The organism is Mesomycoplasma ovipneumoniae (assembly GCF_024758565.1).
Lineage (GTDB): Bacteria > Bacillota_I > Bacilli_A > Mycoplasmatales > Metamycoplasmataceae > Mesomycoplasma > Mesomycoplasma ovipneumoniae_B.
Genome location: NZ_CP079199.1, coordinates 288,358 through 403,700, shown reverse-complemented (window position 1 = coordinate 403,700; position 115,343 = coordinate 288,358). Strand labels below are relative to the sequence as shown.

Sequence of the window (115,343 nt, the reverse complement as noted above, 5' to 3'; positions counted from 1 at the left end):
ATTGTTTCACAATTAATTCGTTCTCCAGGTGTTTGTTTTCGTGAAAATGTTCGAAATCGACAAGCTGATGACCTTTTTAACAAGGTCGAAATTATTCCGCAACTTGGTTCATGAATGGAAATTTTCCACAAAGTTACTGGAAACCAAGTTGACACAGTTAAGTTTCGTGTTGATAAACATAAAAACATCCCTTTAATGGCGTTTTTAAAAAGTCTTGGTTTTACAAACGAAACAATTCGTAAGTATTTTGGAAATTCACCAGAATTACAAGAATCAATTCGCCGTCACAAAATCGACTCAATTGATGAAAATCTTGAGTCAATTTATCGTATTATTCGCAAAGATGACCGTGTTACTGAAGATGGTCTAAAAAACCTAATTCCGTCAATTATTTTCAATGAAAGACGTTATAATCTTTCAGCGACAGGTCGTTACATGTTAAATTCAAAGTTGAATTTAATTGATCGAATCTCTCAGACTTATCTTGCAGAAGATTTAGTAAATAAAGAAGGCGAAATTTTATACCAAAAAGGACTTTACATTAGTCGCTCAATTGCTATTGAAATTCAGGAAAAATTTAATAATTCTGAGTTTGAACTTTCCACAATTGAAGGTGTAGATTCAAGTATTTATGCTCGTCAATTACAAATTAGCCGTAATGAACGTCTTGGCGAAAGAATTTATGTTGCAATTGTAAAAGTTTGACCAAACAAAAAAGCGATGATTCAAGAAACTGAACCTGTAAGCGTAATTGCAACAGATCCAAGTTTGACCGAAACCACCTTAGTTTTATCAGATATAATCGCGATTGTTTCATATTACTTTAATTTACTACACAATTTAGGGAAAAATGACGATCCTGATTCATTAATTAATAAAAGAATCGTTAGTGTCGGTGAACTTTTACAAAATCAGTTTTTAATTGCCCTTACTAAAATTGAAAAAAACAGTAAGGAGAGAATTTCTTCAAAATCTGATTTGTCACAGCTAACCGTAAAATCAATTATCAACAACAAACCGATTTATAATCAGTTTAAAAATTTCTTTAATTCCTCAAAATTATCACAATTTATGGATCAAATTAATCCTTTAGGAGAAACTGCCAATAAAAGACGGGTAACTTCACTTGGTCCAGGTGGTTTAAATCGTGATACTGCCCAATTTGAGGTTCGGGATGTTCATGCAACTCATTATGGTCGTATTTGTCCTGTTGAGACTCCTGAAGGACAAAATATCGGTCTAATTCTTAACTTTTCAGTTTTTTCACGCACAAATAAATATGGTTTTATAATGACTCCTTATTATAAAGTCACAAACCGTGTTGTTGATTTTAGCAAAGTTCACTGACTAACTGCGGCCGAAGAATTTGGTCTTAGTTTCGCTCAGTCTTCAATCGAAATTGACGAAAATAACAACATTATTGCTGATAAATTAACAGTTCGTAAAAATCAAACATATCTTGTTCTTGATGCAAATCAAGTCGATTATATCGACGTTTCTTCAATGCAAATGACATCAATTTCGGCTTCAGCAATTCCTTTCTTGGAAAATAACGATGCTAACCGTGCACTTATGGGTTCAAACATGCAACGTCAAGCCGTTCCATTAATTAAACCAGAGGCACCACTAGTTGCAACAGGGATTGAAGCAGATATTGCCCGTTTTTCAGCCACAAATATTCGTGCCCTTGAAGATGGAAAAGTTATTTTTGTTGATGCAAAAAAAATCGTTGTTAACTCCGAAAATTCGACAAAAACCTATTTTTTACGGGCTTTTGAAAAATCAAACCAAGAAACATTAATTTTACAAAAACCAACTGTAAAAGTCGGCGACTTTGTTAAAAAAGGCCAACTCATCTGTGATGGTCCATCAACCGAAAATGGTGAATTGGCACTTGGTAAAAATGTGCTTGTTGCTTTTAGTACTTGATATGGTTACAACTACGAAGATGCGATCATTATTAGTGAAAAGCTCGTAAAAGACGACGTTTTTACTTCAATTCACATTCAAGAACAGACAATAAAATTCCGTTCATCTAAGGCAGGAAATGACATTCTAACCGCTGAAGTGCCAAATGCTTCGGCCAGATCACGTGCTCATCTTGATGCAAACGGGATTGTAATTGTTGGTTCAGAGGTTGATACTGGTGATATTTTAGTCGGAAGAACTTCGCCAAAAGGAGAAGACAACCCAACCGCCGAAGAAAAATTAATGGCTGCAATTTGAGGTAAAAAAGCACTGGCACAAAAAGATACTTCACTCCGGGTAAAAAACGGTGAAGGTGGAACTGTAATTGATGTCCAAATTCTTTCACGAGATCAAGGTGATAATCTTGAAGAAGGTGTAGGAATGCTTGTCAAAATTTTGATCGCCCAAAAAAGAAAAATAAAAGTGGGCGACAAAATGGCTGGACGCCACGGAAATAAAGGTGTTGTTTCTGTTGTTCTTCCGGTTGAAGACATGCCATTTTTAGAAGACGGAACACCTATTGACATTGTTTTAAATCCCCAAGGTGTGCCATCACGTATGAATATCGGTCAAGTTTTAGAACTTCATCTTGGTATGGCGGCAAAAAAACTTGATACAAAATTTGTTACCCCAGTTTTTGATGGTATCAAAATTGACACCATTCAAGATTTATTTAAAGAAGCCAACATTCCTCAGTCAGGAAAATTTAAATTAATTGACGGAATTACAGGTCAACCTTTTGAAAATCCAGTTTCAGTTGGCTACATGTACATGCTTAAATTGCAACACATGGTTGACGATAAAATGCACGCAAGATCAATTGGGCCTTATTCTTTAACAACCCAACAGCCCTTAGGTGGAAAATCACAAAATGGTGGACAAAGATTCGGTGAAATGGAAACTTGAGCGCTTGAGTCATTTGGAGCTGCCTCTGTTTTATCAGAACTTTTAACCTATAAATCTGATAATATTCAAGGTCGAAATTTACTTTATAATAATATAATTTCCGGTGGTCAAATTCCGCGGCCAGGAACACCTGAGTCATTCAATGTTTTGGCTTACGAACTTCGTGGACTTTTAATTAAATTGGAAGTTCACAAAAAACATCTATTTGATGAGCCAGAAGTTGAGACAACAAATAATCTTGAATTTGCCGAAATTCCATCTGAAATTATTGACGAATATAATGATGAATTTCCCGGTGAAGGACGTCGTCAAATTGACTATAGCGACGATCAGTATGACTTTGATGAAGAAAACATCGATTTTGACTAATTGAGGGAATAATTCACTTTTTTAACTAAAAGCAAATTATGCCTATTTTTAAAGGAGAATTTAAAAAATGAACACAAAGGTTTCTCGCCAGTATGCAAAAATTTACGAAAATTCAATCGAAAAAATTTCCCTTGCACTTGCAACCCCTCAAGATGTCCTTGACTGATCTCGCGGTGAAGTAACCCGTCCTGAGACAATTAATTACAAAACTTTCAAACCTGAAAGAGGCGGACTTTTTGATGAGTTAATTTTTGGTCCACTTGTTGATTTTAAATGTTCCATTTGTGGACGAAAATATCGTAAAGCAAACGAAAATCAACTGTGTATTGCCACAAAAGAGTGCCAAATTTCAAAATCACAAATAATGTCAAAATTATCCCGTCGTTATGCAATGGGTCATATTGCGCTTAATACGCCGATTTTGCACTTTTGATTTTTCAAAATCGATCACTCAATTGTTGCCAAACTTTTAGGACTAAAAGTTTATGAAGGTGATAAATTAACTTCCAATATTTCAAAAACAGCCTTAGAACAACTTATTTATTATAAATCACACATCGTTCTTGAAACTGGTGGTCTAAAATCACTGCAAAAAAATAAAATAATTGACATTTCCGAAGCTGGTTTAATTTACAAAAATGCACTTGTAGAAATTCTTGAAACCTATAGACCTGGCACTGAAGAATATGAAGCAGTTGCTGAGGCTCTTTCTGAATTAACTGATCTTGCCTCAAGCAAAATAGGCCGTGAATACGGGATAGATTATTATGAGCTTAATGAAGTAATTCAAGAATTTTCAGATGCTCGAATTGCAACTGGAACTGAAGCAATTGAGTATTTGCTTGACAAATTAGACTTACAAGCTGAAAAAAAACAAGTTGAAGCTGAACTTGCAGTTTTACAAAAACAATCTCACCAAAACAAAAAAGTTGTTATAAAAAACCAAAAGCGCGACAAACTCTATAAAAGATTGCAAGTAATTAACGCTTTTATTAATTCAGGTCAAGATCCTAAATCAATGATTATTAAAAATCTTCCGGTAATTCCGGCCGATTTAAGACCACTGGTTCAACTTGATGGTTCTCGTCATTCAACAAGTGATTGCAATGAACTTTATCGTCGAATCATAATTCGAAATAACCGTTTAAAAAGATGAAAAGAAGCCGAAGCACCCGTAATTATCATTCAAAATGAGATGAGAATGCTTCAAGAAGCAATTGATGCCTTAATTGACAATCAGAAAAAAACAACTAACCAAGTAACAACAAAAGAAAACCGTCCGCTCAAGTCAATTTCTGATTCACTTACCGGAAAAAAAGGAAGATTTCGTCAAAACTTACTTGGAAAACGTGTTGACTATTCAGGTCGTTCTGTTATTGTTGTTGGTCCAAAACTAAAAATGCACCAAGCTGGTCTACCACGGAAAATGGCCGCTGTTCTTTTTGAACCTTGAATTATCCGTAATTTAATTCAAGAAAAAAAAGTTGGCTCAATTAAGTCAGCCCGTAAAATGATTGAAGAAGAAAATCCAATTATCTGACCTCATGTTGCAAAGGTTATTAAAACTAGACCGATAATTCTTAACCGTGCCCCAACCTTGCACCGACTTTCAATTCAAGCTTTTGAACCAGTTTTAGTTCGAGCAAAAGCAATCCAACTTCATCCACTAGTTACTGCCGGATTTAATGCTGACTTTGACGGTGACCAAATGGCTGTACACATTCCAATTTCACCTGAAGCTGTTCGTGAAACTAGAGAATTAATGTTTGCTGATAAAAACATTTTAGGGCCAAAAGATGGTGAGCCAATCGTTAATCCTTCTCAAGACATGGTGCTTGGACTTTATTATTTATCCCAAGAAAAAGCTGGCGCAAAAGGTGAGGGATCATTCTTTTCATCTTATGATGAAATGCTAAAAGCCTATGAATTTCGATCTGTAGAACTTCATGCAAGAGTTGTTTTACCTTTTGAGTCAGTCAAACCTTTGGTTGGAAAAAATTCACGTGGACACATAATTTCAACTGTTGGTAAATTTATTTTAAATAATATTTTCCCCGAAAATTTCCCATTTATTTTTGACCACAATGTTGATGAATTAGAACTAAATTATCCTAGGCAAATTAAAAAATATGTCTTGCCTTATGGTACAAATTTCCGTCAGTACATTCAAAATTTAGAAATTAATGAACCTTTAAACAAAAAAGCAATTGCAAAAATTGTAAGACAAATTTTTGACACATATGACGGTGTTCTTGCAAAAGAAGATATTGCCAATGTTATTGACCAGTTAGACTTTGAAAATTACCATGACTGTATTTTAATTTACGAAAAACTTCGTGATTATAAAGGGGAAAAATTACCAATTTCTCACCTTGCAAAACTTTCAGAATTCACAATTTTTGAGTTTAGTCAGTTATTTAAACGTCAACAGCAAGCCGGAAGAGCCGAGATTTACCGTGTTTTTGAAGATCACGAAAAAGTTGACCTTCTAGAAAAAATTTGATTTAAGTACAACAACATGGTTTCTTCAATTCTTGATAAAATTAAAGACCTTGGATTTCACTACTCAACAATTTCAGGAACCTCAATTGCAATTAGTGACATTAAAGTCGCACCTAAAAAGCATGAATTTATCGCTGAAGGTGAAAAATATATTAGTCAACTTAATAATTTTTTCAATCAAGGTCTAATCACTGATGATGAAAGATATGTTCTAGCGATTGCAAAATGAACCCAAATTAAGAACGAAATTCAAGACGACCTTAATGAATCAATCGTAAATGAAGCGCACAACTCGCTGGTAATGATGATGAAATCTGGAGCTAGAGGAAATATTTCTAACTTCGTTCAACTCGCGGGAATGCGTGGTTTGATGGCTAACAACGTTAAAGCCTTAAAGGTCGATGCTGAAAATGAACGTGTTGTTCGTTCAATTGTTGAAGTTCCAGTTAAGTCATCGTTTGTCGAAGGTCTAACTTCATTTGAATTTTACTCTTCAACTCACGGAGCTAGAAAAGGTCTAACCGATACAGCGCTTAACACTGCAAAATCAGGTTATCTAACGCGAAGACTGGTCGATGTTGCCCAAAACATTGTTGTTGCAGCTGATGACTGTTTTTCAGATTTTGGTTTTGTTGTCAAAGATATAATTGACACTAAAACTAATACAATAATAGTTCCTTTAATTGAAAGAATCGAAGGTCGCTTTTTAAATAAAGATGTCTATGATTCAAAAGGAAATAAAATTGCTAGCGGCGGACAACTTGTTAATCTCCAAATTGCAAAACAAATCGCAAATGCTGGTGTTAAAAAAGTTGAAATTCGTTCAATTTTGTCCTGTCATATCAAAAACAGTGTCTGCAAAAAATGTTACGGAAAAGATTTGGCAACAAACCGTTTAGTTTCAATTGGTGAGGCTGTCGGAATTATCGCTGCCCAGTCAATCGGTGAACCGGGAACTCAATTAACGATGAGAACTTTCCACACCGGTGGGGTTGCTAACGTTGAAGATATTACAGGTGGATTTACCCGTCTAATTGAGCTAATTGACTCCCACGAACACCCTTGAGGACGGCCAGCAAAAATTTCACCTTATTATGGAACAATCACCAAAATTTCTGATCTGTCTGAAAAAAATGCCACAAGCAAAGGGCTTTTAATTACAATTGACTATAAAAATGCTCAGGGTGAAAAAGCCGAACATATGGTCCGTGTTGAGCAAAATCAGAAACTTCGAGTTCAAGTTGGCGACAAAGTTATTCCAGGTCAAAAACTAGTTGAAGGACCAATTATTCTAAAAGAATTATTGGCAATTTCTGATGCTAGAACACTGCAGAACTACCTACTAAAAGAAATTCAAAGAATTTACCGTATGCAAGGAATAACTATTTCTGATAAATATATTGAAATTATTATTCGCCAAATGTTGTCAAAAATTCAAATCACTGACAGCGGAGACTCAAATTTCTTTATTGGATCAATTGTTGATATTTGCGACTATCAAGATGTTAATGGTCAATTAATTTCTGAAGGAAAAAATCCCGCTTTTGGAAACATAATTGTCAAAGGTGCTAAACAAATTCCGTTACTTTCAAACTCATTTTTAGCCGCAGCCAGTTATCAAGAAACATCCAAAATTCTTGTTCATTCAGTTATCTCATCACAAGCTGACAAATTAGAAGGACTTAAAGAAAACATAATTGTCGGCCACAAAATTCCTGCTGGTACTAATTCAAATTATGAACCTAAGTCCAAATTTGACATTCGTGATCCATTCAGTTTTTTCATGAAAACTTCACGCTAAAAGTTTATGAACTTGGAACATATAGCTAAAAATTACCGTTTTTGTCAACAAATAATCTCCAAAACTTGCTCTGATTTGGAGATTATTTTTAATTTAATTATTAGTAAAAAAATTCAATTTATTTATTTAGTTGGCCCGTATGGCTCAGGAAAAACTGATTTTACAAAAAAATTTGCACGAAAAATCGGAATAAAAGACAAAATTATTTCCCCGTCATTTAATTTTATGTTCGCCTACGAGAATTTAGTTCATATTGATCTTGATAATTTTTCATCAAAACTGGACGAATTTCAGGACTATTTTGAGCAAAATTTTGTTGTAATTGAATGAGCAAACAAACTTGAGGAATTCTCTCAAAATTCAATTTTAATTAATTTTGAGATAATTAGCCCAGATTCAAGAAAAATTAAATTTTGCTGAAACTAAAACAAAAAAACCTATAAATTCATAGGTTTTTTTAGTTTTTTGGCAATAATTTAACCCTCCCTTTTGATGAGTTCCCCGGATTGATGGCAAAAATTCACTTTTTAGGAATATAAATGTGAAAAAATGCCCGTGAATTCGGGTTTTTTTGACGTTAAAACATTAATTTTTGTTTTTTAAAATTAACCCTTTGCAAAAAAAAAAAAAAAAAATGTTTGGTCTAAAAAAAATTTATGTTATAATAAAGCACACTAAGAATAATTAATAAATTTGGATTTAGAATTAAGGGGGAATTAGTTATGTTTTTGCCACAATAAACTCAGATAGTGCGAATTTTCCATTATATTTTTAAATATGATGGTATGCCTTAAATTTAACTGTTTAGAAATCTTCAAATTTAGGGCTTTTAGTTATTGTTCTTTCAAAACTTCATATGTTTTTTTAGGCTCGACGCAAATAAAAACGAGTTTTCTATTTGCATTGAGTTTAAATAGTAGTTGTTTTTTTATTATTTTATTGTTTTATCCATAAATTGATTTTTGCCAGTGTTTTAACTAAAAAAGCAGTTTAAACATTTCATATTTTGCTTTTTAAGTTAAGATTTTACTTTTTGTTAATATTTTAATTCACTTTTGGCTAAGGTTATTTTGACTTAAAACCTGTTTTCAACTTTTTGGTTCGCGCTTAGTTTCAATTTTTGGATTAGCAATTAAAAGATAAAAATTTAATTTTTCAAGGAACATTTTTGTCAAAAACACAATAAAAAATGCAAAAAGGAAAATAATTGTTAAAACTGGGAAATTTCACGGCCATTTTCCTAGTTCGCCAATGGTTGGTTGCCCATCTTTTCCCATATAAAATCAATTTCCGTTCCAGGCTATTTTGAGTCGATTGTCACCTTGGTTTTCAATTATTTTTTCAATTCCTCAACTTAGAAAAAAAGTAAAAGATGCCATTAAAAAAGTAAATAATATTGATTTTCAGAAACTTTTTATATCCAATTTTGAGTTTTTACCATTAATAAATGTTAAAAAAAATGGTAAAACCAAACTTAAAAGGTGGCTAAAAATAAACTCTCAAAAAAAATAATTATCAGGCGCTCAATTTATACCCAAATTTTTAGTTTTTGCCAAGTTGATTAACTCAGATTCACTAATATTTTGTTCAAATTTTATGCCTTGAAATTCAATGTCGTCCATAACAATTCCTACATCAAAGCCAATCTGTGGAAAAGATAAAGCTAAAATTGAGCCTAAAAAACCGGGAATTACTATGTATTTTGCCCAATTTGTCCTATTAAAAATCATTAAAGAGGCACAAATTAAAACAATAAGTCGACACAAATGTAGCGGCAGATATTCTCATTTATAGATATAATCATTAATTTCTAGCAAAATTGTTCGACTAATATATGAAAAAAATCAAATCAAAATACCAATAAAAATAAATCAATTTTTTATTCTATAAAATAAACTAACCTTAAATTGGATTTGGTTCTTGTGAATGTACCATGTTTCCAAATTTTTACGGAAAAAGTACAACACAACAATGCTTAGAAGACCTAAAATTAGTCCAATATAAACTATAAAAAAATATGAATTTGCATCTAAATCACTTTTTCTTCAATCAAAATAAAACATTTTATTTTTTAATTTCCATTAAAATAGATTTTAAGTGTTTTTAATTAAAATTTTAGGTTTTTTGGTATAATTATATAATTATAATTAAATTTCTATAAATTTTAATTAACTAAATTTAAAAAGAAAAAACAAAAATGAAATGATAATAAAATTGCGAATTGCTATTTTTTCAATAATCTGACTATTTAAAATACGTAAAATACGGTCTGTTTGAAAAAAATATTATAAAAAAAAAGTCGAACTTTCTCCTCAATATAGAAGCGATTTGGTTTTAAGTTACTCAAAGTTTATTTTAAAATTATTTGGCACAAAAATTAAAGTTTTTGGTTATGAAAATTTACCAAAAAATGCATCGATCTTAATTTCTAATCAAAATCACTTTTCTGACCACTTTGCATTATTTTCAGCACTTGAAAACCCATCAAAAGCTGAAGAAGATTTTAATCCAATTGTAAGTTTTTTTCTTGAAAAAAAGCGTTATTCCCGTAAAAATAAATGAATTTTTGGCTCACTTGACTCACAGTTTTTAGCTGAAAATGAACAAGAAAACTTAAAAAAGTTTCAAAATTTTTTAAAATCAATCCGTGAAAAACGTGCTTATGGAGTTATTTTTGCAAAAGAGAACTTCCATGACACAGAGCTAAATTTTCCAATTGAAATTTTTGAAACTATAAAAGAATCAGGACTTGCAATTGTCCCTGTTTCAATTAAAGTAGTTAAAAAAAATACAGATAAAAATCAGTCTAAAAAATTTAAAAATATCGAAATTTTCTTTCATAAACCTATAAAACCAGGCGCTGTTATTTCGCAGACAAGTAAATCTTTGAGTTTAGCCACAAAAAAAACTATTATTGATTTTTACAAAGGTGAAAAATAATGGATTACGATATAAAATTAGCTAATTTTTCAGGACCTTTAGAATTACTTTTAGATTTAGTAAGATCAAAAAACATTAATATTTTAGATATTGATCTTGTTGATTTAGCAACACAATATGTAAAAATAATTCAAATTTTAAAAGAAAAAAATATCCAAATTGCCAGCGAGTATTTAGTTATTGCTTCTACTTTAGTTCATTTAAAATCAAAAATTTTGCTTTTGCCAAGTAAAGAAGAAAAATTAAAACCTGAAGATGAAAAAGATCGTCTTGAATTTTTAGCTCTATTATATGACTATCAGCAAATTAAAAATATTGCAAATATGTTAAAAGAACAGCAAGAGCACCGAAATGATTATTTTGAAAAAAATACCTCAGATTACAATGATTTTCGCAGACCCCCCGACCCAAGTCAACTTGATGGACATTCATCAGTACATAATTTATATAAAGTGTTAAAATTAATGTTTGATAGAACAAAAGCAAAAAATCTCATTAAAATTAAAACCCAACAAGTCCAAGTGACAGCTGACGAGCAAAGTTTATGATTAAAAAATCTGTTAAAAAATGAAAATGAAATTGATTTTGAATACTTATTTTCACTTCCGACAATGAAACATTTTGTTATCACGATGATTTCAATGCTCGAAATGGCAAAAAAACAACTTCTACATTTAAAACAGGAGCAACAATTCTCAAAAATATCAATTTTCCGTGGGGGTTATGATGAAAACTAGAATTATTGAGGCAATTTTGTATCTTCAAGGTGAAAAAGGAGTTTCTTCTCAACAACTTCAGAGTGCACTTAAATTATCAAAAATTAATGAAGCTCGCAAACTTTTAAAAGATTTTTCAGTCGAATTTAACCGCCAAAAAAGAGGTATAATTGTTGTTGAATTTGCCGATATTTTCAAATTTGTTACCGCAAAAGATTTAAAACCTTTTATTATTGACTTTGTTGGAAATGAAAAAAAATATCGTCTTAGTAATTCAGCAATCGAAGTTGCCGCTATAATTGCCTATAAACAACCTGTAACAAGAAGTGTTATTGCCCAAATTCGTGGCGGAATTAATTCTGATTATATTGTAGGTTCGCTGTTAGCAAAAGGAATAATTGAGGAGTTAGGAACTGCTCCGAGCCCTGGAAATCCTACACTTTATGGTGTAACTTCGAGGTTTTTTGACTATTTCAAATTAAGATCGGCCAAAGATTTACCTAAATTTAAAGAATTTGATTTATTAGACATTATTGAAGATCCAGGCCAAAGCGAAAATTTTGATCTTTTTTCTTCTCAACGAGAAACTGAATAAAATTTTATGAAATATTTAGCAATTAATCGCGATGTTAACGTAGAAGACCAAAAGTTGATTTTTTTTAATTACGATTCCCCTCTTGAATTAAGTAATTCTAAAATTATCGGCTTTGTTGGTAATAAACCTAATTCAATAAATGAAAACTATATTTTTAGTTTAGCATCAACTATTTCTGATCTTGTTAAAGAAAAAAACTATCAGAAAATTTTAATTAATAGTAGTTCCAACAATTTTGGAATAGCTTTTGCATCAATTTTTTACAATGCTTTAGCCTCTGATCCTAACAAAGAAATCTTAATTTTTGAAGAAAAATTTGGATATTCCCAAAGTTTAGCCCGTCATTATTTTATAAATAATGATTTTGATTTTTTTATAAACATTGAAGTTAATCTGTCAAATAAAAATTTAAATTTAACAGTTTTAACCTTTTATAAAAAAAACTTAACACTTTTGACGGCTGAAGAAGAAAAAAAAATAAACAAAACCGAGCAAAAGCCATTTTTTTATAGAAGTTCACAAATTTATTTAACGCCAAAATTTCATATTAATTCAGACCATATTTCGAAATTTTACAGTTATTTTGACCTAAATTTCTACAAATTAGCCAATTTTTACCAGTTCTATGATTCAGAGTCAACTTATTTAACTAATTTTTTAAAAGATCATTTTGATAGTGAAAAAAGTAAATTTTTACCAATAAAAAGGAGTTTTCCGATTGAAAAAATTACAAGACAAGTTAGTGATAATTCAATAATTTGAAAAAAGATCACAACAAGCGCTAAATTTAAGACAAATGTAATTTTCTGGGTCAAAAAAAACAAAATTATAACTGCTATTCGTAAAAATTTTAACTTTAATATTATAAAAGATAATGATTTTCAGTTATTAGTGCTTGATTTTCTTGAAAGAAATTGAAAAAATGGGAAATACTTTTTGATAAGTCATCAGGCTAATAACTACATTTCTGAGTTTATTGAGCAGAAATTTGATGCTAAAATCACAAAATTTTGTGAATATAACGAGAATTCAGAAACTGAATTACTTAAAATTCGAGAAAAAACTAGTGATGAAGTTGTTGTTATAACATCAAAAAGTGTTCATTTTGTTCCTAAAGTTTCTGAAAATTCAATTAAATACGGAATTAGCACTAAATTTTCCATTCTTTGGTATGTCAAAATTTTTGAATTTTACACCCAAAATAATTTAAATATATTTGAAATTATCCAAAAGATGAAAACGGAGCTGAATTTTGTTTTCCAATATAAGTACCGAATGAAAGCAACTCCATCAACTTTTGATAAAATTGTAAATTTGCTTGTAAATGAAAATGATGCTCAATTTCGTCCACAAGGATACAGCATTTCAAATTCAGATTCAGGAAAGCATTCAATAAAACTAAAAATTAATTTACAAAATAACGATTTTTACAGATTAATTTACTTTAAACCAAAAGAAGAATTAACACTCTACACAAATTTTTTATCAAAAAATCATACTGAAAAACAAGCCGTTTTTTTGGAAAACCTTCTTATTGACAAAATTAAACTTGCAAATAAAAATCTAACATCATTAAAAAGCAACAGAACGAAGAATTTCCTTAAATTTGGGATTTTTATAACAGCTATTGTCGTAATTTTAATTATTTTATTTTATAATTTCTACAACTCTAGTTTTTCAGATGGCTCGCCTACAAAAATTTTTGTTAAATTTTATGAGTTTTTTTTCAAATCACGGGTAAACAGATTAGTTCTTATTGGCGCAATTGCCCATTTTATATTTTGAAATTTAACCTCAACCTTACAATTACGGCGAATTTTTAAACATCAAAAGGTAGAAACGAGATTTAGACACCTTTTTGTCGCCAGTTTTATTGCCACTTTTATGCAATTTTCTACACCTTTTTCATTTGGTGGCGAAATAAGTTATTATTGATATTTGCAAAAAAAGAAATATCCGTTGAAAAATATCAGCGCAACCTTGACATATAATGCCCTAATTCATCAGGTTTTTAATTTATTTGTCAGTTTGATTTTAATTCCAGTTGGCTTTATTTACTATCGCGACCTTTTTATTCTAGATTCTTGGGAAAAAATCATTTTCTTTGCTTGACTTATTGCTAATATTTTTTTAAATGTTTTAGTTTTATTAATAATTATAATTATTTCTGTTTGAAAAAAATTGCAATATTTGTTGATTAAAATATTTGTTTCACTTTTAAATCTCAATTTTTTAAAAAAAATTGAGGACAGACAAAGATTAGAATATCGTTTTCAATTTCTAATTGATAATTTCAAAAACCATTTTATGAAAGTTTTGTCTAATAAAAAACTGTTGACAAAAATACTTTTATTTTACAAATTCCCTGTTTTTTTCATAAATTTCTCTTTTGTAATTTTAATTGTCACTTTAAAAGAACAAGGTTTAGAACTAAGTACTATTAATTTTCACGATTATCTCAAATTTATATCAGGATTTACGCTTTTACAAATTTCAAACAACCTCTCGCCTTCTCCAGGTGGAGTTGGTTCAGCTGATTTAATAACAAAATTAATTTTCAAAAGTTTCTTTGACGAAGCAAACTCTTTAAATTTAGATATTTTTAACTTTACTAATAGAATTTATACTTGATTTTTACCTTATTTATTATCAGCAATTGGAATTTTGACTGTTTGAGTAGGTGAAAAAAGAGTTGATCGCTACAAAGAAATCCAAAATACGATGCAAGAAAACTTAGTTTTGAATTACAAACTAAAAAAACAGGATAGTCATTTCTTTTTTTATGCTTTATTTTTTTGAGCATTTGTTGCTATCGGGGTTATAGTTTCTGTTTTTGCGATTTAAGTTTTAGCTCAATTTGTGCAGCTTTTGCTATCATAGCGCCATTATCAGTACAAAATTCCCTTTTTGGAATAACAATTTTGTAATTTTTTTCATATTCTTTAAATAATGCTCTAATTCCAGAATTTGCTGCAACGCCACCAACTAAAGTTAGGGTTTTTATATTTTCATTGTTATTTAAAACAAAATCAAGCTGTCTTTTTAAATATTTTATTATTGTTTCTTGAAAGGAAACAGCAATTTTTTGGACATTTTTTAAATCAAGTTTATTTTTTTTCTTCATCTCGTTAGTAAAATTTATAACTTGAGTTTTTAGTCCGCTAAAAGAAAAATCCAAAGGATTTGCAAGCCTTTTTGGCAAACTGAAATTAATTAATTCGCCAATATTTTCCTGATTTTGTTGTCAAATTTGGTCAATTTTAGGCCCACCTGGCAACACTAAGCCTAAATTTCTGCCAATTTTATCATAAATTTCGCCCAGAGCATCATCAACTGTTGAGCCAATAATTTCAAGTTCACCCTCATTTTTAGCCAAAATTCATTGACTATGACCTCCAGAAATTAAAAGCGAAAGTGCTGGAAAAACAATTTCATCATCAATATTTGCCGACCAAAAATGTCCTAAAAGGTGGTTAACTGGAATTAAAGGCTTATTAAAATAAAGACTTAATGCGCTTGCAAATAAAAATCCTATTTTCAAAGGTCCCAATAATCCGGGATTATTTGTGTAGGCAATAGCATCAATCGAGGAAAAGTCAACGCGTTTTTGCAATAATTTTTCTAAAATTATTGCTAAATTTCGCGAATGTTCGCGAGCAGCAAGCTCTGGAATTGTGCCACCAAATTTTTGGTGAAATTCAATTTGGCTAATTGTTAAAATTATTTCGACTTTTTCATCACATAAAAGAGCAACAGACGCATCATCATGAGAGGTTTCAATACCTAAAATTTTCATTTTTCTGCCTTTTATTTTTTTTTTTTTTTTTTATTTTATTATATAATATTTTGTGCTATAATTATAAAAATATGGGCCAGTACTCAAGAGGCTGAAGAGGACGCACTGCTAACGCGTTAGGGGAGTGAAATCCCGCGCAGGTTCAAATCCTGTCTGGCCCGCCAAAATCCTTTCGTTTGTTTTGTTTTTAAACCATGATACATTAAAAAATACTTTATTTTTATTGCCTCCTTAGTTATTTTTTTTATATTTTGTCACTCCATTTATATATTAAATTATTTTTTTATGTTTTCATTCGTGTTTAGATACTCCCTTCTTAATTTTTATTTATAATTTGTTTTTGATTTTTTGTAAAATCATGTTTACAACCTCCTTTCTAAATTTTTATTTTGTAAGATAAATTTTATTTTTTGTAAAAGCATTTTTACAACCTCCTTTTCTTTATTTTTAGTATAATTTATTTTTTGGTTTTTTGTAAAAGAATTTTTAGTAATGCCTTTCTAAATTTTATTTTTAATTTACTTTTTCTTTTTTGTAAGTTCATGATTAGAACCTCCTTTCTAAATTTTTATTTATAAGTTAAATTTTCTTTTTGTGTAAAACCAAAATTTATTATGTGTGTTTACATGCATTTTTAAGGTTTCCTTTTATTTTTATTTATAAGTTATATTTTATTTTTGTAAATAACAAAAATCATTATTTTAGTCTCTCGTCGTTCTCAATAAAAAAGTCTATAAAAATCTCTAATCTCTATAAAAAAACTCAATAAAAAAAGGCAAATGAAAATTTGCCTTTTTTTATTGATTGGAATAAAATAATTATCTATTTCCCTGAGTTTCCCTGTTTGATGGCAAAAATTCACTTTTAGTGAATGTAAATACGCGAAAATACCGCTAAATCCGGGTTTTTTGACCTAGAATTTTAATTTTTATTATTTTAAAATCAACCTTTTGCAAAAAAAAAAAAAAAAAATACTTGGCCCAAGAAAAAATTATGTTATAATAAGTCTCACTAAGAATAATTAATAAATTTTGAGATTAGAATTAAGGGGGAATTAGTTATGTTTTTGCCATAAAAAAATCTGACAGCGTGAATTATCCATTATATTTTTAAATATGATGGAATGCCTTAAATTTAACCGTTTAGAAATCTACAAATTTATGGCTTTTAGTTATTGCTCTTTCAAAACTTCACATATTTTTTTAGGCTCAATTTAAATAAAAACGAGTTTTCTTTTTGCATTGAGTTTAAATAGTAGTTGTATTTTTTTATGATTTTTGTCAGTGTTTTAACTAAAAAAGTAGTTTAAATATTTCATAATTTTGCTTTTTAAGCTAAAATTTTAGCTTTTTTAGTTAATAAGTAAATTTTTCTTTCATTAGTGTTAGATTTAAAATTCAGTGTTTTTGCTTTAATAGTTATTTTTCTTGTGTTTGGTAAAAAAATTAGAAAAGTGCCCAAAAACCGGACACTTTTCTAATTGATTGAAGTAAAATAATTATCTATTTTTGAATAAAGTATCTAATAACTCTAACGAATTGTGCAACAAATGAAGATTCATTATCGTATCAAGTGTATAGTTTATATAATCTTTTGCCATCAACTTCAACAAATTTTGTTAAGGTTGCATCAAAAACCGAACCATGTGTGTCACCGATAATGTCGCTAGAAACAATAGGTTCGTCGCAATAAGCAAAAGACTCGCTTTCGTATTTTTTCATTGCTTTATTAACTTCTTCAATAGAAGGAGATGATTTTAATTCAACACTTAAGTCAACAAAAGAACCTGTAATTACCGGCACTCTTATAGCAATTCCGTCTAATTTTCCAGTTAAGGAAGGTACAACAAGGCCAATTGCTTTTGCAGCACCAGTTGAAGAAGGTACCAAGTTAACAGCAGCAGCACGTGCTCTTCTTAGATCCTTGTGTGGTGCATCTTGAATTCTTTGGTCGGCAGTATAAGCATGAACTGTTGTCATAAATCCATGGCTTATTCCAAATTCTTTATCAAGCGCATTTACAAGCGGAGCAAGCGCATTTGTTGTACATGATGCTGAAGATAAAATTTTATCATTTTCATCAATAGTGTGGCAATTTACATTGTGAACGATAGTTTTTACATCGCTTCCAGCAGGTGCAGAAACTAGAACTTTTTTTGCACCAGCATCAAGGTGTAAAGTAGCCCCAGCTTTTGATGCAAAACGCCCTGTACATTCAAGAACCAAATCAATTTCTAGTTGTCCTCAAGGCAACATTTCAGGTTCTCTTTCTGAAAAAACGCGAATTTTTTTGTCATTGATTACAAGATAATTCTTGTCTTCTTCTTTTAAAACGCTAACAGTTCCAGAAAATCTTCCTTGGGCAGAGTCGTATTTAAAAAGGTGAGCTAAAACAGATGCATCAGTCAGATCATTAATTGCAACAACCTCTAAATTTTCATCTTTAAGATCTAGAAGTTGGCGAAGAGCTAATCTACCGATTCTTCCAAAGCCATTAATTGCAATTTTTTTCATTATATTCCTCATTTCATTGATTTTTTTAGTCTAATTTTTTTAAAAAAAGTGACTAAATTTTTTTTTATAGTAAATTTTACCACTTTCTTACTAGTTTACTTTAAAATTTCAAATATTATTTTATTTTTGTATAAAATTTTTAGTATAAAACCCAGAAAGGCTTATATGACTTATTCAGTTGAGAAACTTAAACTTTTAAAAGGACTTGAAGCTGTAAAAAAACGACCTGGAATGTATATAGGTTCTACAGACATTAACGGACTTCACCAATTAATCTGAGAAATTTTTGACAATGCGGTTGATGAAGTAATTGCTGGTTTTGCAAATGAAATTAAAGTAGTAATAAATCATGATAATTCGGTTGAAATTAGCGACAATGGTCGTGGAATTCCAACTGAAATTCACAAAAAAACCGGTAAAACTGGTGTTGAATTAGTTTTTACAGAACTTCATTCAGGAGCTAAATTTTCTGATGAAATTTATAAAACCGCCGGCGGACTCCACGGAGTTGGTTCATCAGTCGTGAATGCATTATCTAAAAAAATGGAAGTTTTTGTTTCTCGTAACCAAAAATTGTTTTATACATCTTTTATTAACGGCGGAAAAATTGAAAATAGAACCCAAGAATTAGGACCTAGCAAAATTAGTGGCACAAAAATAGTATTTTTGCCTGATTTTTCATTTTTTTCTCACAAAGAGTATGATCCTGATATGATAATTTCAAGGTTGCAGGAAACTTGCTTTTTAGTTAAAAATTTAAGAATCGAGTTTGTTGATCTAAAAAACGGTATTGAAAAAACTTTTCAATTTAGTAAGGGGATTGAAAATTTTGTTGAATTTTTAAACAAAGATACCCAAAAAATTCATGACAAAATTATCGCTTTTAAAGAAAAAAGTCAAGATATCATAGTAGAATTTGCATTTCAGTATGTTGATTCTCAACAAGAAAATATTATCTCATTTGTTAATAACGTAAAAACAAATTTGGGAGGAAGTCATGAAAATGGCCTAAAAGCTGGTATCGTAAAAGCAATTAATACTTATGGTCAACAAAATAATTTGCTGAAAAATAAGCAAATTTTTGACTTTAATGATGTAAAAGTTGGACTTTCCTTAATTTTATCGCTGCGAATTCCTGAGCCAATTTTGGAATTTGTCGGCCAAACTAAAAATAAATTAGCAACAGTCTTGGCAAAAACGGTCACAGAAGAGGTAGTTTTTAGAAATGTAATGTCCTTTTTTATTCAAAATAAAGAAACTGCTCAAAAAATTATTACTTTTTTACTAAATGTTTACCAACAAAAAGAAAAGTTAAAATTAAGTCTAACAGAAACAAAAATTTCTAAGTCAGTGGCAAAAGAAAAACGGATTTTATCAGGAAAATTAACACCTGCTAATTCAAAAAAAGCTATGAATCGCGAGCTTTTTTTGGTTGAAGGTGAATCAGCTGGTGGTTCAGCAAAACTTGCGCGAAATCGTGAATTTCAAGCAATTTTACCGCTCAAAGGTAAAATTGTAAATTCACAAAAAACTCGTTTGATCGAAGTTTTGAAAAATGAAGAAATTATTGCCATTATTAGCGCTTTAGGAACTGGAATTGGTCAGAATTTTAACCTTAAAAACTTAAATTATGGCAAAATCATTATTATGACCGATGCTGATAATGATGGCGCTCACATTCAAATTTTAATTTTGACCTTTTTGTTTTATCATATGCGTCCCTTGATTGAAAATGGTTTTGTTTATATTGCCCAACCGCCTTTGTACCGAATTAGTGAAAAAAATAAAAAAGACATTTATATTTGAGATGAAAAAGAATTCCATGAATATGTAAAAAAACACCCTAATGCTCAAATTCAGCGTTATAAAGGTCTTGGTGAAATGAATGCTTCTCAACTTTGACAGACAACAATGGATCCTGAAAAACGAATTTTAGAAAAAGTTTTAATCGAAAACCTTGAAAAAGTTGAGGAAAATTTCCGCATTTTAATGGGAGAAAGAGCTGACTTGCGTAAAAATTGAATTCAAGAAAATGTTGACTTTTCACTTGAAGACAGTTTTATTGACAATTTAAAGGAGCCAGTCTATGAGTAAAAATTTAGATTTAATCATTAACTCAAAATTAGATCAAATTTTGGCCGAAAAATTTACTCGCTACTCGAAATATATAATTCAAAACAGAGCAATCCCCGATGTTCGCGATGGACTAAAACCTGTTCAGAGAAGAATTCTCTATTCAATGTGACAGCTTGGTCTAAAAAATACTAAAAATTACAAAAAATCAGCCAGAGTTGTTGGAGATGTAATTGGTAAATTTCATCCACATGGAGATTTATCAATTTATGATGCGCTAGTTCGGCTGTCTCAAGAGTGAAAAATTAACATTCCACTTGTAGAAATGCACGGAAATAAAGGCTCAATTGATGACGATCCTCCTGCTGCAATGAGGTATACCGAAGTTAGATTAGCCCAAATTAGTGAACATTTGCTTGAATTATTATCAAAAAATGTCGTAAATTTCTGCCCTAATTTTGATGACAGTGAAAAAGAGCCCACAATTTTGCCAGCAATTTTTCCTAACTTGCTAATTAACGGTGCAATCGGAATTGCAAGTGGTTTTGCAACAGAAATACCTCCTCATAATTTAGTTGAAGTAATCCAAGCTGTAATTTTAATGATCAAAAATCCTTTAATTACAAACAGTCAAATTTCTAAAGTTATTTTAGGTCCTGATTTTCCCACAGGTGGAATAGTTTATGGAAAAGCCGGAATTTTAGATGCTTTTGAAACAGGAAAAGGGAAAATTCAAATTTCGTCATCATACAAAATTTCTGAAAAAAACAAGCAAAAAGTGATCGAAATTTCTTCTATTCCTTTTGGAATTTCAAAAGCTAGCTTGATTCAACAAATCGACACAATCCGATTTGAAGAAAAAATTAGCGGAATTAAAGAGGTAATTGATCAATCTGATCAAAATGGTGTGCTTATTTTTGTTGAACTTGAAAAAGATGCAAACGCCGAATTAATTCTTAATTATTTGCTGCAAAAAACAGATATGCAAATCTATTATTCCTATAATTCGGTAGCAATTTGTAATAATTCACCAAAATTACTATCAATTAAAGAAATGATTGGTTATTTTCTTGAGCATTTAAGAAAAGTTAAACTAGGTGAATTTAATTATGAACTTTTTAAAAGCAAAAAAAGACTTGAAATTATAGAAGGTTTTTTAAAAGTTGCTGATATAACTAATGAAGTAATTGAAATTATCCGTAAATCTGATAATTCAAAAGCGGGTGTAATAGCTGATTTAGTTAAATATTTAAATTTTACCGAAGTTCAAGCTGAAGCAATTGCTTCGATGCGTTTGTATAGATTATCTAAAATTGAACAGCAGTCATTTTTAAATGAGTCTAAAACTTTAGCCCAAAACATTGAAGAATTTAAAAAACTTATTGAAAATAAAGAAGAATTTGATCTTCATTTAATTTCTATGCTAGAAAATTTTGCTAAGATTTATGGTTCTCCACGAAAAACTAAAATAGTTGACAAAGAATTGCAAGTAAAAATCAACCATCAAGATTTAATTAAAGATGAACAGTTTTACTTTTGAGTTTCTAAGAACGGCCTTTTTAAAAAAATGAACATAAAAAATCATGCAGTCGAGGAAATTGAAAAAATTCAATTACCTTCAGAAGATTTTTTTATTTTTCAGGGTAAAATAAATCAACGTCAAAAAGCACTTTTTTTAACAAATAAAGGTGATGTTGGCATGTTGTTAGTTCATCAACTCGAAGAATTAACGCTAAAAAATAACCCAAATAACTTAAAAATTTCTCTTGGTCTTAAAAATGATCATGAATTAATTAGTTCTTTTTTTCTTGATGACCTAGATTCTAATCATTTTTTGCTTTTTATAACTAAATTTGGTTATGCAAAAAGAATGCAACTAAAAGAAATAGCAAAAATTAGACCAAATAATATGATAAATTGTTTTAAACCCAAGGAAGGCGATGAATTAATTAGCATTTTTTTAGAAGATAAATTAAAAAACATCGTTTTAATCACATCGCAAAATCGCGCACTAAAAATAAGCGCTTCAGATGTTCCGATTTATGGGCGTATTTCCTCAGGTGTAAAAATTTTAAAACTTCAAAAAAATGAAAAAATCGTTGCATCTGTTTTAATTAATTCTTCTGAGGAAATCGCGGTTATTGATAATTATTCGCGTTTTGAAAAAATTTCGACAGAAAGTCTTCATTTTGGTAATAGATCAATTGCTCCCAAAAGCTTTGATTCAAAACTTGATTTTTCTTTAACTCCAAAAAGTGTCGAAATTTATAGTGAAAATTTGCAAGTTTTTGATTTTGACACCACTTTGAAAATTGTTCCAATCCAAAAATTTATCAATTTTGACCCTAATCCTAAAAAAAATTATAAATTATTTTTAACAACTGATAAGAAAAATGAAAATTCACCAAATTTTATTGATCAAAATCAAGCAAATTCTAGTAAGATTTTAAAGACTAAACTTCAAGAAATAAGTGAAATTGACATAAATTCCATTCTTGAAAAGATTGAAAAGGAATAAACAATGGATAAAAATTTCTATAAAAATTCGCTCAATATATTTACCACAGATTTTTCAATGAAAGCTAATTTGCCTCAGAAGGACAAATTTTTTACTGAATTTTGAAAAAAGGAAGACGTTTACCAAAATCTTTTAAAAAAAAATATTAATAATCCAAGATTTATTCTTCATGACGGACCCCCTTATGCAAATGGTGACATTCATATCGGCCATGCTCTTAATAAAGTTTTAAAAGATATAATAGTTCGCTATAAATCAATGTCTGGTTTTTATTCACCTTTTGTCCCAGGTTGAGATACTCATGGTCTTCCAATTGAAAATAAAATTATTAACCAAATTGAAACAAAATCGACATTAGAAATTCGCCAAAAAGCCAATGATTTTGCTAATTCGCAAATTTTAGTTCAAAAAAAACAGTTTGAAAAACTAAATTTATTAACAGATTTTAGTCAAATTTATCAAACAAATGACCCAACCTATGAAGCAAAGCAACTCAAATTATTTAAAAAAATCGCTGAAAAAGGTCTAATTTATCGCGCTTTAAAGCCAATTTATTGATCTCCTTCAAGTCAAAGCGCACTAGCTGAAGCCGAAATTGAGTATCTAAATCACCGGTCTCCTTCCATTTTTGTTGCTTTTGATGTTAAAAATGACAACAATTTTGTAAAAAGTGGCGATAAAATTATTATTTGAACAACAACCCCTTGGACACTAATTGCAAATTCAGGGGTTGCTGTTGGTCTAAATTTTGACTATGTTAGAGTAAAAGTTGGCTCAAATTTTTACATTTTAGCAGAAAAATTATTACAAACATTAGCTTCAAGTTTTGACTGAAATTCTTATGAAATTATTGACACATTTTTAGGGAAAAACCTTGTAAATCTCGAGTATTTTCATCCTATTTTTGACAAGATTTGTCCTATAGTTTCAGGTCACCATGTTACCCTGGATGCTGGTTCGGGCCTTGTTCATCTTGCGCCACTTTTTGGTGAGGATGACTACTGAATTGGTCGAGAAAATGATCTTGAAATGGTTATGCACGTTGAAGATGATGGAAAATTTAATGAAAAAGCAGGACAATTTTCTGGCCAATTTTATGATTCGGCAAATAAATCAATAAGCGAATATCTCAAAGAAAAACAATCGCTTTTAAAATTAAATTTTATCACCCACTCATTCCCTCATGATTGACGAACATTAAAACCCGTAATTTATCGTGGCACACCTCAGTGATTTGTTTCTGTTGAAAAAATTAAAAAAGAGCTTGAAACAGCGATAAATGAAATTGAATTTCCTGAAAAATGACTCAAAAACCGCTTAACAAAAATGATAATAGACAGAAAAGACTGGCTAATTTCGCGCCAGAGAAGTTGGGGAATTCCGTTAATTATTTTTTATGATCAAAATAAAAATCCCGTCTTAGATAAGCCTGAAATTTTTGACCATATAATTTCACAAGTTCAAGAATTTGGTTCTTCAATATGATACCAAAAAACTGCTGACGAACTTTTGCCTCCTAAATATCAAAATTTAGGTTGAACAAAAGAAAATGATATTTTGGATGTCTGATTTGATTCAGGTGTTAGTTTTCTTGCCGCAAATATTAACAACGAAAATCCTCCTTTTGATATTTATTTAGAAGGATCTGACCAATATCGCGGCTGATTTAATTCATCTTTAATAAATTCGGTGATATATTTTGGTTTTTCACCTTATAAAAAATTATTGTCTCATGGTTTTGTTGTCGATTCAAAAGGGAATAAAATGTCAAAATCAAAAGGAAATGGGGTTGATCCGCTTGTAATTTTGAACAAGTACGGTTGTGATATTTTTCGACTTTGAGTTGCAAATAGCGAATATTACAACGACATTGTTTATTCAGAGTCAATTTTTGAACAAAATGTTGAAATTTATCGCAAAATTCGCAACACAGTTCGATTTTTAATTACAAATTTAGCAGATTTTGAACCAAAACAATATAAATTAGAGGAAGTTGACCTATTTATATATAATAAAATTCAAAAGCTAAAAAACGAAATAATTCAGTATTATGATGAATATCGCTTTGTCCGTGTTGTAAAAATAATTAATAATTTTATAATTGAATTTTCTAATTTTTATCTGTCTATTGTTAAAGATATTTTGTATGCAGATTCAAAAAATTCAGTAAAAAGACGCTCAATTCAATACGTTTTTTACGAACTTTTATTGGTTTTAAATATTGCAATTGCACCAATTATGTCAACAACAGCCGAGGAAATTTATCAATTTGTTCAAAAAAGTGACAAAAAAACATCAATCCACTTGGAAAATTTCTTTAAAAAGTCTAATTTTGATCCAAAATTAGATGAAAAATGAATTGAATTTTTTGATGTTAAAGATTCTGTTTATCAACTAATTGAGCAAAAAATTCAATCAAAAGAAATAAATCGCTCAAATGAAATTGCAGTTGTTTTAGATTCTAATTCCTCAAATTTTCTAAAATCACTTGATCTTGTGAAATTATTAATGGTTGCAAAAGTTGAATTTAAAGATGAAATAAGCATTTATAATCTTAATTGACCTAAATGTCCAAGATGTTGAAACCATTTTGAAAAAATTCAGGATGTTTGTGACCGTTGTTTTGAGGTTTTAAATGAAAGCAAAAAATAATGCCGTTATTAAATATATTAATTCAAAATATATTAAAATCGGCAAAAAACGCTTACTAATTAATATTTTGATTGCTTTTTTGGTTATTCTCGTTACTCTATTAATTGATCAACTAACAAAAAATTTAATTTTTACCTATGAAGAGTATAGAGAATCAACCGATAAAGGCTTTGTCAAAGTAATTTCATGGGGTTTTATTGGTTTTCGTCCATTTTTGCATCAAGGTGTAACTTCGGGAATTAATAACGTTATTGGTTTTACAGGTATTCATATTTTTGCCTTTTTAATAAGTTTGATACTTTTGATTTTGATTCCTTTTTCAAAAAGATACGCGCTAACAATTTTTATGGCCATATTACTAGGCGGGAATTGAGGTAACGAAATTGACCGAATTTTGGATAATAATCACGTAAAAGACTTGCTTTTTCTGCCATTTGTAAGGTCAAGTGGGACATTTAATTTTGCAGATATTTTTATTTTTGTTGGCCCCATTGGAATTTTTATTATTTCTCTTTATGATCATGCTCAACCTTGAATTTCAAAAAAACTGAAAAATAAAATCTTTAGGAAAAAAAGTAAAAATTAAAAAAACGCTGTAATTTACAGCATTTTTTTGCAAATAAGACTAATAATTTGTTAAAACACCCGAGTTTCTCAGTTTGATGGCAAAAATTCACTTTTTAGTGAACACAAATATGCAAAAATACCGGTAAATAAACTAGGACAAGAAAAATTAACAGTTTAATATTATTATAACATCATAGCATATTGCTGTGGTGTTTTTCAATTTAAAATCGATTGAATTCTATAATTGTTGTATCAAAATATATAATCTGCAATTATTTTTTTCAGATCTTCAAAAGTTATTTTGCTGTAGTTTAACTCGTTTAAGCATTCGCTTTTTATAATTGAAAATCAGTATTCAACCTCCCTATTATCCAAAGAATTTCCTATGCGAGACAATGAAACAGTTCCTCCCATTTTATTTATTTTGTCAATATAGACTTTTGAAGTGTATTGAAATCCATGGTCTGAATGAATAACAAAATCTTTATCAATAGACCTAAATGTCTTTATATTATCCATAACTAAATTAAGATCATTGTTTACAGATAATTTAAAATCTCTGATTTTTTTAGTTTTATGCTCAATTATTACAGACAAAAATACATGGTTTTCCTTAACATCTCTAGGAGCTTTTATATATGTAACATCAGTAGCAAAAATATTTCTATTTAATTTATCATTGTAGTCACGTTTAACAATATCCGGCAGTGCGAATTTGGTGTTCTTAATTTCGCTCTTTCTTCTTTTTTTTCTAATTTTGCATACTAAATTCAATCTTTTTAAATGTCTTCCAAGAGTTCGAGGGTGAATGTCAATATTATATTTCATAGAAATATAAGCACTCAACCTTAAGCGACCATATCTACCTTTGTTGTCAAGAAAGGATTTTTTAATTATTGCGTCATTTTCGTGCTCTTTTACTTTTATAACTCTAGTTTTAGATTTTGCCACTGATTGTCTGCATACATTAAAAATTTTTGCAGATTTGCTGTAGGGAATATTTAGTGTTTTGGCTTCACTAAGTTTTCCTGATTTTGATTTATCTTTGTTGGTTTCGTAATATCTCTTAGCTATTTCTATTAATTCTTCTTTTGTAAATTCGTTTCAATCGGGTTCAATTTGTTTTTTAGGTTTGCGACTCCCTGGCTTTCTTCTTGCACCCTTTTTATCTAATAATTGATCTTGCATACCATAATTATAATATCTAATAATTTTTTTGATTCTTCGAACTAGTTGATCTCTGGTTATAAAATTTGTATCTGGTGAAATATCATTTATATAATTTATTGTTTTTTTTAATCCAAATTCATTGTAAATTTTATAAATCATATCAAACTCGTCTTTTTTAAAGTGTCTTGACATTAGTATTCTCCTTTTTGCTGTATTTGAAAATTTAAAAAAGCTAACACTTTGCGTGTTAGCTTTTTCATTAAACTCGAACAAAAAAGCCAACACCTTTAGTGTTAATTTTCTTTGTCCTTGTTTAAAAACCGTGTTTTTTGACCCTAAAACCTTAATTTTTATAGTTTTCAAATTAACCTTTTGCAAAAAAAAAAAAAAAATGCTTGGCCTAAGAAAAAATTATGTTATAATAAACCTCACTAAGAATAATTAATAAATTTTGATATTAAATTAAGGAGGGGAATCAAGGAAGTTTTTGCCATAAAAAAATCAGAAAATGCGGATTATCCATTATATTTTTATTAAATATGATGGAATGCCTTAAATTTAACCGTTTAGAAATCTATAAATTTAGGGCTTTTAATTATTGTTCTTTCAAAACTTCACATATTTTTTTAGGCTCAATGTAAATAAAAACGAGTTTTCTATTTACATTGAGTTTAAATAGTAGTTGTATTTTTTTTATGGTTTTGCTTTTTTAGTTTGCTTTATTTGATTAATAAGTAGATTTTTCTTTTGTGAGTGTTAGATTTAAAAAAACGTTGTAATTTACGGGATTTTTTAACAATTAAGGCTAATAATTTGTTAAAACTGCACTAATTTTTCCATCTCAAATATTTACGCTTTCAATTTTAACATCGATAAATTCACCTAATTTAAATCGATGTTTTTTATTGTACAAGCAAAAATTATCCTCCGCTAACACATAAGGATCATTTTCGCTATCAGGAAGACTTTTATTAATTATTAAGGCGTCAAACATTCCGTCAATTTCAACAAAAAACCCGGATTTAATAATAGAAGTTATTTGCGCCCTAAAAGATTTTCCAATCAAATTTTGGACATATTCAGCTTTTTTTATATTTATAATTTTTCGCTCTAAATTAAATGCTTTTTGTTCTAATTCGGTTGTTGTATAGGAATTTTTTTTCAAAATTTGCTTATAAGTTTCAATGTCATCACTTTTTTGAAACAAAAAGTTATGAATAATTCTATGCAATAATAAATCAGGATAACGACGGATAGGGCTAGTAAAATGACTATAAAAACTAGCTGCAAGACCAAAATGACCTTCGTTTTCAGTGCTATAAATTGCTTTTTGCATTGTTCTTAAAATTGAATATTTAAGAAAATTGTCACTATTTTCTAATTTTATTTGGTTAATTTTATGTGCAAACTCTTTAGAATTAGGATTCAATTTTAAACTGTGTTGTATGCCCAAAGATTTAATAACTTGATTAAAAATTGTTATTTTTTCAGGATCAGGGGTTGCGTGAATTCGGTATAAAATTGGAATTTTTTTCTTGGTTAAAAATTCCGAAACATTTTCATTCGCCCTAATCATAAAATTTTCAATTAATTCTTCAGAAATTCCTCTTCGTTTTAGTCTTAGGGATTGCGTATATCCTTCTTGGTCTAAAATAATTTTAACTTCATCAAGCGCAAGGTCAATATAACCTTGTTTTTTCTTAAAATTTGACAAAATAGTGTTTAAATTTAAACACTTTTTTAACATATTTTCTAAATCTGCATCACCAAATGAAAATGAACCAGCAAAAAAATTGTTTACTTTTTCATAGGTTAGACGCCATTTTGAATTAATCACAGAAGGATAAATTTTAATGTATAAATTTTCACCTTTTTTATTTATAAGAGATTCCATTGTGATAGTCAATCTGTCAACATTAGGCATCAAAGAGCAAATTCCGTTTGATAATTCTTCAGGTAGCATAGGAATTACCATGTGAGGCAAATAAATTGAAGTTCCCCTTTTTTGGGCTTCAATATCCATTGCTGAATCCTGTTTTACATAATGGGCTACGTCTGCAATATGAACTTTTAAGAGAAAATTTCCCTCTTTTGTTTGTTCAATAGAAATGGCATCATCAAAATCTTTTGTATCATCGCCATCAATTGTTATCACAAGTTCATTTCGTAAATCTACTCTATTTTTGTCGATATTTTTTATTTCTTGTTCAATTTTTGAAGATTCAGCCAGAACTTCTGGGCTAAATGCATCAGTGATTTCTGATTCAATTATAGGAATTTTTACATGTAAAAAAGGCTCTGATTGGTGTCCAATTTTTTGAATAACAGCCAGTTTTAGCACATTTTTTTGATAATCAACAATTTTTACTTTATAAAAATTGTTGATTTCTAGATCTTGAGTTGAATTTCACCGAAAGAAAAAATTACCCTTAAAATTAATAGGCTCAAAATCTCAAAATTTATCATTTTTAACAACTTTTCCAATTAAAAACTTAGTGTTTCGCTGAATAATTTTAGTAACAACACCGAAAAATTGATCGCTTTTGAATCTATCAACATAAATATTAATTTTGACTTCATCGCCTTCAAGAGCATTAGCAGTAAATCTTCCAGGTATAAAAACATTATTTTTTTGGGCCGGATTTTGTTTATTTTCAACAAAACCAAATGAAGATTGGGTAGCGCGGAAAATACCAACCCGAGTTTCTATAAATTTAGGCCAATAATATTTACCTTCTAGAGTTTTGAAAATCTGAAAATTTTCAATTAAATTGCTTATTTGGTGTGTCAAATGTTGGTTTAAGTCAAAAGGCACGTTAAATTTTCTAACAATTTCAATAAAAGTTTTTTCATTTTGAAGAAAATTTTTGAGCTTTTCTTGAGATATAATTTCCATGAATTTTATAACAACCTAATTACTAACGACAGAGCTAAAAAAATAAACCCCAATATAAACATTGCTCATTTTGTGAACTTTTTGATACCACGTTCTTTGGACACTTGGAATAAATCCAAATCACTCGATCCAATCAGTGCTCCAGAGAATGAGTTTGAATGTGGGGACATAATTAGCGAAACTAAAACAATCAGGAAACCAAAAATCGCAATAAAAATAATTAAAACTGTTTTTAACATGACTAACAACCAAAAGTAAGTTCAATTATACTATAAAAAAGCTATTTTTTAAACCAAAGTTTTCAAAAAGAAAATTAAAAACTTAAAAATATTAGAAATTTTATTAAATGCTTTTATTTCAACAATAATATTTTGTTTTTTAAGTAAGTCAATATGATTTAAAAACTTGTTTAAAATTTTACCTTTAAAAAATAAATTGGTTTCATACTGGAAAAATAAGGACCTAGCATCTAAATTTGCTGTCCCAATCATCCCAATATTATCATCAATAACTATTGATTTCCCGTGAAAAAAGATTTCCTTAAAAAAATAAATTTTAGCACCTTTTTTTAGCAATTTGTACGCAAAGTAATGATTAAAACTTTTAATCATTAAAATATCGTTTCTGCCTGGTATAAAAATTTCTACCTCTATTTTTGCAAGCAAAACGTCTTTAAGTGCGTCGATAATTTTTTGTGTTGGCACAAAATATGGTGTAAAAATTTTAATATTTTTTTTGGCCGAATAAATACTTTTTAAAATAAAACCCTCAATCAATGAGTCGGGTAAATTTGGACCATTTTGAATAACAACCCCTAAATTTTTAATTTTAGTAGATTGAATGCTGTTTTCTTCAAATTTGCAAAAATTATTAATTTCAGATTTAGAAATATTTTTTTTACCCCATTTTGACCAATGAAATAGGAAATTTCGGCAATAAGTTTCGACAATTTCGCCTTCAAGTCGAAGATTTAAATCCATTCAATAGCCAAAATTTTTGTCAAAACCGGAGTATTCTTCAGAAATATTATTTCCACCAGTATATACAATTTTTCCGTCAATTAGAAAAACTTTTCTGTGGTTTCTATAAAAACTTTGGCCTGAAATAAAAGGTAATTTGAGCGCATTAAACAAAAGAATTTCGATTTTTTGACTTCTTAATTCAAGTCATTGCCGTGTTTTTATGTAATAAGCCCCAAAAGAATCAACCAAAATCTTAATTTTTACACCTTGTTTACGTTTATTAATTAGCAATTTTTTTAACTTTTTTCAAATAAAGTCGTTTTTTACAATATAAACATCAATAAAAATGAATTTTTTTGCCTTCTGAATGTCGTTAAAAAGTTTTTCAAAAAAACTATGACCATCAACAAGCAAATCGCCAGTAAATTTTTGAACAGGAGATAAGAAATATTCACTTGAATAAACCAATAAATCTCGATCAGTTTTAGGGATTTTTTCTAGTAACTTTTCATCAGTTTTATTTGGGCTAATAAAATACTGATATTGTGAAAAATAATGCTTAATATCTTGGTGATTTGAGTATTTTCGCCCTAAAAAAATATAAGCAATTGGCCCAATTATTGGCAAAATAGAACAAGCAATCAGTCATGAAATTTTTGCTTCATGTCTTCTTCTTTGTAGCAAAATAAATAAATTAAAAAGCGAGGTAGAACTATAAACCAAAACAAATGCTAAAATAGCGATTCAATCAATATCTCTAGACAGATAAACATAAATAATGTAAATAGTTCCGCTAAAACCCGCAAGGAAAATTAATAAAAAAAAATAGTAAAAAATCCACTTTGCTCTTTTGAACATTATGGTATAATTTTACTATATTTCTACATTTTCCTTTTGATTTTCGTTTAGTTTTTCAGTAATTTCCTCCTTTATTTCATTAAATAATTTCTCATTATTTTCAAGTAAAAGCTTCAAATTCATTTTTCCTTGTGCGATATTTTCACCTTTATATGCAAATCATGATCCTTTTCTGGTAAGAACACCTAATTCTTCTCCTAAATGAATAAGTTCAGCAGATTTTGAAATACCTTTTGCAAAAACAATTTCAACTAATGCTGTTTTAAACGGGATTGCAAGCTTATTTTTAACAACTTTTATTTTTACGCTATGCCCTGTTATATCATTTCCTGTTGAAATTTGTTGAACTTTTCTTACATCAAGTCGAATTGAAGCGTAAAATTTTAGCCCTCTACCACCTGGAGTTGTTTCTGGATTTCCAAAAATTACCCCTACTTTTTCACGAATTTGATTAATAAAAATAACTGTTGTACCGTTTTTATTTAATGATGCAGTTATTTTTCGAAGCGCTTTTGACATAAGTCGCGCTTGCGCCCCAATTACTTGATCTTTCATTTCGCCTTGCAGCTCTGCCATTGGAACTAAAGCGGCAACCGAATCTACAACAATCAAGTCAATAGCTTTTGTTTTTGCTAATGTGTCGACAATATCAAGGGCTTGTTCACCCGAATCTGGCTGAGAAAGAATTAAATTATCAATATCAATTCCTAAATTTTTTGCATATTGAGAATCAATTGAGTGTTCGGCGTCAATAAATGCCGCAATTCCACCGCGCTTTTGAACTTCGGCAATCGCGTGTAAGGTAATAGTCGTTTTTCCTGATGATTCAGGACCATAAATTTCAATAATTCTACCTTTTGGGAATCCGCCAATTCCCAAAGCCATATCAATGGCCATACTTCCAGAGGAAAAAACTTCAGTGTCAATCGGTGGTTTTTCACCTAAAACCATGATAGATTCATTTCCAAATTTTTTCTTAATATCACTTAGAGCTTGTTTTAATAGTGATTTATCGTTTATTTCAGTCATTTTTGTCCTTTTTAAATATTGGGTTATAAATAATTTTCTTGTTTTTTCTTATTTTAAGTTAATTTTTTTTGTAAAAAAACCTCAAAAGTAGGAAAAATCGACCAATTTTCCTATTTTAAGAAAAAATTAGCAGTTTTTCTTAAAATAGTACGCTAGGGCGGAAAAAAGATACATTTATTTTTGTCCTAGCAAGAATTATTAGCTTAAAATCCTAAAAATCTAATAAAATTTATAGTATGAAAAAAATTTCAATTGGTTTTACTAATAAATCTTTTCGCAAGGATTCACAATTTATTCAAGAAAAAGTTTATAATGGAATGAATCATCAAATTGATTATTCAATTTTATCAAATTTTGATTTTGTTCCAAAATTAATATTTGATTCAAAAGAACAAATTATTTGAGAATGAATTGAAGGATCTAGTGTAGAAATTACCACTGAATCGCTTGAAAAAATCGCTTTGCAATTAAGACAAATTCATAATTCAAATTTAGTTTTTCCACCATCTAACCATGCATTTCGAGTAGAACAATATTTAAAAATTCTATCTGAAAAAGGGATAAAAAACCCTACAATTGAAAAATATAACCCATTTATCAATGAAATTTTGGTAAATATGGATAAAACTAAACCACTTCATAATGACTTGTGATTAATGAATATGGTTGAAAAAAACAAAAAAATTTATTTTTTAGATTGAGAATATGCATCAAAAGGCGACATACATTTTGATCTTGCATATTTTATAGAATCTGCAAGGTTAGATAATGATCAGGAAAAAATTTTTCTTAATTTCTATGGAAAACTAAATTATAAACTAATATTATTGCATAGAATTTTCGTTCTTTACCTTATAATTTTATGAGTGAATGCTCAAGAAACTAAATATTTTGACGACACCCCTTACATGGAAAAATTAGATAATTTATACGAACAATATAAATTATGAAAGGAATAAAATGAGATTTATTGATCAAGTTTCAATAGAAATTCAAGCAGGTAGGGGTGGTGACGGTGTAATATCATTTCGCAGAGAGGCTCATGTTGATAAAGGTGGACCAGATGGCGGAGATGGTGGTAATGGAGGTTCTATTTATTTTATTGGAGATTCTGGTCTAAATTCGTTATTTCCGTTTTATCAAACTAAAAAAATTTTCGGAAATAATGGTGAAAATGGTAGATCAAAAAATAGGACCGGAGCTAATGGTAAGGATATTTTTGTAAAAGTCCCCCTTGGAACACAAGTGTTTTCAAAAAACACTCTGATTTGTGATGTAATTACTCAAAAAAAATATTTAATTGCCTGTGGCGGCAAAGGCGGTCAGGGCAATGCCCGTTTTAAGAATTCAAGAAATAAAGCACCCCGAATATCTGAAAACGGTGAAGAAGGTCAAAAATTAATTCTTCAACTTGAACTCAAAGTTATGGCTGATATTGGTCTGGTTGGTAAACCAAATGCCGGAAAATCCACACTTTTATCATTAATTTCTAACTCTAAACCCAAAATTGCTAATTATGAATTTACAACTATTGTTCCGCAACTGGGCATGGTAAAATCTTACAATGATTCATTTGTTGTTGCAGATTTGCCTGGTTTAATTTCAGGAGCAAGTTTGGGAAAAGGAATGGGAATTGTTTTTTTAAAGCATATCGAACGTTGCCGTGCAATTGCTCATGTGATTGATTTTGGTAGCCAAGAAAAAAACCCGATTGATGATTTTAAAAGTATTAATGCCGAACTAGCTAATTTTAGCCAAAAATTGCTAAAACTAAGCCAAATAATAATAGCAAATAAATCTGATTTACCCAGTTTTAAAAAAAATATTCAACTTTTTCAACAAGAATTTCCCGAAATTCCCGTAATTGAAGCCAGTTTGATTTCAAATAATAGTGCTGAAATTCAAAATATAAAGAAAAAAATGTTTGAGCTTATTTTGCAAGCAAATCAAACTGAAAATATCGAGGAAACAGACAAAAAGGAAGATTTTGTTGAATATAATCTCGAAGCACCGTTTTTAATTACTAATAAATTTCCAGGGTTTTACGAGGTTACTGGTGAATTAATTAAAAAAATAGTTAATAAAATACCATTAAATTCTCAGGAAAATATTTTTAGATTTAACTCGAAAATTAAAAATATAGGCTTGTGAAATGAACTTTTAAAACTAGGAATAAAATCAGGCGACACTGTTAAAATTTATAATTTTGAATTTCAATGAAGTTAAAATATTTTGACCATTTATTAATTTTTTGAGTTTAAATTTTTTACAGGAGTTATAAAAATGGATGATTTCCGTAAACCGACAAGATCATTGCGCAAAAAATTAAAAGATCCATCAGAATGGACATTTGTTCAAAAAAAATCACTAGTCTCTTTTTTATTCCTATATCATAAAACTAATAAACTCCACTCACAAAAAGAAAAAGTTTATGAAACTTTAGGAATTGCAAATAAAAATGATGATTTACCAATTTCAGCAATTGAAAGAGCGCTTTCACTCTTAGAACCTAGATACACTAAACTTTTAATCAAAGAATTTATCGATAATGACCGTAATTGAATTAAAAAATACTGGTCCAAGTCTACATATTATAAAAATATGCACAAAGCAATCGACCAATTTATTATAATTTTAAATCTTTAGTTTATGAATTTAGATCTTATTCCAAGCCAAAGCCCCGAAATTCAAATTGCAAGAAGCTATGGCCAAATTTCTTTTAACTATGCATCAAATTCATCACCTAATGGAATTAGACAATTTGTAAAAATCGAGCGCGATATTGTTTCAAATAGATATACAGTAATTGTCACTGTTTTTTCAAAAATACCGGGAAAAGTGAATGCTTATGTTCAAGTAAATAATTCACTTCCTGCAGGTCCAAAAGTTTTAGAATTATTACCTGAGCGATTTAATCAAGCAATTTTTATTTTTGGAGGTCTTGATGGCGAAAAAAGTAAAGATAAAGCTGACAAATTTGAAAAAATAGATAATATTTTAGTGTATTTAACAAAAGATAACGAGCAACAAATCATGCTTGATAATGTGGTAAAAATCCGCAATTTTTCAGATGTACGCAAAGAATATTCTATCCAAAATCAAGGAATTGGCTTTAAACTTTTAAAGTCAATAAAAATGGCAAATTTAGGTGCTGACGCCTCACGTGAATTTTCTAAAACTTATGAAAAAATCGACGAACAAACAGTTTATTTTTTTCCTGTTAAATTTATTCAAGAAAAACACAATATAAATATTTTTAAGGTTGGGGTTGATCCTGAGACTTTTCATGCTGGAAATATTGACCGCCAGATCAATATTTCTGACTTAAAACTGACAAATCTGCCAATAAAATCAACCACAGCAGCAAAAAATTTTTTAAATTTATCATTCCAATTTCGCCCAGATATCTATAATAAAAACACAAAACTCGAAATTGTTGAGGGAAAATACATAATTGGGGACATTTTCATAACTTCAAGCACTTTTTATGATTCAAAAGAACGGGTTGTTTTTAGTGGAAATTCACAAATTTCCCAACAAGGATTCATTATTCCTTATAATTTTTCAGGATCCTTAAATCCAAAAGTCGAAATGTCCATTAATTCTGATTTTGAGAAAATTAGTGTTGGTTTTTCTCAACAAATACACAAAAAATTAATTGACTACGAAAAGAAAAAAGGAATTTACCGTCTAAAAATCACAAATTATCCGACCCCTTTTATAAAATCTGATGAAATCAAAATTTCTAATCAAGATTTTAAATATGTTGCAACTAATTTTTTAACAATTGAACAGCTGAGAGATCTTTCTTTTACTAATTTTAAAGAAGATGAAGAAAATCAGTTAGAAGAATAGATGCAAATCACTGCTAAAATTTTATCAGGTCTTCTTGCAACAGGGATTATTGCTGGCGGCGGAATCCTAGGTTGGTATTTGTATAATTCTAGAGTTGAAAAATCACTATCACCTTTAAAAAAACAACTAGATTTTGAAGTCAAAAATGAATCAGAATACAAAGATAACGATGTTTTTCCCAATATTTATGCTAATGATTTTTACGATACAATAAAAGTAAAACAAGGAAAAGTTTATATTGATGAGTGATTAGTTGAAAATGTTATCAAGGAAATTATTTCAAAAGTTAAAGTATCATTTGGATCTTTGAATTTTCGGTACAAAATTGATGAAAATCAGCAAACAATTTATATTGAAATTCTCTGAAAATATAAAAAGAATAAATTAAATAGAAATTATAAAATTAGCTTGTATCAAGATATTTAGCGCTAAATTGTAAAAAAATAAAATAATAGTATAATTATTTTTGTCATATGCCAAAAATAATTGCCCACATTGATATTGATACTTTTTTTGTCTCATCAGAAATTAGACTTGATCCAACATTACAAGGACAGCCAATTGCAATTTCTCGAAAAGAGGATTTTGCAATGGCTGTTTCTATTTCTAAAGAGGTTAAAGAAAAAGGCTTCAAAATCACAGATAAAACAATAAATATTAAAAAAAAGATCCCAAATTTGGTTGTAATTGAACCAAATTTGGCTTATTATCGGTTTTTGTCCAGGCAATTTTTTGATTTTATCACTAAAAATTTTACAAATAAAATTGAAATTTACTCGATTGACGAGTGTTTTTTGGATTTGAGTGATTATTTCAACAAATTTAATACAATTTACCAAATGTTGTACCATATTAAGAAAAAGTTGCAAAAAGAACTTAAATTACCAATTTCAATAGGCGTTTCTCACAATAAATTATTGGCAAAAATGGCTACTAATTTAGCAAAACATACCCCAGAAAAAATCACTGTTATTTCAAGGGATAAAATAAGACCACTTATTTATTCCCAAAAAATCGAAAAGCTTTTTGGAATAGGGATTGTTACGGCTCAAAAACTAAAAAATGTTGGAATTTTTACCATTGATGATCTAGTAAAAGCTGGAGTTGATAATGAAAAAATTATTCAAGTTTTAGGTGTTCAGCGTTATGGATTTTTTCAATCTTTGACTTCAACAGGAGACAACATTGTTGCAAACAAGCCAGAAAATTTCAAAAGTGTCTCACATTTTCGCACTTTTTGTCATTCTACCCAACTAACAAAAACAGAAACACTACTTTTAATTTCAGAATTTTTACCAAGTTTAGTTGCCAAACTAAACCAGTTTAACAAAGGTGCAAACCGTGTTGAAATATATTTTAAGTTAAAAAACAAAGAACAAAACCGCTTTTTTACAGATTTATCTCAACCTTCAAATAATTATGATTTGCTGTATAATAATTTAGTTGCACTTGCAAACAAAATCGATGATTTTTCATTAATATTAGGGTTTGGAATTTGTTTGTCAAAAATTTCTGATTATGACATAAGTATGTTAAATACTAGTCCAAAAGTTAAGAATATTATCGCAAGTGTAAATAAAAAAATGGGTTTAAAAAAATTAGTTGTGCTAAAATCATTTAAAAATTAGGCCATTTAAAGCAATGAAATATTTTTATTACTTTTATTTTAAGATTTTTTTAGCAATTGCATTAATTTTATCTTTAGTTGCAATTTGAAATTACACATTAATTTTAGGATGATTGTTTTCCTTTTTTAGTGTTGCATCCTTTTTGCTTTCAAAAAACTTATTTTTTAGCATCATAACAAAAAAAGCAAAAAATAAAGAAAAAACCTCTTCATTTTTTGCTTTTTTTGTTTATATTATATTAATTTTGTCTCAATCTGCAATTTTGCTAGCTATTTTTTTTATTAATAAATCATTTCAAAGAGCTGCTGAAAATAGTTACGATTTTTTACTTGCACCAATAAATATAATTTCTTTTATTTTTGGTTATACAATTTTTCCAATTAGTGCTATAATTTATTTTTTAATATCAAAGCACAAAAAAATAAAGGAGTAAAAATGAATTTTTTTTCACATTGAAATCAACCGCAGTTATTTACTCTTTTTATTTTAGTAGTTTTTGTAATAATTTTATCAATTATTATTTTTTTTCACATAAAAAAAGCAAAAGTTGATAAAGCTCCTTCGGCAATAGTTTTATTTGCAGAATCATACTTTTTATTCATTGATGACCTTGTCGAATCTGCCGGCGAAGGTTATGTAAATAAAGCAAAACCTTACATTTTTTCTCTTTTTACCTTTTTTTTATTAGGTAATTTATTGTCACTTTCAGGTCTTGAACCAATTTCTACCTCAATTTCGGTAACTTTAAGTTTGGCCGTAATTAGTTGGCTAGGGATTTTTGTTGTTGGAACAATTTATGGAAAATGGCATTATTTACTTGAATTTGGGAAAAATCCACTCAAAATAATAGGAGTACCCGCTCCATTAATTTCGCTTTCTTTCAGAATGTATGGAAATATAATTTCAGGTTCCGTTTTCTTTTTGATTATTTATTCAGGTGTTCTCTGACTTTACCAAAAAATCCCGTTAGGTGTTTTTGGTAACTTTAATTTACCGGTTGTATTAATTTTTCCACCGTTTCTTATCTATTTTGATATTATCGGCTCGTTGATACAGTCATTTATTTTTGTAATTCTAACTGTTTCATATTGAGGAATGGAAGTAATTCATCCACCAAAAAAGCAAAAAATTGAACAAAACACATTGAACATTGTTCAAACTTAATTATTTTGCAAATAAAATAATTAATTTATTATAAATTTATTATAAATTTATTATAAAAAAAAGGAAAAAAATGGAATCTGTTATAAATTTCTCGCAAAAAATTGTTCAAAATTTTCAAGAAACTGCTACTAACACCGCTCATTCAGGACTAAATGCGACTGCATTTGCATATTTAGGTGCTGGACTTGCGATGATCGGAGTTATCGGTGTTGGTGCCGGTCAAGGTTATGCTGTTGGAAAAGCTTGTGATGCTATTGCAAGAAATCCTGAAGCACAAAAAAGAGTTTTTCGTGTGTTAATAATTGGAACAGCTATCTCAGAAACATCATCAATTTACGCGCTTTTAATTGCCTTTATCTTAATTTTCGTACAAGGTTAATCCCAAATTTGTAAAAAATGGAAAGTATTAATCAATCATTAGGCGAATTGTTTAAAGGGATAATCCCTAATGTTTATGTAGTTGCTGCAACATTTGTTAGTTTCATAGTTTTATTTTTGGTTTTGACTTATTTTGTCTATCGTCCACTTAAAAAATATATCAAAGAACGTAAAGCTTTTCTCCAAAAACACATTGACTCAACAGTTCAATCAAATAATGAAGCTAAAGAATTAGCAAAACAATCGCAAAATCATTTAGAAGAAACAAAGCAATATTGCATTGATTTAAAACATCAATCTCAACTTGAGGCAAATCAGCTTATCGAAAATTCTAAAAAAGTAGCCACCGAAGAAGCTCGTCGTCTTATTTCTGAAGGTCAAAAAGTTTTAACCGAATATGAAAAAGAAATTGTAAAAAAACATCAGGAAAATATTATTAATGTTGCTACTGATATAAGTAAAAAATTCTTGATAAATCAAGAGCAAAATAACAAAGAATTGCACGAAAAATTGGTTTTAGATCTAGAAAATTTGCTAAAATCTGAAAAAAATATTAGAGAATAAAAAATGCACCCACAGGTAAAAAATATTTATGGATATTCTGAGTCGCTCTTAGAAATCTCAATATCTGAAAAAAAAGTAGATCAATTTATAAATGATAGTTTTTTTATAATTGATTTAGTTAGCGCCAATCCTTCTTTAATTTCGATTTTCACTTCACATTTTATTTCAAAAAGTGAAAAATATACTTTGATAGAGAAAATTTTTGAGTCTAAAATTGACACTTATATGATAAATTTTCTTAAAGTAATATGCAAAAACAATCTTTTTTCACATTATAATCAAATTTTAATTAAATATATAAAACTTGCAAATGCTTATTTAGGCCAAAGTTGAGGCCAAATTCAAAGTGCATTCCCATTGTCACCATCAGAAATTGCTAAGTTTGAAGACTTAATTTCCCAAAAATTAAACAAAAAAATAGTTTTACGACCAAAAATAAATCCAAAATTAATTTCTGGAATCAAAATTAGCATTGATAACCATGTTTTTGAACATTCACTCTCATCACAGTTGCGCTCACTCAAGCAAAAACTCATAAAAAATATATAGATTTTAAAGGTTTTTTGACATGAACAAAGATATAAATTTAACCGCAATAATTAAAAATGAAATTAAAAATTTCGAATCCAAAATTCAACATGATGATATTGGAAAAGTTATTGTTGTTGGAGATGGAGTTGCGCTTGTTTCCGGGATTGAAAAAGTAAAATTTGGTGAGCTTGTTCAATTTGAAAATAGTGTTTTTGGAATTGCACTTAATCTTGAACAAGATTTAATTGGTGTTGTTATTATGGGAAATGAAAACTCTGTTTTTCAAGGCTCAACTGTCAGAAGAACAAAGTCTGTCATTTCAATTACAGTTGGTGATCAACTTTTAGGTCGTGTTGTTAATGCCCTTGGTCTTCCAATTGATGGAAAAGGTGAATTTGATAATAGTATAAAATCTGAAATTTTCACAAACGCACCTTCAATAATGGATAGAAAAAGCGTTGACCGTGGACTTCAGACCGGAATTTTAGCAATTGATTCACTAGTTCCAATTGGAAAAGGACAACGTGAGTTAATAATTGGCGACCGTCAAACTGGAAAAACAACAATCGCTATTGACACAATTTTAAACCAAAAAGGTAAAAATGTTTATTGTGTTTATGTTGCAATTGGCCAAAAAAATTCAAGTGTAGCCCAAATTGTTGCTCTTCTTGAAAAAAAAGGTGCACTTGACTATACAACAGTTGTTGTTTCAGGAGCTAGCGAATTATCACCTTTACAATATTTAGCGCCATATTCTGGAACCTCAATTGCCGAATATTGAATGCATAAAGGCAAAGATGTTTTGATAATTTATGATGATTTATCAAAACATGCTATTGCATACAGAACACTCTCACTTTTATTAAGAAGACCACCGGGAAGAGAAGCTTTTCCTGGAGATATTTTTTACCAGCACTCATACCTTTTGGAACGATCATCACAATTATCTGATGAAACAGGTGGCGGTTCGATTACTGCTTTGCCAATAATTGAGACTCAAGCCGGAGATATTTCAGCTTATATTCCTACAAATGTCATATCTATTACCGACGGTCAAATTTTTGTTCGTGATAATCTTTTTAATTCAGGGCAAAAACCGGCAATCGATATAGGTCTGTCAGTTTCGCGGGTAGGTTCAGCGGCCCAATCTAAATTAATGAAATGAGCTTCCTCATCATTAAAATTAGAACTAGCACAATATAATGAACTCAAAGCTTTTGCACAATTTGGATCTGATTTAGGGCCAAGTTCGCAGTTAATTCTTGATCGCGGGAACAAAATTTATGAACTTTTAAAACAAGAAAATCAACAACATTTTTCCCAAATTCAGCAAATAATGATGTTAATTTTAATTAAAGAACATCTAATTGATCACTTACAACTTGAATCTATGCAATCGTTTAAATCTGTTTTTCTTAAATATTTAGATACAGATTCTGAAATTAAGTCAATTTTAGAAAAAATTGATCATAATGTTGCTTTAAAAGACGATGATTTACAATTAATTTTAAATTCAGTAACAAATTTGATTGAAAATTTTAATTCAGGTCGAAGTTTTTAATTTGTTTTTTATAAAAGAGAGTAAAAATGCCTAAATTAAACAGAATTCGTGCAAGATTTACCCAAATTCAAAATATAAAAAAAATTACTGCCGTTATGGAAATGATAGCTAATTCAAAAATTCCCAAAATTAAACGTCAATTTAAGTCATCTCAAGAATATTTTGAGAATTTAGACTATATTATGCAAAATATTTTGGCAAATTTATGCAAAACACCTGAAGAGCTAATATCAACAAACTCTGAAAAAAATCTTTACATTGTTTTTGGTTCAAATTTAGGTTTTTGCGGCGCCCTCAATAATCAAATTTTGAAAAAAATTACTCCTAATTTAACAAAAAATGATGAAATCATTATTTTTGGTAAAAAAATTTATAATTACATATCATTAAGATATCCTAAAAATATTATCAAATATTTTCCCGGAGTTGAAGAGACGAATTTTTCTGAACCAATTATTCAAGTGACAAACTTAATAAATAAGGCAATTTCTGAAAAAAAATATAAAAATATTTTCATTTGTTATAATAAATTTATAAATATAATTCAATCAAAGCCAAATATTATTAACTTATTTGATTTTGCAAAAAATAAAACAAAACAAGACGGCTATGGAATTGAATTTGAACCTAATGCAGTTGAAGTACTCAAAAAACTAATTCCTTTTTATATTAAATCCCTTTTGGAAAAAATATTTATCGAATCTAAATTAGTTGAGACATCTGCTCGTCGAACTTCAATGGAAAGTGCAACAGAAAACGCCCAAGATATTCTTCAAAAATTAGAACTTGAAATAAATTCTAGTCGCCAATCGATGATCACTCAAGAAATTATCGAAATTATTAGCGGAAAAATGTAGCAAAAGTAGGTAAAACAATGAAAAAACAGATTAATATAGGTCACATAGTTCAAATTTTTGGTCCAGTTATTGATGTTCAATTCCCAAACGAGCATATGCCAGCAATTCTTTCAGCCCTTGAAGTTGAAGTTGACAATCAAAAAATTGTTTTTGAAGTTGCCCAACATTTAGGTGAAGGAATTGTCCGCGCAATTGCAATGTCAATGACTTATAATTTATCAAAAGGTTTAGAAGTAAAAGATACAGGTTCACAAATTTCAGTTCCGGTTGGAAATCAAGTTTTATCACGAATGTTCAATGTTTTAGGAAATCCAATTGATAGCGGTCCGTCTCTTGATTCAGTTGAAAAAAAACCTATTCACTCACCTGCCCCAACATATTTAGAACAAAAAGCTGTAAGTGAAATTTTAGTTACAGGAATTAAAGTCATCGATTTATTAATTCCCTTTGTAAAAGGTGGAAAAATCGGTCTTTTTGGAGGAGCAGGAGTTGGGAAAACCGTTTTAGTTCAAGAACTTATTAACAATATAGCAACTAAACACGGTGGACTTTCAGTTTTTGCTGGGGTAGGCGAGCGTTCACGAGAAGGAAATGACCTTTATTTTGAAATGAAAGCTAGTGGTGTTTTAGACAAAACTGCCTTAGTTTTTGGCCAAATGAACGAACCTCCTGGTGCGCGAATGAGAGTTGCTCTTTCTGCTTTGACAATGGCCGAACATTTTCGTGATCAAGACAATCAGGACGTTCTACTTTTTATTGATAACATTTTTCGATTTACCCAAGCTGGTTCAGAAGTTTCAACACTTCTAGGTAGAATTCCATCAACTGTGGGCTATCAACCGACACTTTCAACTGAAATGGGTCAGCTTCAAGAGCGAATTACATCAACAATTAGAGGATCAATAACCTCAGTTCAGGCCGTTTATGTTCCTGCCGATGATATCACAGACCCTGCACCTGCAACTACTTTTTCACACCTTGATGCCAAAACAGTTTTAGACCGTGGGATTGCTGCTCTTGGAATTTATCCTGCAGTTGATCCTTTAGCATCATCCTCAAGAGCTTTAGATCCTAGTGTTGTTGGAAAACAGCATTATGAAGTAGCTAAAAAAGTAGTCCAAATTTTGCAAAGATTCAAGGAATTACAGGATATTATCGCAATTTTGGGTGTTGATGAACTTAGTGAGTCAGATAAACAAGTTGTTGCAAGAGCCCGCCGAATTAGGAATTTTTTATCCCAACCGTTTTTTGTAGCTCAAAAATTTTCAGGAATTGAAGGCCAATTCATTAAAATCGAAGACACAGTTAATAATTTTGATGAACTTTTATCTGGCAAATTTGATAATGTCCCTGAAGAAGCATTTTTATACGTTGGGACAATTAATCAAGCATTAGAAAAGGCAAAAAAGATGGGATGAAGTGAAAACAATTAATCTTAAAATCTTTAGTCAAAAAGGAATCATTTTAGAATCCCAACCAGTTTCAGTTACTGCAAAAACACAACTAGGATACCGTGTTGCCCAATACGGTATAACACCTTTTTGCGGAATAATTGCACCATCGGTATTGTATGTTTTAAACGAAAAAGAAGAACTCAAATTTAGAATTACCGACGGTGTTATATATGCTTCTAAATCTGAGGTTTTAATTTTTACCCAGGGGGAGCCGCATCCCGCTTAATATTAATAAATTTTTAAATTTTAAGCTAAAAATGAGAAAAAGTGCTTGTTTTTCCCATTTTTTTCCTTTTTTGGCGAAAAAAAGCTTAAAAATTTAATTAAAAATATGAATCATAAAAACCGCGGAATGTTTCTTGAAAAAATTATTAATAACACAATTGAATTTTATTATCAAAACGACATTGCGATTTTTCATAAAAAAAATCTAGACATTAGTTTTAAAGCCGTTCAAAAAGATTTGACCTTAAATGATGCCTTTGTATTAAAAAAGTCAACCGTTGATTATTATGGAATTTATAAAGGAATTTTTGTCGCTTTTGAGGCCAAAAGTACCAATGAAAACGTTTTAAATTTAAAGCAAATCCCAGACCATCAAATCAATTATCTACATAAAATTAGAAAACATTTTGGTTGTGCATTTTTCATCATTTTTTTCAAACAACTTGAAAAATTTTACATTTTAAGTGTCGACAAAATAGATTTTTCAAAAAAGTCAATTTCTGCTCATTTTTTAGAAAAAGAAGGGATAGAAATTACACTTACATACCCTGGAATCATTGATTTTATTGCTTATATTGATCAAATGATTTAAATTATTGTTTATTTTTTATTTTATGGTATAATATAATTCTTAATTTATATTACCTCAAATATCATTAAAATGGATTCAGATAGATGTGCTTTTTTAAGTTCTATCTGTTAGAAATTTTAAGTAGAAACAACAAACAAAAGGAAATATTACATGGATAAGGCAACAACAGCTAAACAAAACCAAAATATCGAACAAAAAGATAACCAAATGTTGAACATTAGTGAGATTTCTACTGAAAACTCAGCGGAAATTCCTATTGTTTCAAAGCAAAAACTATTAGAAGCGGGTGTTTATTTTGGTCATAAATCATCGCAATGACACCCTAAAATGGCGCAATTTTTACTAAAAAGAAAGCGTAATGAAACTCACATTATTGATGTTTTAAAAACTCAAAAAATGTTAGAAATTGCTTATAAATTAGTTGAAAAATTTGCCCAAAAAGGTGCTAAATTTATTTTTGTAGGTACAAAAAAACAAGCAAAAAAAGCCATTGAAGAACAAGCAATCCGTACAAATTCAATATACGTTTCTGGTCGTTGATTAGGCGGAACTTTGACAAACAGTCGAACAATTTTGTCACGTCTTAAAGCAATGGAAGAACTTGAAAAACAAACAGCAGAAAATTTTGAAGGTTATACAAAAAAAGAAATACTTTCAAAACAAAAACAATTAGCTAAGTTACAAAAAAATCTTAACGGAATTAAAGGATTAAAAGACGTTCCACTTTTTTCATTAATAATGTTAGTTGCCGATCCTTTAAAAGATATAATCGCAGTTAAAGAAGCCCGTAAAAAAGGAATTAAAATTATCGGGATAACAGATTCAAATGTTGATCCATCTTTGGTTGATTTTGGAATTCCTGCTAATGATGATTCAACTAAATCAATCACATTAATTTTTACTATTTTAGCTGATGCAATTTCATCAGCAAAAGGTGGTAAAAAACTTTTTGCATATCAGCCTGATGAGCAAATTATTTTGCCAGAAGATCCTGAAAAAGAGCAAAAACAACTAAGATTTCGCCGTAATTCATTCGATAAATTTGAAAAGTTCGATAAATCTAAAACAAAACCAGGCGATAAAAAAGTACAAAACCCTAGCCAGTCTAGCGAAACTAAAATTGCATAATTGATAAAAAAGGAGTAAAAAATGTTAAAAATAGATAAATTAGCAAAAATTAAAGAATTAAGAGAAATTACGGATGCTCCTTTTGTTGATTGCAAAACAGCACTTGAAAACTCTGACTATGAAATAAATGGTGCTATTAAATGACTTCACGAAAATGGTAAGTCAAAAGCACTAAAAAAAGCTGACCGTATTGCTGCAGAAGGCTTAGTTTTAGCAACTAAAAGTGAAAAACACGCTTTAATTTTTGAACTTAATTCTGAAACAGATTTTGTTGCTAAAAATCAAAACTTTGTAAAACTTCAAGACGAAATTGCCCAATTACTTCTAGAAAATGACTTTGACAATTTAGAAACTGCCTTAACTATTAAAAATCCTGACTCCCGTACAATTGCAGAAATGTTAGTCGAATCTACAGCAACTATGGGTGAAAAAATAACTTTGCGTCGGGTACTAAAAACCCAAATTTTAGAAGGACAAAAAGTTGGACTTTATACACATTCTAACGGACAAATTGCTTCTGTTGTTGTTTTAGATGGCGGAAATTGCACTGTTGCAAAAGATATTTCTATGCATGTTTCAGCTCTAAATCCAGAATTTAATTTTGAGTCCGATGTGCCTCAAGAAAGACTTGCAGAAATCACTCAAAAAGTTGAAGATTCACCTGCCTTAGAAAAGAAACCCGAAAATATTAAGCAAAAAATTATTCGTGGTATGATTGAAAAAGAATTGTCAAATTTTGTTCTTGAATTTCAACCTTTAGCAATCGATAGCGCCATTACTGTTGGTAAATATTTAGAACAAAATTCTGCTAAATTAGTTCAAGCTGTTCGCTTTGAAGTTGGTGAAGGAATCGAAAAACAAGCTGTCGATTTTTATACAGAAGTTAATTCACAAATAAAAGAAGCTAAATAATCATTAATTTAAAATCAAAAAATATAAAGAAAGGTATAAAATTTTTCCTGTTTTTTTAGGAAAAATTTTCTATTTTTAAAATGTTAGATTTTTTGACCAATAGAATCCAGTCATCTTTAAAAAAAATTCAGAAATCTGTAACCATTAATGAGCAAGATTTAGCAGAAATTATTCGTGAAATTCGTCTTGCTTTACTTGAAGCTGACGTTAATTTATTAGTTGTTAAAAACTTTATTGCTCAGGTTAAAAATCAGGTTTTAACAAACGGACTGACCTCCAAACTTAATCCCCAACAAGAATTTTTGAAAATATTACACCAAAATTTAGTTTCGGTTCTTGGAGTTAGTGCAAAGTCTATTAATTTTTCTAAAAAACCAACAACAATAATGCTAGTTGGTCTTCAAGGTTCAGGAAAAACTACAACTACGGCAAAACTTGCAGTTTATGCTCGCCAAAAAAATTTTTCAAAAAAAATTTTGTTAGTAGCTTGTGATACTTACCGTCCTGCTGCGATTGATCAATTGAAACAATTGGGAAAACAAGTTTCAATTGATGTTTTTTATATTGAAAAAACTCCTGTTGAAATTGCAAAAGATGCCCTAATTTATAGCAGAAATAACAATTATGACCTTGTTATTTTTGATACAGCCGGTCGTCTTTCAATTAATTCTGAATTGATGACTGAGTTAGCTGACATTAAAAAAGCTGTAAAACCTGATCAAATTCTTTTTGTCCTTGATGCCCTTTCTGGTCAAGATATAATAAATGTTGCTGAAACTTTTCATAAAGAAATTAATTTAACTGGCTCAATTATTACAAAATTAGACTCAAATGCTCGTGCAGGTGCGGCCCTTTCAATTACACATTTGCTTAAAATTCCAATTTTATTTATTGGTTCAGGTGAAAAAATTTCTGCCTTAGAACTATTTCACCCCAACAGAATTGCCGACCGAATTTTAGGAATGGGCGATGTAATGTCACTTTTAGAACAAGCCGAAGAAAATATTGACAAACAAACCGTTAAAAAACTGTCTCATCGTATGTTTTCTGGTCAATTTAATTTAGATGACCTCCTAAATAGTCTTGCTCAAATTCAAAAAATTGGGAAATTTTCTAAAATTATAAAAATGATTCCTGGATTATCGGGCAAAATTAATGCGAGTCAGATTGATGAAGTTGAGCAAAAAATGAAACTTTATAAAATTTTAATCTCGTCAATGACTCTTGAAGAGCGAAAAAAACCAAAACTTTTAAAAAATCCATCTCGTAGGAATCGAATTATTCGCGGATCAGGTCGAACAGGTGCTGAATTTAACCGTTTAATTAGTGAGTTTGAATCAATGTCCAAAAAAATGTCTGAATTTTCATCAAAAAATATTAATTTTGATGCATTTTTTAAATAAAAATGAAAATTAAAAGGATAAATTATGGCCAAATTTGAAAACTACCAATTTTTTATTAATTATCTAAAGAATTTAGGATTTATTTTTCCTAGTTCCCAAATTTATGGAGGTTTAGCAAATTCTTATGATTATGGCCATCTTGGTGTTCTTTTAGCTAAAAATATTGAAAATTTTTGGGCTGATTTTTTCATAAACAAAGATCTTAATGCCTTTTTTATTGACACAAAAATTTTGCTTAACCCAAAAGTTTGACAGGCCTCTGGTCATCTTGAAAACTTCAGCGACTTGCTAGTTGAAAATAAAATTAATAAAAAACGTTATCGTGTTGACCATTTGTTTGAAAATAATTTTCCAAATTTAATTTTTGAAAAATTAAATCAACAAGAAATTCAACAATATTTGGCTAAAATTGAAAATTATGATGGATCAAAAACTGACTGATCTATTCCCAAAAATTTCAATCTTTTATTCCAAACCGAACAAGGTGTTGTTGAAAATGAAAAAACAACATTGTATTTACGACCTGAAACAGCACAGGGAATTTTTATAAATTTTAAATCACTTTTAAGATTTACTAAAAACACCTTACCTCTTCGAATTGCTCAGGTAGGAAAATCGTTTCGAAACGAAATTTCACCTGGAAATTTCATTTTTCGAACCCGCGAATTTACTCAACTAGAACAGGAAATTTTTGTCAGACCTGAACAAGCAGATGAAATTTTTCACTCTGAAATAGAAAAAGTTCAACTTTTTTTAACCAAATTAGGTTTTTCGCCAGATTCAATCCGAATTAGCAATCATCAACCTGAAAAATTGGCCCATTATGCAAAAGCAACTACAGATTTTGAGTATTTTTTTAATTTTGGCTGAGGTGAGCTAATTGGAATTTCGAACCGTGGAAATTTTGATCTTAAAAATCACATGGCTAAAAGTGGCGAAAATCTTGAATTTGTTGATTCTGCAACTGGTCAAAAAATTTTACCATACATAATCGAACCATCAATTGGCCTAGACAGACTTATGTTAGCGATTTTAGAGCAAAATTTTGTTCATGACATCGAAAAAGACCGTTATTTTCTTAAATTTCCGTTTATTTTAAGCCCATATAAAGTTGCGGTTTTACCGCTTTTAAAGAAATTTTCACCTCAAGCAGAAGAAATATGAAAAATGCTTGTTAGCCACGGAATTTCTTCTACTTTTGTAAACACAGGAACTATTGGAAAAAGATATTATTATCAAGACTCAATTGGAACTTTTTTTTGCATTACAGTCGATGAAGAAGGAATTCAAAATCAAAGTGTAACAATCAGATTTCGCGATACTTGTGAACAAAAAAGAATAAAAATCACCGAAATTATCCAATTTATAGAGGAAAATTCTTCAAATGAATAAGCAGCAAATTTTAGCTCATATTTTAAAAAACACCGATATTTATGCACTAATTTCACAAGCAATCCAACTTTCACCCAAAGGAAGAAACACATTTGTTGGACTTTGTCCATTTCATGAAGACACAAATCCATCACTGTCAGTTTCAATTTCTAAACAAATTTTTAAGTGCTTTTCTTGTCAAAAAGGTGGAAATATTGTTAACTTTGTGATGCTTTGAAAAAATTTGAATTTTTTTCAAGCTGTTGAATATCTCAACAAAGAATACAATTTAAACCTTAAGTTAGCAAATAATTTGGCCCCTGAAAAAGTTTATTCTCAAATCGAACTTCAAGCATTGCGCGCTTTTGAAAATTCAGTTTCACTTTATCTTTTAGAACTACTTACAATTACATCAAGAGCCAAAAAAAGCCCTAAAAACCGACAAGAATTGGAAATTTACAACTTTATAAATTCGCGAGGGCTAAGTCGCGAAATTATTGAAAAATTTAAAATCGGCTTTGCACCAAGTTCATTTTTAAAACCTCGACTAGTGGATTCAAAATTATTTGATGAGGAAACTTTAAAAGATTATTCACTTTTAAATCAACAAGGTTTTGATTTTTTTCAAAATCGAATTGTTTTCCCTATTGAAAATTTAGAAGGAAAAGTTGTTGGATTTTCTGGCCGTTGTTTGCCTAACACTAAATGTGAACCAAAATATTTAAACTCGCCATCAAGTAAATTATTTTCTAAATCTGAAATTTTCTACAATTATAAAAATGCAATTGCTGATAATCCCAAAGAAATTTTTATTACTGAAGGTTTTTTTGATGTCATTGCATTTTACAAGGTCAATATTAAAAATGTAATTGCGCTTATGGGTACTTCTCTGACTAAAAAACACTGTGAATTATTGAATAATTTTACAGTTGTCATTGCCCTTGATGGTGATCGGGCTGGCATTGAAGCTACCTTAAAATCTGCACTCATACTTTCACAAAACCAAATTAAAACTTATATTATATCAGGTTTTGACGGAAAGGATCCTGATGAATATTTAAATAATTTTGGCGCTGAGAGTTTTTTAGAAAAACTTTCAGATCGCAAAAATTGCTTTGATTTTGCCTACAGTTTTTACAAAAATCAAATCAAAGAAAATTCTAGCGATGAAATTACCGAATTTGTTAGCAAATTTACGCCGTTTTTACAAAGTTTGCATGCCCAAAATAGCCCATTATTAGGTGTTTTTTTGAAAAAAATTAAAGAGGACTTAGGTATTGAAAAAAGTGCTTTTCGCTGAATAAAATCAATTCAGTATCCATCCAAATCTGATCACGAACTTGAAAAATATGGCGATTTTTTTGAAAATAAACAACTAAATAAAAGGAATAACTATGAAAACCGGCCATATCCATTCGAATATATTGAGTTAAAATTATTTTTAATTATTTTGAAGGATTTTCTTGAAGGTGATCAACAAAAATTTTCTTATTTTAAAAGTTTAAATTTTAAATTTTTAAATCCACTTAATAATAAGTTTGTTGAAAAATTATATTCTAGTGATAGAAAAAATCCGGAAATTTACAAGCAAACTTTACAAGAAATTGATAAAGTAAGTGATTCATTAAACGAATACTTAAAAATACCAGAATATGACTTTAAAAATTTTAATGTACATGAAAAAACATTAGATGATGTTGACGGCTATGTTAAAGATATTAATACAAAAAGAAACTGAAATAATAACAATAATTTATATCGATTTTCAAAAAATAATGGAAAAGATTTTTTAATTGATTCGTATAACGACGAAATTTAAGGGGACGGTGATAATGAAAATTGGAAATAAATTGGCAATGCAAGAACCTAAAAATTCCCAAAAAACTTATAGTTTTTCTGAAAAATCTGCAAAGTCAGCAACTAAAACCGCTGAGAAAAAGGTAAAAACTTCACGTAAAAAAACAACAAAGGAGCAAGTTCAAGTAGATTCTAATTTAAATTTGAATGTCGATTCTGATACTTTGAACACTAAAAATTCAAAAAAAAATATTGTTAGTGAAAAAAGAAAAAACTCATATGAGCAAATTGAGAATTTTTTTAATGTTATTAAAACAAGCAAGCATCAATCTGATTTTCTAAAAAGTATCGAGGCATTTCGAACCAAAACTTTAAATCAATTATCAAAAAATATTAACTCAACCAATAAAACTTTAAAAGCAAAAGCTAAAGTTTCTTCAACCACAAAATCTAAAACCGCAAAAAATGAGGTTTTAGAATTAGAACAAGAAAAATTAGAAAAACCCAAAAAAAATTCAAAACAGTCAAAAACAACAGCAAAAGAGAAAAAAACCTCCAAAAATAAAGAAATTTTTGATGAAAATCAGAAGTTGGAAAATTCTGATAATTTTTCAGAATCATCTAATAGCCCCGAGTCACGTTATCAGTTTGTTATTGAAAAGTTACAAGAACAATTAGAACAAAAACAAAAGCAAAAAACTAAAAAAAGTTCGAAAAAAACTGAGGAAAATGTATTTTTAAGTCACGAAGATGTTTATAAATATATCGAAAATTTAAGCCTTTCAGTTTCAGAGGACGAACTTGACGAGTTTTTTCAAATTTTAATGCAGAAAAAAATAATTAGCGGTGAATTAGACAAAGAAGATCTTGAAGATGTTTCAAGTTCAGACTTTGTTGAGCAAATTAGTCAAAAAAATTCTAAAAATAAAACAAAGAAAAATCTTGATAATTTAGATGATGACAAAGATTTGAGTCTAGACAGAATTGATGACCAAGAAGATTTTGATGACTTGTCTCAGGATGATAGTGGCGAAATTGAATTTGGTCACTCGGTTGATGAATCACTAAGAATCCAAGACATTGACGATCTTGATTATATCAATGATGAAAATTCAAGTCAATTTCGCAAACCTAAAATTTACAGCGATGATGTTTACCGAAATAAACTCACCGACACAAATGACATGATCAAATGATACATGCGTTGAATCGGTAAATACGGAAAATTATTAAGCCAAGAAGAAGAACAAGAACTCGCCCGTAAAATGCAAATTAAAGGCCGAATCGGTAAAAAAGCTCGAGATACCTTAATAAAACGTAATTTAAGACTGGTTGTAAACAGTGCAAAACGCTATAAAAACCGTGGTTTAAATTTTATCGACCTAATTTCTGAAGGTAATTTAGGAATTATTAAAGCCGTTTCAAAATATGACCACACTAAAGGATTTAAATTTTCAACTTATGCAACTTGATGAATTCGTCAGGCAATCACAAGAGCTGTCGCTGATCAGGCAAGACTAATTAGAATTCCAGTTCATATGGTCGAAACTATTAATAAAATTAACAAAGCTGAACGCGAATTACAGCAAGAAAAAGGGCTAAATCCAACAGCCGAAGAAATTGCTCAGCGTCTTGGGCCTGAATTTACAGCCGAAAAAGTCCGTTATATTAAAAAAATAAATGTCGACCCGATTTCGCTAGATAAAGCCATTGGAAAAGAAGAAGATAGCTCTTTTTCTGATTTTATTAAGGATGAAAATATAATTTCACCAGCTGAATATGCCGAGCGCGAGGAAAAAGCTAAAGTTTTACTTGAAATAATCGAGGCCACACTTGACTATGATGAAAAAGATTTTATCAAACGCCGTTATGGAGTTGGGGTTGACGAAAATGGTGTTCCCTATCAAGCTCATAGTTTTGAAGAATTAGCGGCCATGCGTCGCGTCACAAAGGAGCGAGTACGTCAAATAGAGGGTAAAATTCTTAAAAAATTAAGAACCCCTCAAAAAAGATGGTCACTACGTGATTTTAACTAAAAAAGTATGAAAACAAAAGTAATTGGCGATTTTTTGCTTGAAAAATTTCCACTAGAAAACTGTCAAGACTGAGATAATTGTGGTTGAAATCTCTTTTTTGATTCTGAAATTTTTAAGGTTCTTATTTGCATTGATCTTACAAAAAGTGTTTTAGATTTTGCTATTAAAAATAATTATAATTTAATAATTTCACATCATCCTTTCTTTTTTTATCCGACAAAAAAGGAAGAATTTCAAAATTCGCCATACAAGAAAAAAATTTCTAGCCTTCTAAAAAAACACTCAATTAGCGTGCTTGCGCTCCACACGAATTTTGACTCAACAAACAACCAAACCGCATTTTCAATCGCCAACCAGTGAGGTCTAGATGCAAGTGGAGCTATAAAAATTGATGATTTTAACATTTTAATTGAAAATAATTTAAAGGTTTCAGAAATTTTAAAAAGAATTTCACTAAATAGTAATTTAGCGACTTTTCGAGCTAATTTTTCACAAGATTTTTTGCCAAAAAAAGTGGCAATTCTTCCAGGTTCAGGTGGAATTTTAGCATGTCTTTTAGCAAAAAAACAAAAAGCCAATCTTGTTATAACTTCTGATCTCAAATGATCAGATCAACTCACGATCAAGCATCATAAAATCAAAGTTTTAGAAATTCCCCATCTTATTGAGCAAGTTTTTACTGATAAAATTGCCCAAATATTACAAGAAAAATTTAAAAACATCGAAATTCACAGTTTTAAATTACCTGAAATTTTAAGCGAGGTTAAAATCAAATGATAAAAATTGGATCACATGTACCTTTCAAAAAACCAGATTACCTTTTTGGTGCAATCGATATTTCTCTAAAAAATAAAGCAAATGCAGCAATGATTTTTCTAGGTCCACCTCAGTCAACAATGAGAACTAAACCTGAAAATTATAAATTTGAAGAATATGTCGCTGAATTTTCCAAGCAAATTCCGCCTGCCGATATAGTCGTTCATGCTCCTTATATTATAAATTTGGCTAATCCATTAAAAGCTAATTTTTCTATTGATTTTTTGGTAAAAGAGATTGAAAAAATGAACTTTATAGGGGCAAAATTCTTAGTTTTGCACCCAGGTTTTTTCACAACTTATACAAGATTAGAAGCAAAAAATCAGCTTGTAAAGTCACTTAAGGTTATACTTGAAAAAACAAAAAATGTTGTGATTTTACTTGAGACTATGGCCGGAAAAGGGACTGAAATGTGCTCTAGTTTTGAAGAAATAGTCGAGATAATTCACGACCTAAATTCAGAAAGAATTGGGGTTTGCCTTGATACTTGTCATGTTTGAGATGCTGGTTATGATCTCAAAAATTATGCTGAATTTCAACAAGAATTAATAAAAACTAAAATAATAAATCATATAAAAGTTATTCATCTAAATGATTCAGCAAATCCGCTTGGTTCAAAAAAGGATCGTCACGCTAATATTGACAAAGGTTTTATTGGTCTTGAAACTCTTCAAAAAATTGTTCACGACCCACTTTTTGATAATATTCCAATAATTTTAGAAACACCTTATGTTGATAATAAACCAATTTATGATCAAGAAATCGCCCTTTTATTGAAAAAATAGCACTAATTTTGGAGAGTTTTTCTATGTCTGATAAAAATAAAATTGATTTTCTTGATGAGCTAAAACAAAGAGGAATTTTAAAAGATATCACTAATTCTGATAGATTTTCAAATCTTTCTTCTGAAAATGGAATTTATATCGGCTTTGATCCAACAGCGCCTTCACTTCATTTGGGTAATTACATTTCAATAAATCTTTTACAACGTCTTCAAAATTTTGGGATTAAAGTTCTTGCCGTTGTCGGAGGGGCGACTGGAATGATTGGCGATCCGTCATTTAAACCTAATGAGCGAAAGTTACTTGACTTTGAAAGTGTTAAAAATAACACTGAAAAAATAAAAAACCAATTAAAATCGTTTAATTTACCTGTTTTTGATAATTTTGAAATTTATAAAGATATGAATATTTTAACCTTTTTGCGTGATATTGGTAAAAATATTAATATTGCTTATTTGTTGGCAAAAGATTCTGTTTCTTCTCGAATTGAATCTGGACTTTCATATACAGAATTTTCTTATCAATTAATTCAAGGGTGAGATTTTAAATTTTTAGCCCAAAATCACAACATAATTGCCCAATCAGGAGGATCTGATCAATGAGGGAACATGGTGACTGGCCTTGATTTTATTAAAAAATCAAACTTAAAAAATAAGGACAAGACCTTTGTTTTTACGACAAATTTACTTACTGATGAAAATAATGAAAAATTTGGCAAAAGTCTTGGAAAACCGATTTGGCTTGATAAAAATATGTATTCACCTTTTAATTTATATCAGTTTTTGTTGAATCAAAGTGATTCACAGGCCGAAAAAATTATGCTTTGGCTGTCGTTTTTAGATCTAGATTCAATTAGGCAGTTAATTTCTTTGCACAATCAAAATAAAAAAGACCGAATTTTGCAAAAAGAATTGGCAAAAGAGGTTGTTTTTAACATTCACGGCCAAAAAGGGCTTGAAATTGCAGAAAAAATAACCCAAATTTTATTTAATAAAATAAATTATTTTGAAATAACTTTTAATGATAAGTTAGAACTAAAAAAAATTTTGCCTTATTTTAGTGCAAAATTTTTTGACCAAAACAGCTTAATTGAATTAGGTATTTTTAGCTCAAAACGTGAATTAAATGAATTTATTTCACATAAAGCTCTTGAAATTAACGGCATAAAAATTGAATCTTCTTCTGAAATTAATGCTAGTTTAGCTGATCAAAATAACCTCTTTTTAATTAAAAAAGGTAAGAAACAATTCTTTATTTTCGAGCTAATTTAAATAAAATTACAAAAAATATTTTATAATATTATAATAAAACTTGATTTACATAAGGGAAATATGGAAGTTGATAATGTTCGTGAAGATCTAAAAAAATGACAAAATAAATTGCTTGATGTTTCAAAAAGAAATCGATTAATCAATTTTAATTTAAACATCCCAACAAAAACAAGGCCAATAAAGCTTGGAATTTTATTGCCTAATTTTAATGATTTTCTTGATAATGTTGTAGAGGCTAAAGCAAAAATATTTTTTCGTTACCCCGAAAAAAAAGCTAAAAAGCAGTCAACTTCAAAATCTAAAAATTTTACACCTCTAACACTAGAAGAAATTCAAGATCAATTAATAAACACTAAGAACATCTCAAATTTGATAATATCAGACTTTCCCGTTGAGCAAGAGAATTTAATTATTAAAAATTTGTACTCAAAATTCAAAAATTTTAAAGAAGAAAAAGCGATAAATATTCTTTATCTTGGCATCGGATTTTTGAAATGATTTGAAAAAGATGATGAAAAAACCCCTTATTATAGTCCTATTTTTTTATTTCCCGCCCAACTTAGTCGAATGTTAGAACAAGGAAAAGAGAAATATTGACTTGAATTTCTTGATAATTCATCATTAAGCATAAATTTAACTCTTCTTAAAAAATTGCAAATTTTAAACTTAGACAGCCAATTATCTAAATTTAAAATCGATACATCAATCTCAATTAGGGAAAATTATCAAAATTTTGAAAAATTATTTCACAAAAATAACACTAATTCAAATTGAGAAATAATTCGCTCAATTCAATTGAGCCTTTTTGATTATAGTAAAATTGAAATTTACACTGACTTAGTAGAAAATGAAGAAAAAATAATTAATAATCCCTTTTATAATGAAATAATTGGAAATTCTACCCCAAAACCAAATAATTCTGTTGCCCCTATCGGCGAAAATAATCAAGATACTGTCGTCGGTTCTAGCTCTAATAATGATCTTGCTCCATCTGATTATTTTCATATTTTGCCGGCCGATTCATCTCAGGAAAAAGCAATTCAGGCTGCAATTCGTGGCGAAAATTTCATTCTTGATGGTCCTCCTGGAACTGGAAAATCTCAAACAATCACTAATATAATTAATGAATTTTTAGCAAGAAATAAAACAGTTTTATTTGTTTCAGAAAAGTTAGCCGCGCTTAATGTTGTTTATTCAAACCTTAAAAAAATTGGGCTTTCTGATTCAGTTATAGCTATTCACAATGAAAATATTAACAAAAAAGATGTAGTTGACAATCTTTTAAGTACGCTCGAAAAAGGGGTTAATTCAATATTACTGAATGCTTCAGAGTCGGCTCTAATTGAAAATAATTATATTGAATTACGTCAAAAACTGAATAATTACGGTGAAAAACTTACTCAAATTCGTCCTCCGTTACAAAAAAGTCTATACGACTTAATTGCTGAATATCAAAATTTGGTTGATATTCCAAATTTTGAATTTTCAATTCCAGAAGAAAAACTAAAGAAAATTGACTATTTTGCCCTTCAAAAAATTGAGTGAGGGCTTAGTGATTTATTTCAAAAAATAAAAACTATCAACTTTAATTTAAAAAAACACGCTTGATATGGTTTTAGTCAAAAAACTATTGACGAATTCAAAAAAGACAAATTTAAAACTTGAATTTTAAGTTTGACAAATTTAAGTCATACTATTTTCAATAATATCAAAGAGTTTAATTTTTTCTTGATGCACCCAGATCAACATTTAAATAATATTCTTTATTTGTTTGATTTTTTAAAAATTTTAAATAACTTAGAAAAAATTGATTTACCTGAACTAGAAAAGTTACAAAATTTGTCCCAAGAAATTCAAAAATATTCACAAATTTTGCAAATTCAATCAGAAATTTCTGCCTTAGAAAAAAAACTTTACGTTCATTTTAAGCAAATTCCTTTAGATGTTCCTATCAAAGAGTGCTGTCAAATTATTGAAGATCATCTCAATAAAAAACTTAAATTTTTAGACTTTAGATACAAAAAAATTAGACAAAAATTAACTCTGTATTTTAACAAAGATTTTTCTGACACAACTTTTCTTGAAAACTCATCAGAAATTATTACCTTAAAAAACAAAAAAATCTCGCTTGAAAAATGGCTTTCAACCCTTTTATTTAAACATGGAGAAACAAATCCTAGCCAAATCCAGGCAAATTTTTATCAATTAAAGTTTTATAAAAAGTTAAAAATCTTGAATGATTCAACAAAAGTAAAAGTTCAAGACAAGCAATTTGTTGATTTTTTCCTTGATTCAAAATATACAAGAGAACTTTTAAATAAAAAATTATTTGAGCCTGTTAGTCAGTTTGTTGATATTTGGCGAGAATTTTCGCTTGAATTTGATTCAAAAGTGGTTGATTTTAACTTTTTAGAAAAGAAAAGATTTGAAAACAATCTTCAGACAAAACTATATAAAATCGACAAAATTCATGAAATTGCGCAAATTAATGCCAATATTTCCCTTTTATCTGATTTTGGCATTGACGATTTTATAAATAAAGCAATTGACGGAAACTTAGAAATTGATTTTTATAAAACATTTGCAAAAAAATTTTACAAAATTTTAATAGATCAAATAATTAGCACTGAATTTCATAATTATGATTGACAAACACTAAGTTCAAATCAAAATAAATTTGAGCTAGCCCAAGAAAAATTAGATTTACTGTCGGCAAAAAGAGTTGATGCCATTCTTCTTGAAAAAATTCCCCAAATTGACTCAGTTTCTGAATATACTCCAGAAATTAGAATTTTAAGACAAGAAGCTAATAAATCTCGACGTTTAATGCCGTTTCACGAACTTTTTGTCAGAATTCCGAATTTATTAAGAAAATTAAAGCCTTGTTTGATGATGTCGCCGCTCTCAGTAAGTTCCTATATTAAAAATAGTGATATGGAGTTTGATCTTGTTATTTTTGATGAGGCTTCACAAGTAAAACCTGAAAGCGCAATTGGAGCAATTGTCCGCGCAAAGCAATATATAATTGCTGGTGACAAGGAACAAATGCCCCCAACAAATTTTTTTGACACAATTCCTGAAAGTGAGGATGAAGAATCTGATTTTACCGACTTTAATGTTTCAGATTATCTCTCAATTCTTGATGTCAGTCAAACATTTTTAAAATCTTACAGACTAACATGACATTATCGCTCAAAGTTTGAAGAATTGATTCAACCTTCTAACATTGAAATTTATAATAATGATTTAGTCACTTTTCCAACAAGTAAAAAACCTCATGATTTACAAGGTATTAAGCTTGTAAAAGTTGAAAATGCGCTTTATAAAGAGCGAAGAAATGAAAAAGAAGCAGATACTGTTATTGAAATACTAGACCAAATTCTTACAAAATATCAAAACAAATTTTCGATAGGAATTGTTACAACTAATTCAGTACAGCGAAACCTCATTCAATCAAAATTAGAAAAATTTAAAGCAAATAAGCCTTATTTTTCCCAGTTTTTTACCGATGAATCATCTACCGAAATTTTTGTCAAAAATATTGAATCAGTTCAAGGTGACGAGCGCGATATAATCATTTTTTCATTAAATTTTGGTCCTAATGAGCAAAACAAAGTTTCACTTCATTTTGGAGCGATTAACCAAAAAAATGGTTACAGACGTCTAAATGTTGCCTTTACTCGGGCAAAATATTCAACAATAATGGTTACATCACTTGATCCTGAGCAAATTGATTTAGAAAAAGTTCGCACACGTGGTGCAAGTTTCCTTAAAAAATATCTAGAAATCGCTAAACATAATTTGTTTGTAGAAAATAAACCTGATAATACTTCAGAATTGCAAGTAAGTTTTGAAGACTCTGTCTACAAAGAATTAACAAATATGGGGCTAAAAGTTGTCAAAAACGTCGGATATTCAGATTACAAAATCGATTTAGCAGTTTTAAATCCACAAAATGAAAATAGTTATTTATTAGGAATTCAATGCGATGGGTCTAGTTTTTTAAAGCATAAAAATGCCCGTGATCGCGAAATTTTGTGAAAAAATGTCCTAATGTCTCGAGGTTGAAATATCCTTAGAATTTGATCACTAGATTGATTCCAAAATAGGGGTAGTCAACTTAAAAAAATAAAAGAAATAATAAAAAAACTTAAATCTCAAGAGGAAAAACCGCTAGGTGTTGAAGAAAATCCTTCAGATTTACCGCCAAAAACAGCCGAACAATTTAGAACCCCATTAGCTATTATTAAAAAAAGACAGCCAATTGATTTTAAATCCTTTTTTGAAAAAAGATTTTTATTTACGGATGAAAATTTGACTGACTTATGAAATCAAACTAAAACTGAATATTCTTTTTTTGAGGAAATTTTTAATCGAGTTAAAATTCTCAGCAAGCTAGAACACCAAAAAATTGTCCTTTGATTATCCGGAAATTCAAAAATTACCAATTCTATAAAAGCAAAAAGTGTGAAAATTGCACATAATTTTATAGAAAACAACATTATTTTCGAAAGTCCGTCGCATTATTTTTTAAAAAATGTAACAAAATATAATTTTTTCCTTGAACCAAAAAGACCAATAAGAGACATACATTATTTTGAAATTAAGGATCTGATTATAACAATAATTGAAAAAACTAAATCAATTTCAAAAGAGGATATATATTCACTAATTCTCGAAGTAACCGATTTTTCTTTCTTGAAGAAAAAGACTCGCGACTATTTAGATCAATGTTTTCAAAAATTAATTGATGATAAAATAATTTTTGAAAACAAAGGAGAAACTTTTTCTTTAGTAAATACTTAATTTTTCCTTTTTTTCAAAAAAACATTAAAATTCTTATAATCAAATAAAAAGCATACGTTTTTAGCGCTTTTGTAGTATAATTTACTTTTAAATATTGAGGTTTGGTCTAATGAAAAAAGCTTTAAAAATTCTCTTTCAAACATCCACGCCAATTCTCTTAAACGTTGGAATTATTTCAGGCGCAGTTTTTTTTAGTGCAAAACAAACTAATTTAGGATCGAATTTGTTAAAAAAATCGGAGACTGCGTTGTTAAAAGAATTAAACTATTTAGCTTTAGGTGATTCCCTTAGCTCAGGTTTTGATTGAGAAAGTAATCTTGACGGCCGTGGTAAAATGACTAACGGTTCTATTAGCGGGATCTCTTTTCCCGCTTTTTTTGCTAATTTTGCTCAAAGTATTCAACCCAATTCTGTAAAATCTTTTAAAAATTTAGCGCTAAATAATTCCTCAATTCTAGATTGAATATATCTTCTAGATCCAAAAAATAATATTATAAGTGATAAAAATCTTTCTAATTTAAGGGCTCAAACATACAATTCTTCAAATTTTGCCGAAACAATTCGTTCAGTATTTGAAAATTTTACCGGTGATTTTTCAAACTTAAGACAAGAAATTCGAAACGCTAATTTAATTACAATTTCAATTGGTTTTAAAGACTTTCTTAATGAATTTAATAGTAATTTTTTTGACAATATTCTTTCAAGCAATACACCCCGAAATTTATACGATTCAATAACAACAAATATTAATTATGCATTTATAAAAATTAAACATAACTTGAAAAAGTTAATAACTTTAATTAAAAATATTAATCCTGAAACTTACATAAATCTAATCGGATATTATGATGAGCATCCAAAAATTGATAAATTTTTAAACGATTTGCTTAAAAATTATTTGTCAGAATTTGAACCTAATTTACTTTCAGTAAGTCGTCTAAACGATGAAATAAAAGAAGTTTCACAACAAATGGGTGTTAATTTCATAAATCCATTTTTTGAAAAATCTTGAGATGAAAAATCAGGTCCATTTTTTGATACAGATTTAGATTTCAGACCTCAAATAAAAGCAAACAAACAAATAGCGCAAAATTTAATTATTTCATTAGCCTTATCCCCTACAGACCTTAATAAATCTAAAAAACTCAATGAAAATAATGAAATTTTACAAACTAATTTTTCCGCTAACAATTTAGAGTCTCAGCAAATAGATTTTGGTTCCAGCAATGAAATTTTAGAAAAAATCACTGTTAATGGTTCACTTCAAAACTTTATTAGTGAAAATTCTAGTTTTGAAGAAAAAAGCATTAAGGATCTACATACAATTTCATTTCAGCAACCAGAATCAGCAAATTATGCTAGCGCTTTGAATCAATTTGTCGGGTTTTTTGGTTCTGAACAGAGCGATTTTGCCGACTTATTTAAAGGCTTAATTAACACTTTTGGTAATAAATCTGAACCAAATTTTGAGGCATTTAATAACATTGTTGAAGTAATTTTAAAAAGTGAATTTTTCACAAATATAACACAATATGCTCAGGAATTTATTGCAAATTCTTCCATCCAAAATGTTGAAACAAATGAATCTGACGACAACTCAGACCAAGATAGTTCTGAGTTGTCTGAGTCATCTGAGTCGGATAAAACAAAAACATCCCCTGATTTAATAAGTTTTTTGAAGGAAAAAGCCCTTTCTCAGGAAAATATTCTTGCACTTTTAAACGAAATTTTGTCTAGCGAATATGTTCAGACCCACAGTACTAAATCAGTTAATTTATTTTATAATTTACTATTCAACCAACCAGCAATTTCTAAATTATTAGTTAGCTCAATTTCAAGTCAAGAAAATATTCAACAAGTAATAAAAGAAGTATTTCAATTTAATTCAGTTCAAAAATTTGTCACTTTTATTTTTACAGAACTAATACAAAATAATCAAGATTATATATCAGCTAAATCTTTTGGTCAAATTTTGTATTTATTTCTCCAAAATTCAAATAATTACAATAAATCAGTAGCTTTTATTAAAAGTTTTGTAATAGAAGCACTTAAAAGACCTAATTTTTTGAGTACTATTTTTGACGCCTTATCAAATCAATTTGGCTTTAATATTGAAAAAGAAGACGTAAATTCGCTTATAACTTTGATTACAAGCACTAGCGATATAATAGTAAATACTAAAACTTTTAACAATTTAATTAATTTATTATCTAACGAAATTATTTATGGAATAAAAAGTGGAATAAGCAATAATCCATCTGATTTTTCTTTCTTTTTTAATATTATTTCTAATTTAACCAATAAAGTTAGTGATTTTATCAAAGATAAAGACAATATTTATAATTTTTTCCAAGATATTATCTCATTTTCTCCCTCAGCTAGACAAATAGACTCTGTTAAGTCTTTGCTTGGTAAATTTTTGCCATTTATTTCAAAAATTAATTTAAGCTTTATTCTTGACAAAAATTCTGAGAATTATCAGTCTTTAAATTTAATTTTTGAGTCTTTTTCAGATTTCTTGGCACAAGATAATTTTAAAGAGTTAAATGATTTAATTAGCACAATTATGGACGATGTTTTCTTGGTTAATAATTATAAATATCAAAATAGTCCCGATTTATACGCCATAATTTTTAATTTATTGTCTAATAATTCCCAAAAATTAAAACCAATTTTGTATAAGTTTATTGACAAAAATCATAACAACACCAAAGTTTTAAATGCGCTTAAGTCTGTTTTTGCTAAAATTTTGCCACACGAAGTTCTTGAGAAATTTGACCAAACCAACCAGCCAAATTACTTTAAAAACTTAATTGACTCTATTTTTGCGGTTATTTCTGAATTAACTATTGAATACAACACCAAAATTGAACTAACGAAAAACAACAGTTTTATCGAAGAAACTGATAAAAAATCAGAAAACACTTTAGATTTTAATCACTTATTAGACAAACTTAAAAGCAAAAAAGCACAAATTTAAAATTTTTTGAAATTAAAAAAATTTTAAATTTATTTCTTCATAAAAATACAACTACTATTTAAACTCAATGTAAAAAGAAAACTCATTTTACTTAAATTGAGCCTAAAAAAATATGTGAAGTTTTGAAAGAACAATAATTAAAAGCCATAAATTTGTAGATTTCTAAACGGTTAAATTTATGGCATTCCATCATATTTAAAAATATAATGGAAAAATTCGCATTTTCTTATTTTAATAAGACAAAAACATAACTAATTCCCCCTTAATTCAATATCAAATTTATTAATTATTCTTAAGTGATTGTTATTATAACACAATTTTATTTTAGACCAAACATTTTTTTATTTTTTTCAAAAGATTAATTTTAAAATAACAAAAATTAAGATTTTAGGTCAAAAAACACCAATTTACCGGCATTTTTACATATTTATATTCACTAAAAACTGAATTTTTGTCATCAAACTGGTAAACTCGGGACAAACTTAAAATCAAAAAGTCATAAATTTAAAATTTTTTTGAAATTAAAAAATTTTAAATTATTTTATTCATAAAAAAGACTTTTTAGTTTATTTTTTTTCATTTTTGATTTTACAAACATATCAACTTTTTCTTGTAAATTTTGAAAAAAATTAAATACTTTTTTGTCTAGTTTCACAACATTCCCTTTTTGGTCAATTATATGGCTAGTTTTGTGCTTTTTATTTTTAACAAGCCCGAAAATAGGGGCTTGAATTTTAATGTTTTCTAAAACACTTGCAATCACGTTCACTTGATTGCTTGCACCGTCAACCAAAATTAGATCGGGTTTAAGGGAGTTTTTAATTTTAAAATACTTTTCAAACCCTTGTCTCATATAGTTCGTGTCGCCCTTTTTAGACCCAGAAAAATTAAAAAAACGACTATAACTAGGCTCATATGTTCCATCAATGTAGAAAATAATTCCTGTTGTTGGGAAAAGTTTTTCTGTTTTTTGCGGGGTTTTTTCAGCATTTTGGACAAATGTTAAAAAAGAATTGTCTATTGCCATTATTTTGTTGGCACTTTTTATTTTGAGGTTTTGCTTAATTAATTCCAAAATTTCAAAATTTTGGACTTTATTTTGATTTTGAACTTGACTAGCGATAAAATCAAAGTGATTTTCTTTTAAATTGTCCAAAATTTGCTTATATTGTTTACTTTTTGCAATTTTTAGTTTGATTTTGCTGTCAAAAAAATCAAAATATTTATCAAAGCTAAAATCAACTATTAATTTATCAGGAGAAATATTGTTTTTATAGTATGAATTTAAAAAATTAACTAATGTTTCATAAGTATTTAGAACAATTTCGAGATGAAAATGCTTGTTCGATAAAAAAATACCGTTTCGGTAAAAGGCAAAACTGACAACCAAAATGCTAGATTCAGGACTAGAAAAGCAAAGAAAATCCAGATTTTCTGCGTTATTTAGGTCGATATTTTGTTCTTGACTTCTTGCGTTTTTAAGTCCATTAATAGCAGCAAAATATTCTTTTGCCAGTTCATAGTGATGATTTTGTTTAGCAGCTTCTAATTTTTCCTCAAGAAGTGCAATTTCGTTCCTTTTTTGCAGCAAATTTTTGCAAAAAAGGAACTTTTGTCGAAAAAATTCTGTATTTTGATTAGACGATTTTTCACCTTTTTCATATAAGGTTTCGCTTTCAAGAAATTTTTTTAGGGCAAAGGCGTATTTTTTACTTGGAAAAGGCCCATAATAAAAAACATTTGAATCATTTTTTGTTCTAGGAACCTTGTAAACAAGGGAAATATTTAATTTTTTAACTAATTCTAATTTTATATAAGGATATCCAGAGTCATCTTTTAGTTTGATATTATAAATTGGCTGATATTTGCTAATATATTCTTTTTCAAGGACTAGCGCTTCTTTTTCGTTAGCAACAATATCATATTCAATTTTCCTAATTTTTTGTATTAACAAAAAAGTTTTATAAGAATTTATTGACCCTTTTGCATATTGATTGACTCTTGAGTGCAAATTTTTTGCCTTTCCAACATATAAAAGTGAATAATTTTCATCATAAAAACGATAAACACCTGTTTTTTTAGGCAGATTTGTACTCTTAATTAGTTGGTCAAAATTTTCCATAAAGGTCCTCTAATAATAAAATTATAATTAATTTTTTCAAATACTGTTATGATTTAGTAAAAATTTGATATAATTATAATTTAAACTATTGGATTAGTTGGGAGGAAGAATATGGATTTTGAATCCTACAAACGAACGGCAGAACCTAAAATAAAACAAATTAAAAAAGTTAGCAAAATTTTTTTAGCGCTTTTTTTGGTCTTTTTTCTTGTTTTTATAGGTTTGTTGTCTTATTATATAGTTCAAGTTAATGGCGAAGAAGGGTTTCGGACCGATTTTGTCGAGGCAACTTGACTTGCGGTTGCGTTGCTGTCGGCTGTAATTGCAATAGTTTTTTTAGTTTCTTTTTTTATCGGAATTTATAAAATAAAAGCGATGAAAAAAGTTGAGAAAAATATCGAAAGTCAACTAAAAGAACTTTAAAAATTTTTAATTTAAGTTCAAAAAACCCTTGAATTTATAGTCTTTTTTATTTTTTCAAAAAAAAATGGCACTTTTTGCTTGTGAGTGCCAAAAAATATGATATACTATTTGTTGTCATAAAAGAAAAGACAAATTTATTTTTTAAATGAAAGGAAAACATAATATGGCAAAAGAAATAATTTTAGGTATTGACCTAGGAACAACCAACTCAGTTGTTTCAATTATCGAAAATCAAAAACCAGTCGTTCTTGAAAATCCAAACGGGAAAAGAACAACTCCTTCTGTTGTTGCCTTTAAAAATGGTGAGGAAATTGTTGGTGATGCGGCAAAACGTCAATTAGAAACAAATCCTGAAGCAATTGCATCTATTAAAAGATTAATGGGTAGTGATAAAACCGTTCGCGCTAACGATAGAGACTATAAACCTGAAGAAATTTCAGCAAAAATTCTTGCATATTTAAAAGAATATGCTGAAAAAAAGATTGGTCACAAAGTTTCAAAAGCTGTTATCACAGTTCCTGCTTATTTTGATAATGCTCAACGTGAAGCAACAAAAAATGCCGGAAAAATTGCAGGATTAGAAGTTGCAAGAATAATTAACGAACCAACAGCAGCTGCACTAGCATTTGGTCTTGATAAAACAGAAAAAGAAATGAAAGTGCTTGTTTATGACTTAGGTGGTGGAACTTTTGACGTTTCAGTGCTTGAATTATCTAACGGAACTTTTGAAGTTTTATCAACAAGTGGCGATAACCATTTAGGTGGTGATGACTGAGATAATCAAATTGTTGACTGAATGATTAAAAGAATTAAAGAAGAGTACGATTTTGATGCAAAAAGCGACAAAATGGCACTTACTCGTCTAAAAGAAGAAGCTGAAAAAACCAAAATTAACCTATCAAATCAAAGTGTTTCTACAATTTCCTTACCATTTTTAGGTCTAGGAAAAAATGGTCCAATTAACGTTGAGCTTGAACTAAAAAGATCAGACTTTGAAAAAATGACAGCCCACCTAATTGACCGAACAAGAAAACCAATTGTTGACGCCCTAAAACAAGCTAAAATTGAAGCAAGTGAGCTTGATGAAGTTCTTCTTGTTGGTGGATCAACACGTATGCCAGCTGTTCAGACAATGATTGAACACACTTTAAATAAAAAGCCAAATCGTTCAATAAATCCTGATGAAGTTGTGGCAATTGGTGCTGCAATTCAAGGTGGAGTTCTTGCTGGTGACATTAGTGATGTTTTATTATTAGACGTTACTCCTTTAACTTTAGGAATTGAAACCTTAGGTGGAGTTTCAACCCCATTAATTCCAAGAAATACAACAATTCCGGTAACAAAATCACAAATTTTCTCAACAGCTGAAGACAATCAAACCGAAGTTACAATTTCTGTAGTTCAAGGTGAAAGACAACTTGCAGCTGATAATAAAATGTTAGGTCGCTTTAATCTTTCAGGAATCGAGCCTGCTCCTCGTGGTCTTCCACAAATTGAAGTTAGTTTTTCAATTGATGTTAACGGAATTACAACTGTTTCAGCAAAAGATAAAAAAACTGGAAAAGAACAAACAATCACAATTAAAAATACTTCAACTTTATCTGAAGAAGAAATTAACAGAATGATTCAAGAAGCCGAAGAAAATCGTGAAGCTGATGCAATTAAAAAAGATAAAATTGAAACAACAGTTCGTGCCGAAGGTCTTATTAATCAACTTGAAAAATCAATAACTGATCAAGGTGAAAAAATTGATCCAAAACAAAAAGAACTTCTTGAAAAACAAATCCAAGAACTTAAAGATCTTGTAAAAGAAGAAAAAATTGATGAACTAAAAACAAAATTAGACCAAATTGAGCAAGCAGCCCAAGCTTTTGCCCAAGCAAGCGCTCAACAAGCTAATAATGCAAGTGAAACTGATTCTCAAGATTCAAACACAATTGATGCTGAAATCAAACAGAACTAAAACCTAAAATTTATAAAAAACACACTTGCTTTTTGGCAGTGTGTCTTTTTTATATTATTATTTAAGACTTTTGCTTTAAAAAGTCTTAAATTTTTATTATTTTTCCCAAAATAATAAAAAAGTTTTTAAATTTAAAAAAAGGAAATGTCAATTTTATGGCAAAACAAGATTACTATAAAACTTTAGGAATTGACAAAAACGCAACATTATCTGATATTAAAAAAGCCTACCGAAACTTAGTTAATATTTACCACCCTGATAAAAACACAAAAAAATCACCTGAAGAACAAAAACAAGCTGAAGAAAAATTCAAAGAAATTCAAGAAGCATACGAAATTCTTTCTGATGATTCAAAAAGAAGTCAATATGACCGTTATGGCCATTCAGCTTTTGATCAACAAGCTGGGGGTGGTGGAGGCTTTTCTGGGTTTTCAGGTTTTGATTTTGCTGATATTTTTTCAAGTTTTACTTCCGGTTTTGGTTTTGGTGGTTCGCGACGAAGCCAAAAATACAGCGGCCCTTTAAGAGGTGAAAATTTAACTGCCCGAATTTATATTAGCTTTATTGAGTCAATTTTAGGCACAAAAATCAGCCAAAAACTTACTAAATATTCCCAATGTGACCAGTGTAAAGGTTCGGGCGCAAATTCTGACTCAGACATAAAAACTTGTTCAAACTGTCATGGACAAGGAGTTCAAACCGAAGTCATTAACATTCCTGGATTTGGTCGTATGCAAAATCAAACAACTTGTTCGGTGTGTTCAGGAAGTGGAAAAACTGTTACAAAAAGTTGCAAAAAGTGCCGTGGAAAAACAATAATTGAAACCAAAGAAGAAATTGAAATTTCAATTCCCGCCGGAATTAGAGACGGAATGTTCATTCGGGTTGCAGGATTTGGTGGTCCTGGTCACAAAGGCGGGCCTTCTGGCGATCTTAATATTGAAATTAATGTTCGCGCGCACAAATACTTTTCAAGATCAGGAAATGACATTCATGTTGAGATGCCGGTTTCAATAATTGATGTTATTAATGAAAATAAAGTCGAAGTTCCTAGTCCAACTGGAATGAAAAGTTTGCAGCTTTATAGTCATTATAAGTCAGGGCAGACCGTAATTATTGCCCGCGCAGGTGCGCCTGATCCACAAAATCAAAGAATAATCGGCGATTTACGGGTAAAATTAGTTTTTTATGTTCCTGAATTTAGCAGTCGACAAAAAAACGAACTCAACCAAGTTTTTAGCCAAATAAAAGATAAAGTCAAAGCAAAATGGCTAAAAGAGTTTCAATAATTTAAAAAACAATTTATAATTACAAATAAATTGTTTAGGGAATCAATTTTATATGTCTTTTAAAAAAATAAATATTGCAATTGACGGACCTTCAGGGGTTGGAAAATCTAGTATTGCCAAACAAATAGCACTTAAATTTAATTATTTATTTATAAATACAGGCGCACTTTATCGTGCAGTTGCCTTATTTTGCCAAAATCACAAAATTAATGCTGAAAAAGAAAGTCAAGTAACAAAAAAATGAGATCCTAATGTTTTGTTACTTGATAAAAACGGTGATGTTTGGCTTGAAAATCAAAATGTAACTGAATTGCTACGTGATGATTTAATTTCAAAAAATGCGGCAATAATCGCTCAGTATGGCAAAATTCGCGCTGATATTACCCAGCTTTTACACGATTTTCAAAGAAATAACAAAGGACTTGTCGTTGAAGGTCGCGATACAACTTATAATATTATGCCAGATGCAGATTTAAAAATTTTTCTATGAGGCGATGCCCAAACGCGCGCAAAAAGGCGCTTAAAGCAAAATGCTTGTTTAAATTTGGAAACAAATTTTCCCGAAGTTCTAAAATCAATTGAGCGCCGCGATTATCTTGATATGTCACGGAAAATAAATCCACTAAAAAAAACTATTGATTCAGTTTTTATTGACACAACCAACTTTAATCAAGATGAAATTGTCGAGCAAATTTCAAAATTAGTCCTAAGAAAAATTTCGCAAATGGAAAATTAATTTCTTTTTTTACTTTATTATGAAAAACTTAGTCGCCCTTGTTGGCAAAGCAAATGTCGGAAAATCAACACTTTTTAATCGAATAGTTGGAAAAAAAATTTCAATTACCGATCCAACCCCTGGTGTTACAAGAGACCGAATTTACGAAAACGCGCGCTGAAATAGCAAGGATTTTACCTTAATTGACACAGGTGGAATTCAAATTGAAACTAAAAATTTTCAAGAACTAATTAGAATTCAACTCCAAATTGCAATTGAAGAGGCACAAATTTTAATTTGAGTTCTTGACGGAACAGCGGGAATTGATTCTGAAGATCATTTTGTCCTGAATTTATTGCGAAAATCGCAAAAAAAGATAATTTTAGTGGCAAATAAACTTGATAATTCCAAAAATTTTGATCCAAGTATTTATGAACTTGGATTTGAAAAAATTTTTGGAATTTCAGCTTTGCACGGTCAAGGTGTTGGTGATCTTCTTGATTTTTTGGTTAGTAATTTTGAAAAAACTACCAAAAATCAGCAATCTTTTTTTAAATTAGCAATCATTGGTAGACCCAACGCTGGAAAATCTAGCCTTTTAAATCGAATTTTAGGTCAAAATCGTTCAATAATTTCTGACATTCCGGGAACCACGCGCGATTCGATTTCTGGGCTGTGAAAAATAGAAGGCGAAACTTTTGAAATAATTGACACTGCTGGAATCAAAAAAAAATCTAAACTAGTAGAATCTGTTGATTTTTACGCGCTTTTACGCGCTTTTCGGTCTCTTGATGATGCTGATCTTAGTTTAATTTTAATTGATGCTACTCAAGATCTTCATCATTTTGACCTTAGAATTGCCGGATATGCCTGAGAAAGAAACAAACCGATTATAATTGTTATTAATAAATGAGACTTGATCGAGAAAAATACCTTAACTCAACAGCAATTTGTTAAAAAAATACGTGAAAAATTTAAATTTCTCGATTGAGCCCCAGTAATTTTTATTTCAGCAAAAACCGGTGAAAAAATTCATAAACTTGCTGAACAAATTTTAGAAACTAAAAAAAATTTATCAAAAAAAATACCAACAAACCACTTAAATCAATTTTTAATGGAAATTCAGCTAATTCAGCCACACCCGAATGTCAATGGGAAAAAGGTATTTTTCAATTTTATTAGTCAAATTAGCGCTAAAATTCCGAGTTTTGTGTTTTTTGTAACTGACAAAAATTTGGTTCATTTTTCATATCAGCGCTATATTGATAACCAAATTCGAAAATATTTTGATTTTTTTGGCTGTCCAATAAAAATTATTTATAAAAATATAAAAAAAAGTGGTAAAATAAGTTAAAATTAAAGCGATTTAATAAGAATGGAGCACAAAAAAATGAACAAAAAAGAACTAATTGAACAAATAGCTAACGAAACAAATTTGCCTGTGAAAAATGTTGAGCTTGTTTTAAATCAATTTTTTGGAATAACAGCTGATGTTGTAAAAAAACAAGGAAAATTAGTGATAAATTCTTTTGGAACATTCCAAGGAGTTTTTAAACCTGCCTCTTCATCTTTTAATCCGCTCACTAAAAGTCAGATTACAGTCGAAGCTAAAACAACAATAAGATTTAAACCTTCAAAAGTTTTAAAAGATTATATTGCCTAAAAAGGTTGTAAATGTTCAAAAAAAAACAAAAAAAAGGTAATGTTAAGTACAAAACTGCAAATCAAGTAATATATGGCAATGTTGTTTTACAAAAATTAAAAGAAATTAAATACGGTAAAAGAATAGCCTTATTTTTACTTCTCTTTTTTGCGGTTGTTGGTCTAATTTTAATAATTATTTTTATTGTTTTTCAATTTGCTGGAAGTGGGAATAATATCCAGGAAGTCATTTCGCGAAACTAAATGGAAAATACAAAAATTCGCAATTTTGCAATAATTGCTCATATTGATCACGGAAAATCCACACTAGCCGACCGAATTCTTGAGTTTACAAACACAGTTTCAAAGCGTGAATTAAAAGATCAGCATCTTGATTCGATGGACCTTGAAAAAGAACGAGGGATCACAATCAAACTAAATGCTGTTCAAATTCGTTATAATTCTTATATTTTTCACCTAATTGACACCCCAGGACATGTCGATTTTACTTATGAAGTTTCTCGATCACTTGCTGCAACCGAAGGTGCGTTGCTTTTAGTTGATGCAAGTCAAGGAATTCAAGCCCAAACTTTAGCCAACGTTTATTTAGCGCTTGAAAACAATTTAGAAATAATTCCAATTATAAATAAAATTGACTTGCCTTCGGCAAATGTTGAAAAAGTTAAGCAAGAAATTGAGTCAACAATTGGAATTTCAGCTCAAAATGCAATTCTCATTTCGGCAAAAAACGGCATTGGGATTGAAAATGTTCTTGAGGCAATTGTAAAATATATCCCGCCTCCTAAATATTCAAGCGAAAAAGATCCTTTAAAAGCTTTGGTTTTTGATTCTTATTTTGATATTTATCGTGGTGTTGTAATTTTTGTTCGTGTTGTAACTGGAAAAATTAGTGTCGGAAATACTTTTAAATTTATGGCTAATAATTTAAAATTTTCCGTAATTGAGCTAGGAATTTCTAATCCAAATCAGGTTAAAAAGAATGACTTAGTTGCCGGCGAAGTTGGCTGAATTGCCGCCTCAATCCGTAATGCAAAAGATGTAAATGTTGGTGATACAATAACTCTGCTCGAAAATCCAGCCAGTTCACCGCTTCCAGGTTATAAAAAAATGGTACCTGTAATGTATACAGGATTTTATCCTATCGATTCACAACAATATAATCTTTTAAAAGACTCGCTTGAAAAAATTTCGCTTTCAGATTCGTCAATAATTTATGAGCCAGAGTCATCAAAAGCGCTTGGTTTTGGTTTTCGCATTGGGTTTTTAGGCCTTTTACATATGGAAATATTGCAAGAACGTCTTGAAAGAGAGTTTAATGTCGGAATTATTGCAACAGCGCCCTCTGTAGAATTTGAAATAACTCGAACTAACGGTGAGATTCAAAAAATTTCCAATCCAAGTTTGTTTCCTGAACCTAATTTTATTAGCGAAATTAGGGAACCTTATATTTTGGCTAAAATTTTTCTGCCTGATGAATTTTTAGGTGCAATTATGGGACTTTGTCAAGATCGCCGTGGAATTTATGTTGATCTTGAATATATTGATGATTTTCGTCGCCGTTTAATTTATAAATTACCATTAGTTGAAGTGATTTTTGACTTTTTTGATCGGCTAAAATCACTTTCAAAAGGTTATGCTTCTTTTGAATATGAGCTAATTGGATTGCAACCTTCAAAATTAGTTAAGTTAGATATTTTACTTAATGGTCAAAAAATTGATGCCCTTTCAATGATAGTTCATAAAGATTTTTCTTATCCAAAAGCGCGTGATTTAACGCAAAAATTAAAAGAAATAATTCCAAGACATTCATTTGAAGTGCCAGTTCAGGCCGTTATTGGTTCAAAAGTTATTGCTCGCGAGACAATTAAGGCTTATCGTAAAGATGTTACTGCCAAATTATATGGTGGTGATGTTACAAGAAGAAAAAAACTTTTAGAAAAACAAAAAGCCGGAAAAAAACGAATGAAGTCATTCGGGGTTGTTGATGTTCCCCAAGAAGCATTTTTAGCAATTTTAAAAACTAATATTAACGAAAAATAGTGTATAATTTCTACAAAAGGGAAAAATTTAGGAAAAATATATTTGTTTTTCCTACTTTTGTGAAATTATGAAAAAAAGACAAAACTTTAATAACAGCAACTACCATAAACGACCTAGTTTTACAAATTCAGCCTATCGTGACTCAAGGCACTATAAAAACGTGCAAAATCGTCCTGATAGTCAAGAAAATTTTGATGATTCAGATGAATATTTTGCCCAAAAAAAATATTATCGCCCTGAACATAAAAGTCCTCAAAGTTACTCAAACCATTTAATTGAAGAAAATTATTATCAAGCAATGGAGCAAAAAACTCTTCAACAAGAGGCAAATGCTTTTATTTCAAAAGAAGTGAGAAAAATTTTTGGGCTAGAATTATTTTTTTTACCACTAAAGGCACTTTTTTGATTCTTAGCTTTTTTAGCAATACTAATTGTTTCATTACTTTGAGTTTATGAGTATATTCCAAGTTGAAATTATGAGCAAAAATATTTACCACTTTTGATAATTCCCGGAATTATCGGCGCAATTATAATATTTTTATTTGTAAAAACCTTGTTAGACTATCGGGCAATTAAAAAATCAGTTGAATATTTCCGCTCACAGCTCAGAAATAATTCTCACAGACTTGAAATGCCGCCAATGATTCCTTGATTAGTTAAAAAACTGAATCAAAAAGAGGTAAATGCAATTTGACTAGGTGCTTTTAGTTTGCTTGGGACAGCGATTTTAGGTTTAGTTTATTGAATTACTTTAAAATATTATCCAGAAAAAAATATTCAATTTTCAACCGAATTTATTATAAGTATGGTCTCAACTGGCGGATTTTTTATTTTAATGCTTGTTTATGACTTAACACTTCGTCGGCGTTTATCAAATATTGAAGCAATTTTTGGTCATGTTTACCGTAAAAATATTAATATTGAATCAATCCGTTTTCGTCGCCATATGCTTTGAGCAATTTTCACAGTAGTTATTTTCCTAATTTTAAGAAAAATTGCCAAACGTAAAAAAATAATTACTTAATTAATAAAGCTAAAATAAAGAAACATCCATTTTTAGGATGTTTTTTCTTTAAACTCCTGAGTTTGACAGTTTGATGGCAAAAATTCACTTTTTAGTGAATATGAATATGAAAAAATGCTCGTAAATCCCGGTTTTTGAGACTAAAATCTTAATTTTTATTATTTTAAAATTAAGATTTTGGAAAAATGCTTGTCCTAAAATATAAATTAGTAGAAAACCTAAATTATAAGTTAGTATATAAACTAATTATATGAATTTTTTTGTACTAATTTTAAAAAAAGTATTATAATAATGGTATGAAAAGTCCAATAAGTACTCGTGGTAAAAACAAATCTCCACGCAAACCAAAAAAGAAATATACAATTAACGATCTCTCTGAAAACGATCGTGAAGTTTATCAAGACATAATGGAGACAGTTCTTAGAAGATCCGGAATTGACCCTGCAATTATTTTTGAGGAGCTTAAACAACGAAAACAAGAACTAGAACAAGAGCAAAAACGAAAACAAGAACTAGAGCAACAACAAGAAAAAGAACCAGATAAAGATAAAATCGAAAATTAGGCTAGTATAAAAACTAGTTGTTTGAATTTTTCTGCTAATTTTCAAGAATTTCTACTTAATACTTTATATAAATAGTTGTGTTTTTACCTTCATTTAATAGAAAAATTCTTAATTTTTAAGATATTTAAAAATTTAATTTTTCACATGACCTTTAATTAAATAACTGATTCTATTAATAAAATCATCATAATCATTTATTATTACGGAATTTTGGATTTGAGTTTCTATTGGTTTTAGTATATTTGAAAATTCAAAAGCATTGAAACAATTGTCAAGGTGAAAATTAGCAACCGTTTTATAATCTTCAAAATTTTCAATTTCATTTATATTATTGTGTTCAGAATTATTTTCTAAATTTAAGCAAGCAAAATTGATAATTACAATTAAAACTTTATTAGGTATATGTCTAAAATCTGATTGATTTTCAGTTGAAAGTTTTGCATATTTAAGAAAGTTCTTATAATTTAATTTTTCTCATTTTTTGTTAATTCTATTTTTAGAAAAATAAGGAATCTGTTCAAAAATAATTAAGATCTGAAAATATAATTTATCATTTTGACTACGAATATTGGCAGTTTCTCCAAGCATATTTTCAAAATAATTTATTGAATTTTGTAAATAATTTTGCACAACAAACTTAAGACCTATACCAGCAATTATTTCATTTTTATATTCAATTCCGATATCTACTTTTTTATCATAATACCGGCCGATCATTTTAGCTTCTTTTTGAAATTGATTGCCGTTATCAAAACCTAATGAATATATTTTAAAATCTTGACCTAAGTTTTGCAACATTGAATTAGCAACAAAAGTATGAATTATCTTTATTTTTTCAGTTGATCTTGACGAACCTTTATGAAGATAAGTTATAAAACCTTCTTTAATTATTTCTAAAAAATCATTGTTTAATTTTTTCATTTACACCCCAAGCATAAAGTCTAAATATTTTTTAACATCTTTTGTTGAAAAAGTATAATAACCACCATTTTTGTATTTTCCTAATAATTCTACGAAGTCAAGAAAAACTTCACTTTGCAATTTTTCAGCAATTGATTTATAGTCAATTTTTTCGCTTATAATGTAAAAACCACTATAAATACAGGTGTTTTTTTGGATTAAACTTATTTTTAAGGGCTTGTTTTCTTTGACTAATGAATTTAAAACTAACCTTTCCTTATCAGTGTCTGAAATAGCTTGTCTTCGTCCAAAACTATATCAAAAATTTTTATTTGAATGGTCAAAGCTACGTTTTTGAAGTTTTTCTTTAAAAAAACTAAGGTGCTCAAAAATTTCTAGTTGCTGTTTTAATTCAGAATCTGTAATAATTTGGAAATTTTTGATATTATACGGAAAAATGATTTTTGCCCATTTTCCATTTGATGCTTTTAAAACGGGCAAAATATATTCGGAATTAAAGTTAAAATCACCAATAAAAACTGAATCAGCCAAAGTTGCTAAACCATTTTTGACACTAATATCAGTTTTTTTCTTGTCATAAATAATTTCCTTTAGAAAAGTTAGCTTTTCTGGAGTTGAAAAATAAAATTTATTATCTAAATAAAATTGCTCATATTCTAGTTTAGAAACAAGAAAAATTGAATTTGTTTTATCATCAAAATTAAAATAATCAACCGTTTGATTTCTGGCTGATTTGTCAATTGTGAAAATTGTTGTATAAGTTGTTGCTTTAAAAAATTGATGATGTTTATGGTCAACAACTGATTTTATGATTTTATTTTTGTATAAAAATTCCCGAAAAATTGAGCCTGCTTTAGATGTAAAAAATGAAGACGGACTAACATAAGATAAAATTCCATTTTCACTTAACATTTTAATACCAATTTCATAAAAAGCAAGGTAAATATCTGTCATGCCAATCGTTGAAAAATTAAAATTTTTCAACGATTTATTATTATTTAAATTATGAATGCGAATATAAGGTGGATTTCCTACAACAAAATCCATTTTTCCGTTAAAATGTTCAATTTCAAGGGTATTTTTAGCTTTAAAATCTCAGTTTACTCCTTCAATTTTATAATTTTGAACAACCAAATTTGCACGGAAAATAGCATTTTTCACATGTTTTTCATCAATATCAATGCCATGAATATAAGTTTCTAATTGATGCTTAAGCGATTTTAAATTCGAATTTTCTCTAAAAAAAGCCTTGCAATAACGTTCAATAATTTTAACTAAAAATTGACCATTACCGCAACTATTATCGATAATATGTTTTTTAAGTATGTTTTCTTTGTAACCAGCTTGATCTAAAATAAGGTCAACCAATAAATCTGGTGTAAAAACTTGCCCATTTAATTTTTGACTAACATTCTCATGCATAATAAACTTTTATTTCTTATTTTATTTTAAATTACGAAGTTAATTTAAAATTATACCAAAACAAGTAAATAACCCAATAAAATTGTAATCTATAAAATTTTTGAGTGTTTAAAACCTCTTAAAACTTTACAAAAATTAAATTTTAAATACAAAAAATTTAATTAGTCATTCTAGAATAAACGGCACTACAAAAATAGTAACGAAAACTAGACCAATATGCTTGATGATTAAGCGAAAATCATCAAATAGTGAAACCGGAACACTAAAAGAATAAGTTAATACTCAAAACGAGTATCAAAATGTAATAAAATTTATAAAAACTGAAAATAGATAAATAATTAAGAAACGAACTTGCCGTTTTTTAATAATAGGATTTAAATCAGAGTTTTTTGTATTAAATGAGAAGACGTGTAAAAATATATTAAAATAATAGGAAGGCAAAAATACTCTAGTAGTTAATCACAAACCGTCAATCATAACAAAAATATTTTCAATGATTTTATCAGGGTTATATCTATCTTTTTTTCTTACATTCATTCAAATATAAACGCTTTTTTTCTTTATAAGATTATAATTTTTTTCAAAATCAAAATTAGCTAAGAAATCAAATTGTTTATTTATATCTAATTTACCTAAATTTTTTTTACATTTCTTCACTAGGTAAAAATTAAAAATTTTTTGGAAAAAACTACACAAATATGAATAAGGCAACAACAGGGGCAAGTAAAAAATTGCTTCGATAAAATGTCGAAAAAAGTAATTATCAAAAACTTTTGTATTAAAATGAATTAAAAAATCAAATTTAAGCGTAAAAATTAGTACTAAAATAACTAAAAAAAGTGGTACTGGATAACTTATTAAAAACAGTGTGAATAGTAAAACAAAGTGTTTGATTGTTTTTTTATCAGGATTAAATTTAAATACAAGAAAGAAGAACAACCTAAAATACAAAATATTACCTAAAATAGGTACTTTTGAAAATTCTCTAGGAATTTTCAAATTAATAAATTTTTCAACAGTCAATCAGAAATACATTTTTACAAAACAAATTTCCTTAAATTAAATTAATAAACTAGTTAAACTACCCTAAAAATCAACCATTTTGCCTTTAATAATACTATCAAAAAATAAGAATTTATTTCTCAAATAGTCAAAAAGTTATTCATAATTTAGGATGATAAGCCGCCGTGGGTAGCATGAGAAAACCAAAAATTATACTAAGTAAACCAGAAAGTAATAATTGTTTTGCTTCGTCATTAGTATCATTTAAATTGCCATTTATTTCAGATGTATTTTCCATTATAAAATAATATATTATTCAAAACGGATATCAAGTTAATATAAGTTGTATAAAAACAAAAGTAAAATAAACGTATAAAAAGATTTTCCAGTTTTTTTTAGAAATATTTGAATTTGTAAATTCAGTAGCATTGAACAAAAAAACTTCTAAAATTATATGTGCAAAATATTTTGGTAAATTTCAATTAACTTTTCACCATCAACTTTGGATAATAATAAAAATATTTTCAATTATTTTTTCTGGGTTATACCAATGTTTTTTTTCAACGCCCATATAAAATTTTCGTTGACATAGAAATTTATAATGTTTAGTATAATTAAAATTGTTTAAAAATGGGAATTTATTATTTGTGTCCAATTTGCCAAGATTTTTTTTAACTTGTTTTACCAAGTATAAATGAAAAATTTTTTGAAGAAAACCTGAAAAATACGAATAAGCCACAATTAAAAGTGAGTAGCCTATTATTTCGATCAAATGCCGAATAAAATAATTATTAAAAAACTTTAAATCTAAATTCCTTAGAAAATCAGCATTACCGGTAATTAACAATGTTATTATAACTAAAAAAAGAGGGGCTGGATAGCTTATTAAAGAAAGTACTACAAATAAAAAGTAATGTTTTATTGTTTTTTTATCAGGATTAAATTTAAAAACTAAAAATGAGAATAGTTTAAAATACAAAGTATTACCTAAAATAGGAATTTTTAAAAATTTTTTCGGTATTTGAAGGTTTATAAATTTTTCAACTGTTAATCAAAAATTCATTTTAAGCTGTATGCTCTATAATTATGGAAACAATAGATTGAAAAACATCAAGTCAAACCAAGGCAATTTTAACTTGGGGTGCAAGTAAACTTGCACCGAGTAATGTCGCTCTTGCTGTATATTGTGCTGCTTTTATTTTATTTATTGTTGATCGTACAGTTAATATTGTTTTCCACGATAGTACCGCAGACCCACCTGCAACGAGCACCATATAATCCTTTGTTTTAATGGCTGACCAATCCTTATCATATACAAGACTATTATAAGCCTGTTTATATTCAACAGAAAGTCAGGTTAACATACCTCCAGCTGCTGCACTAGAGGCGGCTGCGCCAAACATAAAACCAAAACCATAGCCAACCGCAAGCCCAAAATTTATAGCAGCAAAAGAGGCGCTAGTAACATGCTCTTTTCATAATTTATTTGCAAAATCTTCCATCGTCATAGAATTGGGCGAATTATTTGAAAATGTTTGTGGTTTTAGATTTGTTATTTTATTAGCTTTAGGTTGGGAATTAGAAGGTTGATAATCAAATATTTCTTTAATTTTATTGGAAGATATCCCTTTCTTTTCCAACATTTCTTTGGCAAGTTTTTTTGCATCTAAATCTGGATTTTGTGAAATTTTGTCGATAAATTGTTGAAAATCTTTCTCAAATTTTGAAAAATCATTAATATAGGGCTTAGAATTTGGGTCTGTTGATGAGAAGGATTTAACATTACTTTGCCTTAGCTCGGCAATTACCTTCGAAGATTCTGATTTTAGTGCGTCCTTAAAATCAGAATGGAATATACTTTTTTGCTCATCATTAATTGCTTTTTGTGATTTGCTTAAAAATACAAAAGGCAAAGAAACTGCTACTGATCCGACAATTACGCCAAATAAAATTGATAGTTTTGAAAATTTGGTCATTTTTTTCACCTCTTTAACTACTATTATAACTATGAATAATATAATAAATTCTGTTGAGTTAGTATACCAATTTAGGTTTTTAATTAATAGAAAAAATTCACATAATTAGTTTTTTATCTATCATTTTAATTTTACCACTTTTTTTAATTTTTTCTAGCATGTTCATTTTAAAAGATATGCACAAATAATTTACCTCATATACAAAACTGAACTTTTATATGATAGACAACTTTCAAGTTTTGAATTGTTGTACAAATCAATAAATCAACTTATTTCTTGATAAGAAACACTCACATTTTCAAAATTTTGACCTTTAATATTAATCAATTCTCGTTGTAAAATGCACAAAAAAATTTAATAAGGTGGTTTGCAAGAGCATTACCTTTTGGTAACATAAGTTGCTGGATATTGTTTTGTTTTAAAAAATTAGCAAATTTGTGGTTAGTATATTCCACGCCATGATCTGAATGGAAAAAATTTTGGCTTATTTTATACTTTTTTATTGCTTGTTTTACTAAGTTTACCGAAGTTTAGTACAGTAAAATATTGACTAATTTTTAAGTAAATTAATAATTTGCATTATCAAATAAATAAAAGCAATTCGTGCTGAAGTGTGCTTTTCAAGAACGTCCTCATTTTTGAAAGTTAAGAAACTAATTGAGGATTGCTTGAATAAATTACTCTCATAATTTGAAGTAAAGGAAATAATATTGCAATTTTTAGATTTCATTGTTTGAACTAATCGATCTATCTCTAAATGCATACCAGAAAAACTAAAGAAAACGCAAACACTAAAATCAACAGATTTTTCTACTCATTTCTGCTGAACTTCAAAGTCATAATGATAATCGACATAATATTGTAATTTCGATAAATAATTAGCAAAAATCTGAATTATTTCTAAATTTGATCCTTTACCAAAAAATATAATATGCCGCACCTTCTTTAACAAGGCAACAAATTTTATAATAGAATCATGGTTTATCTTATAAAGATTATCGAGATTTTTACTAATAAGAGAATGATATAGGCTAACTGTTGTATTTTTGCTGGCAATTTTGTTGTTCGAAAAACGACTTTTTTGAATTTGCATATAAGAATAATTACGGTCAAGCGCTGGCAATAGATCTTTTAGCCCTTTAAAACCGAGTTTTTTGCAAAATTTTATTACCGAAGCTGTTGAACAATTAGCATTTTTAGCAATTATACTTAATTTTAAAGTCATAATTTTGGTGATATTTGAAATCAAAAATTTAGCAATTTCCTTATCAATAAAATTATGATTTTGCTTAGAAAACCACAGTAAATCATTCATCAAATTACTATCCATTTTATAAAATTATACAATATAACAATTTATTATAGTAACATAAAATACTATTAATGCATATAGCGATAACTTGATAAAGCTTGTGATCAAAGACTTTTTAAAAAAAGGAATTTTGATTATAAATTTTTGCTAGTATACGATTTTTGCTTGATTTTTTAGAATTTTTCATACCATTAATACAGATTTTTTAGTGTAGAACTAAATGTCACAGATTTTTACACTACCATCAAATTTAGCAAAAAATAGTAATTTTTGTTTTAATTTGTAAACTTAATTTTAAAGCAATGAAAAATTAACATAGTAATTTTAAAATTAGCATTGGTATAGAAAATACCAACTAATTTTTAGCAAATTAACAATTTGCATTTCAGATAAACACAATGGCTAATGAAATTTAATTTTCAAAATACCATTAACATTAAAAAACTAAACAAAGATTATTGTATAAATCAATTTAATAATTTGAAAATATTGATAGATTTTAACCTTTATCCAAAGCATTGTATGCTCGATATTTTAAGCAACATCACTATTTTTACAATAAAATCACGTTTTAAATTGTAAAAATAGTGATGAAATTCTTGTTAATGTGAGCATGATTTAAACCAATAATTCTATTTTATAAACAATTTTGTTATCACACGAGCATTTTTTTGGGCTACTAATAAGGATGAGCACGACCAAACGGTGGCAAAAATCCTTAAATTCTTTAACTTTAATTTTACAAAATTTAACTGTTAAAATCTAGAATTCCTTCATCAATGAAAATATGATTCTGCCTTGGCGGTCAATCAAATTATTAATCAAATTCACATATACTCCACAAAATTGTATCGATATTAAGGAGGTTTTATGGCAAATTTAATCAAAACTATTAAAACTAAAATTCAGTCCTTTGGCGGACTTTTAGGACAAATGATAATGCCAATTATCGGTATTTTTATTGCCTGAGGTCTACTTACATCTTTTTTTATTCCCACAGGTTGAACACCGAATAAAGATCTTGCAGCCATGGTAGGTGTTGGAATTACTTATATAATTCCAATTTTAATTTGCTTTCTTGGTGGTTATAAAATTTACAAAATTCGAGGTGGTGCGATTGCTGGAGTTGTAGCAATTGGTGCGGTTGCTGCTGGTCAGTCAGAAATTTTTATAAATATTACTGGCGGTACAGCACCAATGCTAGTTGCAGTTATGCTATTTGGTCCAATTTCAGCGCTTATTTTGAAACACACAGAAAAATTTTGAATTAATAAAATTCCAAGTGGCTATCAAATGCTGGCAAATAATTTTTATCTTGGAATTCTCGGATTTGTGCTTTTATTCCCCGTTTATTATTTATCAATTTATTTTATTGGCTACTTTATTAAATCACTCGGGTTTTTGACCCAAAAAATGGGAGAGTGAAAGTTATATCCTTTAATTGCCTTAATTGTTGAACCTGCAAAAATACTTTTTCTAAATAATGCAATAAATCATGGTGTTTTTACAACTTTAGGAACAATTCAAGTAACTGAAACTGGCAAGTCAATTTTATTTTTATTAGAATCAAATCCTGGACCAGGATTAGGGCTTTTATTATTCTATCTAATTTTTTCAAAAGAAAAACAAATTAAAGGACAAACAGCTTCCTCAATTCCAATCCATTTTTTAGGTGGAATTCACGAGGTTTATTTTCCTTTTGCTATTTTAAGACCAGTCTTAATTTTATCACTAATTGCTGGAGGTATTTTTGGAAATTCAATTTTGCAAATTTTTAATGTTGGCGCAGTTGCTCCTGTCTCACCAGGTTCGATTATTGCTCAGTACATCCAAGTAGAAAAATCGACAAATTCATTAGTTGGTATTACAATTGCGATTTTCGGATCCGCTATAGTGACTTTGATAAGTGCCTGAGCTATCAATTTTTTAACAAAACTACTAAATAAAAACAAGCAAAAAACTGAAAATTTAGACATTAATCATACAAAAAAATTGATTGAAAGTGAAAAATTAAAAACAAAGAGCGCTCAACAATTAAATCCAAAAAAGATTGTTTTTGCTTGCGATGCGGGCATGGGTTCTTCTGTAATGGCTGCTTCAATTTTAAGGAAAGTTTTAAAAGATAATAATGTTGCTGACATTGAAGTTTCTAATTTAGCGATTGCCGATTTGACTGGCGAAGAAGAGCTTATTATCACAATTCAAAGTTTAGAAGATCGTGTTAAATCCAAAAATTCCAAAGCTAAAATTATTTCCTTAAGTCAATTTTTAGATAGAAAATCCTATGAAAATATAGCTACACAACTTAAAAATAACCAAGAAAATAAGGAAAATTTCTAATGAAAGTTGTTCATTTTGGAGCCGGAAATATCGGTCGCGGATTAATTGCAAAATTATATCAAGAAAATCAATTTGAAATTATTTTTGTTGATGTTAATGATAAATTAATTAATGAGCTAAATCAAAAAGGATTTTATTATGTTATTAACTTTGAAAATGGTCAAAAATATAAAGTGAGAAATTATTTTGCTATTAATCTAAGTGATGAAGAAAAATTATTAATGCATTTAAAAAACGCCGATCTGATTTCGACTTCTGTTGGATCCGAAAATTTAATTCATTTGAGGTCAATTTTTGCAAAATTAGCAAAAATTGAGCAAAAAAGTAAACAAATTATCTGTTTTGAAAACGGATTTCGAGTTAGTAGTAACTTTAAAAAAGGTCTTGAAAACTGTAAATTTTGGCAATTTGTTGATACAACAATTGATCAAATCGCCCCGAGTTCGACAGATTTAAATGTTTATACCGAAACCTACTCAGAAATTATTATTAAAGAAGAAAAACAAAAAATTAAACTAAAGGGAGTAAAATATCTAGAAAATTTAGACTATTTTATTTTACGAAAATTATTTTTTGTCAACACTTTGCACTCGGGAATTGCATATTTGGCATATATTTTAAAATATAATTATATTCATGAAGCTTTAAATTCACCAGTAATTCAAAAATACATTAGTCAACTAAAAATTGTTTTAATTAAAGTTCTTTGATTCCAAAATACCTTAATTAATCAGAGCGAACTTGAGTTATATTTTGAAAAAACAATTAAAAGATTTGAAAATCCAATTTTACAAGACTCGATTATACGCGTTGCTCGGAATCCGATCACTAAAATAGGCAAAAATGAAAGATTTAATTTGTTATTGAAATATGCCAAGAATGCAAAATTAGAACCAAAAGAATTAGAGATAATTTATAGAACTTTTGCAAATATTTTAAATTATGACTCAAAACAGGATATCCAAGCAATGAAAATGCAGGAAAAGCTTGTAAAAAATCCCGAAAAATTTTTAAAAATGCAAACAAATTTAGAAGATTTTGAAATCAAAACAGTGCTTAAATTTTATGATAATATAAAAGGGGAGAAGAAATGGATTTAAAAATAGAAAATATCCAATTAAATCAAACTATTGAGTCAAAAAAGGAAGCATTTACAAAATTAATTGAAATTTTCCAAGCAAAAAATTGTTGTAAATATGAATATTTACAATCAATGGAGAAACGTGATTTAGAATCATCAGTTGCTCTTGGTAACTATCTTGCCCTAGCCCATGGAAATTATGAAAGCAACGATTTAATTTTTAAAAATTGTATTGAAATTATTCACTTAAAAAACACACTATACTGAGATGATCAACCAATTAGATTTATTATTGGGTTAGCTGTAAAAAATGTTGATCAGATTAATTATATAGAAAAAATAGGGCTTGCATTTATTGAAATTGAGAAAGTTGAAGAAATTTTAAATAGTCAAAATTTAACTAAAGAAAAAATCCTTAACTGAATAAATCAAGCCTAGAACTTAAGTTTTACTAAAATTAATTGGTTTTTTGGTTGACTAGCGCTTTTGCCAAAAACAATCTGATTGATGGTTAAAAATTTTTCTTGCTTTTGTAACTAATTAATATTATTTATGTAATTTAATAGTTTTTTTCATAAGGTAATAAAATTCTAAATTTTAGTGTAAATTATTTATGCTCAATTAACTTGCACCCTTAGTCTAATAAGAAATTAACGCTCAAAATAAGGCTTGTTTTAATAAAATAACAAAACTCCCGCCACTTTGGTGGGAGTTTCTTTCAAATTTTGAAATGTTAAACAAATCAATAAATCAACTTATTTTTTGATAAGTAATAGTCACATTTTTGAAATTTTGAAATTCAAAATTAATTCTCGTTACAAAACAGATAAAAATTATTGGTTAGTTTGTGGTGGTTATTTTTTGAAAGTATTAATTTATTTGTGCTTTGATTTCCTAAAAAATTTATCCAATCCTAAATTTCTTTAGGAATATATAATTTGAAAAAAGTACTTTTATAGGTTTTTTTAGATTCTTCAACAGAAACAGTCAAAAGATTATTAGAAATTTGCAATAATTGGAATTGCGATTGATTTATTCATGCTGCGGCAGTAAGAGCAATAACAAAAAATATAAAACCAGTTATCATCGAATATGCAATATCAGGAATAACAGATAAATTATTATCTCTTGTTGCAGCAACTGAATATATTGTTGTAAACATAAAATAGTAAAATAAAGTAAGGCATGCAATTAAAATAGCGACTAAAAATGATTCAACAATATAATATCTTAAATAAATCTTGTATAAAAATTTTTGTTTTTCTTCATAATCGAGATCTTGTTCATTAAATTTTGAAGCAGTTAAAGGCATTTGACCTCTTAACCAAATACCATAAGTGAAAATACTTCTTTTAACTTGAGGCACATTTTTTCAATTCTTAAAAGTTGAGGATACTTTTCTTTAAGTTTTTCATTTGATAAATTTAAAGCCTCTTTTTTGTATTTGGTAATAAATCAAATGTATCTTGAAAAGTTGAGAAAAACAAGCAAAAAAATCGAACCAAAAATAAATATTCTTAAAATAACTATATGTTCAGGAAAAAATAATTGAAAAAGTGTGCTTGATACAAAAATAAGGAATAAAAAAGCGTTTGAAACAACATAAAGGGGTTTAAAAAATAATAGTTTATAAAATACTAAAATTGATTTCATTTTAATAACCACTTGCGATAATTTTTTCTAAATTAAATCTAAATTATATACTAATTTAGGCATCATATAACCTAAAAAAATTAGAAATTATTTTCCCTAATCGGCTAAATAATGTGAAATTAAATTAGATTTCTATTTGAAAAAATCCATAAAAATTTAAAACAGAAAATTACGAACTCTCCCTAAAATTCTAAATTTTAGTTTAAATTATTTATGTGCGATTAACTTGTACCTTTATTCTAATAAGAAAATAACTACAAAAATAAGGTCTGTTTTAGTACAATAACAAAAATCCCGCCACTTTGGCGGGATTTTCTTTCAAGTTTTGAATTGTTATACTAGTCAATAAATCAACTTATTTTTTGATAAGCAATACCACATTTTTGAAATTCAAAATTAATTTTCGCTACAAAATAACATGAAAAATCATTGGTTAGTTTGTGGTGGTTATTTTTTGAAAGTATAAATTTATTTGTGCTTTGATTTTCTAAAAATTTATACAATCTTAATTTTCTTTAGGAAGATAAAATCTGATAAAAATACTTTTAAAGTCTTTTTTAGATTCTTCAACAGAAACAGTCAAAAGATTTCTAATAACTTGTATTAATTTGATTGTTGATTGATTTAATCATATTCAGGCAGCAAAACCAACAACAAGAAATATAATACCAGTTATGAACGCATATGTAAAATTAGGAATAACAGATAAATTATTATCTTTTGTTGAAACCGCTGTTGTAATTATAAAATAGTAAAATAAAGTATAGCATGCAATTAAAAAAGGGACTAAAAATAATTCAACAATGTGCAATTTTAAAATAATCTTGTGTATAAATTTTTGTTTTTCTTTATAGTCAGGATCTTGTTCATTAAATTTAGAAGCAATTAAAGGTAATTGAAGTTTTAACCAATTATTATAATCTGAAACTCTCTTTGCAAATCGAGCTGCATTTTTTTCAATTTTTAAAAGTTTAGGAAACTTTTTTTCAAGTTCTTCATTTGATAAATTCAAAGCCTCTTTTTTGTATTTGGGAATATATCAAATGTATCTTGAAAAGGTAAGAAAAACAAGCAAAAAAATTGAACTAAAAATAAATATTCTTAAAATAAGTATATGTTCGGGAAAAAAGTATTGAAAAGGTGTACCTAATAGAATAATAATTAATAAAAAAACGCTCGGAACAACATAAATGGGTTTAAGAAATACTAGTCTAATAAGTAGTAAAATTGATTTCATTTTGATAAACACCTACAATGATTTTTTCTAAATCAAATCTAAATTATATACTAATTTAGATATAATAGAGCCTAAAAAATTATAAACTATTTTTAAGAAGTTGGCTAACAGCTTTTTTGGAATATTTTAATGATATAAAAAAATAGATAAGATAAATAAGTAAGCTAGTTGAGAATCAAATCTAAATGAAATTGATAAAAATTTGTGTATAAGTTGGACTTATAAAATCAAGGAGTGTTCATAATTTTGTGATTTAACTTTGATTTTCTTAAAAAATTTATCCAATCTTAAATTTTTTTAGGAAGATAAAATCTAAAAAAAGTACTTTTATAGGCTTTTTTGCATTCCTCAGCAGAAAGAGTCAAAAGATTTTTAGAAATTTGTATCATTTTGGTTTTTGATATATTTATTCACGCTGTGGCAAACATACCAAGAATATAAAGTATAACACTAGTTACTATTGAATATATAAGACTATAATTAACAGAAAAATTATTAGTTATTGGAGTAACTGAAAATGTTCATGCAAATATAAAATAGTAAGATAAGGTAAAGCATGCAATTAAAATAACAACTAAAATTGATTCAACAATGTATAATCTTAAATGCATCTTGTGTAAAAATTTTTGTTTTTCTTCATAGTCAGTATCTTGTTCATTAAATTCAGAAGCAATTAAAGGTAATCTAGTTCTTAGTCAAAATTCATGAGCTAAAACGGGAGTTGCATATAGAGGTAAATTTTTTTCAATTCTTAAGAGTTGAGGATACTTTTCTTTAAGTTTTTCATTTGATAAATTCAAAGCCTCTTTTTTGTATTTGGAAATAAATCAAATGTATCTTGAAAGGTTAAGGGAAACAAGCAAAAAAATCGAACCAAAAATAAATATTCTTAAAATAAGTAAATGGTCAGGAAATGCTAATTGAAGAGGTGTGATTATTACAAAAATCAACGATAAAAAAACGTTTGAAACAATATAAAGGGGCTTAAAAAATAATAGCTTATAAAATAGTAAAATTGATTTCATTTTAATAACCACCTGCGTTGATTTTTTCTAAATCATATCTAAATTAGTATACTAATTTAGATATGAAATGACCTAAAAAATTATAAACTATTTTTAAGAAGTTCAGTAACAGGTTTTTTGTAATATCTTAATGATATGAAGAAATAGATAAGAAAAATAAGCAAACTAATTGAGAATCAAATTGCAATGAAATTGATAAAAATTTGTGTATAAGTTGGACTTATAAAATCAGCGGTTGTTATCAAACTATAAAAATATGGCATGCTAGGTAAACTTATTATTAGCCCTGATATTAAAATTAAGAAAGAAATTGCAAAAATATTTAATATGTGTAAGAAAAAGATTTTTTTAGTTTTTTCGCCTAGTGATTTAAGAATTCCAATTGATTTTAATTTTGATTGTGTTAGATTTTTTGCATAAAGAACTGAAAAAACTACTAATAAAACTATAAGAATTACTTGAATAACAAGTAAAGTTGCTTGCACAAAAAAAGTTGACCTTAAAAGCAAAGTTTTTATTGAGTCAAGATCATTTGAATATGAAAAATTTGGAAAATCCTTTTTAAATGAGTCTAAATTTTCACTAATATTTTCAGATTTTAAGAATATTTTTGCACCTCGTGGTCTTATTTCATTTCTATATTCATCACCATCATTGTGCATTATGATTTGCCGGCTAAGTTTACGTCTTTGTTCTTCGGGTGCGTCAACTTCAGATTTTTGTTCCTGCAAATGATGGTTTTCCTTTAGATCGAAAGTTCCGACTATTTTAAAAGGAATATCTTGCCCCCTTTTGTTTGATAATTGAACTTTAGACCCTATTTTTAGCTTCTCGTATTTGTCAGTACTCCCATTGTTTAAATCATCTATAATATTATTTATTTCATCAATAGTGTTAACTGAAACAACAATTTCATCTTTATTCTTAGGAAGCTCACCATTACTAATTTTTAAATTTTCTAGCTTTAAATCTTTTAAAAAATGATTTTTTTCAACTTCCAATTCTTCAAATCCTTTTGCATTCAAAGGAGCGATCATTATGTCACTGAAAAGTGACTCGCCGACTGTGTTTTTAACATAAAAAGCTTCTTCAATTTTTTTTGCTAAATTATAATGCAAAAAAGAGGGTATTGTGTTGAATACATCAGTTGAATAGTTTACTCCGACAATAGTAGCCTCAAAAATTGTTGGAATTTCATCAACATTCGAATTACGTATAGCTTTAATTTTAATTTTTTTGCCAATAGGATCAGTAATTTTTAATTTTTCGACAACTGAATTTGAAATAATTATCTCATCTTCATTTTGTATAAAATTACCTTGAAGGTTTTTGTCATCAAATTTAAACCTATTTTTAAAAAAATCAGATTCGTCGATTAATTCTATATCATTTTTCTCAGAAATTAATTCTTTGCCGTTATTATTGTAAGTAAAAGCAAAGTTGTGAGTTGAATAAACAGGAATAATTTTATTAACAATGCCTTTTTTAGTATTGAATTTCTCGATTTCTCCGTCAAAAAATGGCGCTATTCCCTTTTTTTGAACCTCAAAAGAATCTAAATTGTATTGATGAATTCGTTGCGAGTTAACGGCATTTGCTTGTGTATCAAGTGTTGCAAATAAATTTAGACTTAAAATGCTAATTAGAAATGTGATAATTAGTAATACTGTAATAATTATTTTATTTTTAAAATCTAGCTTCAAAAATAAAATAATTGATTTTAATTTGTCACTTATTTTTAAAGGTTTTTTTTCAAATTTAAAATCATAATCAGTTTTATTTAAGGTTTCGACTTTATTTATTTCTTCGATTTTATCAATTTCTAATATAGACTCATTTTTTAGGTAAATTATTCTGTCGCCGTATTTTTTAGCAAGATCTAAATTGTGACTAACTATCAAAATAGTCTTATTTTTCTTTAATATTTGTATTTTTTCAAAAAGAATTTCAGCATTTTCCACATCAAGATTTCCAGTAGGTTCATCTAACAAAATAAAGTCAGATTCACGCGCTAATGATCGCAAAATTGCGATTCGTTGTTTTTGACCACCTGATAAATCACTCACTTTATTTGCTAAATTTTCTTTTGAAATATTAACAAAACTTGCATTTTCTTCAATATTCTTTTCATCAATATTAAAATTTATTGCATTTGCGCCAATTTTAATATTTTCCATACCAGTAGCAGATTCAATTAGGTTAAAATCTTGAAAAACAACGTCAATTAAAGGGTTTTTAACAATTTTGTTATCTTTATAAAAAAGAATTTCACCTTTATCTTTTTGACTAAAATTAGCGATTAGGTTAATAAGAGTAGTTTTCCCAATCCCAGAAGGTCCAACAACAAAAACCAACTCATTAGATGGAATGTCCAGGCTAAAATTTTTGAAAATAGCTCTTCGGTTAAAATTTTTAGTCAAATTTTTAATTTTTATCATTTTTAAGTAGCCAATCTATTTGATAAGTCAGATAAATAGTTTTAATATTCAAAAAGCGTGTTTTACCTATTTTTTTATCAATTTTATCTAAAATATCTTTTTTTAGCAATGAAATAAATTTTTCTAATTTAGTAGAGTCTATTTGGTGCTCTAATTTTGATTTAATTGCGCTTTGAAACTCAATATACCAAAAAAGATGCTCTAAAAATTCAACGTTATTTATATTTTTTTCATCAAGATTTTGGTTTATGAATTCGACAATTTCTTTATTACAATCTAATTCATTCTTAAAAATAAATTTAATAAATAAGTTAATAAATTTTAAAAAAAACGGAGCATTTTTTTCTAGTTTCACATTTATAATATTGTCAAAAATTTGCTTGGAAACATTAATTTTTGTCGGCTTGTCTGTATTATAAAAACTATTTAATAGCGCAATTGTTTTAAACAAGTAAAAAAAATGAATTGGTTTTTTTACAAATTTATTATAATCAATTATTGTATTTAAAAAGTCTTTTTGACTCTTAAAAAAATCGGGATGAGTCTTAATTGAAAAAAATACATAATTATATAAGTCTTCAAAAAAATCAGGGTTATTCTCTGGTTTTTTTGTTGTTTTATTGAATAAGTCTTCTATAGCTTGATTTATTTTTTGTTTCTGATCATTGTTTCCTGTGCTTAGGTCTAAAATTTGCCTTAAAAAAATTGTTTTTGTAATATCAGGCGTTACAGGAAATAGAATATTTTCAATACTATAATCAATAATTTCCTTGTTTTTTTCAATCAAATCTTGTTCTAATTTTTGGTTATTTCCAAAATAATAATTAATTATAGAAACCATATAAAAAGCATATTCATCTGCTGAGTTAATAATTACATTTTTAGAAAACATTTTTATTTTTTCTCATTCAGAATCATTGTAATTATAAAAATTTTTTGTATTAAAATAAAAGGAGACTATTCCCGGTTCATCATTCATATCAGGTTTTATTTTAATATCATTGCTTTTAAAAGCCATTTCATAATAATCTTTTCAAGATTTTATTAAAGTATTAAGTGATTGTTGTTTCTGAACTAATGTATCGGTAAAATTAAATTTACCTAGAATATTAATTATCGATAAAAAAGGTATATATTTTCGAAAAAGTATGCGTTGTTTTTCTCTAAACTTTTTGTGATCATCATTAATTTTTATTAAAACCTCATTATTTTCAAAATTAAGATTAATTAATTCTTCCTTGATTCAATCTTTTATATCAAAAAATTCTTGAAAATCAAATCCATTTAATTTAAAATATAACAAAATGAAATTTAAATCCCGAAACAAATATTCTCTATCGTTTGTGACTTCGAATCTTTTCTTTTCTTTATTATAATATTTTGAAATTAAACTAATAAGTTTCAGCAAATTCTTTTTTGGATCTATATTTAAATAGATATTAGTTATGTAATAAAGCTGATTAAATTGAATTTGGTTGGGCAAATTAGGTGCTATTTTTAAAATTGAATTTATTTTTTCAAGTTGAGATTTATCACCTGTCATTTTTGCAAAAGCAAAAATATTATTTGCAGTTTCGAAATCATATTCATCCTGAAAATTGTTTTTTAGCGCATAACTTATTTGTTGCTTACCCCTTTTTAACTCATTTTCTAAAATAAATTCATTTATTTTTTCTATGTAAGAGTTGGAAAAAATAGCAGAGGAGTTTGTGCTATTAATTAATGTTTTAGGTTTGAATGCATTTACCCCAACTTCAATATTTTGATTAAGAAAATAATAAATTAATGGAACACTTATACCAATAGAACCTATGCTTGCGCCAATAATTGAAAAAATAACTCATTTTTTTGTAAAAATTTTAGATGACATCTATTATTCTTCTTCTTCGTCCAAGCTCTCGGATAATTGTGAAACACTATTATAAGTAGAATTAGACGTTAACAAAACCTTGGTATAATCATATTCGGCAGCAGCAGTTGCATATTGGTCAAAACTTGTAACCTTATATTTTCAACCATTAAAGTCATAAATAATTTTAGCATATTTACTATTATGTTTGGTAATTTCGCTAACTAGATATCCATTTGAATCGATTGCAATATTAGTGCTTGCTTTCCCACCTACGGAAAAATTACCATCGTATTTTACCTCTGCGCCTACTTGAAATGAAGGGCTTCCTATTCCCGAAATCCAAGATGTTACCGCTAAATGTATTTCTTCTGGGTTATCGTTATATCTATTTTTTCTTCTAAATTTTGTTTTGGCGATACCATCTCATGAAACTTTATCTTGATAAAATAAACCGCCATAGTATGCTAAATCTTGTCTGCCTTCCAATGATATTCCAAAATAAAATTTTTCATTAGATTTTTCAGCGTATTGTATTACATTATTCTTTTTATTTTTATTTACTGGAAGCTCAAAGCCAGTAAATGCGGCAAATACATAAGCATTAGCATTTGTTTTCTGTATCGCTACAATTGTTGGGGTTAGAATAGACAGTGATAAAGATGCAAAAAGCATTGAATAAATAGAGAGTTTTTTTATTTTTGTTTTTAACTTCATTAGTTCTCCTTATTAATTTTTTTATTTAAATTAATTCTTTATTTTAATAAAATTATAACAATAATTATATCATAAAATATCTTGTTTTTTATAATAATAAAAAAAAAAAAAAAAAAGATAACCCCCCCAACACTGAATCTAGAAGATTAAGTGTTGGGGTTTTTTACCATTAAGAGCTTAGTATGTATTCTTTGTATACTCGAACACTTTCGACTATTCGCATCACAAAAATTAATTTCTTATTTTTTTTATAAATTAGGTAAATTAGTAACTAATTTAGACATAATATAACCTAAAAAATTATAAACTATTTTTAAGAAGTTCAGTAACAGGTTTTTTGTAATAGCTTAATGATATGAAGAAATAGATAAGAAAAATAAGCAAGCTAATTGAGAATCAAATTACAATGAAATTGATAAAAATTTGTGTATAAGTTGGACTTATAAAATCAGCGGTTGTTATCAAATTATAGAAATATGGCATACTAGGTAAACTTATTATTAGCCCTGATATTAAAATTAAGAAAGAAATTGCAAAAATATTTAATATGTGTAGGAAAAAGATTTTTTTAGTTTTTTCGCCTAGTGATTTAAGAATTCCAATTGATTTTAATTTTGATTGTGTTAGATTTTTTGCATAAAGAACTGAAAAAACTACCAATAAAACTATAAGTATTACTTGAATAGCAAGTAGAGCTGCTTTTACTAAAAAGGTGGAGGTTAAAACAAAAATTTTTATTGATTCAAGATCATTTGAATATAAAAAATTTGGAAAATCCTTTTTAAATGAGTCTAAATTTTCACTGATATTTTCAGATTTTAAAAATATTCTTGCACCTCGTGGCCTTATTTCGTTTCTATATTCATCACCATCATTGTGCATTATGATTTGGTGCTTAAATTCACGTCTTTGTTCTTCGGGAGCACCAGCTTCAGATCTTTGTTCCTGCAAATGATGGTTTTCCTTTAGATCAAAAGTTCCAACTATTTTAAAAGGAATATCTTGTCCATTTTTGTTTGATAATTCAACTTTAGACCCTATTTTTAGTTTCTCGTATTTGTCAATTTTGAAATCATTGTTTTTGTTTAATTCAGTAACTCTATTGTTAAAATCATCTATAAGATTATTTATTTCATCAATAGTGTTAACTGAAACAACAATTTCATCTTTATTTTTAGGAAGCTCACCGCCACTAATTTTTAAATTTTCTACCTTTAAATCTTTTAAAAAATGTTTTTTTTCAACTTCTAATAGTTGAAAATTTCTTGTATTCAAAGGTCTAATTGTTATGTCGCTGAAAAGCGAATCGCCGACTGTGTTTTTAACAAAAAAAGCCTCATTAATTTTTTTTGCTAAATTATAATGTAAAAAAGAAGGTATTCCGCCAAAGGCATCAGTTGAATAATTTACTCCGACAATAGTAACTTCAAAAATGGTTGGAATTTCATCAACATTCGAATTACGTATAGCTTTAATTTTAATTTTTTCGCCAATAGGATCAGTAATTTTTAATTTTGTTACAACTGAATTTGAAATAATTATCTCACCTTCATTTTGTATAAAATTACCTTGAAGATTTTTGTCGTCAAATTTAAACCTATTTTTAAAAAAATCAGTTTGGTCGATTAATTCAATAGCATTTTGCTCAGAAATTAACTCTTTGCCGTTATTATTGTAAGTAAAAGCAAAGTTTTGAGTTGAATAAATGGGAATAATTTTATTAACGATGTCTTTTTTAGTATTGAATTTCTCGATTTCTCCGTCAAAAAATGGTGCTATTCTCTTTTTTTGAACCTCAAAAGAATCCAAATTGTATTGATGAATTCGTTGCGAGTCAACAGCATTGGCTTGCGTATCAAGTGTAGCAAATAAATTTAGACTTAAAATGCTAATTAGAAATGTGATAATTAGTAATACTGTAATAATTATTTTATTTTTAAAATCTAGCTTCAAAAATAAAATAATTGATTTTAATTTGTCACTTATTTTTAAAGGTTTTTTTTCAAATTTAAAATCATAATCAGTTTTATTTAAGGTTTCGACTTTATTTATTTCTTCGATTTTATCAATTTCTAATATAGACTCATTTTTTAGGTAAATTATTCTGTCGCCGTATTTTTTAGCAAGATCTAAATTGTGACTAACTATCAAAATAGTCTTATTTTTCTTTAATATTTGTATTTTTTCAAAAAGAATTTCAGCATTTTCCACATCAAGATTTCCAGTAGGTTCATCTAACAAAATAAAGTCAGATTCACGCGCTAATGATCGCAAAATTGCGATTCGTTGTTTTTGACCACCTGATAAATCACTCACTTTATTTGCTAAATTTTCTTTTGAAATATTAACAAAACTTGCATTTTCTTCAATATTCTTTTCATCAATATTAAAATTTATTGCATTTGCGCCAATTTTAATATTTTCCATACCAGTAGCAGATTCAATTAGGTTAAAATCTTGAAAAACAACGTCAATTAAAGGGTTTTTAACAATTTTGTTATCTTTATAAAAAAGAATTTCACCTTTATCTTTTTGACTAAAATTAGCGATTAGGTTAATAAGAGTAGTTTTCCCAATCCCAGAAGGTCCAACGACAAAAACCAACTCATTAGACGGGATATCAAGGCTAAAATTTTTAAAAATAGCTCTTCGATTAAAATTTTTAGTCAAATTTTTAATTTTTATCATTTTTAAGTAGCCAATCTATTTGATAAGTCAGATAAATAGTTTTAATATTCAAAAAGTGTGTTTTACCTATTTTTCTATCAATTTTATCTAAAATATCTTTTTTTAATAATGAAATAAATTTTTCTAATTTAGTAGAGTCTATTTGGTGTTCTAATTTTGATTTAATTGAGCTTTGAAATTCGATATACCAAAAAAGATGTTCTAAAAATTCAGCGTTATTTATATTTTTTTCATCAAGATTTTGGTTTATAAATTCAACAATTTCCTTGTTGTCTACTAATTCATTTTTAAAAATAAACTTAATAAATAAGTTAATAAATTTTAAAAAAAATGGAGCATTTTTTTCTAGTTTCACATTTATAATATTGTCAAAAATGTCCTTGGAAACATTAATTTTTGCCGGTTTGTCTGTATTATAAAAACTATTTAATAGTGCAATTGTTTTAAACAAATAAAAAAAATCAATTGGTTTTTTTACAAATTTACTATAATCAATAATTCTATTTAAAAAATCTTTTTGACTATTTAAAAAATCGGGATGAGTCTTAATTGAAAAAAATACATAATTATATAAGTCTGCAAAAAAATCAGGATTATTTTCCGGTTTTTCCGTTGTTTGTTTAAATAAGGTTTCTATTGTTTGATTTATTTTTTCCACTTGATCATCTTTTTTCTCACTCAAGTCTAAAATCTGTTTTACAAAAATAGTATTTGTGATGTCAGCATCTTTAGCAAACAAACCATTTTCAATAATATAATCTACAATTTCATCACTTTTTTTAAGTAATTCGGGTTCTATTATTTTGTTATTTCCAAAATAATAGTGAAGAAGCACGCCGCCATAAACCCCAGGATCACCGTCTATTTCAAAATTTATCAATCAGTTTTTAGTGTATTCATTTATTTTTGAGAAATACTCTGGAGAATATTCATAAAAATTCTTGCTAATGTAGTAAAAAATAGCCATTGATAAAGGTGAAGCGACAAAATTTCTTTTATTTTCTTCTGTATTCTGATTTTCAATGATTTGTCTATAATATTTATCCCATTTTTCAATTAAAATATTTATTGATTTTTGCTTTTCTTTTATAATATCAGAGAAATGATTCTTACCTAAAGTATTCACTATTGATAAAATTGATATATATTTTTTAATGAGTAGAAAACGTTTATCACGTAATGATTCAGGATTTTCACTCCCGTTTATCAATACTTCTTCGCTTTCAAAATTCATTTTCTTGAATTCATCCCTAATTCAATCTTTAATATCAAAATATTTTTGGAAATCATACCCATTTAATTTAAAATAGAGAATATTTCAAGCTAATGGTTGGAAGTCATCCTTGATGTCAATAAACTGTTTTTTATTTTTATCATAATATTTCGAAATAAAATTAATAATTTTAGAAAAATTGTTAGACGGATTAATAGCGAAATAAATGTTAATTAATTGATAAATATCAATTAAATCAAAACGTATCATCCCTATCAAATTAGGAATGACTTTTAAGGTTGATTTTGCTTTATCGCTCTGATTAATGTTATTTGAAATTTTTAAAATTGCTAAAATTTCGTTTGCATATACGTAATTATAGTCTCCCTGAAAATTATTTTTTAGAGCATAACTACTGTTTTGCACATCTTTTTTTAATTCATTTTCTAAAATAAAGCTATTTATTTTTTCTAGATCAAAACTAGAGAAAACAGATGCAGATTTTGAATTGCTAGTTAATGTTTTAGGCTCAAATCTATTTATTTCAACTTCAATAGACTTATTAAAAACATAATAAATTAATGGAACACTTATAGCAATTGATCCCAAACTTGCGCCAATAATTGAGAAAATAACTCATTTTTTCCCAAAAATTTTAGGAATCATTTACTTTTCTTCTATACTTTCAGATAATTTAGAAACCTTATAAAAAGAAGAATTAGACAATATATTGACAACTTTTCCTTCATCATATTCAGCTCTTGCAGACGCTCAGCTACCGAATTTTGTTACTTTGTATTTTCAACCATTAAACTCATAATCAATTGACGCATATTTATGATTATGACTAGTGATTGACTCAACAAGATATCCATTTGAGTCAATTGAAACACCTGCATTCGCACCTGCTTTAGCTGAAAATTTACCATCATATTTTATCTCGCCGTCAACCTGAAAAGAAGGGTTTCCAATCCCCGAAATTCAGGATGTCACATCTAATTTTAAATTTTTTGGATTATCATAATAATATCTATTTTTTATTCTAAATTTTGATCTTGCTTTTCCAGTTCATGAAATTTTGTCTTGATAAAATCAACCACCATAATATGATAAATACTGGTAACCCGCTAATCCTATTCCGAAATAATAATCTCTGTCATTTCTTTCAGCAAGTTGCACTACTGCATTTTCGTTTGCTAAAAGCGCAATTCCTGGAAACAATAAAAAGGCCTTCGCATTTATTTTTTGACTAGCAACAATTGCTGGTGTTGTGACTGCGAGCGTTAAACTTGTTAACGCTGTTAAATTTAGTAAAATTTTTTTTATTTTTTTTGTAAAAGACATAAGATCTCCTCAGTAATTTTTTACTCATAATTATATAATGTTAAATTGAATTGAATTGAATTTTCACTCATAATTATACCATGCTAAATAAAATAACAAAGAACAAAAACAAAAAAATACAAAAATATAATTTTTGTTAAAAAAATGTAAACAAATATATTTTTATTCACAGCAATTTTGCAAACCATAAACTTTATAAACATAAAACAAAATTTAAATAACAAAAGTAAGTCATTAAAATTTTCGGCTGTTTCTTCATTTTTTCTTTTTTATATATAGCATTCAAAAGGGCAGAATTTTTTTGCTCTTTTTTCATATTTTAGACCTTTATGATAAATTTTATTAAAACAGATTTACCTTAAAACACAAAATATTGAATATTAGACGTAATTATAATCTGCCTAAAAATTATTTTTTAGAGTATAACTACTTTTTTGCACATCTTTTTAATTCTAAATTGGTAGAAAAATCTCAGACAATTAGTTTTTTTCTATAATTTTGATTGCACCACTTTTGTTAATTTTTTCTAGATCGGAATTAGAGAAAATAGATGCGGATTTTGAATCACTAGCTAATGTTTTAGGCTCAAATCTATTTATTTCAAATTCAATAGACTTATTAAAAACATAATAAATTAATGCAATACTTATAGCGATTGACCCTAAACTTGTACTAATAATTGAGAAAATAACTCATTTTTCCCCAAAAATTTTAGAAATTCTTTATTGTTATCCCAAACTTTCAGATAATTTAGAAACCTTATAAAAAGAAGAATTAGATAATAAATTCCTAGTTTTTCAACCAAAATCAATTCTTGCTGCCGCATAGCTGCCGAATTTTGTTACTTTGTATTTTCAACCGTGATAATCATAATTAATTGAAGCATATTTATTATTATGACTAGTTATTGTTTGAATAAGATAACCATTGGAATCAATTCAAGCATCTGTATTCATACTTGCCCTAGGTGAAAATTTACCATCATATCTTATCTCGTCACCAACTTGAAAAGAAGGGCTTCCAAGCCCCGAAATTCAAGATATCAGCTGTAATTTTAAATTTTTTGGACTATAATAATATTTATTTTTTAATCTAAATTTTGTTTTTACTTGTCCAGTTCATGAAATTTTGTCTTGATAAAATAAACCGCCATAATATGATAAATTTTGGTCACCTACCAATTCTATTCCGAAATAAAAGTCTTCTTCATTTATTTCAGCAAGTTGTATATTATTTTTTTTTGCCGAAGACGAAATTCCAGAAAAAGCTAAAGAAGCTTTCGCGTTTATTTTTTGACTAGCAACAATTGCTGGTGTTGCGACTGCAAGCGTTAAACTTGTTAATGCTGTTAAGTTTAGTAAAATTTTTTTTATTTTTTTTGCTAATAACATAAAATCCCCTTAATAAAATTTATTTATAAAGTACTTATAAGTTTGTTTATTAACAATTATATCACGCTAAATTGAATAACAAAGAACAAAAACAAGAAAAATACAAAAATATAATTTTTGTTAAAAAATGGTAAAAATAATATTTTTATTCATAGATATTTTTGCAAACTATAAATTCTATAAACATAAAACAAAATTTTAATATTCCCCTACTTTTTGTACTAATTTATGTTTTTATGTTAAAATTTTGGCAATTTCAATTACTAATTCAACAAAATTACAATTATATTTTAAGCATTAAGCTAGTTTTTCTTTTTTAAAAATCAACAGCAAAAGGCAAAAACATGAATTTTGGCGATCACAAAAAATTATTTGATTAAATAATATGCCCTCAATAATAGCGCCATTTTACCAAAAAAGTATAAATAAAATCGTAATGAATCGTTAAATTCATTATAATATATAAAAAGGATCCTAAAAAATACGAGCAATATTCGAAATTATAAAAAATATGCTTTAAAAACTTCTGGTTTTAGTATTGACCTTGAAAGATTGCTGTTATTTATAATAAAGAAATCTGATATCCCCGAAGTTCAACTAATCGCCTAAACAAGTAAATTTGGAAATTTTAATATAAAAATGCAAGAAATTATTAGCCAAATAGCATCGTTAATTTGCAAATTCAATAAAGAAAATAATTTGAATTTGGAAATTTTTCTAAAAGGAAGTTATCTATTTTGAAAGGAAAATGTTATAAGTCGAAAGCCCAATGATTTAGATTTGGGCTTTGTAAATTGTTCCTTTAGCCAACGTCAAAAATTTATTAATTTTATTTTGCAAGAAAAAAATGTTGAATTGATAAAAAAAGACGACAATTTACAAATAATTAGAATTAACGGCTTTATTATTGAATTTATAGTATTAGAAACAATAAACAAGCAATTTTTAAAAGAATCTCAATACAAAAATCTTTATGAATTAAACATCAAGTATGCTTTTTTTCAAAAAATTATGATGATGGGTTATGTTCTAAGCCCAGTTTTTCCACATGATTCAAATAAAAAAATGCTAAGTATAATTGATGATTTGAACATTTCCTGAAATATACTAAGTAAAAATCCAGACAATATTAATTATCAAAGCGAAAAAAATTTCTTTCAAAATAGTCTATGAAACAGTTTCTTTATTTATTGGTTTTATAATTATGACAAAATGCTTGATAAATATTTTGATTTTTCAAAATTAAAAAGCTATGATAATTATTTTAATCAATCGTTAAAAAATTATATCTATAATTTTTTAACTTTTATCAAGGAACATTTTAAAGGCAATTTGGATTTTTTTGACAAAATACTAAAAAGCAAGCTAATTTATACAAATATGATGGTAAATTTTTTGAATTTTCCATCAATCCCAGGTTTTGAAAAAAAGTATATTGAAAAACTATTTGGCGATAAAATTCATAAAAAAACAAACGGCGCTTATTTATCAAAAAATAATAAAAATAACAATGTTTTATTCATAAATCACAGCGATGAAGTAGGTTGTATTGCAATAGCTGGCGAGGTTTTTAATCAAGGAACAACTTATTTTGACTCAGGTGTTTTTGAAATATTTGACCAGAATTCAGAAAAAATTAATGAAATTTCTTGTGTCAAAGTTGACAATTTAGTTTTTTCTGAAGAAAAAAGTACAAAAATAAATCGGTCTAATTTAAAGTGCCTTGGAATCCCTGAAAATGGAATTTACCAAGTTTTGCCCAAAAGTGATGTAAAAATTTCCGGTTTTAGTATCTTTTCGCGAAATCAAGATAATAAAATTTCTAACATATTAGCTAGAATTCTTTTGGATATTGATAAAAATTTCGATATTCTTCTGACGACAAAAGAGGAAATTCAACTACAAGGAACAAAAGATTTTTTTGTTACTAATCAAATTAAAAAATACAAATTTTTGGTTAATATTGATGTCTGTGAGGACCAAAATTGAGATAATGAAGGTATAAAAATAAGAGTAGCTGATACTTTTATGGCACATAATATTGTTTTTTACAACAAAATTGTCGAAATTTTTCAAAAAAATAGCATTCCTTTTAAAGCTTATTTTGGCTCAGGTTGAACTGATATCACTAATTTTCAAAATCAAAACGCCATAACTTTATCAATTCCGGTGTCAAAAATACATTCTAATTCCTCAATGTCACTAATAAAAAATTTTTTCTTTTTGCTTTGAATTTGCAAGGAAATAAATGACAATATTTTTTAAAAATTCAATCAAATTTACTAGTTCACTTAGCACTTCGCTTATAGGTTCGGAAGCTTTTAAGTTTAGTTCGTCTTTATACATATTTAAAATTACAGGTGATTTTTGGCTAGTTACAATTTTATATTTGTTAATTCAAATACCTAATTTGGTAGTTTATTTATTTAGTAGCAAAATTGTCCAAAAATGAAAAAACGACAAAATTATTCTATTAATTTCAGATATTTTGAGTGTTTTTTGTTTAGCTTTTTTGCTAATTATTTTTTTTAGTCTGGCTAATAGTCAAATTTTTACCTTTTCAATAATATTAATTTTAGTCAATACATTGCTTGGTTTTATCCATGCTTTTCGATTTATTTATTTGAAAAATATTGTTTATTATCTAGCGCAAAATGAAAAACAGATGCAAAATATTAATGTTTTTTCCTCTTTTGCAACAGCAATGGGGTTTTTAGTTTCGGCAGTATTTGCCTTAGTTATCTATTCTAAACTTGATTTTTATTGAATGGTTTTATTTAATATGATCACCTATTCAATTTCAGGTATGCTTTATTTTTGGCTGAAATTAAATGCAAAAAAATTTGATTTTGCCCTTAGTCAGCAAGAAAATTTCAAAGAAAATGACAAAAAAATTTCGACTTATAAATGAGTTTTTGTCCTTGCCGGTCACTTTATTGTTGCAATTTTCTTTTTGCCAAGAACAACTTTATTTCCGCCGATTTTTGAATATATTAATTCTCAAAGTCAAGTTGAGCTTTTTAATTACCAACAGTTAGCAACATGGCTCAATATTGGTTTTTCGTTTGCTTCAGTTTTAGGAACAATTGTCAGTTTTTTAATACTAAATAAAACAAGGAAAAAAATTAGCATTATTTGACTTTTGGTTGGCCTGCTAATATTAGGTTGAATTTGACCTTTTGTTGCTTTTATCAAAAATTTAAATGTCCAATTTTATTCATATATGATAATTACTAGTTTGAATCAGTTCATATTTTCGTTGTTTTTTCCAGCTTTTTCCAGTTTGTCATATTTATTTTTTAGTAAAGAAAAATTCCATGTCCAAAACGGAATTTCACTGGTCACTAGAGCAATTTTTTACACGTTAGTCACAATTGCTACGACCGCAACTTCTATTTATCTTTCATTTTACTTTTCATTTTTAATATTTATGGTTCTGATTTCAGTTTTAAGCTTGATAGTCATTTTTAGCTATTGGAAAATTAAAAAATTAACTATTAAAAAAGTTAAAATTAAGACTACAAAAAGCTAGCCAACCTATAAATTATTATATTAATTTAGAAAAAATCATTTTTTGTCTTTTGTTTTAGCGGATTTGCATGTATAATAAATAAGCATTTATTCGAAGAAAAGTTTTCTTATTTTTTGCTTTGCTAAAATTTGTCTAAAAATATTTACAAAGATAAGAAAATTTTTTGTTTTTTTGTTATAATTAATCTTTACATTGTAAGGACTATGAAACATAAGGTTGCAATACACGAGAAGGAGTTGTTTTTGTGTATTGGTTTTTATGTCGAGTCCGTTCAAAAATATGAACAGGAGCAACTCACTTATTTTTTTATGAGCACAACATCAATAAAAATTAAGTTCAAATCGTTTGATCACCGTCAAATTGATGCTGCTGCTAAAAAGGTCATTCTTTTAGCGCGTGAACTTAATGTCGAGACATGTGGCCCGGTACCGCTGCCAACTTCAAGAGCGATTTATACAATTTTGAGATCTGTCCACGTTAATAAAAAATCTCGTGAACAATTTGAAAGTCGCACTCACAAACGGCTAGTAATTTTAAAAGTTTCACCAAACAATCAAAAAGCAGTTACAGAAAAAATTTCACGAACACAATTGCCAGCTGGCGTTTGATTAGAAATCGAGGTAAATTAAAATGAAGGGAATTTTAGGTAGAAAAATTGGAATGACTCAACTTTTTACAGTTGATGGTATTTCGATTCCTGTTAGCGTCATTGAAGTTCCTGAAAACATAGTTACAAAAATTCTTACTAAAGAAAAAGATAACTATGAAGCAATTCAGCTCGGTGTTTTTGATAAAAAGCAATCAGCTCACAAAAAACCTGAACTAGGTCATTTTGCAAAAGCTGATACTAAACCGAAAAAATTTGTTCGTGAATTCCGTGATTTTCCAGGTTTAAAATTAGGTCAAACCATTAATGTTTCAATATTTAGCGCAGGTGAATTTGTTGATGTAATTGGAACTTCCAAAGGAAAAGGTTTTGCTGGTCCAATTAAACGTCACAATCAAGCAATTGGGCCTAGATCTCACGGTGGTGGTGGTGGTTCAAAACCAATTCGTCAGACTGGTTCACTTGGAGATATTTCCGGAAACAAAGTTGTTAAAGGAATGACAATGCCAGGACGTCTAGGACATTCTCGGGTAACCAAGCAGTCACTTGAAATTGTCAAAGTTGATCAGGAAAATAATTTATTAATAGTAAAAGGTTCAATTCCTGGTCCGAAAAAATCATTTGTTATGATAAGAACCGCAATTAAAAAATCAACTTCTAAAACTCCCATTAATCTTTTTGAAGTTAGTCCCAAAGATCAGGAGTTAAAACATGAATAAAAACACACCAATTTCAATTCAGAGCGCAAAATACGAAAATATTGTTAAATTTAACCCTGATAAAGCTCTTCCAGAAGTTTTATTTGAGCAAAAAGAATTAAAAACTCAAGCTATTTTTGACTCAATTTTGGCCGAAAGAGCCTCACGTCGTTTTTCAACTCACAAAGTTAAAAACCGTGGTGAAGTTTCAGGGACAGGGAAAAAACCTTGAAAACAAAAATCAACCGGGAAAGCCCGTGCTGGATCAAGAAGATCACCAATTTTTGTTGGCGGGGGTCGCGCTTTTGGACCGACAACTTTAAGAAATTACACTCTAAAAGTAAACAAAAAAGTAAAAAAACTAGCTTTTGTTGGCGCCCTTTCTCAGCTAGCACAAAATCACCAAGTTTTAGTAAATGATTTTTCAATGGACAAAATTTCAACTAAACTTCTGGTAGAACAGTTAAAAACCTTTAAAATTGATAAACTTCGTCACATTTTAATCGCCTCAACTGATACAAATTTATTTTTATCAGCAAGAAATTTACCAAATGTCGAGTTAGTAAAACCTAATTCAATAACAGTTGAATCACTAGTAAAAACTGATTTGCTAATCATTTCCGAAAATGATATTGCAAGTCTTAAAAAAAGGATTGAAGATGAACGTAAATAATATTATTAAAGGTCCAATTTTAACTGAAAAATCCTACCAGTTAATGTCTCAAGGAGTTTATTCTTTTAAAGTAAGTCCGACAACAAATCGTTCTGAGACAAAAAAAGCTGTTGAATACATTTTTAATGTAAAAGTTGAAAAAGTTAATATTTTCACTGTTCCAAAAAAAGAAAAAAAACTAGGAAAATCACGTGGTTTTAGCACTAAATACAAAAAAGCATTTGTAAAATTAAAACCAGGATACACAATTAATCTTTTTGAGGACGAAGCTCCAGCACAAGAAAGTCTTGACCAAACCAACAAAGCCCAACAAGAATTCAGCCAACAAATTGAAGAAAAAAGAGCCCAATTTGAGCAAAAAAATCAGGAAATAGCCCAAAAACTTGCAAAAAAACAGGCCGCCGAAAGTCAAAAAACTGAAGAAAATCAGCCTGAAAATGACCCAAAAAACCAAACTAATGAACAAGGAGAGACAAACTAATGGCGCTTAAATATTATAAACCAACAACAAACGGCCGTCGTCATATGTCTTCACTTGATTTTGGCGCAAATTTAACAACAAACAGACCAGAAAAGTCTTTGCTTGTAACTTTAAAAAAACATTCAGGTCGTAATTCTCAAGGTAAAATTACCGTTAGACATCAAGGCGGTCGGCACAAAAGAAAATACCGTCTAATTGATTTTAAAAGAAATAAAGACAATATTCCGGCAATTGTAAAAACAATTGAATATGACCCAAATCGTTCAGCAAATATCGCCCTTGTTTCTTATATTGACGGCGAAAAACGTTATATTTTAGCACCTAAAAATCTAAAAGTAGGTCAAAAAATTTCCTCCGGTCCTGAGGCTGATATTCTTGTTGGAAACTGTTTGCCGCTTAAAAATATTCCTGAAGGTACTTTTGTTCACAATCTCGAACTCCATCCAGGAGCAGGGGGTCAACTAATTCGTTCAGCGGGAACTTGAGCCCAAATTCAAGGTCGTGATGAAAACGGAAAGTATGTTATTCTTAAATTAAAATCAGGAGAATACCGTCGAATTTTATCTACTTGCCGGGCAACTGTTGGTGTAGTTGGAAATGAAGAAAATTCACTTGTTAACATCGGTAAAGCAGGAAGAAATCGTCACAAAGGAATTAGACCAACCGTTCGTGGATCAGTAATGAATCCAAATGATCACCCACATGGAGGTGGAGAAGGTAAACAACCAATTGGACGTAAAAGCCCACTTACTCCTTGAGGTAAAAAAGCACTTGGAGTTAAGACAAGAAATCCTAAAAAAGCTTCAACTAAATTGATAATCCGTTCAAGAAAGGAATCTAAAAAATAATGGCTCGTTCACTTAAAAAAGGTCCATTTGCTGATGAGCATCTTCTTAAAAAAGTTGATGATGCAATTATGAAAAATTCACGCAAACCAATTAAGACTTGATCACGCCGGTCAACTATTTTTCCCCAATTTGTTGGTCTAACTTTTTTGGTCCACAATGGCAAAATTTTTAACGAAGTTTATGTAACTGATGATATGGTAGGCCACAAATTAGGCGAGTTTTCACCAACAAGAACTTATTATGGGCATGGAAAAGACAAGGCTAAAAAGAAATAAAAGGACAATATAAATGAATTTCGAAAACAATAATTATGCAGTTGCTTCTTTAAAAACCCAAAGAATTTCTGCCTCAAAAGCACGCCTTGTTGCTAATTTAGTTAAAAATAAACCTGTCTTTGAAGCCCTTTCAATTTTGGCCCATACTAATAAAAAAGCATCACCAATTTTTCGAAAACTAATCAATTCTGCCATTGCCAATGCAATTAATAATCATGGTCTTGAACAAGCAAATTTAGTTGTAAAATCAGCGATTGTTAATGAAGGTCCAACTCTAAAACGTTTTCGTCCACGGGCAAAAGGATCAGCAAGTCAAATTCTTAAAAGAACTTCTCATTTCAAAGTTGTTCTTGCAGCTCTAGACAACAGTGAAGATTCAAGCACTTTTGAGACTTTTGACTCTGAAAGTACAACTTCTGCTGAAGTTTTACCAGAAACTAACAATCAAGACTTAAATCCAAAACAAGGAGAAAAATAATGGGACAAAAGGTAAATCCAAATGGTTTCCGTTTTGGAATAACAAGAGCTCATAATGCAATTTGGTATGCAGAGAAAAATAAATTTGCCGCTAATTTGTTAGAAGATGTTAAAATTCACCGTTTTTTTGAAAAATTAACCCGTGAATACCAAATTGGAAACACAATAATTCGTCGTGATCGCAATAATGCAATTACTGTTTTAGTCTATACAGCAAGACTTGGTTCATTTCTTGGATCTTCAGGCGAAAATCTGAAAAAAATTGTTGAACAACTTAAAAAAACTCTTAAAAACCGTAAAATTGTTTTACACATTGATGCAATTGAAATCACAAATCCTGAATTAAATGCAAAATTAATGGCTGAAACAATTGCGCAAAAACTTGAACAACGTGGCTCATACCGAATTGCCCAAAAATTTGCAATTCGAACCGCACTAAAAGCGGGCGCAAAAGGGGTAAAAACACTTGTCTCTGGTCGTCTTAATGGTGTTGAAATGGCTCGTTCTGAAGGATATGCCGAAGGTGAAATGAAATTGCACACTTTACGTCAAAATGTTGAATATGCAACCGCAATTGCAAAAACAACTTACGGAATTTTGGGCGTTAAAGTTTGAGTCTCACTTGGTGAGTCAAGACAAAAAATTGATATTGAATCTGTAATAAGAAGTGATAAAAGGAGATAAAAATGTTGCAACCAAAAAAAACTAAGCACCGTAAAACTTTCCGTCTTTATCACGATAAACGGGAAGCACACTCAGGAAATTTTTTAGCCTTTGGTGACTATGGACTTCAAGCCGTTGGCTCAGCTTGAATTTCTGCAGCCCAAATTGAAGCTGCCCGTATTGCAATTACAAGAAGAATGGGACGTGAAGGTCAAGTTATTATTCGAATTTTTCCACATTTGTCTTTAACTTCTAAGCCAATTGGTGTGCGGATGGGATCTGGAAAAGGTTCAGTTGATCGTTGAGTCGCTGTTGTTAAAAAAAATACAATGATGTTTGAAATTAAAGGTGTAAAAGACGATGTTGCTCGTGATGCACTTCGACTTGGTGGACATAAATTACCACTAAAATGAAAAATAGTAACTATATCTTAGGAAAACAATGGAATATAAAGAACTTTTAAAAAAAACACCAAGCGAACTTAATGCACTTCTTCTTGAATACCGTTCTGAATTATTTATTTTAAGATTTAAAAATCAAAGTTCAAATTTAGATCAAACTCACAAAATCAGTCAGATTCGTAAAATAATTGCCCGAATTTTAACAATTCTTTCTGAGCAAAAATTAGCCCAAAATCCAAAGCCAAAAAAACTCACCAAAAAGCAAAAAAAAGCCCAAAAAGTCGTATTTGCAAAATCGCCAAAATCAATAAAAGCCCATTTTAATGCCCATATCAAGCCGCTTTTAGCCCCAAAAATTCAAACAAAACCAGCAGAAATGAGTAGCCAAAATGAACAATAATTTAGAAAAAATTCCCCAAAAGCGTAATCTTCGTAAAACACTGCAAGGAAAAGTAATTCGCACTTCTGATAAGACAATAATGGTTTCTGTTGAGACAGCTTATAAACATAAACTTTATGGAAAACGGTTCAAAAAGACAAAAAAATTTGCAACTCATGACCAAGCAGGAACAGCAAATGTTGGTGATTTTGTTAAAATAGCAGAATGCCGTCCAATGTCAAAAACAAAACATTTCCGTCTAGTTGAAGTTTTACAAAAAAAAGGAGAAGTCTAAAATGGTTCAAGAACAATCTCGTTTAAATGTTGCTGACAATTCAGGTGCAAAAATTGTTGGTGTAATCAGAAATTTAGGTGGATCTGTTAAAAAAACTTCAAATATTGGTGACATTGTTGTAGTTTCTGTTAAAAAAGCAATTCCTAACGGAATGCTCAAAGAAGGACAAGTCGTTAAGGCACTAATTGTCCGTTCAACATACGGTCTTCGTCGTCCAAATGGTTCACATATAAAATTTGATGACAATGCAGTTGTAATTATCAAAGAGGATGGAACCCCAAGAGGAACACGTGTTTTTGGGCCAATTGCCAGAGAAATCCGTGAAAAAGGTTACCTAAAAATCGCTTCACTGGCGCAGGAGGTTCTCTAAAAAATGCAAAAAATTCGTAAAAATGATTCAGTTGTAGTTTTATCTGGCGATGACAAAGGTAAAGTCTCATCTGTCCTTGAAATAATTCCTGCAAAAAATGCGGCAATTGTTAAAGATGTTAACATTAAAACAAAACACCGTAAACCTTCAAATCAAAATACAAAAGGTGAAATTGTCACTTATGAGGCGCCAATTTTACTTTCAAAACTAGCGCTTGTTGCCAAAAAAGCTGGAAAAGATAAGCCGGCTGTTCCAACTCGTGTTGGCTTTAAAGTAGAAAATGGTAAAAAAACCCGAATTGCAAAAAAAACAGGAAAGGCTATTTAGTATGACAAAGCTTCAAGAGCACTATCGTGATAATGTTTTTGGCCAACTAAAAGACCATTTTAATTTCAAATCTCCTTCTGAAGTTCCCAAAATTGTAAAAGTTGTCGTTAATATGACTGCCGGAAATCAAGTAACAAATGCAAAAGCAATCGAAGCTGTTCTTGATGATCTTGCAAACATTACCGGTCAAAAACCGTATAAAACAGTGGCAAAAAAATCACTTGCAACTTGAAAACTTCGTCAAGGAATGCCAGTTGGTGGAAAAGTTACTCTCCGTCGTGAACAAATGTGAAATTTTCTTTCAAAAGTTCTCAATATTGCAATTCCTCGTATTCGTGATTTTCGTGGTCTTTCCCCTAAATCTTTTGATGGCAAAGGAAATTTTGCCCTTGGTTTTAAAGAATCAATCGTTTTTCCTGAGATAACTTTTGATAAAATCACAAAAATTCGCGGACTTGATGTAATAATAGTAACAAGTGCAAAAAATAATGAGCAAGCCTTAAAACTTCTTGAATTATTAGGCTTTCCTTTTGCGAAAAAAAGTTAATTTTTCGCAAAAAATTAAAAATTTTTTAGGTTAAAGGATAAATCTATGGCAAAAATGTCGTGAAAAGTCAAAGCAAATCGGGCTCCTAAATTCAAAGTTCGTGCCTATACTCGTTGTCAGTTGTGTGGCCGTTCTCATTCAGTTTTAAGAAAATTCCGTATTTGCCGTATTTGTTTTCGTACTTTGGCTCACCAAGGACGAATTCCTGGAATTAAGAAAGCGAGTTGGTAAAATTATGGCTTTTATAACAGATCCAATTGCTGATATGCTAACCCGAATTCGGAATGCAACAATCAGAAAACACAAACAAGTATCATTTCAACATTCAAAAATTAAAGCAAAAATGTTAGAAATTATTAAAGAAGCTGGATATATTAAAGATTTCCAAATTGAAGGCGAGCTTAAAAAAACAATAACTGTTGAGCTCAAATACAAAGGAACTACTTCATCAATTTCTGGACTTAAAAGAATTTCTAAACCTTCGCTTCGCGTTTATGCTCCTGCCCAAAAAATTCCTTTTGTCCAATCTGGCTACGGAATTGCAATTTTATCAACTTCAAAAGGGCTCTTAACTGATTCACAAGCAAGAAAGGAAAATGTCGGCGGTGAAATTATCGCCTACATTTGGTAAAAAATATGTCACGTGTCGGTAATCGTGTTTTAATTATTCCTGAAAAAGTTAGTGTTGAAATTAATGGCTCAAATGTTAAAATTCAAGGTCCCTTAGGTATTTTAGAGCGTCAATTTTCTGATTTAATTACAATTATTGAAGAAAACAGTACACTAAAGACAATCAGAAAATCTGAAGATAAACATGTAAAACAACTTCATGGAACAACAAATTCTCACCTTAGTGGAATGTTAATTGGTGTTTCAAAAGGTTTTCAAAAAGAACTCAAAATTAAAGGGGTTGGGTATAAGGCAACTTTAAAAGAAAAAGTTATTGAACTTTTAGTTGGTTATTCTCATCCAGTTGAACTCAAAGTGCCAACCGAACTTGATGTTTTAGTACCAAATGCAACAACTATTGTAATTAAAGGTATTGACAAACAAAAAGTTGGCCAATTTAGCGCCCAAATTCGTCAAGTTCGTCGGCCAAATCCTTATTCAGGCAAAGGAATTTCTTATAGTAACGAAATTCTCAAACTCAAAGAAGGGAAAAAAGCTTCTAAATAATTATGCAAAAATCACGTAATTTTCACCGAAAAGCAAAACATGTCCGTATTTTAGCAAAACTAAGTCCTTCGCACCAAGACCAAAAAAAATACCGGATTGGCGTATATAAATCTTTACGTCATTTTTATGCTTATATTTTTGATCCTTGAAAAAATCAAGTTATCCTTTCGGTTTCAACACTTGACAAGACTGATAAATACAGCGGAAATATCCAAGCTGCAAGTAATTTAGCCCCTGAATTATACGCTAAATTAAAAGAGCTTAAATTGGAAGAAAATCCTTTTGTTTTTGACCGAAGCGGTTATTTATATCATGGTCGCATTAAAGCTTTTGCCGAATCATTAAGAGCCCAAGGAGTAAAATTCTAAAATGGATACAAATCTTCACAATAAATCAAACCAGCAAAAAACAAATCAAAACAGTCAAAATCAAAAACAATTCAGCCCAAAAGAAGCAAGCCGTCAACAACGACCACGTGGTCAGCGTCAAAAACCAAAAGAAAAAAATTTTCGCCCTGAGTTTGAAGAAAGAATAATTTCAGTTGCCCGTGTAACAAAAGTAGTAAAAGGTGGACGCCGTTTTTCTTTTAGTGCCTTTGCCGTTGTTGGTAATAAAAAAGGAAAAGTTGGACTAGGTCACGGAAAAGCTAACGAAGTGCAAGACTCAATTCGTAAAGCCGTAAAAGATGCACAAAACCGTCTTGTGTCTGTGCCAATTTACCGAAGATCAACCGTTCCACATGAGATAAATGCTAAATATTCAGCTTCAAAAATTCTAATCAAACCAGCCCCAAGAGGTAAAGGAATTGTTGCTTCAAATACCGTGCGTGCTGTTGTTGAACTTGCTGGTTATACCGATATTTATACAAAAACTTACGGATCAAGAACAAAAATTAACGTTGTGCGCGCAACTCTCAAAGCGCTTTTAGGACTTAAAACTATTAATCAAATAGCTGAACTTCGTGATCTTAATCCATCACAAGTTTTAGCCCAAAAAAAATAACTTTTGCTTCTCAAATTCATAAATTTTTCCCTTTATTTAAAAAATAGCAAAAAATCTTTAAATTATTAGTGCCTTAGGGTAAAATTTAGGCACTAAAAATTACTTAAAACTTTTTTTATGTTTTTTGAAAAAAAGTTTTAAAATAAAGTATAATTATAAAACTTAAAAAAAATAGGAACAAATATGGCAATAAGACTTGAAAATTTAACTTATACCCCTGGTGCAAGAACAAAAAAACAC

General features: G+C 28.6%; 97 protein-coding genes, 1 tRNA gene and 1 pseudogene (2 of these 99 only partly in view). 73 read left to right on the top strand and 26 right to left on the bottom strand.

Features of this window, described 5'->3' with window-relative positions; translation table 4 throughout:
* The 3 genes from KW512_RS01475 to tsaE all read left to right on the top strand — a co-directional run.
* On the top strand, positions 1–3,243 hold the 3' portion of the coding sequence (locus KW512_RS01475; protein ID WP_258841729.1) for a DNA-directed RNA polymerase subunit beta. The gene continues 420 nt to the left of window position 1, outside the view; 3,243 of the gene's 3,663 nt are visible here — the last part of the coding sequence; its start codon lies off the left edge, out of view; its stop codon occupies positions 3,241–3,243.
* A 67-nt stretch (positions 3,244–3,310) separates the two neighbouring features.
* Positions 3,311–7,546: a DNA-directed RNA polymerase subunit beta' gene (locus tag KW512_RS01470; RefSeq protein WP_258841728.1), complete on the top strand. Its 4,236-nt coding sequence runs from the start codon at positions 3,311–3,313 to the stop codon at positions 7,544–7,546.
* Positions 7,547–7,552: 6 nt separating this feature from the next.
* Positions 7,553–7,972 carry a tRNA (adenosine(37)-N6)-threonylcarbamoyltransferase complex ATPase subunit type 1 TsaE gene (gene tsaE / locus KW512_RS01465; RefSeq protein WP_258841727.1) on the top strand — a complete coding sequence of 140 codons (420 nt, stop codon included), beginning with the start codon at positions 7,553–7,555 and terminating at the stop codon, positions 7,970–7,972.
* A gap of 587 nt (positions 7,973–8,559) precedes the next feature.
* On the opposite strand, the gene KW512_RS01460 is transcribed toward tsaE, so the two are convergent.
* Positions 8,560–9,609, bottom strand: a complete 1,050-nt coding sequence (locus KW512_RS01460; RefSeq protein ID WP_258841726.1) for a YwaF family protein — start codon at positions 9,607–9,609, stop codon at positions 8,560–8,562.
* 139 nt (positions 9,610–9,748) lie between these two features.
* Between KW512_RS01460 and KW512_RS01455 the strand changes: the two genes are divergently transcribed.
* Genes KW512_RS01455 through KW512_RS01440 form a run of 4 tightly spaced genes read left to right on the top strand, consistent with a single transcriptional unit; the run spans position 9,749 to position 14,641 of the window.
* Positions 9,749–10,486 carry a lysophospholipid acyltransferase family protein gene (locus KW512_RS01455; RefSeq protein WP_258841725.1) on the top strand — a complete coding sequence of 246 codons (738 nt, stop codon included), beginning with the start codon at positions 9,749–9,751 and terminating at the stop codon, positions 10,484–10,486.
* Positions 10,486–11,223 carry a segregation/condensation protein A gene (locus KW512_RS01450; RefSeq protein WP_258841724.1) on the top strand — a complete coding sequence of 246 codons (738 nt, stop codon included), beginning with the start codon at positions 10,486–10,488 and terminating at the stop codon, positions 11,221–11,223. The genes KW512_RS01455 and KW512_RS01450 overlap by 1 nt, the downstream gene beginning before the upstream one ends.
* Positions 11,213–11,797 carry an SMC-Scp complex subunit ScpB gene (gene scpB / locus KW512_RS01445; protein ID WP_258841723.1) on the top strand — a complete coding sequence of 195 codons (585 nt, stop codon included), beginning with the start codon at positions 11,213–11,215 and terminating at the stop codon, positions 11,795–11,797. Before KW512_RS01450 ends, scpB begins: the two co-directional genes overlap by 11 nt.
* A gap of 6 nt (positions 11,798–11,803) precedes the next feature.
* Positions 11,804–14,641 (top strand): lysylphosphatidylglycerol synthase transmembrane domain-containing protein, encoded by a 2,838-nt coding sequence (locus tag KW512_RS01440; protein WP_258841722.1) that lies wholly within the window; start codon positions 11,804–11,806, stop codon positions 14,639–14,641.
* Here KW512_RS01440 and tsaD read toward each other — a convergent pair.
* Positions 14,616–15,593 carry a tRNA (adenosine(37)-N6)-threonylcarbamoyltransferase complex transferase subunit TsaD gene (tsaD, locus tag KW512_RS01435; RefSeq protein ID WP_258841721.1) on the bottom strand — a complete coding sequence of 326 codons (978 nt, stop codon included), beginning with the start codon at positions 15,591–15,593 and terminating at the stop codon, positions 14,616–14,618. The two genes, KW512_RS01440 and tsaD, sit on opposite strands and share 26 nt — an antisense overlap.
* A gap of 73 nt (positions 15,594–15,666) precedes the next feature.
* On the opposite strand from tsaD, the gene KW512_RS01430 reads away from it, so the two are divergent.
* Positions 15,667–15,757, top strand: a tRNA-Ser gene (locus KW512_RS01430).
* A 1,338-nt stretch (positions 15,758–17,095) separates the two neighbouring features.
* On the opposite strand, the gene gap is transcribed toward KW512_RS01430, so the two are convergent.
* Positions 17,096–18,106: a type I glyceraldehyde-3-phosphate dehydrogenase gene (gene gap, locus KW512_RS01425; RefSeq protein ID WP_258841720.1), complete on the bottom strand. Its 1,011-nt coding sequence runs from the start codon at positions 18,104–18,106 to the stop codon at positions 17,096–17,098.
* 165 nt (positions 18,107–18,271) lie between these two features.
* Here gap and KW512_RS01420 point away from each other — a divergent pair, with 165 nt between their 5' ends.
* The 4 genes from KW512_RS01420 to KW512_RS01405 are packed head-to-tail and all read left to right on the top strand — an operon-like array spanning position 18,272 to position 25,935.
* Positions 18,272–20,200: a DNA gyrase/topoisomerase IV subunit B gene (locus KW512_RS01420; RefSeq protein ID WP_258841719.1), complete on the top strand. Its 1,929-nt coding sequence runs from the start codon at positions 18,272–18,274 to the stop codon at positions 20,198–20,200.
* Positions 20,193–22,697, top strand: coding sequence for a DNA topoisomerase (ATP-hydrolyzing) (locus KW512_RS01415; RefSeq protein WP_258841718.1), 2,505 nt, complete (start codon positions 20,193–20,195; stop codon positions 22,695–22,697). The genes KW512_RS01420 and KW512_RS01415 overlap by 8 nt, the downstream gene beginning before the upstream one ends.
* 3 nt (positions 22,698–22,700) lie before the next feature.
* Positions 22,701–25,349 carry an isoleucine--tRNA ligase gene (ileS, locus tag KW512_RS01410; protein ID WP_258841717.1) on the top strand — a complete coding sequence of 883 codons (2,649 nt, stop codon included), beginning with the start codon at positions 22,701–22,703 and terminating at the stop codon, positions 25,347–25,349.
* On the top strand, positions 25,333–25,935 hold the full coding sequence (locus KW512_RS01405; protein WP_258841716.1) for a signal peptidase II: 603 nt from the start codon (positions 25,333–25,335) through the stop codon (positions 25,933–25,935). The genes ileS and KW512_RS01405 overlap by 17 nt, the downstream gene beginning before the upstream one ends.
* Positions 25,936–26,099: 164 nt before the next feature.
* Here KW512_RS01405 and KW512_RS01400 read toward each other — a convergent pair whose 3' ends face one another.
* The 5 genes from KW512_RS01400 to recA form a co-directional block, all read right to left on the bottom strand.
* Positions 26,100–27,278 carry an IS3 family transposase gene (locus KW512_RS01400; protein ID WP_258841715.1) on the bottom strand — a complete coding sequence of 393 codons (1,179 nt, stop codon included), beginning with the start codon at positions 27,276–27,278 and terminating at the stop codon, positions 26,100–26,102.
* A 613-nt stretch (positions 27,279–27,891) separates the two neighbouring features.
* Positions 27,892–29,982, bottom strand: a complete 2,091-nt coding sequence (gene rnr / locus KW512_RS01395; RefSeq protein WP_258841714.1) for a ribonuclease R — start codon at positions 29,980–29,982, stop codon at positions 27,892–27,894.
* A gap of 5 nt (positions 29,983–29,987) precedes the next feature.
* Positions 29,988–30,221, bottom strand: coding sequence for a preprotein translocase subunit SecG (gene secG / locus KW512_RS03920; RefSeq protein WP_258841713.1), 234 nt, complete (start codon positions 30,219–30,221; stop codon positions 29,988–29,990).
* 48 nt (positions 30,222–30,269) lie between these two features.
* Entirely contained in the window at positions 30,270–31,802 is a 1,533-nt protein-coding gene (locus KW512_RS01385; protein ID WP_258841712.1) for a phospholipase D-like domain-containing protein, read from the bottom strand.
* 15 nt (positions 31,803–31,817) lie between these two features.
* Positions 31,818–32,831, bottom strand: coding sequence for a recombinase RecA (recA, locus tag KW512_RS01380; protein ID WP_258841711.1), 1,014 nt, complete (start codon positions 32,829–32,831; stop codon positions 31,818–31,820).
* Positions 32,832–33,067: 236 nt separating this feature from the next.
* Between recA and KW512_RS01375 the strand changes: the two genes are divergently transcribed.
* The 26 genes from KW512_RS01375 (at position 33,068) to KW512_RS01250 (ending at position 64,942) form a co-directional block, all read left to right on the top strand.
* On the top strand, positions 33,068–33,790 hold the full coding sequence (locus KW512_RS01375) for a phosphotransferase (RefSeq protein ID WP_258841710.1): 723 nt from the start codon (positions 33,068–33,070) through the stop codon (positions 33,788–33,790).
* Position 33,791: 1 nt separating this feature from the next.
* Positions 33,792–35,057: a GTPase ObgE gene (gene obgE / locus KW512_RS01370; RefSeq protein ID WP_258841709.1), complete on the top strand. Its 1,266-nt coding sequence runs from the start codon at positions 33,792–33,794 to the stop codon at positions 35,055–35,057.
* 57 nt (positions 35,058–35,114) lie between these two features.
* Complete coding sequence (locus KW512_RS01365) at positions 35,115–35,477, top strand: MG284/MPN403 family protein (protein ID WP_258841708.1); 363 nt, start codon at positions 35,115–35,117, stop codon at positions 35,475–35,477.
* 3 nt (positions 35,478–35,480) lie between these two features.
* On the top strand, positions 35,481–36,686 hold the full coding sequence (locus KW512_RS01360) for an MHO_1580 family protein (protein ID WP_258841707.1): 1,206 nt from the start codon (positions 35,481–35,483) through the stop codon (positions 36,684–36,686).
* Positions 36,687–37,112, top strand: coding sequence for an MHO_1590 family protein (locus KW512_RS01355; protein WP_069097806.1), 426 nt, complete (start codon positions 36,687–36,689; stop codon positions 37,110–37,112). It begins immediately after the preceding gene.
* Positions 37,113–37,159: 47 nt separating this feature from the next.
* Entirely contained in the window at positions 37,160–38,314 is a 1,155-nt protein-coding gene (locus KW512_RS01350; RefSeq protein ID WP_258841706.1) for a Y-family DNA polymerase, read from the top strand.
* A gap of 435 nt (positions 38,315–38,749) precedes the next feature.
* Positions 38,750–39,478 carry a F0F1 ATP synthase subunit A gene (locus KW512_RS01345; RefSeq protein ID WP_069098694.1) on the top strand — a complete coding sequence of 243 codons (729 nt, stop codon included), beginning with the start codon at positions 38,750–38,752 and terminating at the stop codon, positions 39,476–39,478.
* A gap of 70 nt (positions 39,479–39,548) precedes the next feature.
* A complete protein-coding gene (locus tag KW512_RS01340) occupies positions 39,549–39,857 on the top strand; it encodes a F0F1 ATP synthase subunit C (RefSeq protein ID WP_069098695.1) in 309 nt (102 codons plus the stop codon).
* Positions 39,858–39,874: 17 nt separating this feature from the next.
* Complete coding sequence (locus tag KW512_RS01335) at positions 39,875–40,420, top strand: ATP synthase F0 subunit B (RefSeq protein ID WP_258841705.1); 546 nt, start codon at positions 39,875–39,877, stop codon at positions 40,418–40,420.
* Between the two features lie 3 nt (positions 40,421–40,423).
* Entirely contained in the window at positions 40,424–40,969 is a 546-nt protein-coding gene (locus KW512_RS01330) for a F0F1 ATP synthase subunit delta (RefSeq protein ID WP_258841704.1), read from the top strand.
* Positions 40,970–40,988: 19 nt separating this feature from the next.
* Positions 40,989–42,512, top strand: coding sequence for a F0F1 ATP synthase subunit alpha (gene atpA, locus KW512_RS01325; protein ID WP_258841703.1), 1,524 nt, complete (start codon positions 40,989–40,991; stop codon positions 42,510–42,512).
* Between the two features lie 26 nt (positions 42,513–42,538).
* Positions 42,539–43,369, top strand: a complete 831-nt coding sequence (gene atpG, locus KW512_RS01320) for an ATP synthase F1 subunit gamma (protein WP_258841702.1) — start codon at positions 42,539–42,541, stop codon at positions 43,367–43,369.
* A 17-nt stretch (positions 43,370–43,386) separates the two neighbouring features.
* Positions 43,387–44,802 carry a F0F1 ATP synthase subunit beta gene (gene atpD / locus KW512_RS01315; protein ID WP_258841701.1) on the top strand — a complete coding sequence of 472 codons (1,416 nt, stop codon included), beginning with the start codon at positions 43,387–43,389 and terminating at the stop codon, positions 44,800–44,802.
* Positions 44,789–45,049, top strand: a complete 261-nt coding sequence (locus KW512_RS01310) for a hypothetical protein (protein WP_258841700.1) — start codon at positions 44,789–44,791, stop codon at positions 45,047–45,049. The genes atpD and KW512_RS01310 overlap by 14 nt, the downstream gene beginning before the upstream one ends.
* A gap of 105 nt (positions 45,050–45,154) precedes the next feature.
* Positions 45,155–45,640 (top strand): Holliday junction resolvase RecU, encoded by a 486-nt coding sequence (gene recU / locus KW512_RS01305; protein WP_258841699.1) that lies wholly within the window; start codon positions 45,155–45,157, stop codon positions 45,638–45,640.
* A gap of 207 nt (positions 45,641–45,847) precedes the next feature.
* A complete protein-coding gene (rpsB, locus tag KW512_RS01300; RefSeq protein ID WP_313321254.1) occupies positions 45,848–46,768 on the top strand; it encodes a 30S ribosomal protein S2 in 921 nt (306 codons plus the stop codon).
* Positions 46,769–46,789: 21 nt separating this feature from the next.
* On the top strand, positions 46,790–47,680 hold the full coding sequence (tsf, locus tag KW512_RS01295) for a translation elongation factor Ts (protein WP_258841697.1): 891 nt from the start codon (positions 46,790–46,792) through the stop codon (positions 47,678–47,680).
* An 80-nt stretch (positions 47,681–47,760) separates the two neighbouring features.
* Positions 47,761–49,083 (top strand): signal recognition particle protein, encoded by a 1,323-nt coding sequence (gene ffh / locus KW512_RS01290; protein WP_258841696.1) that lies wholly within the window; start codon positions 47,761–47,763, stop codon positions 49,081–49,083.
* A gap of 24 nt (positions 49,084–49,107) precedes the next feature.
* Positions 49,108–50,475: a glycine--tRNA ligase gene (locus KW512_RS01285; protein WP_258841695.1), complete on the top strand. Its 1,368-nt coding sequence runs from the start codon at positions 49,108–49,110 to the stop codon at positions 50,473–50,475.
* Positions 50,468–52,273: a DNA primase gene (gene dnaG / locus KW512_RS01280; RefSeq protein WP_258841693.1), complete on the top strand. Its 1,806-nt coding sequence runs from the start codon at positions 50,468–50,470 to the stop codon at positions 52,271–52,273. Before KW512_RS01285 ends, dnaG begins: the two co-directional genes overlap by 8 nt.
* A 640-nt stretch (positions 52,274–52,913) precedes the next feature.
* Positions 52,914–54,287 carry an RNA polymerase sigma factor gene (locus tag KW512_RS01275; RefSeq protein WP_420323731.1) on the top strand — a complete coding sequence of 458 codons (1,374 nt, stop codon included), beginning with the start codon at positions 52,914–52,916 and terminating at the stop codon, positions 54,285–54,287.
* Between the two features lie 6 nt (positions 54,288–54,293).
* Positions 54,294–55,067, top strand: coding sequence for a Nif3-like dinuclear metal center hexameric protein (locus KW512_RS01270; RefSeq protein WP_258841691.1), 774 nt, complete (start codon positions 54,294–54,296; stop codon positions 55,065–55,067).
* Entirely contained in the window at positions 55,061–55,888 is an 828-nt protein-coding gene (locus KW512_RS01265; protein WP_258841690.1) for a deoxyribonuclease IV, read from the top strand. Before KW512_RS01270 ends, KW512_RS01265 begins: the two co-directional genes overlap by 7 nt.
* 23 nt (positions 55,889–55,911) lie before the next feature.
* A complete protein-coding gene (tyrS, locus tag KW512_RS01260) occupies positions 55,912–57,156 on the top strand; it encodes a tyrosine--tRNA ligase (protein ID WP_258841689.1) in 1,245 nt (414 codons plus the stop codon).
* A gap of 60 nt (positions 57,157–57,216) precedes the next feature.
* Entirely contained in the window at positions 57,217–61,962 is a 4,746-nt protein-coding gene (locus KW512_RS01255) for a DUF4011 domain-containing protein (protein WP_258841688.1), read from the top strand.
* A 109-nt stretch (positions 61,963–62,071) separates the two neighbouring features.
* On the top strand, positions 62,072–64,942 hold the full coding sequence (locus tag KW512_RS01250) for an SGNH/GDSL hydrolase family protein (protein ID WP_258841687.1): 2,871 nt from the start codon (positions 62,072–62,074) through the stop codon (positions 64,940–64,942).
* Positions 64,943–65,483: 541 nt separating this feature from the next.
* Here KW512_RS01250 and KW512_RS01245 read toward each other — a convergent pair.
* Positions 65,484–67,064 carry a GIY-YIG nuclease family protein gene (locus KW512_RS01245; RefSeq protein WP_258841686.1) on the bottom strand — a complete coding sequence of 527 codons (1,581 nt, stop codon included), beginning with the start codon at positions 67,062–67,064 and terminating at the stop codon, positions 65,484–65,486.
* Positions 67,065–67,175: 111 nt separating this feature from the next.
* Here KW512_RS01245 and KW512_RS01240 point away from each other — a divergent pair, with 111 nt between their 5' ends.
* From KW512_RS01240 to KW512_RS01195, 10 genes are all read left to right on the top strand, one after another.
* Complete coding sequence (locus tag KW512_RS01240; protein ID WP_258841685.1) at positions 67,176–67,487, top strand: hypothetical protein; 312 nt, start codon at positions 67,176–67,178, stop codon at positions 67,485–67,487.
* Between the two features lie 163 nt (positions 67,488–67,650).
* Positions 67,651–69,450: a molecular chaperone DnaK gene (gene dnaK, locus KW512_RS01235; RefSeq protein WP_258841684.1), complete on the top strand. Its 1,800-nt coding sequence runs from the start codon at positions 67,651–67,653 to the stop codon at positions 69,448–69,450.
* A 155-nt stretch (positions 69,451–69,605) separates the two neighbouring features.
* The gene (locus KW512_RS01230; protein WP_258841683.1) at positions 69,606–70,739 is read left to right on the top strand and encodes a DnaJ C-terminal domain-containing protein; all 1,134 of its coding nucleotides are present in this window, start codon (positions 69,606–69,608) and stop codon (positions 70,737–70,739) included.
* 52 nt (positions 70,740–70,791) lie between these two features.
* A complete protein-coding gene (cmk, locus tag KW512_RS01225; protein WP_258841682.1) occupies positions 70,792–71,475 on the top strand; it encodes a (d)CMP kinase in 684 nt (227 codons plus the stop codon).
* Positions 71,476–71,494: 19 nt separating this feature from the next.
* Positions 71,495–72,808, top strand: coding sequence for a ribosome biogenesis GTPase Der (der, locus tag KW512_RS01220; protein WP_258841681.1), 1,314 nt, complete (start codon positions 71,495–71,497; stop codon positions 72,806–72,808).
* Between the two features lie 36 nt (positions 72,809–72,844).
* Positions 72,845–73,117, top strand: a complete 273-nt coding sequence (locus KW512_RS01215; protein ID WP_010321324.1) for an HU family DNA-binding protein — start codon at positions 72,845–72,847, stop codon at positions 73,115–73,117.
* Between the two features lie 11 nt (positions 73,118–73,128).
* Positions 73,129–73,359 carry a hypothetical protein gene (locus tag KW512_RS01210; protein WP_258841680.1) on the top strand — a complete coding sequence of 77 codons (231 nt, stop codon included), beginning with the start codon at positions 73,129–73,131 and terminating at the stop codon, positions 73,357–73,359.
* Positions 73,360–75,156: a translation elongation factor 4 gene (gene lepA, locus KW512_RS01205; protein ID WP_258841679.1), complete on the top strand. Its 1,797-nt coding sequence runs from the start codon at positions 73,360–73,362 to the stop codon at positions 75,154–75,156.
* Between the two features lie 67 nt (positions 75,157–75,223).
* Positions 75,224–76,180 carry an MSC_0882 family membrane protein gene (locus tag KW512_RS01200; RefSeq protein ID WP_258841678.1) on the top strand — a complete coding sequence of 319 codons (957 nt, stop codon included), beginning with the start codon at positions 75,224–75,226 and terminating at the stop codon, positions 76,178–76,180.
* 296 nt (positions 76,181–76,476) lie between these two features.
* Positions 76,477–76,743 (top strand): hypothetical protein, encoded by a 267-nt coding sequence (locus KW512_RS01195; protein ID WP_258841677.1) that lies wholly within the window; start codon positions 76,477–76,479, stop codon positions 76,741–76,743.
* A gap of 132 nt (positions 76,744–76,875) precedes the next feature.
* Here the strand turns inward: KW512_RS01195 and KW512_RS01190 are convergent, their stop codons facing one another.
* The 7 genes from KW512_RS01190 to KW512_RS01165 form a co-directional block, all read right to left on the bottom strand.
* The gene (locus KW512_RS01190) at positions 76,876–77,664 is read right to left on the bottom strand and encodes a hypothetical protein (RefSeq protein WP_258841676.1); all 789 of its coding nucleotides are present in this window, start codon (positions 77,662–77,664) and stop codon (positions 76,876–76,878) included.
* Positions 77,665–79,086, bottom strand: a complete 1,422-nt coding sequence (locus KW512_RS01185) for an Eco57I restriction-modification methylase domain-containing protein (protein ID WP_258841675.1) — start codon at positions 79,084–79,086, stop codon at positions 77,665–77,667.
* 135 nt (positions 79,087–79,221) lie between these two features.
* On the bottom strand, positions 79,222–80,121 hold the full coding sequence (locus KW512_RS01180; RefSeq protein ID WP_258841674.1) for a hypothetical protein: 900 nt from the start codon (positions 80,119–80,121) through the stop codon (positions 79,222–79,224).
* Between the two features lie 100 nt (positions 80,122–80,221).
* Entirely contained in the window at positions 80,222–80,659 is a 438-nt protein-coding gene (locus tag KW512_RS01175; RefSeq protein WP_258841673.1) for a hypothetical protein, read from the bottom strand.
* A 493-nt stretch (positions 80,660–81,152) separates the two neighbouring features.
* Positions 81,153–82,064 (bottom strand): hypothetical protein, encoded by a 912-nt coding sequence (locus KW512_RS01170; RefSeq protein WP_258841672.1) that lies wholly within the window; start codon positions 82,062–82,064, stop codon positions 81,153–81,155.
* A 269-nt stretch (positions 82,065–82,333) separates the two neighbouring features.
* Positions 82,334–82,552 (bottom strand): hypothetical protein, encoded by a 219-nt coding sequence (locus KW512_RS03915; protein ID WP_334319792.1) that lies wholly within the window; start codon positions 82,550–82,552, stop codon positions 82,334–82,336.
* Positions 82,553–82,614: 62 nt separating this feature from the next.
* The gene (locus tag KW512_RS01165; protein ID WP_258841671.1) at positions 82,615–83,379 is read right to left on the bottom strand and encodes a MurR/RpiR family transcriptional regulator; all 765 of its coding nucleotides are present in this window, start codon (positions 83,377–83,379) and stop codon (positions 82,615–82,617) included.
* 867 nt (positions 83,380–84,246) lie between these two features.
* Between KW512_RS01165 and KW512_RS01160 the strand changes: the two genes are divergently transcribed.
* The 3 genes from KW512_RS01160 to KW512_RS01150 are packed head-to-tail and all read left to right on the top strand — an operon-like array spanning position 84,247 to position 87,235.
* The gene (locus KW512_RS01160) at positions 84,247–85,716 is read left to right on the top strand and encodes a PTS mannitol transporter subunit IICB (RefSeq protein ID WP_258841670.1); all 1,470 of its coding nucleotides are present in this window, start codon (positions 84,247–84,249) and stop codon (positions 85,714–85,716) included.
* Positions 85,716–86,816, top strand: coding sequence for a mannitol-1-phosphate 5-dehydrogenase (locus KW512_RS01155; RefSeq protein WP_258841669.1), 1,101 nt, complete (start codon positions 85,716–85,718; stop codon positions 86,814–86,816). Before KW512_RS01160 ends, KW512_RS01155 begins: the two co-directional genes overlap by 1 nt.
* A complete protein-coding gene (locus KW512_RS01150; protein WP_258841668.1) occupies positions 86,807–87,235 on the top strand; it encodes a PTS sugar transporter subunit IIA in 429 nt (142 codons plus the stop codon). The genes KW512_RS01155 and KW512_RS01150 overlap by 10 nt, the downstream gene beginning before the upstream one ends.
* A gap of 475 nt (positions 87,236–87,710) precedes the next feature.
* Here the strand turns inward: KW512_RS01150 and KW512_RS01145 are convergent, their stop codons facing one another.
* The 10 genes from KW512_RS01145 to KW512_RS01100 all read right to left on the bottom strand — a co-directional run bounded on the left by KW512_RS01145 (position 87,711) and on the right by KW512_RS01100 (position 102,352).
* Positions 87,711–88,109 (bottom strand): hypothetical protein, encoded by a 399-nt coding sequence (locus KW512_RS01145; protein ID WP_258841667.1) that lies wholly within the window; start codon positions 88,107–88,109, stop codon positions 87,711–87,713.
* A gap of 846 nt (positions 88,110–88,955) precedes the next feature.
* Positions 88,956–89,687: a hypothetical protein gene (locus KW512_RS01140; protein WP_258841666.1), complete on the bottom strand. Its 732-nt coding sequence runs from the start codon at positions 89,685–89,687 to the stop codon at positions 88,956–88,958.
* 287 nt (positions 89,688–89,974) lie between these two features.
* A complete protein-coding gene (locus KW512_RS01135; RefSeq protein WP_258841665.1) occupies positions 89,975–90,712 on the bottom strand; it encodes a hypothetical protein in 738 nt (245 codons plus the stop codon).
* Between the two features lie 80 nt (positions 90,713–90,792).
* Positions 90,793–93,150 carry an ATP-binding cassette domain-containing protein gene (locus KW512_RS01130; RefSeq protein WP_258841664.1) on the bottom strand — a complete coding sequence of 786 codons (2,358 nt, stop codon included), beginning with the start codon at positions 93,148–93,150 and terminating at the stop codon, positions 90,793–90,795.
* Positions 93,137–95,020, bottom strand: coding sequence for a hypothetical protein (locus KW512_RS01125; RefSeq protein WP_258841663.1), 1,884 nt, complete (start codon positions 95,018–95,020; stop codon positions 93,137–93,139). The genes KW512_RS01130 and KW512_RS01125 overlap by 14 nt, the downstream gene beginning before the upstream one ends.
* Before the next feature lie 3 nt (positions 95,021–95,023).
* Entirely contained in the window at positions 95,024–95,716 is a 693-nt protein-coding gene (locus KW512_RS01120; protein ID WP_258841662.1) for a hypothetical protein, read from the bottom strand.
* A gap of 300 nt (positions 95,717–96,016) precedes the next feature.
* Entirely contained in the window at positions 96,017–98,404 is a 2,388-nt protein-coding gene (locus KW512_RS01115) for an ATP-binding cassette domain-containing protein (protein WP_258841661.1), read from the bottom strand.
* Positions 98,391–100,283, bottom strand: a complete 1,893-nt coding sequence (locus tag KW512_RS01110; protein ID WP_258841660.1) for a hypothetical protein — start codon at positions 100,281–100,283, stop codon at positions 98,391–98,393. Before KW512_RS01110 ends, KW512_RS01115 begins: the two co-directional genes overlap by 14 nt.
* Positions 100,284–100,961, bottom strand: a complete 678-nt coding sequence (locus KW512_RS01105; protein ID WP_258841659.1) for a hypothetical protein — start codon at positions 100,959–100,961, stop codon at positions 100,284–100,286. It lies immediately after the preceding gene.
* A gap of 728 nt (positions 100,962–101,689) precedes the next feature.
* Positions 101,690–102,352 (bottom strand): hypothetical protein, encoded by a 663-nt coding sequence (locus KW512_RS01100; RefSeq protein ID WP_258841658.1) that lies wholly within the window; start codon positions 102,350–102,352, stop codon positions 101,690–101,692.
* 639 nt (positions 102,353–102,991) lie between these two features.
* On the opposite strand from KW512_RS01100, the gene KW512_RS01095 reads away from it, so the two are divergent.
* From KW512_RS01095 to rplO, 22 genes and pseudogenes are all read left to right on the top strand, one after another.
* Positions 102,992–104,617 (top strand): hypothetical protein, encoded by a 1,626-nt coding sequence (locus tag KW512_RS01095; protein ID WP_258841657.1) that lies wholly within the window; start codon positions 102,992–102,994, stop codon positions 104,615–104,617.
* Positions 104,601–105,884, top strand: coding sequence for an MFS transporter (locus KW512_RS01090; protein WP_258841656.1), 1,284 nt, complete (start codon positions 104,601–104,603; stop codon positions 105,882–105,884). Before KW512_RS01095 ends, KW512_RS01090 begins: the two co-directional genes overlap by 17 nt.
* A 308-nt stretch (positions 105,885–106,192) precedes the next feature.
* Positions 106,193–106,513, top strand: a complete 321-nt coding sequence (rpsJ, locus tag KW512_RS01085; protein WP_029513109.1) for a 30S ribosomal protein S10 — start codon at positions 106,193–106,195, stop codon at positions 106,511–106,513.
* A 1-nt stretch (position 106,514) separates the two neighbouring features.
* Positions 106,515–107,210 (top strand): 50S ribosomal protein L3, encoded by a 696-nt coding sequence (gene rplC, locus KW512_RS01080; protein WP_044285661.1) that lies wholly within the window; start codon positions 106,515–106,517, stop codon positions 107,208–107,210.
* Positions 107,203–107,862, top strand: a complete 660-nt coding sequence (rplD, locus tag KW512_RS01075) for a 50S ribosomal protein L4 (RefSeq protein ID WP_258841655.1) — start codon at positions 107,203–107,205, stop codon at positions 107,860–107,862. The genes rplC and rplD overlap by 8 nt, the downstream gene beginning before the upstream one ends.
* A complete protein-coding gene (gene rplW / locus KW512_RS01070; RefSeq protein WP_258841654.1) occupies positions 107,849–108,343 on the top strand; it encodes a 50S ribosomal protein L23 in 495 nt (164 codons plus the stop codon). The genes rplD and rplW overlap by 14 nt, the downstream gene beginning before the upstream one ends.
* A complete protein-coding gene (gene rplB, locus KW512_RS01065) occupies positions 108,343–109,191 on the top strand; it encodes a 50S ribosomal protein L2 (RefSeq protein WP_010321351.1) in 849 nt (282 codons plus the stop codon). The genes rplW and rplB overlap by 1 nt, the downstream gene beginning before the upstream one ends.
* Entirely contained in the window at positions 109,191–109,466 is a 276-nt protein-coding gene (gene rpsS, locus KW512_RS01060) for a 30S ribosomal protein S19 (RefSeq protein WP_010321352.1), read from the top strand. Before rplB ends, rpsS begins: the two co-directional genes overlap by 1 nt.
* A 13-nt stretch (positions 109,467–109,479) precedes the next feature.
* A pseudogene (gene rplV, locus KW512_RS01055) lies at positions 109,480–109,848 on the top strand (50S ribosomal protein L22); the annotation flags it as partial.
* A gap of 95 nt (positions 109,849–109,943) precedes the next feature.
* Positions 109,944–110,627 (top strand): 30S ribosomal protein S3, encoded by a 684-nt coding sequence (gene rpsC, locus KW512_RS01050; protein WP_069096611.1) that lies wholly within the window; start codon positions 109,944–109,946, stop codon positions 110,625–110,627.
* Between the two features lie 2 nt (positions 110,628–110,629).
* On the top strand, positions 110,630–111,040 hold the full coding sequence (rplP, locus tag KW512_RS01045) for a 50S ribosomal protein L16 (protein ID WP_010321355.1): 411 nt from the start codon (positions 110,630–110,632) through the stop codon (positions 111,038–111,040).
* 7 nt (positions 111,041–111,047) lie between these two features.
* On the top strand, positions 111,048–111,407 hold the full coding sequence (gene rpmC / locus KW512_RS01040; RefSeq protein ID WP_258841653.1) for a 50S ribosomal protein L29: 360 nt from the start codon (positions 111,048–111,050) through the stop codon (positions 111,405–111,407).
* Positions 111,397–111,681: a 30S ribosomal protein S17 gene (gene rpsQ, locus KW512_RS01035; protein WP_069098362.1), complete on the top strand. Its 285-nt coding sequence runs from the start codon at positions 111,397–111,399 to the stop codon at positions 111,679–111,681. Before rpmC ends, rpsQ begins: the two co-directional genes overlap by 11 nt.
* Position 111,682: 1 nt before the next feature.
* Positions 111,683–112,051 (top strand): 50S ribosomal protein L14, encoded by a 369-nt coding sequence (gene rplN, locus KW512_RS01030; protein WP_010321358.1) that lies wholly within the window; start codon positions 111,683–111,685, stop codon positions 112,049–112,051.
* Between the two features lie 3 nt (positions 112,052–112,054).
* Positions 112,055–112,378, top strand: a complete 324-nt coding sequence (rplX, locus tag KW512_RS01025) for a 50S ribosomal protein L24 (RefSeq protein ID WP_044284054.1) — start codon at positions 112,055–112,057, stop codon at positions 112,376–112,378.
* Position 112,379: 1 nt separating this feature from the next.
* Positions 112,380–112,925 carry a 50S ribosomal protein L5 gene (gene rplE, locus KW512_RS01020; protein ID WP_010321360.1) on the top strand — a complete coding sequence of 182 codons (546 nt, stop codon included), beginning with the start codon at positions 112,380–112,382 and terminating at the stop codon, positions 112,923–112,925.
* A 45-nt stretch (positions 112,926–112,970) separates the two neighbouring features.
* On the top strand, positions 112,971–113,156 hold the full coding sequence (locus KW512_RS01015) for a type Z 30S ribosomal protein S14 (RefSeq protein WP_010321361.1): 186 nt from the start codon (positions 112,971–112,973) through the stop codon (positions 113,154–113,156).
* 4 nt (positions 113,157–113,160) lie between these two features.
* Positions 113,161–113,556 (top strand): 30S ribosomal protein S8, encoded by a 396-nt coding sequence (rpsH, locus tag KW512_RS01010; RefSeq protein WP_069098717.1) that lies wholly within the window; start codon positions 113,161–113,163, stop codon positions 113,554–113,556.
* A 5-nt stretch (positions 113,557–113,561) separates the two neighbouring features.
* Positions 113,562–114,101 (top strand): 50S ribosomal protein L6, encoded by a 540-nt coding sequence (rplF, locus tag KW512_RS01005; protein ID WP_258841652.1) that lies wholly within the window; start codon positions 113,562–113,564, stop codon positions 114,099–114,101.
* A gap of 2 nt (positions 114,102–114,103) precedes the next feature.
* On the top strand, positions 114,104–114,469 hold the full coding sequence (gene rplR, locus KW512_RS01000) for a 50S ribosomal protein L18 (RefSeq protein ID WP_069096606.1): 366 nt from the start codon (positions 114,104–114,106) through the stop codon (positions 114,467–114,469).
* Between the two features lies 1 nt (position 114,470).
* Entirely contained in the window at positions 114,471–115,103 is a 633-nt protein-coding gene (rpsE, locus tag KW512_RS00995; protein ID WP_258841651.1) for a 30S ribosomal protein S5, read from the top strand.
* A 183-nt stretch (positions 115,104–115,286) separates the two neighbouring features.
* On the top strand, positions 115,287–115,343 hold the start of the coding sequence (rplO, locus tag KW512_RS00990) for a 50S ribosomal protein L15 (RefSeq protein WP_010321366.1). Its footprint extends 390 nt past the window's final position; only the first 57 of its 447 coding nucleotides appear in the window; its start codon is at positions 115,287–115,289; its stop codon lies off the right edge, out of view.